Genomic DNA, 113,314 nt, shown 5'->3' with positions numbered 1-113,314 from the left:
TGTTCCTCAGCCGCGTCGCGGGCCTTTAACCAATTGCTTAACGCCTCGCGGGCAGGCGGGGACAACGGAACCATCCGCTCTTTGCCGCCCTTGCCAAGGACTAGCAGCATTTGAGGATCACCCCTGGCAGAACTTACCGGCAACGACACCAGCTCTGTCACCCGCATCCCTGTGGCGTAAAGAAGCTCCATCAGGCAGGTGTTGCGAATTTTGTCTGCGTCGGATCGACCCGTTCGGCGTGCTGCGGAAAGCAGGCGGTCGATTTCGGGCACATCCAGCGTTTTGGGCAGTCGTTTCGCGCGTCCAGGACCTTTGATCTGGATAGCGGGGTTACTGTCAAGCCATCCTTCTTCAAAAGCAAAGCGATACAACTGCTTGATCGCCGACAACCGTCGTGCCCGTGTCGAACGGGACAGACCCTGAGCATCGCAGTCGATCAGGTAGCCTTCGATCCTGTCTCGGTCTGCTTCGGCAAAGTCAGATTTGCATCGCACCAACCAGTCAGAGAAATCCTTAAGGTCTCGTCCGTAGGCAAGCAGGGTGTTGGTTGCTGCACCAAGTTCGGCAGCTTGCGCTTCGAGAAAGGTGGAAATCCATAAATCCTGAGACGATGGTGTGGTCATCCCTAATCCTCGTTCAGGATCATTATCTGCAATGCGGCCCGGCGCGCGGTGTCCTCGAGCCCGACACGACGGAATGTGGCAATCGCTGCTGTCAGGTCCACAAGGTTGCCACGCGCGCCATGGGCGAACAATTGCATCGTCTCCAGAATGGCCTCGCCCAACTGATCGTTGATCAGCAACGTATTTATGTCCGATGGGATGGGTGCAGACCAGGCAAAACCCTGCGAAATGGCATCTGCCTGTGGTGTAGGCGAGGGCGCGCGCTGTGGATCGCCTTGCGCGAGCGCCGACAGAAACATGTTAGCGTCCGACTCGTTGGGCATCGTGCGCGCCGCGTCCTCATAAAGCTCGGACAAAAGCAGAATGCGCCAACGGAGGTTTTCGGTGGTCATATTGGGCAACGTCAATGATACCAAGCGCGGGGCAAACAATTCGGCGAAAGGCACCTCCAGATCAACCGTCTTCATCTGTGCCCAAACAGGGGTTAAAGCTTTTGAAACAGCTTCCGGATCCCCGGTTTCTAGTGCGGCTTCGAACTTTTGAATAGCGGATACACGGTCCCATACAGCGCCCGAGGCAGCAGGGGAGCGCTCGGTATATAGGCCAAGCAATTGGTTCGGCGTCAGCGCGCCAATCCGCGTCAGCCGTTCAGCAGCCTCGATCTGAGCCTTCCATCCGGCCACATCCCGCAGATCGGCGTTTGCAAAGGCCCGGGGCAGAGATGCTGTGGGCAGACGCTCACCGATTGCCTCGAAAATTCGGAAGGTAAGCGGATCGGGATCGTCGGGTTGAGGAAGGTATTCTGCCCCTTCGAACAATTCAGGGCTGAGAAAGCGATCGAGCAGGGCGAGCTGATCTTCGGGCAAGACCTGCAGCGCGTGTGCAGCTTCGAGTGTCAGCGCAGCAGAGGACCAATCCCCTCGGCGTGCTTTACAGAAGATTTGCGCGGCGTAGTTCCTCGACAAATTTGGTTGAGCGATCAGGGCAGTACAACTTCGGTCTTCGTCACCGGTCAGTAATGTGGCATCGAACCAGCGCTTGAAACGGTCCTGCGTATCGGTCGGACCGGCCAGCTGAACCAATGACTGCACCGGATCGGAGGCACCCAATTGCATCAGCCGATCCAGCCGCGCCATCAGCAGCGCGTCTTTCGTCTGCCCTCCGGCCGGGGGCCGGGCTTCGGACAGAAGCAGGGTAAACAGCAGACGTTGCATCGCGGGATTGGACTTGACCCTCACCTGCGAGATCAACTCGGCCAAACGGTCGGCATCGCTGCTTTGCCACAAATCCACCGGTAACCCTGTGACTGAAGATGCCACCAAACCCAGTGGAGGCGATAGCGCATCAAGCGGAGTGACCTGCACATCCGGCTGCATTCCTGTCTGGGTTACCGGAGGTTCCATAAGTACCGTGCCCGGCAGATTCTCTGGCGGGTCTGTCAGCCAGTCGATGACCGACAATGGCTCTTGTGTTTGTGCTTGTGCGGATCCGGCCAGAAAGAGCGCCAGTAAAGTTGCTCTAGTCGGCATTCAGGATGACCGGTTCTCGGACTTCATTTTGCGGGGCGGAAAAGTCCGCGCCGAAATACGGCCCGATATAGGCATACCCCACCAGCCCGATGAAACACAGGCAGATGAGGTAAATCAGGAACTTGATCAAACGGCCCATGGGTGAACGCTGCCTCAATTTTTGCTTTTGGCCAAGTTATAACTAGCATTTTTCTCAAGATCACGTCATTCACGACGAAATGAGCGAAATTAAGCATAACACGGTAACTTCCGACACAGTGACGCAGTATCAACTGCACAAAACCGTCGTTTTGGTCGGAATGATGGGGGCGGGCAAGACCGCTGTGGGCCGTGCACTTGCGGCGCGGCTTGGTGTTCCGTTTCTCGATAGCGATGCCGAAATCGAATCAGCGGCCAATATGACCATCCCGGAAATCTTTGCCCGCGACGGAGAGTCCTTCTTTCGCAGCAAGGAAAGCCAGGTCATTGGGCGGCTTCTGGACGAAAAAAAAGGCATCCTTTCGACCGGTGGTGGCGCGTTTCTGGCGGAAGGTAACCGCGGTATGATCTCGGATCGCGGAGCGTCGGTTTGGTTGCGGGCTGAGCTGAACGTGTTGTGGAATCGTGTCAAACACAAGGACACACGCCCGCTGCTGCGCACGGAAGATCCATATGCAACGCTGAGTGCTTTGTACGAAGCGCGTGTGCCGATCTATGAGCAGGCTGACCTGGTGGCCGACTCGGACGGCGAAACCGCAATCGAAGATATGGTGAATCGGGTGATTGCGGCACTGCTGACACGCCCTGATATTTTGGAACGGAATTAATGCATCAGACCGTACATGTTGACTTGGCCGAACGTTCTTATGATGTCGAAATCGGCCCCGGCCTTATAACTCAGGCGGGGGCGCGGATCGCTCCGTTGCTGCAGCGTCCGCGCGTTGCAGTTTTGACAGATGATACTGTCGCTGACATGCACCTGGATGCGTTGCGCGACGGTTTGGCCTCAGCCGGGATCGAGATGAGCGCACTGGCGTTGCCGGCGGGTGAAGCGACCAAAAGTTGGCCTCATTTTGAACGTGCGGTGGAATGGCTACTGGCGGAAAAGGTCGAACGGAATGACATCGTAGTCGCACTCGGAGGCGGCGTGATCGGCGATTTGGCAGGCTTTGCCGCTGCGGTGATGCGGCGCGGGGTGCGCTTTGTGCAGATACCGACATCGCTGCTGGCGCAGGTGGACAGCTCGGTCGGAGGCAAGACCGGGATCAACGCACCTCAGGGCAAGAACCTGATCGGCGCCTTTCACCAGCCATCTCTGGTTTTGGCCGATACGGCCGTGTTGGGTACACTGCAGGCGCGGGACTTATTGGCCGGATACGGCGAGGTCGTTAAATACGGACTGCTGGGCGACGCCGCGTTCTTTGAATGGCTCGAGGTCAATGGCCCGCTGTTGGCGTCGGGAGATATGGCGGCGCGGGTTCAGGCTGTCACACGCTCTGTCCAGATGAAGGCAGATATTGTTGCACGTGATGAGACCGAGCAAGGCGACCGCGCGCTGCTCAATCTGGGCCATACTTTCTGTCACGCGCTTGAGGCGGCAACAGGGTATTCTGACCGTTTGCTGCATGGTGAAGGCGTTGCCATCGGTTGCGCACTGGCGTTTGAAACGTCTTCGCGGTTAGGGCTGTGTCCGCAGGAAGACCCGAGCCGTGTAAGGGCGCATTTGCGCAAGATGGGCATGAAGACCGATCTAGCGGATATTCCAGGGGAGTTGCCGGGCGCGGAAGCGCTGGTTGACCTGATGGCGCAGGACAAAAAAGTACTGGATGGTCAGTTGCGGTTCGTACTGGCGCGTGGGATCGGGCAGGCCTTCGTCACATCTGATGTTTCGCACGAAGCGGTGGTTTCGGTGCTTGAAGATGCGCTTGCGATGAGCTGAGACAGAGGGTCAACGCCCTTGGATCACCATCAGTTCGCCTATGTTTTCCCGGGTGATGTAACCGACCATGTGCCCCGATTTGCTGCAGACGGCAATTGCAGGAGCACCATTGTGCAGGTCATTCAGAACTTTGTCCAACCCACTGGTCAGCTGCACCTGCGGGATATCAGTTTCCATGATCGACACTGCCGTGTCTGATCGGGGGTGATCGCTCGCCAGGGCGGTAAACAGACGATCGCGGGTGACGAACCCCATCAGGTTGCCATCCTGTGCGAGAACCGGAAACTCGTGCTGGGTTGTGTGAATAACTGCCTGCGCCGCGGTCGCTAGTGTGTCGTCGGGTGACAGCGCCGTGAACTTGGTGATCATCGCATCCCGCGCCATGACCCGCCGCGCAACCGAGCGCAGCGCGACGTCCTGATTCTCAGCACTGGCGGCGATGAAGACAAAGACTGCAATCAGCACCAGTATCGGGTTGCCCGAAGTCAGCCCCAGAAAGCCAAGCCCAACGGCAACAATCTGGCCACCAACAGCAGCAATGCGAGTAGCTTTGACGCGCTCCATCCTCATGCACAGCAAGGCACGGAAGACGCGCCCGCCGTCCATTGGAAAAGCCGGGATCATGTTGAAGGCTGCCAGTAGCAGGTTCACATAGGCCAGACGGTTGAGCAGCCCTGTTCCCGCGGAATCGATCTGAGCCAGAGATCCAAGCTGCATCCCGGCGCCCAAGATGACCAGCACGGCCCAGATCACTATGTTTACGGCAGGGCCAGCCAACGCCACCCAAACCTCTTGCATCGGTTTTTCGGGCATCCGCTCAAGGCGCGCAAGCCCGCCAATTGGCAACAGGGTGATATCGGGGGTCCGGATACCGTATCGCCGTGCCATAAGGGCGTGGCCAAATTCATGGGCGACAACGCAGGCGAACAAGGCCAGAACGAACAGCATGTTGTCAATGACAGCAGGCCAGCCGCCATTGGAATAGGCTGCAAAGCCAACCCACGCCAACAACAAAAAGAAGGTGACATGGACCCTCAGTTCCGAGCCGAGCAATCGGCCAAGTGAGAAGGACCATGCCATATTGTATCTCCGTTTGGGTTAGAACGGAATCTCGTCGTCGTCGATTCCGCCCGAGGCCGGTGCAGGTGCACTGGATGACCCGCCATAGGGGTCACCATAGCCGCCACCGGCCTGACCTCCGCCGCCATAACTACCACCTCCGCTGCCGCCGCCTTCACCGCGGGCATCAAGCATGGTCAGTTCGCTGCGATAGGGTCGCAGGACAACCTCGGTCGTATATCTGTCCTGCCCCGATTGATCCTGCCACTTGCGTGTTTCAAGCTGGCCTTCGATATAGACTTTGCTGCCCTTACGCAGATATTGCTCGGCAACGCGGACCAGAGGTTCCGAGAAGATGGCGACCGTGTGCCATTGGGTCCGGTCCCGACGCTCACCGGTGTTACGGTCTTTCCAAGATTCGGAGGTCGCGATGCGCAGGTTACAGACCTTTCCACCGTTCTGGAACGACCGCACCTCAGGATCGGCACCAAGATTGCCGATCAGAATGACCTTGTTGACTGAACCCGCCATATATTCCCTCGTTCTTGACTGTCTGGATCGCGCCCGAATCTGGCGCTGTATTCTGTGCTGACCCTATACGGGCTGCGACGTGGTTAAAACACGATTGATGGTGCAACGCGGATCGAGAAAATATTATGGCTGCCTTAACCAAGCTTTCATTTTCGGCTGTTTCAACTATAATCCGTCTGGTTGTTGAGGGTGCAGGATTAGCATTAATGCGTTTTCTGGTCGGTGGTATTTCGATATTGGGCCTTTGTCTGACGTCTTTTGCGACGCAGGCTGAAACGCTGTCGACAAAGAATCGCAAAGCACTGTTTCTCAAGCAATCCAAGGTGCTGGATAACCGCGCTGCCTCGCAGTACCGCGATTCAGAGCGGCTTAAACCCAAGGCTGAACGCGGAAAATTCGTCAAACGCTATACCGGCAACTACAAAGGCCAGTATCTCGATCACGCCCGAAAAGCTGCGCGGCAACATAACGTGCCGGAAGAATTGTTTTTGCGCCTCGTGCAGCAGGAAAGTGGCTGGAACCCACATGCCAAATCACACAAAGGTGCATTGGGCCTGGCGCAATTGATGCCGCAGACGGCCAGTTTGTTAGGCGTCAATCCGCATGATCCTATTCAGAATCTGGAAGGTGGCGCGCGCTACTTGTCGTGGCAATATCGCAAGTTCAAGTCCTGGCGCCTTGCTCTTGCAGCCTACAATGCAGGCCCAAAAGCGGTCGAGAAGCACGGTGGCATCCCGCCTTACAAAGAAACTCAGAACTACGTGAAAGTGATCTGGGGCGGCTAGCTGCGCCGCAGCGACTCTGATTCTTGATCAAGTGCTGAACACTACCCTAGTCTGGTAAGGTAGTTCCCAGACCGGTATTTTTTGTGATGATCAAGGCTCGACCGGATATCCCACCTGACACGATGGCCAACTGGCAGCGGCTGGTTGATCTGGTTTCGCAACTTGCCGACGTACCTGCCACGTTGATCATGAAGACCGAGGCACCGGATCACGCGGTTCTAATATCCTCGGATCATCCGGAAAATCCGTATCCTGTTGGTATGAATTTTCGCCTGAATCCAAAGCTGTATTGCCAGGGTGTTCTGGAGCGTGACGGAGAATTGGTGGTCGAGGATGCAACCTGCGATCCTGTCTGGAGCGACAATGAGGACATGGAACATGGCATGTCCTTTTACATCGGGTTTCCGTTGAAATGGCCGGACGGTTTAGTCTTTGGCACTATTTGCGTACTGGATCGCAACCGCAATCGACGCGCCCTGCTGTTCCGCAAGGGGTTGGCGCAGTTTGCCCGTATGGTCGAGTCGGATTTGGCTTTGATTCAAGAGGTTTACCTGCGCCGGGCGCTGGAAAACAAACTGAATGAAACTCTGGCGCAACTGGAACATCGCGTCAAAGTAAGGACACAGGAACTGCAGGAAACGAACACGGCGTTGCGGGTGTTGTTGACCAGTCTGGACGACGATCGAAAGGACCGTGATCAGGATATCGTTGAACGGGTCCGAACGATGGTTCTGCCATATCTGGACAAGTTGCGGGGGCAGCTGACCGAGGGCAGTGCCGCGCAGGTTTACCTGGAACTGACTGAGCGGAATCTGCAAGATATCACCTTGATGATTTCCGATAAACTCTCGGATGCGTTTTCGATTATGACGCCGACGGAGATCGAAATCGCGCAACTGGTCATGTCAGGTAAAACCACTAAGGATATCGCCCGTGCCATGTCGCGTGAGACGTCCACTATTGATTTTCATCGCAACAATATTCGCCGGAAACTGGGCCTGGAAGGCCGGGATCAAAATCTACGTAGCCATCTTTTGTCAATTTCGTGATCTTGGAATATGGGGATTGCCCCCATATTTCCCCCCGATTTTTCTGACCTGAGCGTCCTATGCTGACCTTGCTAGTCTGATTAACGAGGCGCGGATTAACTCGTGCCCTCGCAATCGGGAGGACTAGAATGGATTGCAAAGATCTGAAACCGACGATGTTGAACGGAGAGCGCGACGCATTGGCAAACGGCCTGTCGCGCCGGTCATTCTTTGTGGCAGCCGGCGCTGCGGGTGTAGGGGCAGGGGCCTCTCTGCTGGGCAGCAAACCGGCCGAAGCGCAATCGCAGGCTTGGCTGCAGCCGGGCAACAATAACCATGTGATCAATTTGCAAGGTTCAACCGGTCAAGCCAGCGCGGGAACAGTTGGGATCGATTACTACGGTCACTGCGCCATCAAGATCACCTCTCCTGACGGAGCGACAGTATTGTTCGACCCATGGCGCGATGACCCATCGGGCGCCTGGGGTTTGTGGTTCCGCAATGAGTTTCCGCAGATCCCGGTTGATATCACCATGTCCACCCACGCACATTTCGACCATGACGCCGTCGAACGCCCCAGTTCGACGATGGTTCTGGACCGAATGGCTGGGAATTTTGAGTTTGCTGATCTCAAGATCACAGGCTTTGCCGACAAGCACGCCTGCGTTGCACCGGGATGGTACGACTGGACCAACGCTCTGGCTGAATTCGGCGTTGAAGCTTGCCCGCCGAATAATGTGGGGCACATGGACATGGTGGTCTACCTCGTTGAAACCGGAGGCATTCGCACCTTGATCTGGGGTGACAACCGCCACAATCCACCTCAAGAGTTCTGGGATGCAATCGGGCAGGTGGATGTGTTGACTCTGCCCGTCGATGGATCAGAGCACATTCTTAGCTTTGACCAGGGCAATGATATTGTTGCCAAACTTAAGCCCAAGGTCATCATTCCAACCCACTACCTCAATGAAGTAACCTCATACACACTGACGACGCTGCAGGCCGCAGATGATTGGGTCAAAAGTCAGAAGAGTTACAAGATGCTCGACAGTGCAAGTCTGAAGCTGGAAGCCGGAGATGTTGCTGGTATGAACCAGGAGTTCATGCATTTCGGCAACAACGTGATGACGGGCTGATTGCAAACAGAACCTGCCACTCACCCACAACCTGCGTCGCCTGTCTCCCCACCAAACCCGACGCAAATTGAAAGGGCCGGTCTTGGACCGGCCCCTTTTCTTCGTTTGCGGGATTTATTCGGCCGCGATTTTTATGACAGGCTCCATTTTGGCCAGAATGTCTTCTGCAAGATGGCATTTAACCTGATGCCCATCTGCAAGCGTCTGAACCGGAGGCACATGGGACTCGCAGCGTCCGTCCGGCACTTGTGACTTCCAGCGGCAACGCGTCTGAAACGGGCAACCCGGTGGCGGATTCATGGCCGAAGGGATGTCGCCCTCCAGCACGATATGCTGTTTCTCGATCGATGTATCTGCGATCGGTACGGCGCTTAACAGGGCCTCGGTATAGGGGTGATAGGGTGGTGCAAAAACCTGATCGGTTGTGCCAAGTTCGACCACATGTCCCAGATACATCACCATCACCCGATCGCTGAGATAGCGCACGATGGACAGATCGTGGCTGATGAACAGCAGCGTGGTTTTGTGTTCCCGCTGAATTTCCATCAACAAATCGGTCACCGCCGCCTGTACCGAAACATCCAGAGCCGAGACTGGTTCGTCCGCGACAACGATCCTCGCGTCGCCAGCAAAGGCACGTGCGATACCCACGCGCTGTTTCTGCCCTCCTGACAGCTGGCGCGGCATTCGGTCGGCAAAAGCGCGCGGCAGCTTTACGAGGTCCAGCAGCTCGAGCATCCGTTTCTTCCGTTCGGCCTCTGAATTACCGATGCCAAAGATCTCTAAGGCGCGAATGATCTGACGCCCGACAGTCATCGACGGATTTAGCGTATCGAACGGGTTCTGGAACACCATCTGTACCTCGCCCACGGTCTTCGCGTCCCTCTCTTCGATAGGCACATGTTCGATGTTGCGATTATCCAGCAGGATCTGCCCGTCGGTCGCGGTTTCCAGACCCATCAGAACCTTCGCAAACGTGGATTTGCCACAACCAGATTCGCCCACAATTGCGAGTGTCTCGGATTCATGCGCCTCAAAACTCAGAGTTTCGTTGGCTTTGACAACTTTCGTTTCGCCACCACCGAACAATGCATTCGCAGCCACCTCATAGTACTTCTTGAGGTTGTCCATTTTCAGGACGACACGGCCGATTTCACCCTTTTCTTTTTGGTCACCCAAGGTGATAGGAGCGTTCCAATCAATCTCCTGGAATTTCAGACAGCGTGTATGGTGCCTGTCGTTCCCGGGCACCGCTTCCATCAGGATGTCTTTGGCATCACAGCGTCCTTCCTCGAAATAGTCGCAGCGTGGGCCAAAGTTACAGCCCGAGGGGCGCTCATGGGGCAGTGGGAAGTTTCCCGGAATGGCCACAAGCGGGCGTGAGTTCTTATCGGCCCCCGGCAACGGGATCGAGCGGAACAGCGCCTGCGTATATGGGTGCTGCATTTCGTCGAATACATCCTTGATCGAGCCTCGTTCGACCGCTTCGCCCGAATACATCACACACAGCCGATCACAGGTTTCCAAAACGAGACCAAGGTTGTGCGAGATAAACAGCATCGAGGTGCCATATTTCTTACCCAAATCCTTGACCAGTTCGACCACTGCGGCCTCAACGGTCACGTCCAAAGCCGTCGTTGGCTCATCCAGGATCAGCAGCGCAGGTTTCGACATCAGCGCCATGGCAATCACGATGCGCTGCTGCTGACCGCCGGACAACTGATGCGGAAAGGAATTCAGCATCCGCTCGGGGTCGGGCAGGCGAACATCGGTGACGACCTCAAGCGCGCGGGCGTAGGCCTCTTCCTTGCCAACACCTTCGTGAATCATCGGCACTTCCATCAGTTGCCTGCCGATCTTCATCGCCGGGTTCAGCGAAGCCATCGGCTCCTGATAGATCATCGCAATCTCGTTGCCGCGAATGTCGCGCAATTCTTCGCTGGTCATATCGCCGAGATCCCGGCCTTTAAATTTGATCGAACCGCCGACGACGCGACCGTTCTTGCCTAAATCCTGCATAACGCCCAAAGCGACGGTGGATTTTCCACAGCCTGATTCACCTACAAGGCCAACGGCCTCACCGGGCTGAACACTAACGGAAAAGTCCATTACGGCTGGTATTTCCCGAAGGCGCGTAAAGAAGGAAATCGAAAGTTTATCGATCTCCAGAATGGGTCCCTCATAATCCGCAAGTTTGTTCATCTTGTATCTCCTCGCGAGAGTCCGGGGATCCCCTTCATCTGGCTAAAAATATCTCGGGGGGTCCGGGGGGCTGGCCCCCCGGCCACTCTCACTTCAGTCCTTCAGACTTTCTTCGCGCAGACCATCCGCCAACAGGTTCAAACCAAGAACCAGCGACAATAGCGCCAGTGCAGGCGGAAGGGCGGGGTGTAGGTAGACCGATAAAAGCTTTCGCCCTTCATTGATCGTCGAGCCCCAATCCGGACTTTCCGGCGGTAAGCCCAGTCCGAAAAATCCCAAGGTTCCCAGAAGGATGGTGGTATAGCCAATACGCAGACAGAAATCGACGATCAGTGGGCCACGTGCATTGGGCAGGATTTCCCACAGCATGATGTACCACGGCCCTTCACCTCGGGTCTGGGCTGCAGCCACGTAGTCGCGGGTTTTGATGTCTAGCGCCAGACCGCGCACGATGCGGAACACCGTTGGCGAGTTCACGAAGACCACCGAAACAAACACCACCAGAATACCGCCCGGAATGTCGAACAGATCGAGATAAGTCGGCAGACCCCAGATGCGATAGCTGTCGGTATTGATGATGTACCCACCCGTTGAGATCAACGAAAGGTATAGCCAGAGCGCCACACCCAGAACGCCGATCAACAGCGGGGTTCTGAAATTAGGCCGTGTATAGTACCGGGAATTCAACAGCACACCGAGGAAAATGATCGGGAAGACAAATAGGATAGCGGCCATATAATTTGGCACGCCAGTTGCCACGATCTCGGGTGTCACCAGCAGATAAAACAGCAGGATAACCGGGAAGGCTAGGATCAGATTGGCCAGGAACGACAGAAGTGTATCCAGCCGACCACTATAATAACCCGCGGGCAGACCGAGGGTGATACCGACCATGAAGGCAAACATCGTCGCCAGCGGGGCGATTTGGACGACGATCCAGGCGCCCTTTACCATCCGGCTGAAGACGTCTCGGGCAAGGTTGTCGCCGCCCAGCAGATACCAGGCGTATTGGCCGTCCTCCAGGTTGGGTAAAGGTGTGCCCGGCACCTTGTTTTTCATTCCCGAGATCTGCGACAGCGGATCATGGGTCACGATCAGGTCCAGCGCGCCGAAGATGCCGGTGAAGACCCAAAACATCACAAGACCAAATCCAATCATTCCAATGGGGCTGTCAAACAGCTTGCCGTAAAGCCCCAGCTTTCGTTTGAACGCTATCGACATGGCATAGAGAAAGATCAGCGACAGCCAAACCGGCAGGAATTGCTGAGAAATCGCTCCGATAATTCCTGCGCTGGTGCCCATCAGGATACCCAGTAAGACATAAGCGACCGCAAGCCCCACGCTGGCCAGAAAGCTGTAGCGCAATGCCGCTTGTATTAGGTTCCGCAGACCTGAGCTTGAGGTCAACGTGCCGTCCGGGTTCACGGTCATTTGGTCTTCGGGCAAGACCATGCTGGCCAGCATCCATACGACAATGGACAAGGCCATCAGCCCCAAAGCCAATGCCAGTATCGGGTTCAGGAAGGCGATAGAGCCGGTCCAGGTAAGTGGTTCCATGATCTAACCCTCCTTATGAAATGCGAATGCGTGGGTTGAGATAGACGTATCCGATATCCGAGATCAGCTGCGTCACCAGCACCACGAAAACCGACACGACCGAGATCGCCAGCAACAACTGAATGTCGTTGTTGCCTGCTGCCTGTACCAGCGCCCAGCCAAACCCTTTGTAATTGAACAGGGTCTCGACGATCACGACACCGTTCAGCAGCCAAGGGAATTGAAGCATGATGACGGTAAACGGCGCGATCAACGCATTGCGCAGCGCGTGCTTCATAACGATGTTGGGGAAGGACACCCCCTTCAGACGAGCAGTCCTGACGTATTGCGCCGTCATCACCTCGGTCATCGAAGCGCGGGTCATGCGGGCGATATACCCCATTCCATAAAGCGCAATCGTCAACACCGGTAAGAAGAAGTTCTCGAATGTCGGGTTTTCCATCGCTTGCGTGGCAGTACCCTTAAACCACTTCAATCCGACAGCGGATGAGGTGAAGATCGCAATGAAGATAACACCTGACACGTATTCCGGCGTCGCGGTCGTCGTAATGGCAATAGTCGAAAGCGTCCGGTCGGTAGCCGAGCCTTCTTTCATCCCCGCCAAAATTCCAAGGATCAGCGCCGAGGGGACCATCAGCAGCATCACCCAGAACATCAGCCGCCCGGTCAAAGCCAACCTGTTGCCAACAACGGTTGAGACCTCTTGCTTGAAGACGGATGAATATCCCCAATATCCTTGCAGAATACCGCAGAAATTGGGTGACTCTTCAGCGGTTTTGCCCGGCAGAATGCATCGACCCTGAACGGTACCATCCTCATTCGTATGTCGGTATGAGGGTAGCACACCCAGCCATTCGCCATACTTGACCGGCGTTGACTGAAGATATCCGCCTTTTTGCAGAAAACTCTCGACCTGTTCATCCGACATTCGGAAATTGCCTTGCGTCTTGGCAAGTTTTTCGAGGTTCGGATAGAGGTTGGTCAAAAAGAAGACCAGGAATGTCAGGCACAATGCTGTCACAAGCATGATGCCGACGCGCCTTAAAATGAAAAGTCCCATATTAGCCCCTGTTGGTCGGCCAGCGCGAATGCCTGACGGCTTCACGCATCGCTGTTTTTATGGTCGCCGTGTTCAGGACGAAAAGGCCGCGCCCGAGAGGCGCGGCCTTATTACTTTAGGCTTAGGATATGATGCCGAACTTATACAGTTGCGGCAGGTCAGCGATGTGCTTTTCAACGCCCACCATATTGTCACGGTGGTGACGCATGGCTGTGCGCCAGTAGGGTTGGATAGTCACACCCTCATCAATCATGATCGCCTGAAGTTTGGCCATCACCTCGCGGCGTCTGTCGACATCCGCGATCGAGTTTGCCTCGGCCAACAGCGTATCGAACTCTTCATTGGCGAAACCAGATTCATTCCAGGCCACGCCTGACTTGTAGGCCAGTGCCAGAACCTGAGTACCCAGCGGGCGATGGTTCCAATTAGTCGACGAGAAGGCATACTTCGTCCAGTCGTTCCAGAAGGTCGAGCCCGGCAGAACCGTATGCTTGGCCTTGATGCCCGCGTCGTTCAACTGGGCAACTACAGCAGCGGTGGTGTTGCGACGCCAGTCATCGTCGATAGACTGAACTTCGTGCTCGAAATCACCCATTCCGGCCTCGTCCATCAGGGTTTTGGCCCCCGCAGGATCGTAGGGAATGCGTGTAACCGCTGAATCGTACTCGGGGTGCATCGGGCCGACATGACAGTTATCAGCAACAATGCCGTAGCCAGACATGCCCAATTCCAGGCACACATCGTTGTCGACGGCCATGGCCAGAGCCTGACGCACACGCTTGTCGCCATAAATCTTGTTGCCGTTTTCATCCTCGGCCAGCTGGTTCGGACGGATAACGATGGTAAAGCCCGACGGGATTTCCGATCGAACAAGGCCGATGCTGTCGAAGATGTCGACGAACTCGCCAACCGACTCCCAGTTCATGTCGATTTCTTCGGCCTCATATGCGGCGAGGAAAGCCGCCGGATCAGTGCCGTAGTCAATGAACTCGATGCGATCAACATAGCCGCCTTTGCCGGCCTCATAGCCCCACCAGTCAAAGCCTTCGTTGCGAACCAGTACACCCTTTACGCCCACTTCGTGGCTTTCCGGCATCATAAAGCCTGTGCCAACTGGATTAGAGAGCATATCGTTTGCATCGAAACTGCTGTGAACAATGGGTGCCGGATAGTCGGCCATACCGGGAATAATCGTGATGTCCGGTGCACCGCATTTCAGCTTAACGGTGTGTGAGTCGACCACGGTAATCGCGCCATCGGCAGCTTTCTGAGTGCTCTCGTCGATCAAGGATGCCATGCGCGAGGCCATCGAGTTGCCTTCAAGCGAAGCGTCGCACCAGCCTTCGATGTTACGTGCCACATCTTCGGCTGTGAAATCGTCGCCATTGTTCCACTTAACACCTTTGCGGACGTTCAGAGTGTACTCGGTAGCGTCGTCATTTGCCTCCCAGCTTTCCAGCAGCATCGGCTTGAATGAACCATCGTTGTTGTATTCAACAAGGTATTCCAGCCATCCGGCCGTAAAGGTCGCAATTTGCGTCCAGTCATAAGTACGAGGATCTTTCAGGGCGCGCACTTCCATCTGGTAACGAATGGTGCCGCCTTTCTGCGGCTCTTGCGCTGCGGCGGGCGACTGCAAACCGATCATGCCATAGGCTGTCGGAACGGCAACACCCAGCGCAGTCACACGGGCCATGAATTCGCGTCGGCTCAGATTGCCGTCGCGATATTCCTGAGCGTGCATTTCTGCCGCCCAGTGCATCGGCTTTCCACTAATTGTCTGGTTTTCCATAGATGTCTCCCTGTGACACTAAATATTTTTTAGATTTCGTGTTTCTGGTTGGTAGTACCGGGCACTACAGGGACCGTTTCGCGTCGGTCGGTAGGGCCGAAAGCTTGGTTTTTAGATTTTTGAACATCCCCATGCCCGCATTCCGCACCAGTTTTTTTGCGACGTCAATGTCGGAAATCGTCATTGATGGCACAAAAACGACATCCTGTTGGAATGTGAGGCCCGTCAAGTTACAAATTGAAACAATGCGAGCTTTGGTATCTAGAAAGACCCAAAGGTGTTGCGGATTTGAATTGATGCCTTCTAAGCCTATGTTTTAAATTACTATATATGGCTGCATGGTTGCAGTATTCAGACTTTGGCGTCAATATGGTGCCAAGATTTCATGCGAGCGCGAAACCAAGTCCGTTGACGCTTGGCGAACTGTCGTGTCGCAATTGTCGCTCGCGCGCGGGCATCGTCCAGTGTCATGCGACCTTCGAGGCAAGCCATAAGTTCTGGCACACCAATTGCCTTAAAGGCAGGCAAGGACGGGTCGTAACGTTCGCGCATGGTGGCGACTTCATCCATTGCCCCCTGATCCAGCATCTGATCGAACCGGCGACTGATACGATCCAGTAGCCAGTCTTTCTCGGCATCGAACACGATTGAAACGGAATCACTGACATCCAGAACCGGAGTGGAGGTATTGGCCTGCCAATCTGCCAGAGAGCGCCCGGTCGCCGTCACAACTTCCCATGCGCGCTGCACACGAGCGCGATTGCGGATGTCAATCTTGCCCAAGGTCTGGCTGTCGAGCTCCGCAATCAGTTCGGGCAGTGAAATCATGTCTGCCTTTGCCCGGACTTCCGGCGGGGTTGCCGGGATATCAGCCAAACCCTCGGTCAGTGCATTGAAATACAGGCCTGTCCCACCCACGATGATCGGGCGCGGGTTTAGTGATAGCAATGGTGTCACCTCGCGCAGCCAATGTCCGGTGGAATAGACCTGATCATACGCGATATGCCCATAGAGGCGGTGCAGAGCGCGGGCTTCCTCTTCGATCGAAGGGCGGGCAGAAATTATGCGCCAGCAGTCATAGACCTGACTTGCATCGGCGTTAATGATCACGCCACCGCAGCGTTCCGCGATCAAAAGCGCCAGCGCCGATTTTCCCGAGGCCGTGGGCCCGGCAATCAGTACCGGTTTGTCATCAGGGATCGTCGGCAATTGCTTCCAAAGCCGGTTCGCGGTGTTGTCGGCCATTATTGATTGCCTTGTTCCTGACTATCCGCATTGAACCTGCGGGGGTTTTGCTTCATTTTGCGCTGGAAAATAACCCCGTGCCAGCCCGGAGCGCAACATGAGCCTTTCCCCATCTGCCGAGAACACTGAGACCCCGAAAACAACATATGAACGCGTCATGTTGAAGATCTCGGGGGAGGCGCTGATGGGGGACCAGGGATTCGGCCTGCATCCGCCAACAGTTCAGCGCATCGCGCAAGAGGTGAAATCGGTTCACGATCTGGGTGTCGAAATCTGCATGGTGATCGGTGGCGGCAATATCTTCCGTGGTCTGTCAGGTTCGGCACAAGGGATGGAACGCACGACAGCGGACTACATGGGTATGCTCGCCACCGTCATGAACGCGCTGGCGATGCAATCTGCTTTGGAAGAGGTAGGGGTCTTCACCCGTGTCATTTCGGCCATTCGGATGGATGAAGTGTGCGAGCCCTACATCCGTCGCCGCGCTGTCCGCCACCTTGAGAAAAAACGGGTCTGCATCTTTGCCGCCGGAACCGGGAATCCCTATTTCACAACCGACACGGCCGCCACTTTGCGGGCCAATGAAATGGCGTGCCAGGCGATATTCATGGGCAAGAACGGCGTGGATGGCGTGTATGACAAGGACCCCAAGATCCACTCGGATGCTGTGAGATATGACAGTGTTTCATATGACGACGTGCTGACCAAGCGGCTGCGGGTGATGGACGCATCGGCTATTGCGCTGGCCCGCGACAACAATCTGCCGCTGATAGTGTTCGGTCTGGATGAGCCCGGCGGTTTCCGCGGTATTCTGGCTGGTGAGGGCACTTACACCAAAGTCCAGGGTTAAGCTCTGCTGCGCGCACCGGTGCATTTCCATGCGGCTGGCGCGCGTATTCTACATCGCAAAAAGACAAAAAAACACCATCAACACAATTGCTTGACCCAATCATCAGCATCTTGTTATCTGGCGTGGTCCTGAGATGGCCGCGATGTCATTAGCGGGGCTGCCGCCGATCTTCGGAGGTTCCGAAGGCTTGCGGCTGGGCTGGAAGACCTGCCTTGTTTGCGGGATTGCCCGAATCATGCGCGGGCAGTTTCCCGGTATTTGAAACATGACAAGCGAGTGATGTGTGATGACCACCCTCGATATCGATTTTGTTCGGTCACAGTTTCCGGCCTTTGCCGAACCCAGCCTTCAAGGGCAGGCCTTCTTTGAAAACGCTGGCGGATCATATACCTGCAAGCCCGTGATCGACAGGTTGAGTCGGTTCTATACGCAGCGGAAGGTTCAGCCTTACGGTCCCTATGAGGCCAGCCATCTTGGTGGCGAAGAAATGAACGAGGCGCGTACCCGTCTGGCCGCGATACTGGGTGTGGATACGGAGGAGTTGAGCTTTGGCCCCTCGACGACGCAGAATACCTATGTGCTGGCACAAGCCTTCCGGCAGTGGATGCAGCCGGGCGACGCGATTATTGTGACCAATCAGGACCACGAAGCCAATTCCAGACCCTGGCGGAGGTTGGCTGATGAAGGTATCGAAATCCGGGAATGGCAGATTGACCCGGAAAGCGGATCACTAAATCCGCGGGCGTTGGAGGATCTGCTGGACGAAAAGGTTCGTCTCGTCTGCTTCCCGCATTGTTCAAATGTTGTAGGAGAGATTAACCCCGTCACCGAGATCACAGCGATTGCTCATGCAGCTGGCGCGTTTGTCTGTGTCGACGGCGTATCCTATGCGCCGCACGGGTTCCCCAATGTGGGTGATCTGGGGCCGGATATTTATCTGTTTTCTGCTTACAAGACCTATGGGCCGCATCAGGGCTGCATGGTCATTCGACGAACTTTGGGTGAGCTGTTGCCCAATCAGGCGCATTACTTCAACGCTGCAACGCTTTATATGCGTTTTACACCTGCCGGGCCTGATCATGCGCAAATCGCGGCCAGCGCGGGTATGGCCGATTATGTTGATCTGCTTTGTGATCATCATGGTGGACCAGAAACAGACGCCTCTGCGCGCGGCGCATTTGTCCACGATCTGATGCGTGCGCAAGAGGTTGCATTACTGCAACCTCTGCTTGACGCTGTCAAAGACCGGAACACGCTGCGCCTGATCGGGCCGTCTGACGCAAATCTCCGTGCACCAACGGTCGCTTTGTCCTTGAGCAAAAAGGCCAAGCCTATTGCAGCGCAGCTTGCCAAATACGGTATTATGGCCGGCGGTGGTGATTTTTATGCGCACCGCCCGCTGCAGGCGATGGGCGTCGATGTAGATCAAGGAATTCTGCGCCTCAGCTTTACGCACTACACAAGTCAACAGGAAGTTAATCAGCTTTTGGAGGCACTCGACCACGTATTGTGATCCGGTTTCCGCGTTGCTTCGTATCAAAAGAAAAATGCAGGGCAGCTATGAAATCTGGGCAATCTCCGATCATTTTGTGGTTTAGGCGTGATCTGCGATTAAGTGACCACCCGGCGCTTGCTGCGGCGGTACGGTCGAGGCGGCCCATTGTTCCTGTGTTCATACTGGATGATCAGGTTCAGTCACTGGGCGCTGCGCCGAAATGGCGATTGGGTTTAGGTCTGAAGGCCTTTGCTCAGAGTCTTGAGCAGACTGGCAGTAGGTTGATCCTGCGGCAGGGTGATGCGCTGGATGTGCTTTGCGATTTGATAGAGGAAACAGGTGCAGGCGCTGTTTTCTGGTCGCGGGCCTATGATCCGGATGCAATCAACAGAGACAAGCGGATCAAGGCCATATTGGCAGGGCAGGGAACTGAAGTCCGGTCCTTTGCCGGTCATTTGTTGTTTGAACCATGGACCATCGCCACCAAAGCTGGCCAGCCGTTTCGGGTGTTCACTCCGATGTGGCGATCGGTACATGGGCGCGATGTGCCCTCGCCCGAATTGGCCCCTGCGCGGCTAACGGCGCCACAGACTTGGCCCGCAACTGATCAACTGGTCGATTGGCGGCTGGATCAAAACATGCGGCGTGGCGCGTGTGTTGTGCAACCGTTCGTCCGCCCAGGAGAAGCCGCCGCGCTGGATCAATTGGATGGTTTCCTGGAGCGGATCGACAAATACCGCGAACAACGAGACCGGCTTGATGACGTTGGAACATCGGATCTTTCGGAATACCTGGCGTTGGGCGAAATCGGGCCGCGAGCCATCTGGCACCGCGTGCAAAACGCCGGCTGGACAGGCGCATCCGGAAGTGAGACGTACCTGCGTCAGCTCGTCTGGCGCGAATTCGCCTATCACCTGATGTACCATTGGCCAGATCTTTTGACGAATAATTGGAAGTCCGAATGGGATGCGTTTCCGTGGAACACCGATCCCGATGTGCCCGAAGTGTGGGCATGGCGGCGGGCAAGGACCGGGGTTCCGGTCGTGGATGCGGGTTTAAGGCAGATGTACGTAACCGGACGTATGCACAACCGGGCGCGCATGATTGTCGCGAGCTACCTGACCAAACACCTGATGACGCACTGGAAAATCGGTGCGGATTGGTTTGCGGATTGCCTGACCGACTGGGACCCGGCAGCAAATGCGATGGGGTGGCAATGGGTGGCCGGATCGGGGCCTGATGCCGCCCCGTATTTCCGTATTTTCAATCCGATGACACAGCGTGAGCGGTTTGATCCGAATTCGGAATATTTGCACCGCTGGGTCGCTGAAGGTTGTACCGACCCTTCCGCCACTGCGCTGGCGTATTTCGATGCTGCACCGCGATCGTGGGGGCTATCTCGGGAAGACCTGTATCCAGATCCCGTCGTGAATTTGAGAGAAGGGCGCGCGCGCGCATTGCACCATTATAAGACCAGAAAAGATCAGTAAGGAACTGAAAACTTGCCAGAAACCGAATCTCGCCCTAGCTTTGTTCCGCAACCGCAGAAGGGAGAGCGGATGTTTTTGACGAGCATCGAAGGGCAGGAGGACCTGCCGAGATATTTTGCACAAGTGTTCAAGATGCTGAACCGGATGGATAGCGGTCGGCTTGACATCGCGCTGCCGGATGGTCGCGTTTTCCGGGCCGATGCGCCCAAGCCCGGACCGGTTGCACATGTGGACATCCATGACCCTGAAGTCTTTTCCCGATTGGTGCGCGAGGGAGAACTGGGATTTTCTGATGGCTATCTCGAAGGTGACTGGAGCACACCCGATCTGCGCAGTTTCATGGATCTCGTGCATTTGGGTACTGAAACTGTCTACGATGATTTCACCGGGCAAATTCTTGTTCGCGCCTATGAAAGATTAAGGTTCTGGCTGCACCGCAATAACCGATCGCAGGCGAAGAAGAACATCTCGTATCACTATGATTTGGGTAATGATTTCTACGGTCTATGGCTGGATGATACGATGACCTATTCCAGCGCCATTTTCAAAACCGGGCAGGAAAGCCTTGAGAATGCGCAAACCGCAAAATATGCCAGCCTCGTGGATGAAATGGGGGCTAAACCGGGGGATCATATACTCGAGATCGGGTGTGGTTGGGGCGGTTTCGCCGAGTATGCTGCTAAAGTGCGCGGGCTGCGTGTCACTGGGTTGACCATTAGTCAGGAGCAGTTGAATTATGCTAAGGAACGCATTGAAAAGGCAGGACTTACTGAACTTGTAGAGTTTAAACTGCAGGACTATCGCGATGAGCAGGGACAATATGACGGGATTGCCTCGATCGAGATGTTCGAGGCAGTCGGGCAGAAGTATTGGCCAGCTTACTTCGACACGGTACGTGATCGGCTAAAACCCGGTGCACATGCCACTTTGCAGATCATTACCGTCGCTGATCATCGGTGGGAGGTTTACAAGAATGGTGTTGATTTCATTCAAAAATACATATTCCCGGGGGGGATGTTGCCTGCGCCAAAAATCCTGAAAGATCAGATCGATCAGGCTGGTTTGACCATAGTACGCTCGAAGGAGTTCGGTAAAAGCTACGATCTGACTTTGCGCCGCTGGTATGAGACGTTTAATTCCAAGTGGGATAAGATTTCAGAGATGGGATTTGATGAGCGTTTTCGCCGCATGTGGAATTATTACTTGACCGCATGTGGAGCAGCCTTTGACACTGGCAATTGTGATGTGACACAGATCACAATAGCTAAACCCAGTTGAAGAACGGAAATACCGAATGCCTACAGCCTCACGTCTCGTCGCCGCGTTGTGTCTGCTGGTGATAGCGTTCCTTGTTTCAAGCATGATCATCGACAATGGTGAGGAGGGTAAGAGCTATGGCAGCTTCACCTATGTGAATATGGTCCTTGGGATTGTTTGCGGCTGGGTCATCATGGGTAAACGCGCAGGGCGCGGCTGGACGGCTGGGGTCAATAACGGACTGACAGGTGTGGTTGCTCTGGTTTTTTGGGGTCTGTTCGTACAAGGCACGTACGAGATGTTCAGTCAGGCGATGCGCCATCGGTTTGGCGGCCCGTTTGAAGCCCTGCTTGCCATTTTCAAGATCGGTGTTGGTTATGGAGAGCAACTGTTGACACCCGAAATCCTGATCACGCTGGGTATCGGTGCGGTTGTCAGCGGTGTACTGACCGAAATCGCCGTTCGTCGCTGGCGTTAAATTTGATTTGCCAATCCGGGGCCTCAACTTTGTCTAACCTATTTTTCTATGGCACTTTGCGCCATGAGCCGTTGCTGGAATATGTCATGGGCCGCAGCGCGGACGATTTATTGGCCACGCACGCGGTGTTACCTGATCACGCAGTGTATTCGGTTCAGGATCAACCTTTCCCGATGATTATTGCCGAACAGGGCACACAGGCCAAAGGCGTGCTGGTGCGGGGTCTGGGTGATACAGAGCGCGCGCGCCTGGCCTTTTATGAAGGTGGGTTTGAATATGATCTGCGTGCGCAAACCGTCATAACCAGCGATGGCGAGGCACATCAGGCACTGGTGTTTTTTTCCGATTCGGACGCCTGGAAAACCGGCGCGCCATGGGATCTGGACGCCTGGACCAGAGACTGGGGTGCGCTTTCCATGCTCGCGGCCGAAGAGGTGATGACCCATTTTGGCAAGGTAGAGGCCTCGGCAATTGCCCGCAGTTTTCCGGCCATCCGTACGCGCGCATGGGGCAGATTGGCCGCAATGCAGCGCAGCACCGGAGATGACCGGGACACAGCGCAGGATGTGATCGTGCACCATCGAAAACCCGCCTACGTGAACTATTTTGGAATTGATGAGATCGAACTGCAGTACCGGCAATATGATGGTTCAATGGGACCCGCTTTGCATCGCAGCGGGTTGATGCAGGGATCTGCGGTGATTGTCCTGCCTTACGACCCGGTGCGCGACACGGTTTTGTTGGTAGAACAGTTTCGGGCACCCGTGTTCCTGATTGACGATCCCGAGCCATGGATGTGGGAACCGGTTGCAGGCATGATCGACCCCGGAGAAACGCCCGAGCAGGCAGCCCATCGTGAGGCCATGGAAGAGGCGCAAATATCACTGCGCAAGCTGGAATATGCCGGAGGTGCGTATTCATCCAGTGGATCGTCAACCGAATACATCTACCTCTATGTCGGGCTAGCGGATTTGACCAATACTGTTGATAAGGGCGGTTTGGCATCAGAAGGGGAAGATATCCGGAGTAAAATTCTGCCATTTGATGACTTTATGAATATGGTGGATACGCATGTTTTTAAGGATTTGCCGCTTTTGACGTTGGCGCATTGGTTGGCGCGGAGCCGTCAGCGTCTGCGCGCCTAGCTATCCCGGCTTGTGATCAAGACGGGGCACCTGTAAATCTGCTGCAATACCATATGACAAGAGGACGCCATGCGCATTGCACGAGACCTTGCCGACGCGGTCGGTAAAACACCTTTGTTCCGTCTGCGTCGCGTCAGCGAAGAGACAGGTTGTGAGATTCTCGGCAAGGCCGAATTCATGAATCCAGGCCAATCTGTCAAGGACCGTGCCGCGCTGTTTATCATCCGCGACGCGATCGCGCGCGGTGATCTGAAGCCAGGTGGAACGATCGTCGAAGGCACAGCCGGCAACACTGGAATTGGGTTGGCGCTGGTTGGTGCTTCGATGGGCTTCAAGACGGTGATCGTTATTCCTGAGACCCAATCAGAAGAGAAAAAGGACATGCTCCGCCTCGCCGGGGCTCAGCTTGTGCAGGTGCCTGCTGCGCCCTATCGCAATCCCAACAACTTTGTGCATTATTCCCGCCGTCTGGCCGAAGAACTGGCGCAAATTGAGCCAAATGGTGCGATCTGGGCGAACCAGTTCGACAACGTGGCCAACCGTCAGGCTCATGTGGAAACCACCGGCCCCGAGATCTGGGAACAGACCGGCGGTAATGTTGATGGCTTCGTCAGTGCGGTAGGTTCGGGCGGGACCCTCGCAGGTGTCGCTGAGGTTTTGCAGCCCAAAGGTGTCAAGATCGGATTGGCTGATCCGATGGGCGCGGGCCTCTATTCGTATTACACCACGGGTGAGATCGCGATGGAGGGTGGCTCTATCGCCGAAGGCATCGGTCAGGTGCGGATTACGAAGAACCTCGAAGGGTTCACGCCAGATCATTCCTGGCAGATCACCGATAATGAGGCGCTGCCCTATATCTTCGATCTGCTGCGCGAAGAGGGGCTTGTGATGGGTGGATCGACCGCGATAAATATCGCTGGTGCGGTTCGACTGGCGAAAGAACTGGGGCCGGGGCACACTATCGTCACCATCCTGTGTGACTACGGTACCCGCTATCAGTCCAAGCTGTTCAATCCCGAATTCCTGCGCGAAAAGGAATTGCCGGTTCCGGATTGGATGACTGAAGCACCGCGCAGCATCCCCGGCGTGTTTGAGGACGTGTGATGCTGCGACAGGTCCGCCTGTTTCTGGTTCTGACTGTCCTCTGCCTGGTTGGGTTGGGTGGGATCGCATCAGCCCAGCTTACTGACCGACAGAGTGAGTATTATCAGAGCTGGGTCACCACCGCGGACCGGGCAGAATCCGTGATCCGTGTCAATCGTGCATCGAACGCCGCATTAGAGAACTTGCGTTCTGAAATAAACAGATACCGCGAAGATTTTAACAAGGCACGCGGCGCAAATACCGACCGCCTTCAGACGCTGGAAAGCCAGCTTAAGGCCTTGGGGGCAAAGCCTGCGGAAGGCGAGTCCGAGCCCGAGGACATAGCGAAACTGCGCGCCCATCTTGAGAACCAGCTAAACAGCCTGCGCGTTCCGCGTATCATCTCGGAAGAAGCGTTCAGTCGGGCCAATGGTTTGATAAGTGAAATCGACCGGATCATCCGGGATCGGCAGAAAAAAGAGATGCTCAGCCGCGGCCCGTCGCCTCTCAATCCCATTTATTGGGGGCCCGCTTGGACAGATGTCAAAGAAGCGACGCGAAGTCTGATCAATGAAACGATAAAGAACTTGCAAACCGATGTGGTTCACGAACGCATCCGCGAGCGGGGGCTGGGCATATTCGTTCTGATGATCATCTCGGCGGTGTTGTTGCTGTACGGGCGCAGATGGTCGGAAATGGGGGGGGCTTATCTGCGTTCGTTTGGGGGGCAGGGGAGTGGCGTCTGGACCTTTGTCATTTCGCTACTGCGAATTCTCCTTCCTTGGCTGGGCGTATTGGCGCTGGTCTCAGCGGTGGTGCTGACCGGAGTTCTGGGTCTGCGAGGCACATTGTTGGTTCAGCACATTCCTTATTGGGCTGCGATCATATTCTACTTTGATTGGATCGGTCGGCAGGTTTACCTGATGGGCGCTGCCCAGAATTTCAAGAGATTGTCTGCAGGTAAAATCAGAGAACTGCGGGTTTATATCGATCTGTTGGCACTCATGCTCATCCTGCATGAACTGGCGCTTTTGTTTGAACAGATCGAGAATATCTCGGATGCGACGCGCGCCGTCGTTGGTTTTCCGATCATTCTGGCGACAGCTTTGCTTTTGCTTCGCGTGCGTCAGATTCGGCAAATAGAACCGCAGCAGGCACAGGCCGATCAGGACACCACACGCCGCGCTGCGGGCTTTAGTCAATTGGTTGAGTTCCTTCGGCGTGCCTTGTTCTTGCTTGGGATCGCGACACCAGTCCTGGCTGCTTTTGGCTATATCAACGCGGCCGAAGCGATTGTGTTCCCGGCCGTAAAAACTCTGGTCCTGATCGCCGCCCTTGTGATCGTGCAACGCTTTATCAGTACGGTCTATGGCTGGCTCTCGGGGCAGGGTGACGCGGCTCGGGATTCACTGTTCTCTGTATTGGTGGGCTTTGCTCTTGCGATTCTGACGTTGCCCATTCTGGCGCTTTATTGGGGCGCACGCGAAACCGACTTGCTTGAGGCGTGGTCGCGATTGCTGCTGGGTTTCGACATCGGCGGAGTCACGATCTCACCCAGCAATTTCCTGACCTTCGTCGCTATCTTCGCGATCGGATATGCGCTGACCCGTCTTCTGCAAAGCGGGCTGCGCAATTCGCTGTTGCCTAAAACAAACATCGACCCGGGCGGGCAGAACGCCATTGTGTCGGGAACTGGTTATGTCGGAGTTTTTCTGGCAGCGCTGGTTGCCATCATGGTTGCCGGGTTTGACCTATCGTCGCTGGCTATCGTTGCGGGCGCCTTGTCGGTCGGTATCGGTTTTGGTTTGCAGACCATCGTATCGAACTTTGTTTCAGGAATCATCCTGTTGGTCGAGCGTCCGATTTCCAAAGGCGACTGGATCGATGTAAACGGGATGATGGGGTATGTCCGGGATATCTCTGTCCGGTCGACGCGGATCGAGACCTTTGACCGGACAGATGTGATCGTCCCGAACTCGGATCTGATCAGCGGGGTTGTGACGAACTACACCCGGGGCAACACGATTGGTCGGGTAATCGTGTCGGTGGGCGTGGCTTATGGTACGGACACCCGCAAAGTCGAAACCATTTTGGGTGAAATCGCAAACGGGCATCCAATGGTTCTGGCCAACCCTGCACCCAGTGTCGTGTTCCAGGGTTTCGGTGCGGATTCGCTGGACTTCGAAATTCGCGCGATCCTGCGTGATGTGAACTGGGTATTGTCGGTCAAATCCGACATGAATCACGAGATCAACCGTCGTTTCGTCGATGAAGGCATTGAAATACCCTTTGCTCAGCGTGACGTCTGGCTACGCAATGCCGAAGTTCTGCGCGGGGAAAATAGCCCCGCATCTGCGTCGGATTCCCCGACAACCGAAACCACGTCTGAACCGCGTTCAGGCCCGGTTGACCTGACCGAGGCCGATATGGATTCCGGCGATGGAGATGAGTTGTAATTCTGCTGTAATCGGGCCTTGCAAATCCGGTTTCGATGGTCCAAATATCGCCGGCACGGAGAGGTGGCCGAGTGGTCGAAGGCGCACGCCTGGAAAGTGTGTAGGCGGGAAACCGTCTCCAGGGTTCGAATCCCTGTCTCTCCGCCATATTCCCCTAGTTCGAGAGCTGGCTAAGCACCAGACCGGTGTCCAATCTCTGCACTCGTATTGCGTGCTTCATCCGTATCGACGTAAATAAAGCTAACAATATTGCCGATATGCTATAAACTTGCAGTGTTATTGACATTGGTAATTCGGTTTTTGTTGTGAGTCAGACGATCTATGAGAAATACGGTGGGTTCAAAACAATAAGCCGCATCGTGATGACGTTCTATGAAATGGCGTTGGACTCCGATGAGATCGGGGACTTTTTCGACGACATTGATATGCCGCGTTTGATTGATCATCAGACCAAGTTTGTCTCGTCATTGATCGGTGGTCCGGCCTCGTTCAGTGATGATCGGATCGAGGCAGTTCATAGACATCTGAAAATCTCGCATTCTGATTTCGACGAGATGGCCTCGCTGTTTGGTGAGGCTTTGGCGATGCACGGTATGTCCGAGTCTGACGTCAATGTGGCTTTGGCCGCTATTGAAGGTAAACGCGCGATAATCGTGGCCCGGAACGCCGCATGAGCATTCTGGCCATCAACGAGAATCTGCTACGTGCGATCGGCGTTGGCGTGGCCGTGCTGCGCGCGTCTGATCTGACCTTTGTGTTTCATAACGGTCCATTTGCCGAATGGTTCGGGGAGCCAGAGGAAGGCCAGACCCTATTGGACCTTTTGCCCGATTTGGATCCGAAAGAGATTGAGGATGTAAAGCAATCTGGCCTGCGCTATTCAGTGGAACTGCAGATCAAGCCCAAGCGCCGGACGTTGATTTTTGCCACTACGGTTTGTCTTGCCAACGGGCTTAAAGAGCAGGTTCTGGTGATTGAGTGCCAGAATATCACACGTATCCGCGAACTTGAGAGCATGATCGACAGTTACTCAACCATGGTTGAGCGGAATACGCGTGAACTGGAACGCGAAAAAGAGCGTGTCGAGCGGTTGCTGCTCAACCTGATGCCCAGATCGGTCTACGAAGAATTCAAGACATTCGGCGTGGTTACGCCGCAGTTGTTTGATCAGGTGTCCGTGGTGATGCTGGATTTTGTGGGGTTCACCGACTTTGCGGCCAAAACTGATCCGACGGTGACGTTGAGTGAGTTGAACGATATTTTCACCGCTTTTGACCGCATCGTTGAACAGTTCGGTTGTGAAAGGATCAAGACCATCGGCGATGCCTATTTGGCGGTGTCAGGGATGCCGGATGAGACGCCCGATCATGCCCCGGCAGTCGCTCATTGTGCGGTCAGGTTCCTTCGGTACCTCGAGCGGCGCAACGAAAGCCACCCGCATAAGTGGCAGGCGCGGGTCGGCCTAGGAATGGGGCCAGCGGTTGGTTCGGTCGTTGGAATTCAGAAATATGTCTATGACGTCTTTGGCCCTGCGGTGAATATTGCGTCTCGATTACAGGTCTTTGCGAACCCGATGCGTATCGTCGCGCCGGAAAAGATGAAGTATGCGCTGATTGACGAGTTTCAGATCACGGACATTGGGCCAGTCGATATCAAGGGCATGGGGCATATGGACCTGATCAACGTGACATCCCGTCTGAACGTTCCTACGACCAGCCGGGTGTTCTGACGCGTCAGTCGTCCTGCGCAACCAGACCCAAACCGCGTAGATAGATGCCGATACCGCTCTCCAGCAGGTCTTCGGGCGGGAAGGGTGAGCTGGCACCAGTATTGCGCGCATAAAGTTCGACAACCCCATGGCTCATCGCCCAGATATGGGCGCTGAACATTGATGCAGGGGGGCGTTTCTCGGGTGGAATATGCTGCGAAAGATCACCGGCGGCTTTCTCAAGTACGTTTTTGGCACGGTTGGCGGCCAGCGCCAGTTCGGGCGTACGATTGATTGAAATTCCGCTTTCGAACATTGCGATATAATGCCCGGGGTGTTTGCGCGCAAATGCAAGATAGGCGCGACCAGTCGCCTCAAAGGCTGCAAGCGCCGACGGCTGACCATTGTCATAGGCGAATTGCATCAGGTCGGCGAACATCTCAAAACCCTGACGCGCCGCTTCAGCGATCAGGTCTTCGCGCCCTTCGAAATGGCGATAGACAGCAGCTGGAGTGACCCCGGCCGTTTTCGCCGCTTCGGACAAGGTAAAACCTGTCGGTCCCTTCTGTTCAATCAGGGACAGGGCTGCCTCGATCAGGGCCTGCTTTAGGTTTCCGTGGTGATATCCGCGTTTTTTCATCCCGGCCTCAGGCGCGTTTAGATGTATATATGTAGGGGTCGCAGCCCAATCCAGCGTGCGTCAGAAATTCTGATGCTATTGGCTCATGCATCCCACATATCCGGCCCACCGCTGATCTTTTTGTCTGGCTTTCCGACCACATCAACGTTCTTTCCATCATAATCCAACTGGCTCAGGACGGTGCGAATGGCCGTCAGGCGGGCGCGTTTCTTGTCGTCCGAGCGGATGATCGTCCATGGGCAGCTTTCCGAGTGGCTGCGTGTCAGGGTCTCGGTGATCGATTGGCTGTATTCGTCCCATTTGTGCAAACCTGCGATGTCGATCGGGCTAAGTTTCCACTGTTTCAGCGGGTCGGTTTCGCGGGCAAGAAAGCGGTTCAACTGCTCGGCGCGCCCGACATTCAGCCAGAACTTGAACATGTGAATTCCGTCATTCCTGAACCCGGTCTCCAATGGGAGAACTTGCCTGAAAAACCTCTCGCGCTCCTTAGTTGTGCAAAAGCCAAAGACGTTTTCCACGACACCCCGATTGTACCAGCTGCGGTCGAAAAACACGATTTCCCCGGCCGAGGGCAGATGAGAGATATAGCGTTGAAAATACCATTGGCTGCGCTCGGCGTCCGAGGGTTTGCTAAGCGCCACATTGCGCGCGCCCCGCGGATTCAGATGCTCGCGAAACCGCTTGATCGTTCCACCTTTGCCAGCTGCATCGCGGCCCTCGAATAGGATGGCGATACGTTGATCGTTTTTTTTGACCCATGACTGCATCTTGACCAATTCGATCTGCAAACCTTCCATCTGCTGATCGTAATCCTTGCCCTTCAACCTTTTTTGGTACGGGTAGGTCGGGTTCAGAATTTCGTCCTTTTTGGCCTTGTCGATGGCTGCACGAACGGTCTGGGGCGCGTCGTTGCGATAATAGCTCTCGATTGCGCCCTGTTCTGAGTCGGTCATGTGCGGCCTCGCCATAAAATCCATAACTTACTATGGATTACGGATGGGTTTAACGCAAACCTGCACGCGCGGCAGCGCGGTCTATGGCGGCTGCAACTTCTGAGGCCGCAACAACCTGTGGCATGTGTCCGATACCGTCCAGTTCGATCAGCTCGGCGCCGGGAATCTGTTCGATTAGGCGTTCAGAATGCCAACCAAGCCCAACTGTGGTATCAGCTGTTCCGTGAATGATTTCGGTTGGCACTGTAATCTCGTCATAGCGGGGTTGTAGCTCGATTACTTCATCCAGCAGATTGGCGCGCTGTTTGGCATTTGCGTGCATCGAGGCGCGGCGCATGGTGAGGCCTGGCCCGAAATGTTCAGCATATCCTTCGGGAGCTTTCTGCGGAGCAAAAACTTGATCCAGCGCCTTCGTGACAAACCAATCGGGAACAAATGCGCTGATCAGGGGTAGGGCCAGGGCGTTACCTGCCGTGGTCGCTCCGATGGTGTTGAACGCATCCAGAGGAGTCTCCCACGGGATGGCTGCCGGTGCGATCAGGACCAGGGCCGAGATGTTTTCAGGCCGCGTTACCGCCCACGCCAATGAAACCGACCCGCCATAGCTTTGCCCGGCTACGATGGGTTTGTCGGCACCCAGTTGGGACGCTGCCCGTTGCAGGATTTCTGATTGTTCAACAATGGTTTCGCCATTGGGGTTAAAGCTTTCCGAATAGCCTAGGCCAGGGCGATCGAATACTATGACACGATAGTTTTTCGCCAAGATTGGTGCCAAAGCAAATGTCATATCGCGGGTATTACCGCTTGATCCATGGATCAGCACCACATCCGGACCTTCCCCCATGACAACGGCGTGCACCGCGATCCCGTTGACATCCACGATCTGTCCTTCGGGTGGGAATGAGGCCTCGGCATTGCTTTCACGTTGCGCGCTGCGCCACGTGGTGACAATGGCGAGGCCCACAAGGACTATGCCGATTGATATCAGGATCTTACTGGCCAATGTGGCTCATATCGAATGGGGTTGTTTGATACATGGCATTGATCCAGTTGCCGTAGAGCAGATGCGCGTGACTGCGCCAGCGGTTCTGCGGATGTTGGCTGGGATCATCGTCCGGGTAGTAGTTCATTGGAACATTAATCGGCGTATTGTTAGCAACGTCCCGGTCATACTCCTGTTTGAGCGTATCGCTATCATACTCGAAATGGTTGAAGATATAGAGCGCCCGATGCGCCGGATCTTCGATCAGGCAGGGGCCGACATCATCGCTACCAAGTAGGGTGATCAGATCAGGTGCCGCGTCGATCTCGTATTGCCGCATCTCGGTCCAGCGGCTGACCGGAATCACGCAATCGTCAGAAAACCCGCGCAAGAACGGTGACGCAGGCGCTAAATTACGGTGCCGGAAACACCCGAAAGCCTTTGCATCCAGCATGTGTTTTTTGACGTCGTGGAAATGATTAATCATCGCCATGCCCCCCCAGCAGACGCCGAAGGTGGAGTGCACATTGGTCTGTGTCCACTCGAACACTTCTCGGATTTCGTCCCAATAGGTGACATCGGCGAAATCCAGATGTTCGATCGGCGCACCCGTGATGATCAGACCGTCGAACTTCTGGTCCTTTATCTCCTGAAATGGGTGGTAGAACTCGGCCATATGCTCAGCGGCCGTGTTTTTGGTCTGATGCTCGGTCATGCGGATCAGCGACAGTTCGATCTGCAAGGGCGTTGCACCAATCAGACGTGCGAACTGGTTCTCGGTCTGAATTTTCTTGGGCATCAGATTCAACAGGCCGATCCTCAGAGGGCGGATGTCCTGCCGCGCGGCATGATCTTCAGCCATGACCATGACGCCCTCATTGGTCAGGACGTCAAAGGCGGGCAGGTCGGATGGAATTTTGATCGGCATTTGGTCACGCTGTTGAAACTGCGAAAGAAGTCTGGAACTTAGGCGGGGTTGGGGCGGGTCTCAAGGGTGTGTTCGATCAACTCATCGAAATCACTACTGTCGCGCACCTTGGAAATGTCATCCGCCGCGATGGTGACCCCCCAGTTTCGGGCCATTGATTCATATCGCGGCTGACGGTGCGCCAGGGCCTGCGCATAGGTCCAGCGGATGAAGGCATCCGGATCGACCTCGGTACCGGTACATTCATTGAGGGCAAGATACTCATTCCAGACCCGTTGCAGAAAATTAGCCTGATACGACATAGGCTTGGGCGCCTTGTCGAAACGCTGGATCAGCTCTTCGGTATGCGCCTCGTCACCCTTGATCCAGACCATCAGTGTCTGATCCGAAAGCTCGGTCAGAATCTGGTCATTGGAATCATCGGGCTCAACCCATTCGCAGATCGACCCGCCCGTATCACAGATAAAATGCGGATAGTCGTAAAGACGTTCGGCCCGGTCGATGAAATACTTGGTATCCAGCAGAGCGTGAACTTCGGCCATCCGGAATTGTTCTTGCCGCAGTTGATACTCTGAGAATTCGAGGCCACCCAATTCAGGACTACCCGGCTTGCCCAGATAAGCCGAAACAGGTGTTAGATTCTGAAACGAGATATTCGACCCGATATAGATCGAATCCGATAGCAAAAGTTCGCGCAGAAATGGCACCTTCATCGCCTCGGCCTTGGCGTTGTCGGTAATGTATTCGCCCATGTAGCGGGTCCCGATCCGGTAATCGATCGAGTAGTGAAACCAGCCTCCGGCATCGCGCAGAGTGTTCGAGACATAGGACTTCCCCAGCCCGGACATACCGAAGAACAGTACTTTCTTTCGCGCTGCCTCGCGCCAGTCCGTCGCCGAGTTGTAGATCATTATCCGCCGTCCCTTGTTTTGCCCTAGCTAAATCGGGCCGCTGGCGACGTCAATCGCGTCGGCGGGATCGGCTGAGGATCAGGAGGCCGACTGCAAGCACCGCAAACCCAACAAAGGCCCGAGCAGGCAAGGCTTCATTGCGAACGATGGCGCCCATCAGGATTGCGATTGGCGGGATGATCAGCGTTACCAGGAGCACATTGCCGCTGCCAGCCTGTTGAAGCACGCGATAGTAGAGCAGATAGGCTCCGGCGGTTGCAAGCAGGGCGTAATAGGCGATTGCCAGCCAGGTCTCTAGGGGCAGAGCTAAGGTTGGTATCCCGTCGGTCACTAACATGATCGGGGTCATCAGTATTGCCGATCCGGTCAACATTCCCGCAGCTGCGACCTTTGGGGACAGGTCGCCCATGTAAATCCGAGCCCAGATCGCTGCAAACGCGTACGAAAGTGTCCCGGCCAGGATCGCGATCTGACCCAGATTGTCCGGATTCAGATTTCCAAACTGTCTGAGGCCGATAGTGATTGAGACGCCCAGAAACCCTAACCCCACGCCGAGTATACGTGTTTTGGTCAACCGTTCGTCGCGAAAAAACAAGGCGGCTAAAAGAACGCCGAAAATTGCGGTGGCGGCGTTGAGGATCGATGTCAGCCCGGTCTCGACATAAAGTTGCCCCCAGGCCATCAGCGAGAAGGGAAGGACATTGTTCAGTAGCCCCATAATCAGAAAGATGGCCCAGATGCGGGGACTGCGGGGTATTGGTAAACGTTGAAAGGCAATCACAATCCACAGAACAAGTGCAGCCCAGAAAACCCTGTGAAATACAGATGTTATGACAGGAATCGTATCCAGAGCTATCCGGATGGCGAGGAAAGACATGCCCCAGATCACGCCAAGTAATATCAATTCGTACCAGGTGCGCGGGGTAAGGGTTTTTTGAGAAGTCATGGTATGTTTTTACATGTCACCCAAGGCAGATCGACCCGGAACATGCGAAAAAGCCCCGCCGAATTGGCGGGGCTTTGCAATCTCTGAGGGGTTTGGATTAATCCAAAGCGTAGGTAATCTGAATACCAACGCTCCATGCGCTGTTGCCGGTGAAGTTGGCGCGGTTGTCCGGGCCAGTTCCGTTCGCAGTTGCGTCGCCAATATCCGTATAGCGGACACCGCCGGAAATTTTCGCCTTTTCAAGCGAATATGTGCCGCCAACACCGATGCTCCAAAAGCCGTCCGTCGGACCGAGGTTCGAAACGGAATTGCCCTGAGAACTTTCATATCCCAGTGTAACAGCGCCAGAGAACTCGTCAGAGAACTGATAGCCGAGACCAAGAGCGTATGTCCAAGTTGCCTCTTCATAGTCGACGAGGTTGATGCCGGTCAGGCCAGTATATACAGGCGGCGCATATACGGTCTGAGGCCAGTCAACCCAGCGTACCGAACCAAACAGCAACGTTTTTGGCGCGACGCCGGTCTGAAAGTCCAGGTTGACCGACTGCGGCGTTATTACTTCGGTGGAGGAATCTGCGCTGCTTCGACCTACAACTGGAATTCCAGGTGGAACAATTCCCGTGATGGCGTCGTTCGCTTCTGTCTGCGACAGATCGTGTTTGATTTTCGAGTTATACGTAAGTGCAACCCGAGCGGCGATATCAGGACGCTCCCACGCGACGCCGACCACATAGCCAAAGTCGATCTCGGCGTCTGTTTCAACCCGATATCCACCCGACGCAAACGGCGTCGTACCTGCGCCCGCGATAGGAACCGAAACGCTTGCTTTCAACCGCTGCGCACGAACACCGCCGATTACGCTAAAGCCGCCATCCAGTTTGTAGCGAAGCAACGCAGTAATGGCGTCTGTATCGGCTTTGGCACGAAGAACGTCAGTTGTCGCGCCTGGCAGGCCCGCGAGTGCCAACACGTTTTGAGATAGCGGATAGTCGGACGAGTAATCGATATCCGCGCCGAAGGGTTGGTCATAGACCAGTGCAAAATCAAGTTTCTCTGTCAGAGAGGTCTTGTAAGCCAGGTGTGGTGTAAAAAAGCTGTTTGTGACATTGCCTGAGTCAATCGTCTCACCAAAAGTCGGGCTTGTTGGAATTTGATCTTCCATTGACCCGCTGACGTCCGGCTTGGTGTACCCCAGCCGGAACTGCACGACGGAGCCTTCTTCGAACAGAATGTTGACACCTTGACCACTTCGGTCGAGACCACCTGCTTGCACTGTGGTTGCCCCGATGCACAACGCACATGCGTGAAACAACGTTTGTTTCATTTATTCCTCCCTTCACTGTCCAATTGCCTGTAATACACATCCTCATCATGCGCATCCGGCCTTGTTACCGGTTTTTACTGTCTTAAACTTTAAAATATGGTCAACTGGTGACGGAGCGTTACTCTGTGCGCGCACTCTGCGCGGGTGTTGCGGAATTGTTACGATTTTCGGACCAGACGTTCAGGAAAATTCCGGCAAAAATCACCGCAGCACCCAGCATGGTCCAGTGATCCAACGGTTCACGGTAAAGGATCATCCCGACGATTGCGATGGTCGGAAGACGTGCAAAATCAAAGGGCACAACTACTGTGGCCGGGGCAATGGCCAGCGCGTTGGTGATGCAATAATGTGCCAGAAGGCCTGCTAATCCAACAAGCAATAGGAATGGGGCGGTTTGCAACGTTGGAAAGGCGATCTGCCCGTCCGCGCCCGAAGCGATCAATCCCAACCCTGCCTGCATTAGTGTCAGCCAAAACATAATGCAGCCGATACTGGCGATACGTGTCAGAGACTTTGTTGAAATCGTTGTTAATGCGAAGAAAATCGCGGATGCCGCCGCTGCAAGAACACCGGGGCTAAGCGAGGCGGCGCCAGGTCGTGCTACAATGAGAACGCCGGCAAACCCGATGAGAGCCGAAGTCAGGCGCAATGCGGTCAACCGCTCATGCAATAGCAGAGGGGACAGCAGGATCACCCAGATGGGCTGCGTGAATTCAAGTGCGAATACCTGGGCCAGTGGGATAACCGTCACCGCATAGAACCAAAGATTCTGCCCGATGAAGTGCGTTACGTTTCGGATGCCGTGCAGGCCTAGTCGCCTGGTGGTGACCTGATGCCAGTTTCGCGAAGTCGTGAGGATCAGGGAAACGATGCAAATGCCGACAAGACTGCGATAGAACATGATTTCGAACGTATCATGTGTCGCGCTCAGTTCGCGTCCGGCGATAGCCATCGCAGAGAATGAAGCAATCGCCCCGGTCATCCAAAGTGCAGCCTTGCCGATCTGCATTTTATCGCTGTCCATGAGATCTCTTACATATTCCGAGATGCAACGGGCTTAATTGATTGTGTTTATCCCGATGAAGCAAGGCTAAACGTGAGCCGATCCGGCAGTGATTGCCAAGATGCGTACTGCGGGCAATGCCTGATTATCGGTATTACCATATCGACAATATGGGTCGTCAGTTGTGTGGCATGCAAGCTCAGTAACTTAACTGCTGGCTGAAACCTTGCTTAGCATACCTGCGTTCAGGACATATCGATCGCTGGTATGAGGGCAGGTGACCTCGCAATTCCCTGTGAGGGGTATATCCAACTGTTCACCATATTCGCTCATCCAACCAATCTGTTTTGCAGCGACACCCACCATCAATGCATAAGGTTTTACGTCAGCATTCACGACGGCACCTGCGCCGATAAACGCATATTCCCCGATTGTGACGCCGCAAACGATGGTGGAATTGGCGCCCAAGGTGGCCCCTCTCTTGACCAGAGTACTGCGATATTCGGCTTTTCGCTCTATCAATGAGCGAGGGTTGTAAACATTGGTGAAAACCATGCTGGGTCCACAGAATACGCCGTCTTCCAAGGTAATGTTGTCATAGATGGAAACATTGTTCTGCACTTTGCAGTTGTCGCCGATGATGACCTTGTTCCCAACGAAAGCATTTTGCCCCAGTGAGACATTCGAGCCCAATCTGGCACCGCCGCAGATATGGACCCAATGCCATATTCTGCAGCCATCTCCTATTTGCGCGCCTTCATCGATTATTGCTGTTTCGTGTACCGAATATTTGCTCATCGATTTGTCCTTCACTGTTCAACACAAGACCTGCAGCGCCTAAAGTGGTAACAGTCACTCCCACTCGATCGTTCCGGGGGGTTTCGAGGTGATGTCATAGGTGCATCGGTTGATGCCTTTGACCTCGTTGATAATGCGCGTTGCGGTTTCGCCAAGGAATTCGTGGCTGAACGGATAGTAATCCGCAGTCATGCCATCGACGGATGTTACTGCACGCAGAGCACAGGCAAAATCATATGTCCGGCCATCACCCATCACGCCGACCGTGCGGACGGGAAGGATCGCCACGAAAGCCTGCCAGATATCGTCATAAAGACCATGTTTGCGAATCTGATCGATATAGATCGCATCGGCTTCGCGCAGGATTTCCAGCTTCTCGCGGGTGATTTCGCCTGGACAACGGATGGCCAAACCGGGGCCGGGAAAGGGGTGGCGGCCAATGAAACTGGTTGGCAATCCCAGTTCGCGGCCCAATGCACGAACCTCGTCCTTGAACAGTTCGCGCAGAGGTTCAACCAGCTTTAAACCCATTTTTTCCGGCAGTCCGCCGACATTGTGGTGCGATTTGATCGTAACGGATGGCCCGCCCGAGAACGAAACGGATTCGATCACATCTGGATAGAGCGTACCCTGCGCCAGAAACTCTGCGCCATCGATGGTGTCAGCGTGTTTCTGAAACACGTCGATGAACAGCTTGCCGATGATCTTGCGCTTGGTTTCAGGGTCGCTTTGCCCGTCCAGCTCACCCAGGAACAGCTCACTCTCATCCGCATGGATCAGTCGAATATTGTAGTTGTCACGGAACATTTCGACGACCTCGGTCGCCTCGTTCTTGCGCAGCAATCCATGGTCGACGAATACACAGGTCAGTTGATCGCCGATCGCTTCGTGGATCAGGATCGCTGCGACGGAGCTGTCGACACCACCTGAGAGGCCGCATATGACTTTCTTGTCCCCGACCTGCTCGCGGATTTTCGTGATCATCTGCTCACGATAGGCCCCCATGGTCCAATCACCAGAAAAACCGGCCAGCTTGACGAAGTTCTCGTAGAGTTTCGCGCCTTTGGGAGTGTGGTGTACTTCGGGATGAAATTGCACCGCGTAAAAGTGGCGCGACGGGTCGGCTGTGATCGCGAACGGAGCGTTGGGTGAGGTGCCGAAGACTTTAAAACCCGGGGCTATTTCGCTGACGTGATCGCCATGGCTCATCCAGACCTGGTCGTCGCCGTCGGTGAACCAGCCGGCCAAAATGTCGAGCTTGGCCTTAGGTGTCACGAACGCGCGCCCGAACTCGGCTGTGCCGTGGCCGCTTTCGACCTTGCCACCAAGTTGATGCATCATCACCTGCTGGCCATAACAAATGCCCAGAATCGGGACGCCATAGTCAAAGATCTCTTGCGGCGCGCGAGGGGAGCCTTCGCGGGTAACGCTGTCTGGCCCACCCGAGAGGATCACCGCGCGCGGTGCCATTTCGCGCACGAATTCCATCGTGACATTCTGGTAGGGGTGAATTTCGCAATAGACGTTCAGTTCACGCAGGCGGCGGGCGATAAGCTGCGTCACCTGGCTGCCGAAGTCGATGATTAAAAGGCGGTCATGGGTGTCTTGGGTCATGACTGGCTATTAGGTCGCAAGTCTTGCTTGTGCAAGCGTAATGACGTCATTTGCCCCCTCAGCGATGGTTTACGCCTTGGGAGGTGCCCAATGACAGAATTCAACCTGAGAGCAGCCGTGGCCGAAGATGTTGGCGCAATACGGGGCTGTCTTGCCGAATCCTATGCCGGGGTGAGGCGTGAAATTGAGGACTTGCCTGACGTAACCAGTGGTATTCTCGACGATATCAAAGAGCGTCAAGTTCTCATCGCTGAGGATTCCATGTGCCTTCTGGGTGTCATCATATATGGGGAAGAGTCAGACGCGATGATGATCTTCAACCTGGGCGTTTCACCCAAAGCGCAGGGTCGTGGAATTGCCCGCCGTTTACTGGCTGCTGCAGAAAAGTCCGCAAAAACGGGCGAAATTCAGACCCTGCGATTGCGTACCCATCGGCTGATGTCAGACACCCGTGCGATGTACCGCCATTTGGGATGGCAGGAGTTAGAAATCAGCGGCAATACAGTTCTGATGCAAAAGCGGGTGACGTAGCGCGAGAGCCTGCCGAACGAGCTGCAATCTGGGGTTCATGTCGCTTTTACCCCTATAGCGCCGTAAACTATCTCTGGCATTGTTGGTCATTGATGTAACACACTTATCGAACAAACCAATCAACGGGATTTTCTCATGGCAGAGGCAAACACCCGACGCAGAGCACGAGGTGGCGGTGGCGCCGCCCGCCGGGCCGAGCGCACGGCGGTCAGGATCGAAACCGCGAAATACATTGAACGCAACATTCCGAATTTCGAAGTTCTCAACGAAGAAGCGTTGGAGATTATCGAATCCAATGCGGAAACCGTGCTGGCTGAGATAGGTGTCAATTTTGTTGACAACCCTGCAGCGCTGGAACGCTGGCGCGAGGCCGGTGCTGACGTCGATGGCGAACGTGTGCGTCTGCCGCGTGGCCTAGCGCGCGAGCTGATCAAGACCGCCCCCAGCGAGTTCACCCAGCACGCCCGCGACCCCGAGAAATCGGTGGTGATTGGTGGCCGCAATCTGGTTCTGGCGCCAGTCTATGGCCCTCCGTTCGTGCGCGATGCACAGGGTGGCCGTCGCTATGCGACCATGGACGATTTCAACAAGTTCGTGAAACTGGCCTATATGTCGAAGTGGTTGCACCATTCGGGCGGCACCGTTTGCGAACCAACTGATGTTCCGGTGAACAAGCGTCACCTGGATATGCTGATGGCGCATATGACTCTGTCGGACAAACCGTTCATGGGTTCGGTCACTGATCCTAGCCGGGCGCAGGACTCGGTTGAGATGTGCGAGATTCTGTTCGGTAAAGAGTTCGTACAAAACAACACCGTCATGACGTCGCTGACCAACATCAACTCGCCGATGACTTTCGATGACGTGATGATGGGCTCGCTGGAAGTTTACGCAAAAAACAATCAGGCTTGCATCATTTCGCCGTTCATCGTTGGCGGTGCAATGGCGCCGGTTTCGGTCGCGGGTACGTTGACGCAGGTTCTGGCCGAAGTGCTTGCCGGTGTGGCCTACAGCCAGATTGTTCGTCCCGGAGCGCCAGCGATCTTTGGTGCGATGGTGACGTCGATCGATATGAACTCGGGCGCTCCAACCTTTGGTACTCCTGAGGCGTCACATATCACCTATGGTGCTGGACAGTTGGCGCGTCGCTTGGGGCTGCCGTACCGTTCAGCGGGATCGTTCTGTGGTTCCAAAGTGCCGGATGCACAGGCCGCGTACGAAACCGCGAACTCGCTGAATATGGGGCTGCTGTCAGGGGTGAATTTCATGCTTCATTCCTGTGGCTGGCTCGAAGGCGGCCTGGTGGCGGATTTCGAAAAATTTGTTATGGATGCCGATCAGTTAGGTGTTTTGCACGGTCTGGCCAAAGGTGTGGCCTACGATGAGAACGCACAGGCAATGGACGCAATCCGCGAGGTTGGACCCGGCGGCCACTATCTGGGCTGTGCCCACACGCAGGCGAACTTTAAGGAAGCGTTCTGGAAGTCCGATCTGCTGGATTACAAGCCGTTCGAAACCTGGGAAGAAGAAGGCGCCCGCGATACACGGACGCTTGCCTCGGCGCGGGTCGAGCATTTGCTTGCCAACTACCAGCAGCCGCAGCTTGACCCAGACGTAAAGGCGGCGCTGGACGCATATGTCGCCGAAAAGAAAGCATCCATGCCGGATGCCTTCACCTGATCACTGATACTGCGCGGCGCGACTGGCCTGATACAGTTGCGCCTCGCCATTTAATGCAATCAGCAAATCCAGATGACGCACCAACGAATAGGCTGTGTCTTCTTCAATACGCTGTGCATTGATTTCGCGTTCCAGTTCCAGCAGACGGATCAGCGCAGCGCCTGATCCGGGTATTTTTCCATACCCCAGAAGTCGCTGCAGATGGCGATCACGATTATAGTCCTGCGCCCCGATCTTGGCGGCTCTGGCCAGCAATCGCGGGCGGCGGAGTGTGGTGATCATGGTCATCAGGTCCTGCACGGCGGCTTTCCTTCTCTTTCAAATCCAATGCCAGAAATGTGACACAACCCTAGCGGGTGTTGCCTTGTTACGGCTCACCCCGAACGATGGTTTCACCACTGTTTATCTTTTTGAATCAATTCTGCTCTGTGCCGTCTGTGATTAACGAACGAGTAACGAAAGCAACTCTAGTTAGATTTGGTTAACCAAGAATCCGACGGCTGAAATTGTCAGTTTGTTTCGACGACGAGGGCGAAGACATATGGAAAGCAGCGTGGCATTCACAGTTCCGGCATGGGTTCCCGAAGGGGCACAACGGTATCTGGACCACACAGAGTCGGGGCGGTCGATACGTGATATCGCACGGTCGGCGGGGTGCCATGCCTCGACCATCCTCCGGCAGATCCGCAGGGTCGAGATGCGTCGTGATGACCCGCTGGTCGATGCAGCGCTGCAATCACTGGCCCAGTCACATTTCTCGACAACCGATCGGCAGCCAGCGGCTTTCATGCTTGTGACATCAGATACTGCCCAGCCGGGAAATCAGGACGATGAGTTCGAGCGCGAGGCGTTGCGTATCCTGCGGCGTTTGTGTGAATCCGGCGCGGTTCTTGCTGTGGCCGAGGATATGGACAAGGCGGTCGTCGTCCGGGACAACGGCGAAGGTGGCACAACCAAAACCGCAGTCGTTGATTGCCGCATCGCGCAAGCTCTGGCGTTGAACGATTGGATATCTTGCGACAATCCCGGTCGAATTTCGCGGTACCGGATATCGACTTCGGGCAGATCGGCGCTGAGTCATCTGATCGCCGAGGCAGAAAACCGGGCGCGTACGCAGAATGAGTTCGGTATGGCAGAATCGCAGACCTCGTTTCAGCCTGCGAATGCTGGATTGGCGAAACAACCCAGGGTCAGATACAGCACCGTAGAAAGCCCGCTGGTCGCCTTGGCACGCCGCCGCGACCGGGATGGCAAACCATTTCTCGATGAAACTCTCGTAGGTGCCGGTGAGCGTTTGCGCGAGGATTTCGAATTGGCACAGATCGGGCCTCAGATCACGCAGAACTGGGATCGCTTCCTGACTGGTGGAGGACGCGGGGAATTTGTCTCGGACGCTCATATCGGGTGCGGAGCATCTGGCGCGCGGGATCGTGTAGCGCGCGCGTTGACCGATCTGGGACCCGGGTTAAGCGACGTCGCGTTGCGCTGTTGTTGCTATCTTGAGGGGCTTGAACTGGCGGAAAAGCGCATGGGGTGGTCTGCGCGCTCGGGCAAGATCGTACTTCGGATCGCGTTGCAAAGGCTGAAACGCCACTACGATGACCAGACCGAGCGGGATCGCATGATTGGTTGAATGACCAATACAGCTATATGCTGGCCTTGCGGATCTGGAGGCAGGTGATAATCAGAAATTATGAACTTCACTTTCCGACAACTGCAGTATTTCCGGGCCGTTGCCGAGCAGCGAAATTTCGGCCGTGCCGCGCAGGTATGTCATGTTTCGCAGCCAGCGCTTTCGGTGCAGATCAAGGCGCTGGAAGAATCGATGGGTGGGCCGCTGTTCGAACGGCAGGCCCGTGACATCTTGCTGACACCGCTTGGGCGGGATGTACTGGAGTATGCCCAACAGGTTTTGAATGTGGCAGAGCGGTTGGATCGGTTTGCACGCGACCATTCAGGCGGGCACCGATCCCTGTCGATCGGAATAATTCCAACAGTCGCACCCTATCTGCTGCCAGGGGTGCTGGCTGGGTTGCGTGCTGCAGATGTTTCGCTACGGGTTCAGATTCGCGAGGCTCGGACCGAGAGGTTGTTGGCCATGTTGCGCACGGGTGAGATCGATGCGGCGGTTCTGGCGCTACCATTGGGTGGGGGCGCTTTCCACGAAGAGCCATTGTTCGAAGATCGCTTTCTGCTTGCAGGCAGTCAGACACGGCTGAACCGATTGACCGTCAGCCCCGAGGCGCTGCGGCCATTGGACCTGAAAGCGGCACAATTGATATTATTGGAAGACGGGCACTGCCTGACCGATCAGGCGCTTGACGTCTGCGGACAGGATCGCACCAGTGGTCACATCAACATGGGGGCTTCTTCATTGGCCACGCTGTCGCGTTTGGTCGCAGAAGGCTTCGGACTTACCTTGATGCCCGAACTGGCGGCGCAGGCCGAGACGGATGCGGTGCCCGGCCTTCAATTGCTGCGCTTTGGCGCACCGCAGCCAGCACGGACGATTGGATTGGTTCGCCGCACTTCAACCGGAGGCGAGGCGTGGTTTGATCGGTTGGCCCAAGTCATCCGGCAAGTCGGAGAAGAGGTCGTGGCAAAAACCCGTTCCTGACGAAAAAGGCCCGCCGAATTGGCGGGCCTTGCAGCAATTTTGAAGAGTAAATTAAGCCAGCGCGGGTTCGCGGGCCTTGTCCAGATACTTGATCAGGTTTTCCGGCGACGATACACCATAGGGATCTTCGGGGCAGTTATCCATCAGGCCGGGCTCTTCGAACCATGCTTCGACCACTCCGTCGTCGACGATGGCTGCATAGCGCCACGAGCGCATTCCAAAGCCCAGATTGTCCTTGTCGACCAGCATACCCATTTTACGGGTGAACTCACCCGAGCCATCGGGAATGACTTTGACTTTTTCCAGACCCTGATCCGTGGCCCACTTGTTCATGACAAAGCTGTCATTGACAGACATGCAATAAATCGCGTCGATGCCTTTGGCCACGAAATCGGCATGGCCGTTCTCAAATCCGGGCAGCTGATAGGTCGAGCAGGTCGGAGTAAACGCACCGGGCAGCGAGAACAAAATGACGCGCTTGCCAGCAAAGTAGTCGGCAGTCGTCTTGTCTTCCCAGCGGAACGGATTGGGGCCTTCGATTGCCTCATCGCGGACACGGGTGTGGAAGGTTACTTCAGGCAGTTTCGCACCGGTTTTCATCATCAAATTCCTGTGATTCACATGTGTTTAGTGTCAGGATTAAAACGATTCTAAGTCTGCATCAAGAATAGATATGCTGCGGGCGCACAATAACCTTTTCAGTGTAATCACATTGAAAGTATTATGTAAAAATAAGTCATTATGAACTTTTCTGCGCGCGCACAGGTTCACTGCATAGCGGCTATGCGCCGCTGGCGTAACCAGTGAAGTCGGTTTATGTTAAACGCGAAGCAAATTGACCCAATGTCAGGAAAGCCAACCGTGCGTGATCTGAAAATACCCGAACAAAGACACCCCGAAAAGGCGCATCGACCTGACAATGCAGCGCCGCGCAAGCCCAAGTGGATTCGCGTAAAGGCGCCGGGTGGCGCGGGATATGCCGAGACTCACAAAATCATGCGTGACAACAATCTGGTCACTGTCTGCGAAGAGGCCGGATGCCCCAACGTAGGTGAGTGCTGGAGTCAGGGTCACGCGACCATGATGATCATGGGTGAAATCTGTACGCGCGGGTGCACCTTCTGTAACATCGCGACCGGTAAGCCTGACACGCTGGACGCATTCGAGCCGGGGCGTGTGGCCCACGCTGTGCACAAACTGGGCCTGAATCATGTGGTCATCACTTCAGTCGATCGAGATGATCTTTTGGATGGCGGGGCTGAACATTTTGCGCAGACCATCCGCGCGGTACGCCACCGGTCGCCCAAGACAACGATCGAGATTCTGACGCCGGATTTTCTAAAATGCGACCCTTCGGTGCTTGAGGTCGTTGTCGAAGCCAAGCCGGATGTGTTCAATCACAATCTGGAAACGGTGCCCGGCCTTTATCCGCAGGTCCGTCCCGGTGCGCGGTACTTTCATTCGCTACGTCTGCTGCAGCGGGTCAAAGAAATGGATCCGTCGATCTTCACCAAATCCGGCATCATGGTCGGGTTAGGAGAGGACGAACAGCAGGTTCGCCAGATCATGGATGACATGCGCGCCGCTGATATCGATTTTCTGACCATCGGCCAGTATCTGCAGCCGACGCCCAAGCACCATGGCATTGATCGTTTCGTCACACCGGAAGAGTTCGCAGCCTACGAAAAAGCCGCCTTTGGCAAAGGCTTTCTTATGGTTTCAGCAACACCATTGACGCGATCATCGTACCATGCGGGTGATGACTTTGCCCGCCTACGCGATGCCCGGCAAAAGAAGTTGGGTGAGGGGTGAAACCCGAGCTTCAATCCTGGCTGACCGAAAAGCGCCATGAGTTGCATCAGGTGCCTGAGGTTTCAGGAGAAGAACGCGGAACCGCTGCGAGCATATCCAACCTCTTGCAGGCTTGTGGGCCAGACGCGGTGCTGACGGGCATTGGTGGTCATGGAGTCGCGGCGATCTATGACAGCGGACGTCCCGGACCGACTATTGGTATCCGCTGTGAACTGGACGGCTTGCCGATTCAGGAAATCTCAAGTGCCAGATACGCGTCTCAATATCCTGGCAAGGGTCACCTGTGCGGCCATGATGGCCATATGGCGATGGTGCTGGGTGTTGCCTTTGTGCTTGGGGATAATCGCCCGACTATGGGGCGGGTCGTTTTGATCTTTCAGCCCGCCGAAGAAACCGGACAGGGCGCGATCGCCTATCGCGCCGACCCCAAGTTTTCAGACATTTCGCCCGACTATATGTTTTCTTTGCATAACCTGCCGGGGCTGGAACTGGGGGCGGTAGAGCTGTGTTCGGGTCCGGCTAATTGCGCATCGCGTGGGATGCGGGTTGTGTTGGCGGGCAAAACCTCTCATGCGGCGGCTCCTAAGGATGGGCTGTCACCAGCCGGAGCACTGGCAGAGCTGATGCCCGCTTTGGCCGCTCTGGGGCAGGGCGGGGTACTGGATGCGGATTATGCGCTGACAACGGTAACTCACGCGCGGCTGGGCGAAGCCACATTCGGCGTCGCACCCGGCATCGCCGAGATATGGGTAACTTTGCGCACGGTCTCGGACACGCGCATGACCAGCCTGATCCGCGATGCTGAGCAGATTGTTACCGCAAATGCGCAAGCGCATGGATTGGGTGTCAAAATCACCTATGATGACGTGTTTGAGGCTTGCACAAATTCGGATGATGCTGTGCAGATCGTGTCAGAGGCTTGCCGCCTGCGTGATGTGCCATGCAAGCTTGTGCCGACCCCGCAACGGTTCTCGGAAGATTTTGGGCAATTCGGCAAAGATGCTAAGACCGCGATGTTCTGGCTGGGCGCAGGGCGGGATCACCCGCAATTACACAATCCAGATTACGATTTCCCCGACGCGCTGATCCCAATCGGGACCGACATCTTTCTGGCAGCCATCGAACAAACGCTCATGGCTTAAGCTTTCTGGGCTGGCTTTCCGCCCAGTCGGGCCACGCTCCCATGTACTCAATACCCGCAATCGCCAGACAGACGAGGATTGCACCGAAAACCAATTTCACGCGCCGCTCTGACGGAGGGTTCCGTCCCCATTGAGACATGCGAAGAAAGTGGCGTAGGTTCATCCGTCCTGATCTTCGACAAACCGGACCTTGCCAATGAACGGTAGGTTGCGATTGCGTTGTGCGTAGTCGATGCCATAACCCACAACAAATTCATCAGGGATTTCAAACCCGATCCAATCCGAGCGGAAATCGACCTCGCGCCGGCTGGGCTTGTCGAGCAGCGCAATGGATTTCAACCGATGAGGTTTACGGGTTCGAAGCAACTTGGAGACATGGTTCAACGTATGACCGGTGTCCACGATGTCTTCGACCACCAGCACATCGCGCCCTTCAATTGTGCCTCGCAAGTCTTTGAGAATGCGTACTTCTCGGCTGCTTTCCATCGAGTCCCCATAGGACGATGCTTCTAGAAAGTCGACCTCGATGGGCAGGTCTAACTCGCGCACCAGATCGGCGATGAAGACGAAACTGCCCCGCAGCAGCCCCACGACGACGAGCTTGTCGGTTCCGCCATACTCGGCCGTGATTTCCCGGCAAAGTTCTTCGATCCGGGCCGCAATTGCCTTGGCCGAGATCATCTCATCTATCACATATGCGCGCTGGCTCATCGCTGCCCCCTTGATCTTTGGCGCGCAACATACGAAATCACGCGCCATTGTCACCAATTAATCCCGGATATCATGCCAACCCATTCCGAGACCCGCCCACTGCCTTACTCCGCTCAGCAGATGTATGATCTGGTCGCGGATGTCGCAAACTACCCTGAGTTTCTGCCCTGGTGTGCCGCGTCCCGCATCCGCCGGACCTATGCTGCTGGCGATGGCAAGGTGATGGAGGCAGATCTGGTGATTTCATTCAAAGTGTTCCGCGAACGCTTTGGCAGTCGCGTCACGTTGTTTGATGCGCAAAAACGGATTGATACCGAATATCTGGACGGCCCCTTCAAATACATGCGTTCGGATTGGCAGTTCGAAGACACGGATGAGGGCTGCAATGTTTCGTTTCATGTTGATTTCGAGTTCAAGAACGCGATTCTGCAGGGGATCATTGGTGTTGTGTTCAACGAAGCCATGCACCGCATCGTGCGTGCGTTCGAACAGCGTGCCGCGGTCCTTTACGGCTGAGGCTTTACGCCCGGGGCGCGCGCGCTAGACTGCGCCACATGACCGATCTGACATCTGCTCTTGCTGAATTTGCCGTTGGCCCCGTGTCGACCACGGCCCAGGCCCGTATCGTGACCTCTCTTTCCGCTTTGGACTGGCTTGCTGTGGGGCGGGCAGGTACAGATGAGCCGGTATCCCGCATTATCCGCCAGATGGTTATTGGCGAGAGCGGTGCCGCGCAGACCCGCCTGTTTGGAGGTGGCTCGGCCCCGTTGCGCGCTGCGGCGCTGGTGAACGGCACTGTGTCCCATGCGCTTGACTATGACGATACGCATTTCGCCCATATCGGCCATCCGTCGGTTGCTGTATTTCCTGCTGCCCTTGCACTTGCAGCGTGGGAAGATCGACCGCTGGTCGATTTGCTCGAAGCTGCGCTTGTCGGGATGGAGCTGTCGATCCGCATTGGCCTGTGGCTGGGTCGTGATCATTATCAGGCCGGGTTCCACCAGACCGCCACCGCAGGCGCGTTTGGGGCCGCCGCCGCCGCAGGGCGCCTTATGGCGCTTGATGCCAAGCAGATGCGTGACGTGTTGGGTCTGACTGCGACTCGCGCGTCTGGGCAGAAGTCGCAGTTCGGAACCATGGGTAAGCCGTATAATGCAGGGCTTGCGGCCTCAAACGGAGTTGAGGCCGCTCAGTTGGTCCGCAACGGGTTTCAACCCGGCGCTGATGCTCTGGAGGGCTCGTTTGGGTTTGGGGCGACGCATCTGGGGGCAGGCGACAGCTCCAGCGCGCTGAATGGGCTGGGGGATGAATGGTTGTTTGAAAATGTCAGCCACAAGTTTCACGCCTGTTGCCACGGCCTGCACGCTGCGCTTGAAGCCGCACTTGATCTCGATATCGCTGAGCCGGAAGTCGCCGAGATCAAGGTCAAGACTCATCCCCGCTGGATGAGTGTCTGCAATCAATTGCAGCCAACCAGCGGATTAGGAGCAAAATTCTCGTATCGCACGGTGATCGCAATGCAGGCCATGGGATACGATACGGCGTTGCCCGGGAGTTATTCCGACAAGATCTGCGCCGATCCACGGTTGCAGTCCTTGCGAGACCGGATCACGGTCGAGGCCGATGACAGCCTGTCTGAGACGCAAGCCCGTCTATCGCTCTTGCGCCGTGATGGCGCGCACCGCGAAGCCACCCATGATCTGCTGGCCCCTAAGTCACTTTCAGATCGTGAAGATCGGGTCAGGGATAAAGCCTCAAAACTTATTGGAGGGGATGAGGCAGACGCCGTTTGGTCGATGCTGCGCACCGGCGGGCGCGCAGCGGATTTTGCTGAAAGGCTAGCTGACTAAGCAACTCGCCAGTGCAGTGGGAAGCCGGGGTCGAATACTGTGACAGGACCGTCACCGCTTTCGATTTTGGTGGGATAGATGACCTCATCGACTTTGGTCAGCGTGATGGTGTCTTCATTCACCGGCAAGCGATAAAATGCGGGGCCGTTGAGCGAGGTAAATGCCTCCAGCTTGCCCAATGCATCTGCGCGCTCAAACATTTCGGCCAACAGTGACATCGTGTTGGTTGCAGTGAAACACCCGGCACAGCCACAGGCCATTTCTTTGTTCGCATCCGTGTGCGGCGCGCTGTCTGTACCAAGGAAAAAGCGCGCGTCACCCGACGTCGCTGCAGTCAGAAGCGCCAGCCGATGCTCTTCACGCTTGGCGACTGGAAGGCAATAGTAGTGCGGTTTGATGCCGCCAACCAAGATATGGTTGCGATTGATGATCAGGTGGTGCGTCGTAATGGTCGCGCCCAGATCCTTTTCGTTCGACTTCACGTATTCCACGCCGTTTGACGTCGTAATGTGCTCCATCACCACACGCAGCCCCGAAGTCGCCTTGCGGATCGGATCGAGAACGCGGTCGATAAATACGGCCTCACGATCGAAGATATCGATGTCAGCATCCGTGACTTCACCATGCACACACAGCGGCAGGCCGATTTCGGCCATTTTTTCCAGAACAGGCCGTACCTTGTCAAAGTCGCGCACACCCGACGCGGAATTGGTCGTCGCCCCGGCCGGATAGAGCTTGACCGCTTTGACCAGACCGCTGGCATGGGCGACGGCCACATCGGCGGGGTCTGTGTTCTCGGTTAGATAGAGCGTCATCAAAGGCTCGAACTTCATATCGTCCGGCAGTGCTGCCAGGATACGATCCCGATAAGCCGCGGCTTGATCGCTCGCCACAACTGGAGGCACGAGATTGGGCATGATTATTGCACGGGCAAAATGGCGCGCGGTTTCAGGGAGAACGGCTTGCAACATTGCGCCATCGCGCAAATGCAGATGCCAGTCATCGGGGCGGCGGATCGTCAGCATATCGGTCATGACCCTCGGCTAGCACAGCCGGTATCAAGGGAAAAGCCTTGTCATCCGAGTAGATGGCCGTAGATCCCTCAAAGGCCCCGGTCTTGACGCGCGCGTGCTGCCGTGACCTCTTAGGCCGAACGAAAAAGAGGACTTCATGACACAGCCAAGCTCTATCGATGCCGTGCAGCAGCTTCTGACCGCGCAAGGCTATGTCTGCGGCCGGGCCTTGGCCACGGTCGTGTTTCTGTCCCTCAAACTCGGACGTCCGTTGTTTCTGGAAGGTGAGGCGGGTGTGGGCAAGACCGAGATTGCCAAGGCTCTGGCCTCAGGATTGGGTCGGCGCTTGATCCGCCTGCAATGCTACGAAGGCCTAGATGCGTCCTCGGCCGTATACGAATGGAACTTTCCCGCCCAAATGGTGGCGATCCGCACCGCCGAGGCATCGGGTGGCGCTAATCGGGATGCATTGCAGACCGAACTGTTCTCGGATGACTATCTGATCGAACGCCCGTTGCTGCAAGCCATGCGCCCGGATGCAAATGGCGCTCCGGTTCTGCTGATTGATGAGCTCGATCGCACCGATGAGCCATTTGAGGCGTTTCTGCTGGAAGCGCTTAGCGACTTTCAGGTCACCATCCCCGAACTTGGGACCATCAAAGCACCCGAACCGCCCATTGTGATTGTTACATCGAACCGAACCCGCGAAGTACACGACGCACTAAAACGCCGCTGCCTCTATCATTGGGTTGATTACCCTGATTTTGCCCGTGAGATCGAAATCCTGCACGCACGCGCGCCCGAAGCGGCCGAAGCGCTGAGCCGCGAGGTGGTTGCCTTCGTGCAGCGCCTGCGCACGGAAGACCTGTTCAAGAAACCTGGTGTGGCAGAGACTATCGATTGGGCCAAATGCCTGCTGGCGCTGGATGTCATCAACCTCAGCCCCGAGGTGATTGGCGATACGCTGGGCGCCATACTGAAGTACCAAGACGACATCCAAAAGTTGCAAGGGTCTGAGGCGAAACGCCTTCTCGATCAGGCCAGGGCTGATCTCGAGCCGGCCTGATGCTTCTTTCTCTCGCAAATATTTCGAGGGTTTGATGGCCGAACAACTCCCGCTCGATATCCCAGACACTCCCAAGCTGGCGCAGAACATCACCCATTTCGCGCGGGCCTTACGCAAGGCGGGCTTGCCAATTGGAACCGGGCGTGTGGTTGATGCGATCCGCGCGGTGCAGGCCGCTGGATTTACTGAGAAACGGGATTTCTACTGGACTTTACATGCCTGCTTCGTGAATCGGCCGGAACATCGCACTGTATTCGCTCAAGTCTTTCGCCTCTACTGGCGCGACCCGCGCTATCTTGAACATATGATGTCCATGATGTTGCCCGCCATTCGGGGTGTACAGGAAGAGCGCAAAGCGGATGCGGCAGAAAAGCGTGCGGCCGAAGCTTTACTGGATGGGGTCGAGCGTGACCTGCCTGAAACGGTGGAACAGGAAGAAGAAAGCGAGATCGAAATTGACGCGACCCAGACCGCGTCGTCTGAAGAACGTCTGCGCAACCTTGATTTTGAACAGATGAGCACATCTGAAATCGCCAAAGCCAAGCGCATTCTTTCGTGCCTGACCTTGCCAGTCAAACCTATCGAATCGCGGCGTGGCCAAGCCAGCCACTTAGGCCAACGTATCGATCGGGCCCGAACACTCAGGTCCTCTATGCGGCAGGGTGGCGAGTTGCGGGACATTGCCCGCCTGCAACCCAAGCCGCGCTGGCCGAATTTGGTGGCGCTCTGCGATATCTCCGGTTCGATGAGCCAGTACAGCCGGATCATCCTGCACTTTCTACATACCGTTTCGAACGCCAAGGGCGCCGGGTGGGCGAAAGTCCACGCCTTTACGTTTGGAACCCGGCTAACAAACATTTCCCGTCATCTGCATCAGCGCGACGTCGATGCCGCACTGGCCGCCGCCGGGGCTGAGGCGCAGGATTGGGAAGGTGGAACACGGATCGCGGACTGCCTGCATCAGTTCAACCGCGACTGGTCGCGGCGCGTCATGGGGCAGGGGGCAGTGGTTCTGCTGATCACCGATGGGCTCGAGCGGGGCGATCCAGAGTTGTTAGAGAAAGAAATCGAACGCCTGCATTTGTCGTCACGGCGACTGATCTGGTTGAATCCGTTGCTGCGCTGGGATGGGTTCGCACCAAAAGCGCAAGGCGTTGCGGCGATGCTTCCGCATGTCGACAGCTTCCGAGCCGGGCATTCGATTGCGTCACTTGAAGATCTAGCGGCTGTAATCTCACAACCCGATGATCAGGGGCAGAAAGCGCGGTTGATGGCCGCGCTCTCCAAGTAGGTGTTAAGATAGCTGTTCTTCATTGCACTTACGGGCCATTTCCATGGCTTTGTAGGTGCCTGTCAGATCGACGGTGAAGGCGAACTCTTTTTCGGGAAACACAACCATTACCTTTTTCTTGGCAAGGTCATCGGCAAATTGAGGGTCGTCTGACAACACGTACCCGCCCGAATAACCTTTGGTGATGTTCCCTTTCATGCCGGTGGCCTCACCAACATAAATGTTGTCACCGATCAGGATGGCGACAGCCTCTTTCTCGCCTTTCTTGATGTTGGTTTCGGCTTTGGTGAAGACACCAACATAACCAACACCACGATCTTCGGTCAGGCCCATCTGTACAACGTTTTCGCTGTCATCTACCGCTTCGATCAAGCAGGATTTCTTATCCTGATCGATGAAGACCTTCCAACCTTCAACTTCGCCGTATTTCAGAAATGTATCTGCCCAACCGGCGCTGGCAGCCATCATGCCAATCGCCGTTCCTATTGTAAGAATGCGTTTCAACTGTTTGTCTCCGCTTTGAAATATGCAGGGTGATTCCGAGCACAGCCCGGAACCGGCAGAAGGCTAGAATGCGGATGGATAACATTCAATGTTTTGTGAATGTGAATTCGAAATTGGCTTGTTCGCGCTGGATGATCGGCCCGCCGACCGCTTTTCATTGTTCCAAAGCTGACTATGTTGAAGCCGAGCAAGGCCGGAGGTCTCAATGGAACGATTCGATAGCAGCCCGGAAACCGCACTGAAATGGCATCGCGCCGGGAAAGGCGCGGCTCTGGCCACTGTGGTCGAAACCTGGGGCAGCGCACCGCGCCGTGTTGGTGCGCAGCTGGTTATTTCCGGGGATGGGCGGATCGAGGGTTCGGTCTCGGGTGGCTGTGTTGAGGGCGCCGTGATTGTCGAAGCGCTGGAAGCGATCGAAGAGGGCGAGGCACGGCTGCTGGAATTTGGTGTCAGCGACGAAGATGCCTTTGCCGTCGGGCTGGCTTGCGGTGGCACGATCCGCGTCCTGGTTGAACCGGTCGGCAGCGTTCTGCCCGAAGCGATTTTGGACGAACTTGTCGCGGCACGCGTACGGCGTGAACCCTTGGCGTATGAGGTCAATATTGAAACCGGCCATCGTGCACTGCGACGCAATGCCTATACCAAGCGCCTGCGCATGGACAGGTCCGGGTTCGAGGAGGATGGTCAAACCTTTGTTGCCGTTCACAATCCTCCGTTGCGGCTGATCGTGGTTGGAGCTGTGCACATTGCTCAAGCGCTGGTACCGATGGCGCACATCGCAGGCTACGATACAGCAATTGTCGACCCGCGCGAGGCGTTTGCCTCAGACGCCCGCTTTCCGGGGGAAACAATCCTGAAGGATTGGCCGGATGAGGCCGTGGCCAAGTTGGGGTTGGACACACGAACTGCACTTGTCCTGCTAACTCATGATCCTAAGCTGGATGACCCCGCTCTTCAGTCAGCACTGTCAGCCAATGTGTTCTACATCGGTGCACTCGGTTCCAAACGCACCCACGCCAAACGAGTGGACCGGATGAAGCAAGCAGGTTTCACAGATGACCAAATTTCGCTGATTCACGGGCCGATCGGGCTGGATATCGGTGCGGCCAGCCCTTCTGAGATTGCGGTGGCCATTCTGGCGCAAATGACGGCGGTTCTGCGGGGCAAGGCGTGAAGTTCGGATCGGTTCCTCTGTCCGATGCCTGTGGCGCCATTCTGGCCCATTCGGTCAAGGCGGGCGATTTCAAGTTGCGGAAAGGGATTGCGCTGACGTCCGAAAACATAGCGCATTTGCAGCAAGCCGGTCTGAGCGAAGTAACCGTCGCCCGATTGGAACCCGGCGATTGCCACGAGGATGAGGCGGCGGCACTGCTGGCGACAGCGCTTGTGCCGGACCCTGCTCAGGCAAAGCTGCGTGTAACTGATGCGTTCACCGGGCGGGTCAACCTGTTGGCTGACGGGCCGGGGGTGGCGGTGTTGAACCCTGATGCCCTGCAAAACTTCAATCAGATCAACCCTATGATTACTGTTGCGACGGTTCCACAGTACCAACAGATGGCTGCAGGCGGCATGGTGGCGACGATCAAGGTGATCTCATACGCGGTGCCTCGATCCGAGGTGTTGGGCGCGGCCCGTCTGGCGCGTGGTGCCATTCGGTTGACAACCCCGCGATACCGAAACGCAGGCCTTATCGTGACCGAAATTGCAGGAGGACCCTCGAATAAAAAGGGCATCGCTGCCATTCGGGGCCGGGTTGAAGCACTGGGTATGGATTTGACCGACATTCAGGTTGTGCCACATCGGATGGGCGATCTAAGCGCATCGCTTTCCTCCGTTCGTGGCGAGATCGTCCTGATTTTGACCGGATCAGCCACATCAGACGAAAATGATGTGGCGCCCGCGTCTATACGGGCGGCGGGAGGGGTCGTTGATCGTTTTGGGATGCCCGTTGATCCCGGAAATCTTCTGTTTCTGGGGTCTCTGAGGGATCGCCCGATTATTGGCTTGCCCGGGTGCGCCCGCTCACCGGCATTGAACGGAGCGGATTGGGTCTTGTCACGCGTTGCCTGCGGGATCGAGACAACCGGCGCGGACATCGCGGCTATGGGGGTCGGAGGTCTGCTGAAGGAAATCCCGACCAGACCACAACCGCGGGCTGCTCGGGTGAAATGACGTAACGGCATTTTTTGCACTTTCGTTTGCGAACGTCATCATTTGACGATTGCGCTGAGAAGTTGCCCAAAAAGCAGGTAAATATTTTTGTTCTCAAACGAAATTTACCGTGTTTAACTCGACCTTAGCAAAAAAAGCCAAAATGGGAGGATCTTATGACCAAGGTCTCAATGACCGTTAACGGTGTTGCCGTCAGCGGTGATGTCGAAGGCCGGACCCTGTTGTCCGGATTTCTGCGCGACCATCTGAATTTGACCGGAACACATATTGGCTGCGACACGGCGCAGTGTGGTGCCTGCGTCGTGCATGTGAATGGCGAAGCGGTCAAATCCTGCAACATGCTGGCCTTGGAAGCGGACGGCGCGGATGTGGGTACGATCGAAGGACAAGCTGCCGAAGACGGTACATTGAGCGCCATTCAGCAGGCCTTCCAGGATCATCACGGGTTGCAATGCGGGTTCTGTACGCCGGGCATGGTGATGAGTACCGCGGCGTTGCTCAAGGAAAACCCCCGCCCGACCGAAGGCGAAATTCGCAAATACCTTGAGGGTAATCTGTGCCGATGCACGGGCTATCACAACATCGTCAAGGCGATCATGGCCGCATCGGGTCAGGACGTTTCCAGCATCGCCGCCGAGTGAGGCGGGCAAGAATTTTCGACGAAAATTCTTTTCCAGTGAGGAGAACAAGCAATGCCCAAAGACAGTGGCATCGGAGCCAGTTCCAAGCGGCGCGAAGACGTGCGCTTTCTGACGGGAGCAGGCAATTATACCGACGACATCAACGTACATGGTCAAGCCTACGTCCATTTCCTGCGATCCGACATCGCGCATGGCCGGATCAGCAATATCGATACATCTGCGGCTGAAGGTATGCCGGGTGTGGTGAAGATTTTCACCGGTAAGGACTTTGAAGGCGTGGGCGGAATGCCCTGCGGCTGGGAAATCACCGACCGTCATGGTGCCCCGATGCAGGAGCCTCCGCATCCCATTCTGGCGCAGGGCAAAGTGCGCCATGTGGGCGATCCAATAGCGGCTGTTGTGGCCGACAGCCTTGAGCAAGCTCGCGACGCTGCCGAAGCGATCGAGGTGGACATCGAAGAATTGCCTGCCGTTATGGATATGAAGGCTGCTGCGCAAGATGGCGCAACACTTATCCACGACGATCTGAAGAACAACATTTGCTATGATTGGCATCTGGGCGAAGAAGACAATGACAAGGTCAACGAGGTCTTTGCCAACGCGGCGCATGTAACCACTCTGGATCTGATCAATAACCGTCTGGTCGCCAACCCGATGGAGCCACGCGTGGCGGTGGCTGAATACAGCCGGGGAACCGAGGATTACACGCTCTATACCACTTCGCAGAACCCGCATGTGATCCGCCTTCTGATGTGTGCCTTCGTTCTGGGCTTGCCCGAGCACAAGGTGCGTGTAGTAGCCCCGGATGTTGGCGGAGGGTTCGGCACCAAGATCTTCCACTATGCGGAAGAGGCGTTTTGCACCTTCGCCGCCAAGGCTTGCAACCGCCCGTTAAAGTGGACGGCCAGCCGGTCTGAGGCGTTCATGTCGGACGCGCAGGGTCGTGATCATGTCTCTACGGTTGAACTTGCGTTGGACGCGGACAATAACTTCACGGGTCTGCGCACCAACACTTATGCCAATTTGGGTGCGTATCTTTCGACCTTCTCAAGCTCGGTTCCGACCTGGTTGCATGGCACTCTTATGGCGGGCAACTACAAGACGCCGGTAATTCAGGTGAATGTGAAGGCGATGTTCACCAACACAGTGCCAGTGGACGCCTATCGCGGCGCGGGTCGCCCAGAGGCGACGTATCAGTTGGAGCGCGTCATCGACAAAGCCGCACGCGAGTTGGGTGTTGATCCGATTGCCCTGCGCCGTCAGAACTTCATCACCCAGTTCCCCTATGACACGCCGGTGGCGCTGACATATGACACTGGGGACTACAATGGGACGATGGACAAGCTGGAGGCCGCAGCCGATCTGGCCGGCTTTGCCGCACGACGTGCGGAAAGCGAGGCCAATGGCAAACTGCGTGGTCTTGGCGTCAATTGCTATATCGAGGCTTGTGGCATCGCACCGTCGAACATTGTCGGTATGTTGGGGGCCCGGGCGGGTCTCTATGATGCCGCCACGGTACGCGTGAACGCCACAGGCTCGATCAGCGTCATGGTTGGTGCGCACAGCCACGGGCAGGGGCATGAGACCGCCTTTCCGCAGGTTGTGGCCGATATGATCGGCATCGATGAGTCGATGGTCGAGATTGTCCATGGTGATACGTCGAAAATACCTTTCGGCATGGGCACATATGGCTCGCGTTCGCTGGCGGTCTGTGGTTCGGCCATGGTCAAGGCGACCGAGAAGATTATCGACAAGGCCAAGAAGATCGCGGCCCACCTGCTGGAGGCGTCCGAGGCCGATATCGAGCTGAAGGACGGACAGTTCAGCGTTGCCGGTACTGACAAATCGGTAGCCTGGGGTGATGTGACCCTGACGGCTTATGTGCCGCATAACTTCCCGCTGGAAGTTGAACCGGGGCTGGAGGAGACCGCGTTCTATGATCCGGCCAACTTTACCTTCCCGGCGGGGGCATATGCCTGTGAGGTTGAGGTTGATCCCGAGACTGGCCAGGTCACGATCGAGGCCTTCACTGCCGCCGATGACTTTGGCAACATCGTGAACCCGATGATTGTTGATGGTCAGGTTCATGGCGGTATTGGTCAGGGCATCGGTCAGGCGCTGCTGGAAAACTGTGCCTATGACGAGAACGGCCAACTGCTGAGCGCATCCTTCATGGATTACGCGATGCCACGCGCGGATGATTTGCCATTCTATGGAGTTGATCATTCCAGCCAGACGCCTTGTACGCACAACCCGCTGGGCGTGAAAGGCTGCGGTGAGGCCGGGGCCATCGGTTCGCCGCCTGCTGTTGTCAACGCGGTGTTGGATGCGCTGAACGCAGGTGGCAAGGCGGTCGATCACATCGACATGCCAATGAGCCCCTCGCGCGTTTGGGCTGCGATGAACGGCTGAGTTTGTAGGGCGGGTGCGAGGGGCCAGCCCCTCGCGCTCCCCGAGGTATTTATAGCCAGATGAAGAGCGGATTTGCGTTCTTCGGAAAGGAAGACGAAATGTACAATTTCGAGTTTGAGAGACCCTCGACCATCGCTGATGCGGTTGCCGCACTCGGGGGGGAAGATGCGCAGGCGTTGGGAGGCGGGCAGACCCTGATCCCTACGTTGAAGCAGCGATTAGCCGCGCCATCCAAACTGGTGTCGATGAACGGGATTGCCGAGATGCAGGGTGTTTGCATCGAGGATGATGGTTCGGTGGCCATTGGTGGGGCGACGACCCATGCCAATGTTGCGGCGAAAGCAGCGGGCAGCTATCCTGCGCTGGCGGCATTGGCCGGTCAGATCGGTGATCCTGCGGTGCGCAACCGCGGTACCATTGGTGGCTCTGTCGCCAACAATGATCCAGCGGCCTGTTATCCAGCAGGAGTGCTGGGTTCGGGGGCGACGATTGTCACCAATACTCGCCAAATTGCGGCGGATGATTTCTTTCAGGGTATGTTCACAACGGCTCTGGAAGAGGATGAGATCATCACTTCAGTGCGTTTTCCTGTGCCTCAGGCGGCGAGCTATCAGAAGTTCCTGCAGCCAGCGTCCCGATTTGCATTAGTCGGAGTTTATCTTGCCCGGTTTGCAGATGGCGTTCGGGTCGCTGTAACCGGTGCTAGCGAAGAAGGCGTGTTCCGGTGGTCTGAGGCCGAGGAAGCCTTGAACAAAGAGTTCAGAACCGATGCTTTGATGGATCTGCACGTCAACCCGATGAACATGATCGGGGATTTGCATGGCAGTAAAGAATACCGAGCGCATCTTGTTGGGGTGATGACAAAACGCGCCGTCGAAGCCTGCAGCTAGGCAGGGTTTCGATCAACTTGTTGAGCCCCGGTGAAAGCCGGGGCTTTTCATTTCTTCCTGACCCTTGGTGGTTTTGCCGGGCGCCAGTATGCGCCGGTGTCTTCTCTGGCGGTTTGATATCGATCCACACGGTCGCGCGCGGCTGATCCTCCGGCGGCGAAGAGATGACCGAGCAGGCATTCGAGTACGGCCATAGCGCCGGAGAAACTGGAAAAGTGATGCTGCGCGCGGGTACTGACGGGCAGAATAACGTCGGGGTCTACGCCGGGGGCAATGACTTCGCTATCTGATAATAAGACTATGCGCATATTGCGTTTGCGCGCAAAGCGCATGGATTGGATGGTGTCGGAAGAATATGGATGAACGGTGATGGCGAACAGGCAGTCGGTACTGTCGGCCTCGAGCAGATCATCAATGGCAGAACCCATGTGCCGGGGGATCAGTTGAAACCCGGGATGTGCCATCCGTCCCGCATAATGAAAGTAATAGGCCAGCGCATAGCTGGCCCGAGTTGCGGTAACAAAACAGCGCTTTGCTGAAACCAGATGATTTGTTGCCTGCTGTATTGTTGCCGGGTCCGCAAGGCGTAGCGACCGGGCGACGACATTCAGTTCATTCTGGGCAAATCCGGCTTGCGCCGCGCTGAAGTCATCCCCTGCTTTCATGCGGTTGAGCCAGTCCTGTCCAAGTCGATCCTCGCGGTCGGTGACAAGGGTTTGGCGGAACGGCATTCTGAATGCTTCGAAACTGTCGAAACCCAGGCGATACGCCAGACGCACAAGGACGTTTGAACTGACGCCGATCTTGTGTGCGCTAACACGGATCGGATCAAGCCCGAAATCGCCGGGATGGTCGATGATGTATTTCGCGGCGGCCTGCATTTGTTGCGGCAGGGTGTCGATATCGCTGCGCAGCTGTTCAATCAGTTGGGTTGGCGTGTGTTGCATGAGTCTAGAAAAACAAATGTTATGAGAAAAGCAAATTGAAAACGTACTGCCGATGTATACTTCGGGATCAAACTGAATGGGTGACACGATGTCAGCAACAGACTCCGAAATGAGGGCGCACCAGTCCCTGCCATACATTTTGGTCGCGCCGAATGGAGCGCGCAGGGGGCATGGGGATCATCCCGGACTGCCGGTCTCAACGGACGAAATCATCGCAACCTCAAAAGCATGTAGCTTGGCAGGTGCAGACGGGCTGCATCTGCATGTGCGCGATCAGGCGGGTCATCACTCATTGGATGCGGGCTTGTATCGTGAAGCCATCGCGGAACTGCGCCTGGCTGTGCCCCGGATGGACATTCAGATTACCACCGAGGCTGCAGGTGTTTTCAACGTTGAGGCTCAGTTCGAATGTCTGAAAAAAACACGGCCGGATTGGGCGTCAATTTCCGTGCGCGAGATTGCTCGGTCACCCGAGATTGCGCCACGAGTCTATGCACTGTGCGCGGATCAAGGGACGCGCGTTCAACATATCCTCTATGATGCAGACGACGCCAAGTTGCTGGCCCGCTGGCAAACGGAAGGGGTGGTAAAGCCCGGTCAGATCGAACGTCTACTGGTTCTCGGCCGCTATTCCACTGAGCAGGAATCGAGACCAGAAGATCTGGATACATTTCCGGAAAGCACTGACCCGTGGATGGTCTGTGCGTTTGGGGCGCAGGAGCACAAATGCCTGCAGAAGGCTGCGCAACTTGGCGGTGATGTACGCGTTGGTTTTGAAAACAGCTTGGCTGGTCCGCATGGCCAGAGCTGGGCTGATAATGCCGCGTCAGTCGCGGCGCTGATCAATCTTCTGAAAGGAGCCGCGAAATGAGCCACGTATTTCCACGCCACACAAAATCCGAATTGCCGATCGCGGCCGGAGGGGACGGGTGCTATCTGATTGATTCAGCTGGCCAGCGCTTCTTGGATTGTGGGGACGCTGCAGTTTCGTGTCTTGGTCATTCCAACGAGGCTGTGATCAAAGCTGTGCAAGAGCAAGTGGCGCAGATTGCGTTTGCCCATACCGGTTTCATGACTTCGGAACCGGCTGAGACGTTGGCGGATTTATTGATCGAACATGCTCCGGGCGATCTGGATCGGGTGTATTTTGTCTCGGGCGGGTCCGAGGCGACCGAGGCTGCGATCAAGCTGGCACGGCAGTATTATTTGGAAACCGGTCAGCCTGAACGTTGTCACGTTATTGCACGTCGGCAAAGCTATCACGGCAATACATTGGGGGCACTTTCGGCAGGCGGCAATGAATGGCGGCGGGCGCAGTTTGCCCCGATGCTGATCGAGATGACCCATATCGCGCCTTGTTATGAATACGCTGAAAAGACTGATGGCGAGAGCAGCTTTGACTACGGTCAACGCGTCGCGAACGAGTTAGAAACGGAAATCCTTCGGCTTGGGCCCGAAACAGTGATGGCCTTCATGGCAGAGCCCGTTGTTGGCGCGACCTTAGGGGCTGTTCCTGCGGTCGAGGGATACTTTAAGCGTATTCGCGAGATTTGCGATCAATACGGTGTTCTACTGATCCTTGACGAGGTGATGTGTGGCATGGGACGTACCGGGCACTTGTTTGCCTGCGATCATGATGGCATTGCACCAGATATTCTTTGTATCGCCAAAGGGTTGGGGGCAGGGTATCAGCCGATCGGAGCAATGCTGTGCTCGGGCCAAATCTATGATGCGATCCGGGATGGGTCCGGCTTCTTCCAGCACGGCCATACCTATGTTGGGCATCCGGTTGCGACTGCTGCCGCTCTGGCTGTTGTGCGGGAACTTACATCGCGTGACCTGCCAGCTCGGGCTGGCGTGATGGGGGACAAGTTACAGAGTATACTGGAAAACAGGATTGGCCAGCACCCGAATGTCGGGGATATTCGTGGGCGCGGCCTGTTCCGTGGGATCGAGCTCGTCTCGGATCGGGATACGAAAACTCCGTTCGATTCATCACTCGGCGTCGCCGGCAAAATCAAAAAAGCAGCAATGGGTGAGGGGTTAATCTGTTACCCGATGTCTGGAACGCGTGATGGACGCAACGGCGATCATATCCTGCTGGCTCCGCCATTTGTCATCGAAGATGAGCAGTTGGTTGAGCTGGTCGACAAATTGGAACGGGCGATTTCTTCAGTTATCTGATCTCGCCGTGTAGCCAAACAATAAAAAGCCCCTTCGATGACGGAGGGGCTTTTGTCATTCAATCAGAAGAACGCTTACTTCTGTGGCAATGGGCCAATCATCATGATCATCTGACGGCCTTCCATCTTGGGCATGTTCTCGACCTTGCCGATTTCCTTAGTGTCCACGGCTACACGCTCGAGCAGCTCGCGCCCCAGGTTCTGGTGCGCCATTTCACGGCCACGAAAACGCAGTGTGACTTTGACCTTGTCGCCGTTCTCAAGAAACTTGAAGACATTGCGCATTTTGACTTCATAGTCATGCGTATCGGTGTTGGGCCGGAACTTGACCTCTTTTACCTCAATGATCTTTTGCTTCTTGCGGGCTTCGCTTTCGCGTTTCTGCTGTTCGTACTTGAACTTGCCGAAATCCATGATTTTGCAGACCGGCGGGTTCGCGTTAGGCGAAATCTCAACCAGATCGAGTCCGGCATCGGCGGCCATCTGCATGGCTTTCGCGGGCTGAACCACCCCGACATTTTCACCTTCGGCGCCAATCAGGCGAATTTCGGTGGCACGGATCTTGTCATTGACGCGCGGGCCGGTATCTCGCTGTGGCGGCGCGTTGTGAGGTCTGCGGGCTATGGGTTTATTCCTTTGATGATTGCAGAATTTCGAGCCCGGAATTTAGACCGGGCTGACAGGTGTTTCAAGCGGCATAAGTGCCAGCTACCCGGAAAATTCCGAGTATCTGGCAGGAATTGGGCTGCTCGGGCACTAAAATGCCCGACCGTGATACGTATTCAGCCCACAAAGGCCTTTTCGATCACGAATTCTTTGGGTTCCGAATTGGCGCCTTCGCGCAAACCAAAGTCTTCCAGGATCGCCTTGATGTCATGGTTAAACGCAAGGCTGCCGCAGACCATGGCGCGGTCGGTTTCGGACTTGATACCACCTTCGATGCCCAGATCGGCAAATACTGTACCGTCTTTCAGCAGCTCGGTGATACGGCCCATCTTTGGGCTCTCTTCCCGGGTCGTGGTCGGGTAATAGCGAATTTTATCGGCGAAACCTTCGCCAATCAGTTCGGCCAACATCTCGTCTTGCTTGATGCTCTCGATCAGTTCACGACCGTAATCCAGTTCAGCTACGTCGCGGCATGTATGAGTGATGATAACTTCATCGTAATCTTCATAGGTCTGAGGTTCGCGCAGCAGCGAGGCAAAGGGCGCAAAGCCGGTGCCGGTGGCAAAGAACCAGATGCGCTTGCCGGGCAGCAAAGCATCATGCACCAACGTGCCAACGGGCTTTGGACGCAGGATGAGCTGATCGCCGGGCTGGATGTGCTGCAGTTTCGAGGTCAGCGGGCCATCCTGCACCTTGATCGAATAGAACTCCAGTTCTTCGTCCCAAGACGGAGAAGCAATTGAATATGCACGCAGCAAAGGTTTGCCGTTATCGCCAAGTAGACCGATCATCACGAACTCACCCGAACGAAAGCGCAGCGAGGCCGGGCGCGACACCTTGAACGAGAACAGGCTGTCGGTCCAATGCTTGACCTCGGTCACGGTCTGGGCATCTGGCAGGACGGGGGCCTTTACGGCGGTTGCTTCACTCACGGGCTTCATCTCTGTCATCGTTTCACTACCGGTCTGCTAAACCGGTATCTCCGTTTAATCTTTGATCCAAGTCAGGAAAAGGGGCAGATTGCCCCTTTGGTCTAACAGGCTGGCTATAGCGAGTTAGCCGCGCAGGCGGGCCTGATAGTTGTTATCTTGCCAGTTGGCGCGCGCCAACCACTGATCTTCGGGCTGGCGAGCGGCAAGGCTATGATCGATCTCGACCTCGTCGAACCCACTGCGTCGCGCCATGGCGTATTGATCGGCCAGTACGTGGCCTTTGGCACGAAGACGACCGGTATACCCTTTCAAACGCAGTACGCGCGCGATGGTGAATCCGCGTCCGTCCGCGGAAGACGGAAAATCGACGCGCACCATCTGAGCGCTGCCCAAACGATCAATCAATTCATCCGGGTCCGTGTCCGAGGTCACGTCAAGCGCAACAACGTCGTTGGCGGCATCGTCCAGCGTGACAAAGCCATCGGTCCAGTCATCGGGCGAAAAACCCTCGTCATTTACGATTACGTTCATGTTTTCTCTCCGGCGCGGACCATCTTTCCATCGACAAAATGGATTCCGCACTCTTCCTTGTTCTGATCGCGCCAGCGTCCGGCGCGGGGGTCTTCGCCTTCTTTGACCGGCGAGGTGCAGGGCGCACAGCCGATCGAAGGGTATCCTTTGGCCACCAGCGGATGCCGGGGCAAGTTGTTTTCGTCCATATAGGTGCGTACATCCTCGGGCGCCCAATGGGCCAGCGGATTGACCTTGATCCGACCCGTACCGTCTTCGACCTCGAAGAAATCGAGCGATGCGCGCGTGCCCGCCTGAAACCGCTTGCGACCCGTGATCCAGCCGCAATAGCCAGACAGGGCCTGTTGCAACGGAAAGGTCTTGCGCAGATTGCAGCACGCGTCCGTATCGCGCAGCCGCAGTGCACCATATGGATCATCCCGCTGAACATCCTCGTCACCCGCCTGGATGATGTGGACATTCGTCAGGCCAAGGCGATCGCTGACGTCCTGCTGATACTCCAGCGTCTCGATGAACAGCATCTGCGTGTCTACGAACAGGACCGGCGTGGCCTTGTCGACCACGGCCGCCATATGCAGCAACACAACCGATTCAGCCCCAAAGCTGGAGACAAGCGCCAGCTTTTCGATCGCCTCAATCGCGCCGTGCATCACGTCATGGGCACTGTGGTGCCGAAACCGTGCGTTTAGCGCGTCGATTTGTTCAGTCAACTCGCGTCGGTTGCATCCCAGTTCCGTCTGGATCAGATCAAGCGGCATTCGCCTGCGCCTCGGGGTAGAGTGCTGACTTGAACGGGGCCATGCCTACGCGACGATAGGTTTCAAGAAACGTCTCCTCGTCGCTGTTGCGCAGTTCCAGATAGGCTTCGACGATACGTTCGACTGCGGGCACGATCTCATCATAGGCAAAGCCGGGACCCGTGCGGTCACCAACGGCCGCAGTCTCTGTCGCATCACCGCCCAGTGTGATCTGGTAGTTTTCAACGCCAGCGCGATCCAGACCCAGAATGCCGATATGGCCCACGTGGTGATGACCACAGGCGTTGATGCAGCCTGAGATCTTGATCTTCAGGTGGCCGATATCATGCTCAAGTTTCAGGTCTTCAAACCGGGTCGCGATCTCCTGCGCAACTGGGATCGAACGGGCCGTCGCCAGCGCGCAATAGTCCATGCCAGGGCAGGCGATGATGTCACTGATCAGACCAATATTGGCGGTGGCCAGTTCGTGTTCCTTTAGCTTTGCGTGGATCGCGGGCAGGTCCGATTTGTGAACATGCGGCAGGATCACGTTCTGCTCATGGCTGATGCGCAGTTCGTCATATGCGAACTGTTCGGCCAGATCGGCCATGACGCGCATCTGTTCGGCAGTTGCATCGCCCGGCGTTTCACCGTGCTTCTTGATCGAGATCGTGACAATCGCGTGGTCCGCATCCTTGTGCGGCGCGATATTGGTGTCGACCCAAGACCGGAAGACCGGATCGTTGGTGAAGGCCGACTCAAAAGACGCAATCGAGGCTTGGCGGAATGCAGGCGGGGCAAAGTGGCCCTTAATCTCTTCCAACAGGTTCATATCCGCGCCTTTGAATTGCGGGCGAACCTGCAGGAAACGCTCGTTGACCTTCGCGCGGATCGCATCGATTCCGTGCTCGTGTACCGTGATCTTGATGCGGGCTTTGTACTTGTTGTCACGGCGACCGATTTGGTTCCAAACCGAAACTGTGGCTTCGAGGTAAGCCAGCAGGTCGTCGAAGGCGACAAACTCGGACAATTCCTTGCCAATCATTGGCGTGCGGCCAAGCCCACCGCCCACGATGACGCGGGCGCCCAAAACACCGTCCCGCTCAACCAGCTGCAGGCCGATGTCATGCGCTTTGATCACGGCGCGGTCGTTTTCCGAGCCGGTGATGGCGATCTTGAATTTGCGCGGCATGAACTGGAATTCCGGGTGGTCGGTCGACCACTGACGCAGCAGTTCGGCATAGGGGCGTGGGTCCGCAACCTCATCGGCAGCCGCACCGGCGAAATGGTCAGCGGTAACGTTACGGATTGTGTTGCCCGAGGTCTGGATGGCGTGCATCCCAACCTCGGCCAGCGCGTCCAGCATATCCGGCACGTCATTCAGTTTCGGCCAGTTATACTGGATGTTCTGACGGGTGGTGAAATGGCCATAGCCCTTGTCCCACTTTTCAGCCAGCAGAGCCAGTTGGCGCATTTGCGCGCTGTTCAGCGTGCCATAGGGAATGGCAACGCGCAGCATGTAAGCGTGCAACTGCAGATACAGACCGTTCATCAGACGCAGAGGTTTGAATTCATCTTCAGTCAGCGAACCGTCGATGCGGCGCTCGACCTGGGCGCGGAACTGTGCGTTGCGCTCGGTCAGAAAGTCGTGATCAAACTCGGAGTAGCGATACATGTCTAGCTGTCCTTAGTTGCAGCCCCGGACCCGGGGCCTTGAAGGGGAGAGAGACAGGCCTGAGTTCAGGCCCGGGGCTGCGAGGAGGATTCCTGTTTGCCGTGGGCATAGTTGGACGGACCAGTCCGGCGGAAATCCTCCCGAAAATGGGCGGGTTCGGGGCCGTTATCGCCGTCTACGGCGTCAGCGAGATAGGCACCTACGATCTTGTTGGCCTGACGTGCGGCGTCCAACAGGCGTACCTGTGCATGTGCCTCGTCAGTGATCAGCTCGGCCTCGGACAACTCACGCGACCAGCGGTCGTCTTCTGTCTGGTAAATCACGTCGCCCTCAAGCAAGTCGTTGGCGGTGACGACTTTGGGGGAAAAAGCACGGGCCATCAGGAAAACTCCTTATTGAAAACCGGGATGATTTGATCCCCACCAGCCAACACAAAAGCAGTCAGACGGCGCACGGCAGCTACAATGCCGGACTTGTAAGCTCGTATTTTGGATTGTGTGGCCTGCATTGGAGGGTCTCGTAGCTGAATTGACTTGAGTACCAATATAGGAAATATTCCCGCATTAACGCCATATCCGCCGACAAATAAGGACATATGTTCGAGATTTGGCGGAAGCTGGAACCTTGATCCTGAATTGGAAGGAAAATTGGAATGTCGGTGCGGATAGACGATACGGATCGGAAAATTCTAGCCGAGCTGCAGCGCGATGCGAGCCAGTCGCTCGACGATATTGCGGTACGTGTGGGGAGCTCGAAGACACCTGTTTGGAATCGCATTCGCAAGCTGAAGGGAGCGGGGGTCATCGGCCAGCAGACTGTATTGCTGGACGCCGAGGCGCTGGGATTCGAAGCTACGTTCTTTGTACTGATCCGCACTTCCGAGCATGAAGCGGATTGGCAGAAGAAGTTCCTGAAGGCGCTACGCGATCGTCCGGAAGTACAGGAGGCTCATCGTCTTGCGGGTGACATTGACTATATCCTGAAAGTTCGGGTCAAGAATGCGCGCGCCTATGATGCATTTTATCAGGCGCTAATTTCAGAGGTTCGGGTGCACAACGTTACAGCCCTGCTTTCGATGGAAGAGATCAAGTCGACCACCATGTTGCCATTGAAATCAGACGGGACAGCGTGAATTGGTTACAGAGCTCTGCCCAGTCCCCCGAGGACGCCCCAATAAGGTTTTCCTGCCAGTTGAGGCGCGATCCCGGTTTCGTTATCCAGATGGTGTGAAACAGGTGCGGATGGTCAGATTTCTACCATGAGTTTCGAAAGGCCATGGAAGTGGTAGCTATCTGAATATTGCGGTTTTTCGACCAACCTTAAGTCAGGGTAACGTTTGAATAGGATCGAAAGCGCGACCCGCATCTCAAGGCGTGCCAGTGGGGCGCCGACGCAAAAATGCAGGCCTCCACCAAAACTGGTGTTGGCGCTGATCTTACGCGTCGGATCGAAGACATCTGAGTGTGGCCAAACGACAGGGTCGCGATTGGCAGCCCCTAAAAGCAACGCAACTTCATCGCCGCGTGCAAAGCGGTGGCCAAAAATTTCAACTTCGTCATAGGCATACCGCCTGAACATATGGAGCGGCGGGTCGAAACGCAGGATCTCCTCGATCGTTGTGTCGATGGTGTCAGGCGATAAGACAGGTTGTTGGGCCCTTGTTGCGAGTATCGTTTTCACGCCATTGCCGATCGCGTGTACCGTCGCTTCGTGTCCGGCGTTCAGCAAAAGAATGCATGTCGTGATCAGTTCATCGCGCGAGAGTTTCTCGCCGTCTTCTTCTGCAACAATCAACCGGGTTATCAGATCTTCGCGGGGATCTTTTCGTCGTTTCTCGATGTAGTCTTCGAGATAGGTGGTGAATTCTTGGGTGGCACGGACCGCATCATCTTCGGTCAGGCGGGTTCGGTTGGCCTGATACATAGCCACCATTGCGTGTGACCAATGCAAAAGCTGCGGTGCCATTTCCTCTGGAACACCAAGCAGGCGGCAGATCGTGATAACGGGAATCTGTGTGCAATAGGCCTGCAGCAGATCAAAAGGACCATCGGGGAATTTCTCGACTAAATCGTGGCACATCAATTCGATGGATGGTTCTAGCGCGGCGATGGCGCGGGATGTAAAGGCCCGCAAGACCAGTGATCGAAGCCTAGTATGCCGGGGTGGTTCGAGTTCCAGCATCGAATGCGATTCGACATTGAGCCATGGTGCAAGGTGGCTGGGGCCGGGTTTGGCAAGTTCCGCCGGTGTTTCGCGCCCGAAGCGTCGATCGCGCAGCAGCGTGTTCACCGCCTTGTGCGAAACAGCTGCTACAAGACCATAGTCCTCCCAATAGAACAGATCGCCTTGCTGACGTGCACGGTCGTAAAATGGGTATGGGTTCTGAACGAACGCCGGGTCGGTCGGGGATTGGAACAGCGTCTTCATGCGGTGCAGACTTGCCATGGGCTGCGCTGAATGCAAGACCCTAGACATGCAACGGGTTTGGATCATTGCCGGTTTCCTGTGTGCGGTCGGTCTGTTATCGGCGGCAGTATGGACCTATGGCTATCGTCAGGCCTTGTCGCAACTGGGTGAAAAGGCTGAGGCTGATCTGGAACTGGCGGCCGACCGTTTGAGCACGCAGATGCAGGTCTATCAGGAAGTGGCAGCCTTGATGGCGGACCATCCTGCGCTTCAGACGCTTGAAACTCCTGTACAGCAATTGGCGGCCCGGAAGGTGTTGCTGGACGTGGCTGACAAGACGGCTGCAATTAACGTGATGTATCTGGATGCCGAGGGTCAGGTTCTTGCTGCGGCGCAACCGGTGCCACGGCGCAACATGTCTGACCATCCCGCATTTGAGCGCGCCATGCAGGGCGCGTTAGGAAGCGCGCATGGTGTCCAGGATGAGAGCGGTGATCGCATCTATTCCTATGCTGCTCCGGCATTTGGTGACTTGGGGCAGATTCAGGGTGCCCTGATGGTGATCGCTGACGTGCAGGATGTTGAGCAGACGTGGCGTGGCAGTACCGACGCGGTGTTTTTTGTTGATACCGATGGTGTCGTCTTCATCTCGAACCGTTCGGACCTGTTGCTGTGGCGGCGCACCGACGGACAACAGGGACTGACGCTCCCAGATGGTGAGACGATTGAATTCGCCTCGGCTCTGGTTGCGGGGCATGAGGTGTGGACGCTGAACTGGGGTCGCTATCTTCCCCGCCGCGCATTGCATCTGACGCTCGATCTGCCGGTGATTGCCATGACGGCGGAGATGCTGGTTGATGTGGCCCCCGCACGGCGTTTGGCGGGGTTGCAGGCAGCGGCGGTTGCGGCCATCTGTTTCGCATTCGGCGCGCTGTTGTTCCTGGCCTCGGAACGGCGGCGGACGTTGGCGGATGCCAACACCGTGTTGGAAAGCCGGGTGGCGCAACGGACACGGGCTTTGACTGCGGCAAACACTGCCTTGCGCCGCGAAGTGGCCGAACGTCAAGAGGCCGAGGCGGCGCTCAAGCAGGCCCAGTCCGATCTGGTACAGGCTGGCAAACTGAGCGCGTTAGGCAAGATGTCGGCGGGCATCAGCCATGAGCTGAACCAGCCGCTGATGGCAATTCGGCAGTTCGCCGATAACGGGTCGGCTTTCCTGGAACGTGGCAAGGACAAAAATGCCGGGGAAAATCTGGGCCGTATTTCCGATATGGCCGCACGCATGGCGCGGATCATCAAAAACCTGCGCGCTTTTGCCAGAAATGAAAGCGAACCGATGGGGCGTGTCGATCTGATACAGGTCCTGAATGCCGCGACAGAATTGACCGAGACCCGGTTGCGGGATGAGGGTATCGAACTGGAATGGGAGTCACTAAAATCTGCGGTCTTTGTCTGGGGCGGTGAGGTGCGTTTGGTGCAGGTATTCGTCAATCTGATCAACAACGCGGCGGATGCAATGGCCAACCGGCCCCAGCGCAATATCTCGATCACGGTTGCGCAGGGGAAGCCTCTGCGTGTTTCGGTTCGGGACACTGGCCCGGGGATTGAAGATCCTGATCGCGTGTTTGAGCCATTCTACACCACGAAAACGGTGGGCACATCCGAGGGGATGGGACTAGGGCTGTCGATCTCTTATGGGCTGGTTCAGAGCTTTGGGGGAGACATTCGTGGTGCCAACACGGATGACGGCGCTGAATTCACCGTTGAGCTTGAACCCTATGAAGAGGACGAGGCTGCATGATCCGCAAAGTGCTGTTGGTCGATGATGATGCCGCTGTACGCGAGGCGTTGGCGCAGACGCTTGAACTGGCCGAATACGAACCCGTTTCTGCCGGGTCTTTTGTTGCGGCCAAGGACCATATTTGCCGTGAATTTGATGGGGTGATCATTTCGGATATCCGGATGCCGGGGCGGGATGGGTTTCATCTGCTGGCCTATGCGCGCGACGTTGATCCTGAACTGCCTGTGATCCTATTGACGGGCGAAGGCGATATACCCATGGCAGTGCAGGCCATGGGACAAGGGGCTTTTGATTTTCTGGAAAAACCCTGCGCTGCGGCAGATTTGCTGGTTGTGCTGGAAAGTGCCATCACCGCGCGGGCCGAGATTCTACACGATCGAGAGCAACGGCGCGAACTTGAGCGAGGTGATCCCGCGGCCCGAATGTTGTTTGGCCTATCCGAGCGGGCCGAGATATTGCGTGAACGTGTGCGCAGCGTGGCGCCGACGCACGCCGAGGTGTTGGTCACCGGACCGGCGGGCAGTGGCATCTCTAAGGTGGCCGAAGTTGTCCACCTGATGTCTCCGGTAGGGCAGGGGCCATTTGTCAAGCGTCCCGCGTCCAGCTTGCAACCAGAGGACTTGCTGCGTGTATACGAGGACGCATCCGGTGGATCGCTGTTTCTGGATGAGGTTTCGGCGATGACGGATACCACCCAGTACGCAGCGCTTGAATTGATCGAGCAGGGGACGGACGCGCGTATCATCGCCGGAACAACTGCTGATCTGGCGGAACTTTCCACACAGGGCCAGTTCAATGCAGACCTGTTCTATCGTCTGGATGTCATGCGAGTGCGCATACCGGCGTTGTCGGAGCGCCCCGAAGATATCCCCATCATTTTCCGACGTTATGTGGCACAAGCCGCCGAGCAGGCCGGTATCGCCGAGCCCGAGATTACGCCGGAGCATCTCGCCTTGTTGATGGCGCAGGATTGGCCCGGGAATGCGCGTTCTCTGATGTCCGCAGCAATGCGTTTTGTTCTGGGAATGCCGGAAGAGGTTGCGCAGGCGGCAGATCAGGGGCTGAACGAACAACTGGCACGGGTTGAGCGATCTCTACTGATCGCGGCACTGGGACGCCATAATGGCAAAGCTGCTGAGGCGGCAAAGTCTTTGAAGCTGCCGCGCAAGACGTTTTATGACAAGCTGGCCCGCTATCAAATCCGACCTGAAGATTACCGCCGATAACGAAATACTCCCGCCAGTTCGGCCAGTATTAACATACTGTCAAAACCGTTGGGCCGGGCAGCCCGCCAGCGCGGGCTGCGGTTGCGCGATCCTTGCAGAGTCGATTCGATCATATTGATTCGGTATTTGTGCGGAAACCCGCACAAGAGGCTGTGAGTGTGTGCGATATTTCGCACAAGCTTCTCACGTGCAGTTTTGTTCAAGTGGTCGATATCGCGTAACAGTAAGAAACAATTACCAAAATCAGGAATACTCTCACAAGCGAACAAATTGTTGAGCGCGAAGTGTCGATTCGGTTCACTCCGCAGCATACGGCGCTGATTGGGCGTCTGATGGAAGTTTTAGTGAAGTCTGGGAGGAAATGACTGATGAAATTCCTGACAACGGCGGCGACCGCAATCGCACTGTCGGTGACCGCGACCGCTGGTATGGCGGCCTGCGAAGATGGCGAGATTGTCGTCAAGTTCGCGCATGTGACCAATACTGACAAACACCCCAAGGGCATTGCCGCCTCGTTGCTGGAGCAGCGCGTCAATGACGAGATGAACGGTGTGATGTGCATGGAGGTCTATCCGAATTCGACCCTCTATAACGATGACAAAGTGCTTGAGGCGATGCTGCAGGGTGATGTGCAGTTGGCCGCGCCGTCGCTGTCGAAGTTTGAGAAGTTCACCAAGCAGTTCCGCCTGTTCGACCTACCGTTCATGTTCAAGAACATCGATGCGGTGGATGCGTTCCAGGCCTCGGCAGACGGTCAGGCCATGAAGGACAGTATGCAGCGCCGTGGCCTGCAGGGGCTGGCCTTCTGGCATAATGGCATGAAGCAGATGTCCGCGAACAAACCCTTGGTGGATCCGTCGGATGCCGATGGGCTGAAATTCCGTGTGCAGTCCTCAGACGTTCTGGTGGCACAGATGGAAGCGATCGGTGGCAGCCCGCAGAAAATGGCATTCTCGGAGGTCTATGGTGCGCTGCAACAGGGTGTTGTGGACGGGCAGGAGAATACCTGGTCGAATATCTACGGCAAGAAGTTCTTTGAAGTTCAGGACGGCATCACCGAAACCAATCACGGTATCATCGACTATCTGGTGGTCACATCGGTGGATTGGCTGGACAGCCTGGACCCCGAAGTTCGCGATCAGTTCCTGACCATCCTCGCCGAAGTGAGCGAGACACGGAACAAGGAAGCCTTTACCGTGAACGAAGCTGCCAAAGCCTCGATCACTGATGCAGGCGGTATCATTCGCGACTTGAATCCCGAACAGCGCCAAGCCTGGGTCGATGCGATGAGACCCGTTTGGGACAAGTTTGCCGGTGACGTTGGTCAGGATAAGATCGACGCCGCACAGGCGATCAACGCCGGGTTCTGATCCCGGAATAGGCCGCGCGTCCGGGGACTGGGGAGTTATGGACGCGCCGGCTGGGCGGGCCTTTATGGCCCGCCGCACTCCCTCCACTCTCATCACAAAAATGCGGGGACAGAGAGATGTCTGGTGCGAAATCCGCCCAAGGCGGGCTGATCGACCATATCGAAGAAACCATGATTGCATGTCTGTTGGGCCTGATGACGATTGTCACCTTTGCCAATGTGATCGCGCGGTTCGTGTTTAACTCTAACATTCTTTGGGCGCTGGAACTGACGGTATTCACCTTCGGTTGGTTGGTACTGCTGGGCGCGTCCTACGCAGTGAAAAAGCACGCGCATTTGGGTGTTGATGCGATCCTGAATATGCTCGCACCTGCGCCGCGCCGGATTCTGGCGCTGATTTCGGTAGGCTGCTGCCTGGTGTTCTCACTGCTCTTGCTCAAAGGTTCGTATGATTACTGGGCCGTATTTGCCGACCTGCCGCCAACATCAGGCCGCTGGTTCCCGACCGGCTTTGACATGAGCGCCCGTAGCCAAAGCTTCTACGAAGTTGACGACATTCCCATGGTCGCACCGCTGCGCTTTCTGGAAGACTTGATCAACTATGGCGAATATTACGAGAAACTGCCCAAGGTGGTTCCTTACTTCGTCCTGCCGCTGTCGATGCTGCTGCTGGTGATCCGTTTCGCACAAGTTGCTGTACAAATCTGGCGCGGAGAGACCGACCGCCTTGTTGCCAGCCACGAGGTTGAGGACGAGATCGAAGAAGTTCGGGCTCAGCAAGGGGAGCATGACTGATGGATGTTATCCTTCTCTTTTCGATGGTTATCGGCCTGCTGCTGATCGGTGTTCCGATTGCAGTTTCTCTTGGCCTCAGCTCGACCCTGTTCCTGCTGATCTATTCCGACAGTTCTCTGGCTTCGGTCGCGGGCACGCTGTTCGAGGCGTTCGAGGGGCACTTTACCCTACTGGCGATCCCGTTCTTCATCCTCGCGTCGTCTTTCATGACGACAGGAGGCGTGGCACGCCGGATTATCCGGTTCTCGATTGCCTGTGTTGGGCACTTGCCTGGTGGTCTGGCGATTGCGGGTGTGTTCGCCTGTATGCTGTTCGCAGCCTTGTCGGGATCGTCTCCGGCCACGGTTGTGGCGATTGGTTCGATCGTGATCGCAGGGATGCGGCAGGTAGGGTATTCCAAGGAATTTGCAGCCGGTGTGATCTGTAACGCCGGTACGCTGGGCATTCTGATCCCACCGTCGATCGTGATGGTCGTCTATGCCGCAGCCGTCGAGGTATCGGTTGGCCGCATGTTCCTTGCCGGCGTCATACCCGGCCTGATGGCGGGTCTGATGCTGATGATTACGATCTATATCATGGCCAAGGTCAAAAACCTGCCCAAAGGCGAATGGAAAGGGTGGGGTGAGGTCTTCACCTCAGCGCGCGAGGCCGGTTGGGGCCTGTTCCTGATCGTGATCATTCTAGGCGGAATCTATGGCGGCATCTTCACTCCGACCGAGGCCGCAGCTGTGGCTGCCGTCTATGCGTTTCTCATTGCAAGCTTTGTCTACAAGGACATGGGGCCACTCAGCACAGATGGGGATTCAAAGAATACCTCGCTGCTTAAGAAGCCCTATGCGCTGATTACGGCCTTTGTTCACCCCGACACAAAACACACGCTGTTCGAGGCTGGAAAGCTGACCGTGACGCTGTTGTTTGTGATCGCCAACGCGTTGATATTGAAGCACGTTCTGACGGACGAACAGGTGCCACAGCACATTGCCAGCGCGATGTTGTCGGCGGGTTTGGGGCCGGTGACGTTCCTGATCGTAGTCAACGTGATCCTGCTGATTGGCGGTCAGTTCATGGAGCCATCGGGCCTGCTGGTTATCGTGGCGCCTCTGGTCTTCCCGATTGCGATCGAACTGGGCATCGACCCGATCCATCTGGGCATCATCATGGTGGTCAACATGGAGATCGGGATGATCACGCCTCCGGTTGGTCTGAACCTGTTCGTGACCTCGGGCGTGGCGGGGATGCCGATGATGAGTGTGGTGAAGGCGGCACTGCCGTTTCTGGTCGTGCTTTTCGTCTTCCTGATCATGGTGACGTATATCCCGTGGATATCGACCTTCCTGCCCAATACCTTCATGGGGCCGGAGATCATTACCAACTAGATCAGATATAACGAGTAGAAGAACCGGGCGGCGCAATCCGACCGGTTTTCTTTGAGGGCTTGTTTTGGGCGGGATTGCTCTTACGTTTGAGCGCGAGGACGACCTCACCATCGTGGATGATCATTCGGGACGACCCGAACTCAAGAAGTGAGGTGTTCTTATGCCATGGGTTTTGCTCGCATTCGCAGGACTGCTTGAAATCGTCTGGGCCGTTGCGATGAAACAAGCGGCCGGATTTACACGATTGTGGCCGACTATGATCATGGGTGTTTCGATGATCGGATCCTTTGGTCTGCTCGCGCTGGCGATGCGTGATCTGCCGCTTGGTACCGCCTATACAATTTGGACAGGGATCGGCGCCGTGGGTGCATTTACTGTAGGCATCCTGTTCCTTGGTGAAGCTCTCACCCCGATGCGGATGATCGCCGCTGTTCTGATTGTAACCGGCTTGGTTGTAATGAAGCTGGCCTAAAGTCACTTATGCCTTTTCAAGAGCCCGAATGATGCCAGAAAAATCTTCGGCTTTCAGACTGGCTCCACCCACCAGTGCGCCATCGACATTTGAAACCCCGAAGATTTCGACCGCATTGCTGGGTTTGACTGAACCGCCATAAAGCAGGCGGACCGATCGCCCCACACCTTCGCCAAAACGGCGTTCGAGCCGGGCGCGGATAAAGTCGTGGACTTCTCCGATTTCTTCCAGTGTCGGTACCTTGCCGGTGCCAATGGCCCAGATCGGTTCATAGGCCACAATCAGGTTTTCGCCGGTCGCCTGATCCGGAATCGACCCTGACATCTGGCCGCCGATGATATCCAGTGTGTTCGCCGCCTCACGCTGGTTCAGGCTTTCGCCGACGCAGATGATTGCCTTCAGACCGGCATCCATCGCAGCACGGGCCTTGGCGCGAATCTCTTCGTTTTGCTCACCGTGATCTTCCCGGCGCTCGGAATGGCCCAGAATCACCGCGTTCGCACCGGCGTCCAGCAGCATCTCGGCGCTCAGATCCCCCGTATGGGCACCCGATACTGCGGCGTGGCAATCCTGCCCTCCAATCGCGATTTCAGACCCTTCAACTGCGGCGGCAGCACGGTGCAGCAAAGTTGCCGGAGGGCAGATGAGAATCTCGGCCGGGGATGACGGGTGTGCAGCGCGCAGCGCCTTAAGTTCGCTCAGCGCAACGCCGGTGCCATTCATTTTCCAGTTGCCTGCCGCTAACTTGCGTCGCATTGCCATCCCTCCAGTTTTATGTGTTGTGCATCCCGGATATCACCCGCAAGCAGGGCTGACAATTCCGGTTGCAGACTGCGAAAGGCAGAGAGACATTGCGCAGGAAAATACAGAGGACGGCATGATTGAAAATCTAAACCTCGCAATGCTGGATCAAGGCGATCCGGTCGAAATGGACAAGCTGAGAGATGCCGTTGGCCGGGTCGGTTTTCTGACCATTTCCAATACCGGGCTCAGTGCTGAACGGGTGCAGCAGGTGATTGCGACTTATCGCAAGTTCTTTCACCAGCCCGACGATTTCAAGCAAAGTGTCGATATGGCGGCAACCGGCGCAAATCGCGGTTGGGGCGCGTCACGCTCTGAGCAGGTCGATCCCAATGCCAACCCGGATTACAAAGAGGTTTTTGATTGCGGCTTTGAGCTGCCGTCCGACAATCCATATGCTGATCGCGGGCTGGGTGTGTACGCCCCGAATCTATGGCCTTCAGGCGATGCTGTTTTCCGCACCACCATCCAGTATTACTATTCGGACGCGTGTGCTGTCGCGATGCGGGTTTTGCGCGCCATAGCGGTTGCCATTGGTCGCAATGCGGACAGTTTTGATGCTGCCTTTGATACTCCCATGGCACTTTTGCGTGGTAATTTCTATCCGCAACGCCCTGATTGGGCAGGGGAAAACGATTTTGGCATTGGTGCGCATACCGACTATGGCTGCCTGACCTTGCTGGCCACCGACGGTACGCCTGGCCTTGAGGTTCGTATGCCCAGTGGTGAGTGGCAGGCAGTAGTGGCCGCGCCCGATCAGTTCATCATCAATTTCGGCGAAATGCTGGAATTCTGGACCGCCGGAGAGATCAAGGCGACTGAGCATCGGGTCAAGGGCAGCGCGGACGAGCGGATTTCAGTTCCGCTGTTCTTCAACCCCTCATATGACACCAATGTCGCCCCACCATCCTCTGGCACGACGATCCGCGCCGGCGAGCATCTGACGCGGCGTTTCAAAGAGACCTATGTGCATCTGCAAGCAGTGTCTTAACGCTCGGTGGCCAGCGTTTCGTCGAACTTGATCGATTCGCCGCAGCCGCAGGCGTCTACCACGTTGGGGTTGCGAAACTTGAAGCCGGATTCCAGCAATGAGACTTCGTAGTCGATCTCAGTTCCGAACAGAAACATCTGTGCCATGGGTGCGATCATTACCCGGGCACCGTCTTGTTCGACGACCTCATCGTTCGAGTCGGACTCGTCAACATAGTCCATGGTGTATTCCATACCTGCACAGCCGCCTTTTTTGACGCCGATGCGCAGACCGGCATGGCTGCCGATTTTCATCAGCCGAACAATCTGTTCAGCCGCTTTAGGTGTAATGGTCACGGCTTGTTTGCCGGGAATGCCAAACATGATGGGCTCCGTTTTCGCGCGTTACGTCCAATTTAAGACCGAGACACGCCGGGCTCAAGAGCGTAGGGATACAAATCCCGCACTGTTGGTGGGTTGATTGGAAAAGCCAGATGGCATTAGCGTACAAGATAGAACCGATTGTTTGGAAGTAATCCGAAAGAGGCGTGAAGAAATGGCAGCAATTTCAAAGCAGATGATTGGACGAGGTGTTTCGATTGGATTGGTGTGTGTTGCGTTGGTTTGTCCGGCCCTTGCCGCGGATGACAGCAAGCGGCACCCGGTCAACTGCTCCACTGCTCCGGGCGATCTGCGCGCGATTGCTGCGGAAAAGAAACACGCAGAAGATCAACAGGTTGAAAGCGTTGTTTCAATTTTGCCCGCGGGTGCCTTATTGGGTCTGGTCACTGGAACAGAAAACAAGCATCTGAAGATGCTGTCAGGGGATTACATCAAACAATTGGATGCCAGAGCGGCTGAAATCAAATCGACCTGCGGGATCGACTAACATCCGTTGGCAGAAAAAGACCGCCCTCGGGCAAGGGCGGTCAAAATTCAGGGCAGATCTGGTATGGGGACGGCAGATTATTGGCCCAGACGCCAGCAAAGCGGGGATGATCGATGCCAGCGCGGCAAACATGCCTTTGGTTTATGTCGCTAAGAATAAGGATTGGTAACAGGTTTATTACCATTTCATGACAAGCGTCAAAATTCTGTAGATTGATGCGAGTTACATAAACCCGAGCTCAAGGCGGGCTTCGTCTGACATCATCTCCATGCCCCAAGGTGGCTCCCAAGTGAGTTCGACATCTACTTCCTTGACGCCCGCTACGGGTTCTATCGCTTCTACGATCCAGCCAGGCATCTCGCCCGCAACCGGGCAACCGGGCGCTGTCAGCGTCATGATTACTTTCACGGCGTTTTCGCTGTTGATGTCGATCGTGTAGATCAAGCCCAGATCATAAATATTGACCGGAATCTCAGGATCAAAAACCGTCCGACAGGCTTCCACAACGTGTTCGTACAGGGGGTGCTCGATGGTTGAAGGTGCAATCAGCGGGCTGCCTTCAAACTGTTCGCTGGGATGGGTCATTGAAGCCTCGGGTCTGTTACCTGAGAAATTATATAGGGAAAGTGCGGGGCAGCGTCCAGAGGGGGCGTGGCGCCTGTTACGGGCGCCACGCGTGGTCAATCATTAATGTCGTGGTTGAAGGTTTTCACTTGCCCATGGGGCAATGCAAACATTCGCCGCAACACCAGCCATGCGATCAGCGACAGAACTGCGAAGATCAGCAGCAGAATAGGCAGGCTCGGGGTCACACCCGGGATCAGCAGCAAGAGCCCAGTGATCGCCGCACCGATTGCAAAGCCCAGAAAGATGAAACCGGGCAGAACAACTTCGACAATTGCCAGAACGAGGGCACCGGCCAGCCATATCCACCAGGTCAGCCAGAAGGGATCTGCCATTACTTGCCTCCTTTTAGCATGTTGAAGGCGTTTCCGAATGCTTCTAGCGCGTTGGCAGGAACAACGATGGTTTTCGAGCCGCTTCCGGTGCCAAGTGAGTTTAGAGACTCCACCTGCTTCAAAGCCACCTGGTATTGCGCTGCCTCGATGCCGTTGTCTTGAATAGCCTTGGCAACAACTTCGGTCGCGAAGGCCTCGGCCTCGGCCTGAATGCGGCGGGCTTTGGCGGCCTGCTCGGCTGCATAAAGCTCAGCATCAGCGTGAAGTTCGACAGAGCGTTTCTGACCTTCGGCTTCAGTCACCTGTGCACGACGCGCGCGTTCAGCGTTCAGCTGCTGCAGCATCGCATCGCGGGTGGCCTGATCCAGATTTACGTCCAGAATCTCGGCGCGGGTCACTTCGATCCCCCAGTCATCCACTGCTGTTTCAACACTTTCCTGAATGCGCGTGATCAGTTGTGCGCGGTTCGACTGAACCTCATCGAGATCCATTTTACCAATCTCGGCACGCACGATACCTGCCACAGTGGTAGCAATCGCACCGTCTACGTCACGGATACGGTAGACCGTCTTTTCGGGTTCGAGAATACGATAGAATACCGAAGTGTCGATCTGCACCAGAACATTGTCTTTGGTGATCGCATCCTGCGTTGCGTTGGGAAGCTGACGTTCCAGAATGGATATCTTGTGGCGCGCAACATCCAGAAAAGGAACGATGAAATTGATGCCAGGCCCGAGAACCGAATGCAGGCGGCCAAACCGTTCCACAACATATTTCTCGGATTGGGGAACGATTTTGATCCCTTTCAGGATAACGATGACGATAAAAGCTGCCGCCAGTAAATAGATGATGTTCGATGTAAGCAGTCCGATGATTTGGTCTTCTGTCATAACTGTCCTCATTATTGTGTACTATAGTATACATTTGGGGATTGAGTCGCCCGATTTCAACTCTGGTATGGATTGAGTCGGCAGGAATGCAAGTGTTTGAAAGCACTAAAGCGGTGCGGGATTTCACCTTGTGGCCGCTTTGCATCCGGTGGCGTTTGCGGTATCGGGCGGGGATGAAACTGATAATCGATACTGACCCCGGCATAGATGATGCCATGGCCATCGCCTATGCCGCCGCAGCGCCCGATATCGAATTGATCGGCCTGACGGCTGTTTTCGGCAATACTCATGTACGTCAGTCCAGCCGCAACGCGCGCTACCTGGTAGACAGGCTGGGCATGAACATTCCGGTTGCTGAAGGTGCGCCGTTCGCGCGTGGTGAAAGCAGCCATGCTCCGTCCGAGCATGTGCACGGGCCGGAAGGGTTTGGGGATTTCACCGAAATCCCCCAGATCGGAGAAAACCATACGCTGCCAGCGGCTGAGTTTCTTGTCGAAATGGCGCGGGTGCATCGGGGTGAATTGGTTGTCTGCGCTGTCGGACCATTAACCAATATCGCGGATGCGATACGGCTGGACCCTGAGTTTTCGAGGAACCTGTGCAAACTGGTCATCATGGGCGGCGCCGTGTTCTGCCGCGGAAACATCACGGAACATGCCGAGGCCAATATATACCACGATGCCAAAGCCGCGGATGAGGTCTTTGCCGCGCCGCCACCCACCGTGTTGGTTGGATTGGATGTGACGCTCAAGACCCTCTACGAGACTGCGGATTTTGATGATCTGGCTCGGCGTTCGCGCGATATGGGTGGGTTCCTGCGGGATATTTCTCGTTTCTACCTCAAGTTTTACAAGGAAATCGGCGGGCTGGAAGGGTGTGGTCTGCACGATTCGACCGCCGTAATCGCCTGTACTCATGAACCGATGTTTGAAATGGTTGATACGGGTTTGAACGTGGTACTCGACGGGCCTGAAATCGGCGCGACCCGTTGCGACCCGACACGCCCTCTGGTGCAGGTATGTCGGGATGTGGATGGGGCAGGGGTTGTGCGTCTGTTTACCGAGCGGGTGAGCTCGCTGCCCTGACGGGTTGCATTGCACCTGCAGATCGGGCAAAGCCTGCCCGGTTCCGCGACCCGAGGCCCCAAGATGACTGACCGTTTCTCGTTTGACCTGAAAGCCACCGATGGCAAAGCCCGCACAGGCGTGATCAACACGCCGCGCGGAGAGGTGCGGACGCCTGCGTTCATGCCGGTCGGAACTGCGGCGACGGTAAAGGCGATGATGCCTGAAAGCGTGCGCGCGACCGGTGCGGATATCCTGCTGGGTAACACCTACCACCTGATGCTGCGCCCCACGGCCGAGCGGATTGACCGGCTGGGCGGGCTACACAAGTTCATGAATTGGGAGCGCCCGATCCTAACTGACTCGGGTGGGTTTCAGGTGATGTCGCTGGCCGGGCTGCGCAAGTTGACCGAAAAGGGCGTGACCTTCAAATCGCATATCGATGGCTCACGGCATGAGCTCACTCCGGAACGCTCGATGGAGATCCAGCGGCTGCTGGGATCAGATATCGTGATGTGTTTCGATGAATGCCCGGCGCTGCCCGCAGACCGCGAGCGGATTGCTGAGTCGATGCGCCTTTCGATGCGATGGGCGGACCGGTCTCGGGACGCATTCGGGGATCGCCCGGGACACGCGCTATTTGGCATAATGCAGGGCGGCCTGGAACAGGATCTGCGTGAGGAAAGCGCCGAAGCATTGAAGCAGATAGGCTTTGAAGGCTACGCTGTTGGCGGCCTGGCTGTTGGTGAAGGTCAAGAGGCCATGTTAGATTGCCTCGACTATGCGCCCGATTTCCTGCCCGAGGACAAGCCGCGTTACCTGATGGGTGTGGGCAAGCCGGACGACATCGTAGGCGCAGTCGCGCGCGGCATCGACATGATGGATTGCGTATTGCCCTCACGGTCCGGTCGAACGGGTCAGGTTTTCACACGTTACGGCGTGATCAACATCAAGAATGCCCGTCACGCCGATGATCCGCGACCGCTGGATGAGCAGTGTAGCTGTCCGGCCTGTTCAAGCTACTCACGGGCCTATCTGCACCACGTGTTCCGCTCGAATGAAATGATTTCGGGTATGCTGCTGACATGGCACAACCTGCATTACTTTCAAGAGATCATGCATGGGATGAGGGACGCGATCGCCGGGGGCGCCTTTGCTCAATGGCAGGCTCGCTTTCAAGCGCAACGGGAACAGGGCGATATTGAGCCGCTTTAGATTGTGGTCCGAGCGGTGACAAACGTCGCATTATTTGCTATACTGTCCCCGGTTTGTTTTATCGATTTCATTTGTTTTGTTTAGGAGGATTCAATGCCTCGCTTTCTTATTTCTATTGCAATCGTTCTTTGTGCGTCGACCTCGCAGGCTGACGTCTGGACATTCGAAACCCCGTCCGAGAACATCCAGTGTGTGGTCGGAGAGGGGGCTAGTGTCTCGGACCTGTCGTGCACCATAATCGAGCGCAGCGGCGCACCCGCTTTTCCTCGGCCAGCGGATTGTCAATCGGACTGGGGTCATGATTTTTTCATGACTAATACCGGCGCAGTGCGAATGCTGTGCCAGCCATTGAACCATAATCGCGACGGGTTTGATCGTGCGGAGTATGGTATCACCGGAACGTTTGGCGGTTTTGTCTGCCATTCCTCGAGAAAGGGACTGGAATGCCGAAACGAAGTCGGCCACGGCTTCTTTTTGTCCCGGGCCAAACAGAGTGTGTTTTGACCTGCGCGTGGTGATTTAACACCCAACTTGTCGTCGTGTTTCGTCGAAAACGGTGGATATGTCTGCGGGATGCCTTGAAGTCGCCAAATCAACGGGTCATTCTGCATCACGACAAACGGCGATGAGGTTGAAATAGGGGTGCAGGTGCCCCACCTTTATCGTCCAAGACAGGAGACAGCCAATGGTTGCCTGATTCAGGGACCAGCGCCGTCTTGCCAATGATAAGGATAGAGCATGCAAGAGCCTCTGAATTCCTCATACCCCGTTCTGCCGCTGCGCGATATCGTGGTTTTCCCACATATGATCGTGCCGCTGTTCGTGGGCCGAGATAAATCGGTCCGCGCGCTGGAAGAGGTGATGCAGGATGACAAGCAAATTCTGTTGTCCAGCCAGATTGATCCCGGCGAGGATGATCCCGAAATCGACGGTATCTACCGCTCGGGCGTTCTGGCCAACGTTCTGCAACTGCTGAAGCTGCCCGATGGCACCGTGAAGGTGCTGGTCGAAGGTCAGGCGCGTGTACAGATCACGGAATTTCTTGAAAATGATCAGTTTTTCGAAGCCAGGGCCGAGTATCTGACTGAAATTCCGGGTGATGTCACAACGACCGAAGCGCTGCTGCGCGCTGTCACCGACGAGTTCGAGCGCTATGCCAAGGTGCGTAAGAACATCCCCGAAGAAGCGTTGGCCGCTGTGGGTGAAACCACCGAGTCCGCCAAGCTGGCTGATCTCGTATCGGGTCATTTGGGGATCGAAGTTGAGCAAAAGCAGGAGTTGCTTGAGACGCTCTCGGTCAGCGAGCGGCTTGAGAAGGTCTATGGCCTGATGCAAGGCGAAATGTCTGTCCTGCAGGTCGAGAAAAAGATCAAGACCCGCGTCAAATCTCAGATGGAGAAGACGCAGCGCGAGTATTATCTGAATGAGCAGATGAAAGCCATTCAGAAGGAGCTGGGCGACGGTGAGGATGGCAGCAACGAAGTTGCCGAGTTGGAAGCGAAAATCAACGAGACCAAACTGTCGAAAGAAGCGCGCGAAAAGGCGGAAGGCGAGCTGAAGAAGCTCAAGAACATGTCGCCCATGTCGGCCGAGGCCACTGTTGTGCGCAATTATCTCGATTGGATTTTGGCTCTGCCGTGGGGCACGAAATCCCGCGTCAAAAAGGATCTGGGTCGCGCGCAGGACATTCTGGACGCCGATCACTATGGCCTTGAGAAAGTCAAGGAACGGATCGTTGAGTATCTGGCGGTTCAGCAGCGCTCGAAAAAGTTGAAAGGCCCGATCATGTGCCTTGTTGGCCCTCCGGGTGTGGGTAAAACCTCGCTTGGTAAGTCTGTCGCACGTGCGACGGGGCGTGAGTTCATCCGCATCTCGCTGGGCGGTGTACGTGATGAATCCGAGATCAGAGGTCACCGTCGGACTTATATCGGGTCGATGCCCGGTAAGATCATTCAGGCGCTGAAAAAGGCGAAAACCACAAACCCGCTGATCTTGTTGGATGAAATCGACAAGATGGGACAGGACTTCCGTGGTGACCCGGCCTCGGCAATGCTGGAAGTGTTGGATCCGGAACAGAACAGCACGTTCATGGACCACTATCTTGAGGTCGAATATGACCTGTCGAACGTGATGTTCCTGACCACTTCGAACAGCTACAACATGCCTGGGCCTCTGCTAGACCGGATGGAGATCATTCCGCTGGCCGGTTACACCGAAGATGAAAAGAGCGAGATCGCCAAGCAGCATCTGATCAGTAAGCAGGTCAAGAACCACGGCCTGAAGGACAAAGAGTTCGAACTGACAGATGACGCGCTGCAGTCGATCATCCGCACCTATACGCGCGAGGCGGGTGTGCGGAACCTTGAACGCGAGATTGCTAAGGTGGCGCGGAAGTCGCTGACCAAAATCATCAAGAAAGAGGCTGAAACCGTTTCGGTGACGCCGGAAAATCTGGATGATTTCCTTGGCGTGCCCAAGTTCCGCTATGGGCTGGCCGAACAGGATGATCAGGTCGGTGTTGTCACAGGTCTGGCCTGGACGTCTGTTGGTGGCGATTTGCTGCAAATCGAGGCGCTGAAACTGCCCGGAAAAGGCCGGATGAAGACCACCGGCAAGCTGGGTGATGTGATGAAAGAATCTATCGACGCTGCCTCGTCTTATGTGCGGTCAATTTCTCCTCAGATCGGGGTGAAACCACCGAAGTTCGACAAGATCGACATCCACGTTCACGTGCCTGACGGCGCAACACCCAAGGATGGGCCGAGTGCCGGTTTGGCCATGGTAACGTCGATCGTTTCGGTGCTGACCGGTATTCCGGTGCGCAAGGACATCGCCATGACCGGCGAGGTCTCATTGCGGGGGAACGCGATGCCAATTGGTGGACTCAAGGAAAAACTGCTGGCTGCCCTTCGGGGCGGGATCAAGACGGTTTTGATCCCGGAAGAAAACGAGAAGGACCTGGCGGAAATTCCGGACAACGTGAAAGAAGGGCTGAAAATCATCCCGGTCAATCACGTCTCGGAAGTCCTTGAACATGCATTGGTGCGTAAGCCCGAGTCGGTGGATTGGGATGAGGCTGCTGAGGAAGCGGCTGCTGCTGCAGCAAAAGCAGCGGAAGGTGCTGGTCCATCTGCAACCGCACACTGACATTGTTGCATGAGAATAAAAGAGGCGGGGTCAATCCCCGCCTTTTTTCGTTCAAAGGCCTATGACGGGCTTCGCTGGGTCGAGCACTTCTTCGTCAGCGATGTAGGCTTGGAATTTTTCGTCAGACAGGGCCGAGCGTATGGCGAGTGCGAAAATCACCGTCGAAAACGCGACACACAGCAGAATATCCCAACCGAATGGGATTTGTTTTTGCGCACCTTCTCCAAACTGACCCATGTAAGAAATCAAGCCCAACCCACAGAAATATGGCATCAGCCAAAGCGCCTCGGTCGCGTCCATTTCGTCGAGCCGGTTGTGGAAGCGGACCAGCAATAGCACCATGCCGATGATCAGCGCGATCCCCAACCTCCAGATTGTATCCCAGCCGCTCCAGTACACAATCAGTGTTGAGATCGCGAAGGCTGTGATGCCGACCAGCTTGACGGCGGGGATACGGATTGAGCGCGGGTGATCCGGCAGCAGATCACGCAGGCATACTACGGCGATGGGCCCTACCGCAAAAGACATCACGATTGCAGCGCCGTTCAGTGCGATGATAGTCGTGAAAGGGATGGTAAGCAGAAACAGTGTGCCGATCAGAAAGTTCAATGCCAGTGCCCATAAGGGTACGCCAAATGAAGACAGCATCTGCAGACGTTTCGGCAGAAAACCGTTTTGCGACAGCGCCAGGGCGATTCGGGCATTTGATCCGGTCGCAACAAGCCCGTTGCCGAAGGGGCCGATAACTGAGCCCACGTTAAGAAGGCTGAGAAACCACAAGAGCCCGACCGACATGAGGACGCCGTCCAAAGGTCCTTGCCCGCCAAAGCTCAGGTTTGCCCACCCCTTGCTGATCATCGTCGGCTCAAGCGCGCCGATAAAGGCGACCTGCAGTCCAAGATAAATCAAGGCGCAAAGAACGATGGACAGAATCAAAGCGGCAGGGATGGCGAATTTCGGATTGCGAACTTCGCCTGCCATATCAACCACATGACGAAAGCCGATAAACGAAAATATCACTCCACCGGTTGATACTGCGGCCATAACCCCCTTGAGGCCGTAAGGCGCGAAGCCATCAGGCGTTGTAAAGTTCTGAACATCAAATCGGGTTGCGATCAGCAATACGGATAGCACGATTGGAATGGCGATCTTGGCCCATGTCAGTGTGGCGTTAACTTGAGCAAAAAATTTGACACCCAGCGCGTTTACCGCGACGAACAGCAACATGAACAGCAACGCGACCGAAACACCGGCTCCGGTCAGATCGCCGGTATCCGCAGTGTGGAGCCATGGGGCGTAAGGCGCGAGGTATTTCAGCATAGCCTCCACCTCGATCGGTGCAGTGGTGTTGTAACCGATCCATGCCGTCCAGCCCATTGCCATCGAAACGATATTACCGTGCGAAAACTGCGGAACCCGCGCTATCCCGCCTGGGATTGGCAACATGGCAGAAATTTCGGCGAATGTGATTGCCAGGATAAACATGGCAACGGCGCCGATAATCCAAGACAAAATAGCGGCAGGGCCTGCGTGCTGCACGGCGAGCAGTGGTCCGAACAGCCAGCCGGATCCAATGATGCCTCCGACCGAAATGAAGGTCAGGCCAACCAGACCAATTTCCCGCTTCAGATGAGCCATGCAGTATTTCACCAAGGAATTCCGCCCAATCGGCGGCTATCGGTATCAGGATACGCGGGCAGCAGGAAACATGACAAGTCCCGAAAACTATGCAGAAATCTGTGGGTTGATGCGATTTGTCCGGATCAATGTCGTGGCGATCGTGATTGCATCCCACAAAGCCTGATTGACTGATTAGAATGTTTGAGATGGAAACGAGACGGAACTTAGGGCAGGCTGAATACCTGCGCCAAGGTAGGAGAACCCAGGATGCCTCAGTACAACGATCTGTTTGAGCTTTCGGTCGAGGATATGGATCTGATCGAGGAGGCCATGCGCCACGTCATTGCAGCCAGATCACCGGCGCAGGAAGATGAGGGGGGCGAAGCCAGAGAAGCCCGCGAGAAATTTGTGCGAAATGCCCATGACCTATTGGGGCGACTTCATGATCAGAAGATTTTTTACCGTCCCAAAACTGGCGTCTACGTCGGTGGATAGTGTCGCGTCACATGGATGAAAGCTTGGATATACTTTAGCATACACTTCTAAGTCATTGAAACATATGGTGGGTGATAAGAGATTTGAACTCCTGACATCTTCGATGTGAACGAAGCGCTCTACCACTGAGCTAATCACCCATGGCGGGCTCAGATATAGAAGCCGAGATTTATCCGCAAGCTTAAATCTTTGTGTGTAGGGACTGGCAAGAGATTTTCATGACGCATTTGCCCTGTGCAATGTTGATGGCATTGGAAAAATTCGTGATTAGGCAAAAAACTTGAAAACGCCGCTTGACGCTGCACAGCGGTAGCCATAATACACCCCAACGTTCAGAGATGAACGGGCAGTGGGCGGTTGTAGCTCAGTTGGTTAGAGTACCGGCCTGTCACGCCGGGGGTCGCGGGTTCGAACCCCGTCAACCGCGCCATCACTGTCAGCCTTTGGTCCGGGCAAACGGATCGCACATAGACCCTAAATGCGCGGTTGTAGCTCAGTTGGTTAGAGTACCGGCCTGTCACGCCGGGGGTCGCGGGTTCGAGCCCCGTCAACCGCGCCATTTCTCCTCAGATGCAAAACTCAGACGTTCATAGTGGCGTTTTAAAGCCGACAACCAATCGGTCATGTGGTTTATTGTGCAAAAAACACCAGAGGCACGCAGTGACCAGTTTGAATCGAGTCATAATGGCCCGGCGCAGCCGGCAGTGGATACGCGACCTAAAGCCCGATACGCTTGACGCCGTTGAAATCTCGGGCTCGTGGGGTAGGCAGTTCGGGTTTCGCAGCTACGAACAGGTTTGGCACGCCCGGCATGACATCTGCACTGGACCTGTTTTGGATGATCAGGCGCAGGTTCTTAAATTTGATCTGGTTCTGGCCAATCAGGTTTGGGAACATCTGGATCGCCCCTTAGAAGCAACGCTGAATGTGCAAGAGATGTTGCGACCCGGCGGATATTTCTGGCTGGCGGTCCCATTCTTCATCCCGTTTCACGCCGCCCCACACGATTGCTCTCGGTGGTCCGCGCGTGGGTTGAAAAACTTTCTGACCGAGTGCGGCTTTGATCCCGCACATATTCGAGCAGAACAATGGGGCAATCGGCAGGCTGCGTTGCGCAATCTCGAACTTGACTGGCCACCGATCTATGATCCCGAGAAGGACAATTTGGACAATGATCCCGATTTCCCGATCTGCGCATGGGCGCTGGCGCGGAAATCGGATGATTAGGCGGAACGGGCCAAAAAACCGCCTGTTCATACTTTGTTCTAATTTTTCGGTTGGAGACTCAGCGTTGCTCGCCTATCTCTAGGGCGTTGGTTGTTGGGGGCCGAGATGGCTGAGCTTAAGAATATCGAAGTGCGCGGCGCGCGCGAGCATAACCTAAAGAGTATTGATGTCGACATTCCGCGGGATCAGCTGGTGGTGATCACTGGCCTGTCAGGCTCGGGTAAGTCTTCGTTGGCATTTGACACAATCTATGCCGAGGGTCAGCGCCGGTATGTCGAAAGCCTGTCGGCCTATGCACGTCAGTTCCTGGATATGATGGAAAAGCCCGATGTGGATCACATCAGCGGTCTGTCTCCGGCAATTTCGATTGAACAGAAAACGACCTCGAAGAACCCGCGCTCAACTGTCGGAACCGTGACCGAGATCTATGACTATTTGCGCCTGCTTTTTGCCCGCGCAGGTACGCCTTACAGCCCGGCCACAGGGCTGCCGATCGAGGCGCAGCAAGTGCAGGATATGGTCGACCGGATCAAGTCTATGGACGAGGGGACACGCGGATATCTGTTGGCACCGATCGTGCGAGACAGGAAGGGAGAATACAGGAAAGAGTTCCTTGAACTGCGAAAGCAAGGTTTTCAACGCATCAAGGTGGATGGTGAATTTTACGAGTTGGATGAACCCCCAACGCTCGACAAGAAATTTCGTCATGACATCGACGTCGTGGTTGACCGTCTGGTTGTACGCGAAGGGATGGAAACGCGTCTGGCCGACAGTCTGCGCACCGCGCTTGATCTGGCAGATGGGATTGCGATTCTTGAAACCGCGCCCAAGGAAGGCGACCCCGAACGGATAACATTTAGCGAGAATTTCGCGTGTCCCGTCAGCGGATTTACCATCCCCGAAATCGAACCACGCCTGTTTTCATTCAATGCGCCGGTTGGGGCTTGCCCACATTGCGATGGTCTTGGAGCCGAGTTGTTTTTTGACGAACGGCTGGTTGTGCCTGATCAAACGCTGAAACTCTATGATGGGGCTTTGGCGCCGTGGCGCAAGGGTAAGTCGCCTTATTTTCTGCAGACCATCGAAGCCATTGCGCGACATTACGAATTCGACAAGAACACGCCTTGGAAGGATTTGCCCAAGAAGGTCCAGCAGGTGTTTCTGCGCGGCTCTGGTGACGAAGAGATTCAGTTTCGGTACGACGAAGGCGGGCGAGTATATCAGGTTACGCGAAGCTTTGAAGGCGTCATTCCGAATATGGAACGCCGGTATCGCGAAACTGACAGTGCCTGGATACGCGAAGAATTCGAGCGCTATCAGAACAACCGGCCTTGTGGGACCTGTGAGGGGTACCGCCTGCGCGCCGAGGCCCTGGCGGTCAAGATTGCCCGATTACATGTAGGACAGGTGGTCGAGATGTCGATCCGCGAGGCGCTGGCCTGGGTCGAGGAAGCACCGAAGCATCTGAGCGTGCAAAAGAATGAGATCGCACGCGTCATTCTCAAGGAGATTCGTGAGCGGCTAGGATTCCTGAATAATGTGGGTTTAGAATATCTTACGCTGTCACGATCAAGCGGCACTCTGTCCGGGGGCGAAAGTCAACGAATCCGGTTGGCCAGCCAGATTGGCTCGGGTCTGACAGGTGTTCTGTATGTGCTGGACGAGCCCTCGATCGGTTTGCATCAGCGTGATAATGACCGTCTTCTGGGAACGCTCAAAAACCTGCGTGATCAGGGTAATACGGTCATTGTGGTTGAACATGACGAAGAGGCCATCCGCGAGGCGGATTACGTCTTTGATATCGGCCCCGGCGCCGGGGTACACGGAGGACAGGTGGTCAGCCATGGCACACCTGAACATATCTCGGCCGATGCGGCCTCGATCACCGGTCAGTATTTATCTGGTAGTCGCGAAATCGCCGTGCCGATCGAACGGCGTAAAGGCAAAAAGCAGAAGGTCAGCGTAGTCAAAGCCACTGGTAACAACCTGAAAAATGTCACAGTCGACTTCCCATTGGGCAAATTTGTCTGTGTCTCGGGTGTCTCGGGGGGCGGCAAATCCACGCTGACGATCGAGACTTTGTTCAAGACAGCCTCGATGCGATTGAACGGAGCCCGCCAGACGCCAGCGCCTTGCGAAACGATCAAAGGTCTTGAGCATCTGGATAAAGTCATCGACATTGATCAGCGGCCGATCGGGCGAACTCCGCGTTCGAATCCAGCGACTTACACGGGGGCTTTCACGCCGATCCGCGACTGGTTCGCCGGTCTGCCAGAGGCCAAGGCGCGTGGTTATAAGCCTGGGCGATTCAGCTTCAACGTCAAAGGTGGTCGATGCGAGGCTTGCCAGGGCGATGGTGTCATCAAGATTGAGATGCACTTTTTGCCCGACGTCTACGTGACTTGTGAGACCTGCAAAGGGGCGCGCTATAACCGTGAAACACTGGAGATCAAGTTCAAGGGCAAATCCATTGCAGATGTGCTTGATATGACAGTGGAGGACGCGCAGGAGTTCTTCAAGGCTGTGCCATCGATCCGTGACAAGATGGACGCTTTGGCACGGGTGGGGCTGGGCTATATCAAGGTTGGCCAGCAGGCGACCACGCTGTCCGGTGGTGAGGCGCAGCGGGTTAAGCTTTCAAAGGAACTCAGCAAGCGTTCGACTGGGCGTACGCTATATATCCTTGATGAACCGACCACCGGTCTGCACTTTGAAGATGTGCGTAAGCTTTTGGAAGTGTTGCACGAATTGGTGGATCAGGGAAATACGGTAGTCGTGATTGAACACAATCTGGATGTGGTTAAAACCGCCGACTGGATCATCGATATCGGTCCGGAAGGTGGTGATGGAGGTGGAAAGATCGTGGCCGAAGGTACTCCGGAGGAGATTGCCGAATACGAGCGCAGTCATACCGGTCGATATCTCAAGCCGATGTTAAACACTGAGCGTGTGGCTGCGGAATAACAACGATCAGTAAAGGATATCGGCTACCGCGCCGATCAGGTTCAGCACTTTGTGCGTTTCGGGATCGATTTTATAAACATAGTCGCCCGCACGCACATAGTTGCCGCCGCGTCGCAAACCATAGCGATAGGGGTCGTCGATCCAAATGTAGTCATCAAGCCGGTCACCAGTCCGGTAGAACTTTTTGGCTTGGCCGGGCGGAACACAGGGAACAGCTTTCTTCGCCAGTCCTGGAGGACAATGGCCTGCATTGCCACGCACCACGCCAGATTGCGGTGAGACCCGTTCGACCTGCAGTTTGGACTTATTCTTGCCTTTGCTATTCCCGTTCCCGGCTAATGCAACAGCAGGGCTCAGCGCGATCAGGGCAATCATTGAAAGGCTGGACAGGGTTTTCATAGAAGCGCGCTCCGGCGTTGGTGTTTGGGTTGGTTTGCATATTACCCGAACACCTATGGGCGCGCCTCTATGTATTCCAGCCCCGTGCGGATTTCCGCCGCCAGATGGCTAGTTGCGGCTGCGCTTTTCGAACCGAGGCAACATGGCGCTGAAGTCGCGACCCAAGCCTCCCTCGTGTTCGACAAACTGCTCGTAGAGCTTTGTCGCGATTTGCCCCATGGGAGTATCGGCATCAGCACTTTCAGCGGCCTGTTGGCTGAGGCGTAGATCTTTCAACATCAGTTCAGCGGCAAAACCGGGGTTGTACTCATTGTCGGAGGGACTTTCGGGCCCAACGCCGGGCGCTGGACAATAGGCATTCATTGTCCAGCTATAGCCAGAAGAGGTGCTGACCACATCGAACATTTTTTGCCGGTCCAAACCCAGCTTGTCGGCGAGGGCAAATGCCTCACAGGTGGCAATCATTGTCACACCGAGGATCATGTTGTTGCAGATCTTTGCGGCTTGACCTGCGCCTGCCTCACCACAATGAACGGCTTTCTGACCCATGATGTTGAACAACGGTGCGGCCTTGGCAAACGCGGCTTCAGAACCGCCGGCCATAAAGGTCAGCGTTCCTGCAGCCGCGCCGCCGATCCCTCCGGAAACTGGTGCATCAACCGACAAAAGACCGGCGTTGGCGGCTTGCTGCGCCACGGTGCGTGCGCTGTCGACATCAACTGTTGAACAATCAATCAGGACTGCTCCGTTATGCATCGCAGGGATTACTTCATTCGCAACGGCGCGTAGAATTTGCCCGTTGGGCAGCATGGTTATGACAACTTCTGCATCCGTTGCGGCGGCGGTCCCGGAAGCGGCCATTTTGACGCCTTCAACAGCAACATCAGCCTGATCAAAACCAATTACATTATGTCCCGCGCGTGCCAGATTGGCAGCCATTGGGGCGCCCATGTTGCCCAGACCTATGAATGCGATGTTCATACCTTACTCCTCTGAAAAGCTTAATGCATCGGCGCCAAGTGGCTGCAGCATTTTGGATATAGCAACCGCAGGTACATCCAGATCGGCGTACTGCCAGTTTGGATTGCCATCCTTATCGATAATTAGGGCCCGAATGCCCTCCAGAAAATCTCCGTGCTCCATCGCGCGAAAGGTAAATCGGTACTCCAGATCCAATGCTTTTTGCAGCGTAAGCCCGGCCCCTCTCAGCCGGTGCAGCATCTCAACCGCACAGGCCATTGCAATCGGAGAGTTTCGGTGGAGTTTATCGAGAATTTTCGTTGAAAATTCTTTATCCGCGTTGCGCAAGCTGTTCAAAATGTCGCTGAGGCTTTCTCCGCCAAAGAATTTATCGATGTCTTGCTGCATGTTCGACAAGGGGCTATCCGGGGCTGGTGCAGAATGCTCCTCTATCAGTTCTGTTTGCCCCGACGCTTCCAGCAGGTCGATCAGTTCGGGCCAATGCTCTTGTGGGATAAAGAAATCAGCAAACCCGGAATAGATCGCATCACCGGGGCCCATGCGATAGCCAGTTGTACCCAGATACTCACCCAATCGTCCGGGGGCCAATGCAAGCATCAACGATCCGCCTACGTCAGGGACGAGGCCGATCGAACATTCCGGCATTGCGATCTTTGAGCTTTCTCCCACGATGCGGTGGCTGCCATGGCATCCAATGCCAACCCCGCCGCCCATTGTAAAACCTTGCAGGAAGCTGATCACCGGCTTGGGGTATTCAAATATCTGAGCGTTCAGGCGGTATTCGTCTCGCCAGAATTTTTGGCCATAGCCGAAGTCTCTTTTAGTGCCAGTCGCATAGAGCTCGGCAATGTCACCACCTGCGCAGAAGGCTTTTTCACCCTCGGCATCGAGTATGATCAGATCAACCTCATCATCCTCACGCCAGTTGCGCAGAGCGGTATCAATGGCCATGCACATTTCATAGCTCAAAGCATTCAAGGCACGTGGTCTTGTTAACGTGATGCGTCCGGCCCGGCCAGTTGTGCGGATATCAATATCGGACATAGAGACCTCAGCGGTTAGAAAGCATCTGGCGTGCAACGATCACGCGCATGATCTCGTTTGTGCCTTCCAGAATCTGATGAACACGCAAGTCTCGCACAAGTTTTTCGATGCCATAATCGGCCAGATACCCATATCCGCCGTGCAACTGCAGGCATTGGTCTACGACCTTCGATCCGGTTTCTGTTACGAATTTTTTTGCCATGGCGCAGAATTTGGTTGCATCCGGTGCGCCCTGATCCAGCTTCCATGCCGCCTGACGCAGGAATGTGCGCGCCGCTTGAAGCTCGATTTCCATATCCGCCAGTCGGAACTGCAAAGCTTGAAACTGGTCGATCGATTGCCCAAAGGCCTTACGCTCGGACATGTATTGCAGCGTCATGTCGAGGCCGTTCTGAGCAGCGCCCAGCGAGCAGGAAGCGATGTTCAGACGGCCGCCGTCCAACCCCATCATCGCGTATTTGAAACCGTCCCCCTCGGTTCCCACCAAATATCCTGATGGGATTCGGCAGTCATCAAACTGAACCTGCGCGGTGGGCTGGCTTTTCCAGCCCATCTTCTGCTCCAAAGCGCCAAAGCTTAGGCCCGGCGTGCCGTCTTCGACATAGACGGTCGAAATTCCTTTGGGTCCATCAGTACCCGTGCGCACCATGCAGACATAAGCATCCGAGTAACCTCCGCCCGATATGAAGGCCTTTGTTCCATTCAGCGTATAGCCTTCATTGGTACGATCTGCTCGGGTCTTCAAAGCTGCTGCGTCCGATCCCGAACCGGGTTCGGTCAGGCAGTAGCTGAGGACGGTTTCGAGGCTGAGAATATCCGGCATGATGCGGGATTTCAGATCTTGGCTGCCAAAGTTGTCCAGCATTTTGGCGCACATATTGTGTATCGAAAGAAATGCTGCAACCGAGGGGCAGGCCATCGACAGTGCCTCGAACACAAGGGTTGCATCCAATCGGGTCAGACCTGAACCGCCCGCATCTTCAGAGACATAAAGGCCACCAAAGCCAAGCTCGCCAATTTTGGGCCAAAGACCCTTGGGAATGGTCCCGTCCGCTTCCCACTGGCGCGCAAACGGGGCGATGTTGTCTTGGCCAAAGGCGTAGGCCATGTCGAATATGGCCGTTTGTTCCTCGGTCAGCGCGAAATCCATAACGTGACTTTCCTGTTGGCTGTAGAATTGAACAAGTGTTTTATTCTTCAATCCTTACAGAATTTTTTCAGTGACGGCAAACTCTGCGATTTGGGAGATTTCGGGTCGGTAGAGTATACTTTCGGAATTAAACGTTTTGATAGTTAAGGAGCAATTTTAATGCCATCGCACAAACTCGCTGTTGTCGTGATCCACGGAATGGGCAGCCAGCATAATCCGCAAGGTCAACCGCCATCCACAACACCAACATTTTCCAAAGGACTGAAATCGCGTGTTTCGCGCCGGGTAGGCGCGGACATGAACGATGTGATCTGGCACGAGGTGGTCTGGGCGCAAATCCTGCAGGGGCGTCAAAAAGACTATCTGCGAAAGATCAACCGCAACCTCGGCTACGACAAGCTGCGAAAATTTGTTGTGTGCAATCTCTCGGATGCGGCGTCTTACCGGCCAACACCGGATGACGGTGACAAAATCTATGAGGCGATCCACAAAAAAGTCGAGAATGTGATGGGCATCGTCAAGCATCAGGTCGGACCCGAGGGACCAGTGTTAATTCTGGCACATTCGTTGGGTGGGCATATCATGTCAAACTATATTTATGACATGCAGAGGCATCTGAGGCAGGGCGGATCGCCGGTTCACCCGACCGATGTTGAAAACATGAAAACGGTCGCCGGGTTCGTGACGTTCGGTTGCAATATTCCGATCTTTCTATTTGCCTATCCGGAGAATGAAATTTTCCCGATCATGGCTCCGAACCAGGCACTGCCGCCTGCGTTGCGGTTTTCTACCTGGTGGCGAAACTATTATGACAAGCATGACGTTTTGGGCTTTCCATTAGGAAAGAGCGCACCGCGCTATGAACAGCTCGAACAAAGTGGCGAGTTGAAGGATAATCCGATCAATGCGGGTAAGATCTTTACGTCGTGGAATCCGCTGTCACACAACGGATACTGGACAGATCGCGATCTGTACGGACCCGTTGCCGACCGGATCAAAGAGATTTTGGCGGCGGTCTGAACCTACAGGTCCGCGTGAAATTCCTCGATCAGATGTTTCACAACGGCCATGCCCGGATCTTCGCCGCGTGCTGTGGCCTCGGCATGAATGCGACGCTGGCGGGTGGCAGAGGTTCCCCCTTCGGCGATTTGCCTTAGACGGGCGAGCTCTGTCATGGTGCCCAATGCCTCGGTGTCTTCGGCCAGCATACCCATAAGCTCTCCGATCAATTCGGCCATAGGCTTGATCGATCGGTCGCCGAAATCGATCAGACCTTCGCCCACGCCATAGCGTTGCGCACGCCAGCGGTTCTCACCAATCAGAAATTTGTCATATTGCCGCCAGCGCAGGTTGCGTCCTTTCAGGCGGCACAGCATCCGCGTCAGTGCCTGCACCAAAGCGGCCAAAGACAGTGTGTGTTCAAGCCTTGGCTGCACATCCATGATACGGGTTTCAAGCGTTGGAAACCGATGGGACGGACGCAGGTCCCACCAGATTTTCGAGGTGTCCTCGATCACGCCAAGCTCAACCAGCACGCCGGTGGTGCGTTCGTATTCCGCCCAGCTGCCAAACACCGGAGGCAGGCCGGTCCGCGGCAGGTTGTCAAACACGGTCAGCCGATACGAGGAGAGCCCGGTGTCCTCGCCATTCCAGTAGGGGGAGGAGGTCGACAATGCTAGCAGATGGGGTAAAAAGTAAGCCAGTTGCGGCATCAGATCGGCACGCAGGGCCTGATCTTCGACCCCCACATGCACATGCATCCCGCAGATCAGCATACGACGCGCCACACCACCAAGGGCATGTTGCAGAGCGTCATAGCGTTCTTTGCGGGTATGATGCTGGTCTTTCCAGTTTGCGAACGGGTGGCAAGACACTGCGATCGGGGACAGATTGTATTCGGCCGCGCGTTCCGAAACGCACGATCGCAGGCGCTTCAGGTCTTCGCGCGCTGATTTGATTGTTGTATGGGGCCGAGTGCCGACCTCAATTTGGCATTGCAGGAATTCTGGGCTGACTTGACCTTCGAAATCATTCTGGCAGGCTTCGATCAATGCGGGTGGAGCATGAGCAAGCTGCAGGCTGTCTCGGTCAACCAGTAGGTACTCTTCCTCTATGCCCAGAGTGAATTCCTGCTGCATGGCGGTCCTCTTCGTTCAATTCAGGTCAGTGAATACGGAAATACCTCTTTTGCCAAGGGTTTGGCGCGTCGGTTCTTGCAGAGCCCCCGCGTGCAAAGGTAAGGATCAGGCGCAACGCAATGTGGAGCTGCTTCGTGAAACCCAGAAAATTCCCTCAGATCAACGCTGCTCTTGATGAGCTGGGTGTGAAGTTGATCGACAAGGTTACGGAACAGGATGAACGGGCGCGGTTGGAAGCATTCGAACGGGCAGGGGGGCTGACCCGCCCAGCCTATGCCTTGTCGCCGGGGATGGAAGGTTTTGACATCACTCAGTTGGCTAAAGAGTATGCGTCCCACGCCGATGCGCTTGCGGCTCTGAAAGATCCGGCCAGTAATCAGACTGGTTACGAAACCAACAATGGATATTACGACAGCCCGGATGCGGATGCGTTATATCTGATGATCCGCCGGTTCCAACCGAAGCGGGTGATCGAGGTCGGCTGCGGCAATTCAACCCGTGTGACGCGGCAGGCAATCATTGATGGCGGATTGCAGACGACTATCACCGCGATTGATCCGTATCCGCGCGCTGATATCGCTCATGTCGTGGATCAGTTTGAGCAGAAAAGATTGGAAGAGGTCGATCCCGCGTTGTTCGATCAACTTGAGGCCGGAGACGTTCTGTTCATCGATTCAAGCCATGTGGTGCGGATGAGTAACGATGTTGCCCATCTGTTTTGCCGGATCATTCCGGCGTTGAAACCGGGCGTTGTCATTCACGTTCACGACGTTTTTCTACCTTACGAATATCCCAAACGGTTCTTCTATGACTGTCCGGGTTGGGGTGAGCAATATATGCTGCACACCCTGCTGCAATCTGATTTCTATTCAATGCTTTGGCCCGGCTACTACCTGCAGCAATCCCGCCCTGACGCAATGGAGGCATTGCCATTTCTCAAGGATGGGCGCGCGCAGAGCATATGGGTTCAGCTCAAGGAAAAATGAGCGTCGTGTGATCCAGAATAGCTCAAGGCCCGTACCCCTTTCCATAACAAGCTGGAGAGGAGTTAACAGCCATGTTCCGTCGCACATTCATAGGCGCTGCCGCCGCACTTGCACTTGCTTTGCCCGTCAAGGCACAGGCCGCAGACATCGTAGATACAGCAGTTTCTGCCGGATCGTTCAACACCTTGGTCGCCGCCGTTCAGGCCGCCGGTCTGGTTGATACGTTGAAAGGGGATGGACCTTTCACGGTATTTGCACCGACCGATGAAGCCTTTGCCGCGCTACCCGAGGGAACGGTTGAAACCTTGCTATTGCCCGAAAACAAGGACCAGCTTGTTTCGATCCTGACCTATCACGTCGTGCCGGCAAAGATCATGTCGGGTGACATCGCGGGTAAGCGCGCGAAGGTGCTGACCGTCCAAGGCGATCGTTTGAATGTGAACGCGAAAAATGGTGTGAAAGTAAACGGTGCCAACGTTGTGCAGGCTGATATAGAAGCCAGCAACGGTGTCATTCACGTTGTAGATGAAGTGATCATTCCTGACTAAAACTACCACTTACCCAAATGAAAAGCCCCGGTCCTGATGGCCGGGGCTTTTTGAATTGAGCAGCGAGACGCTTACAATAGACGTACCTGAGTGCCGACCTGAACAAGCGGATACAGCTCTTCGACATGCTGATTGTAAAGACCGATGCAACCAGACGAACTTTGCCGCCCGATCTTACGCGTATCATGGGTGCCGTGAACCAGATAGGCTGGCCAGCCAAGATACATGGCGCGGGTACCTAACGGGTTTCCGGGCTCGCCCCCATCCATTCGAACAGGCAGCGATGGATCGCGTTCGCGCATTGATGCTGTTGGCGTCCAGCTTGGGTTTTCCGTTTTGCGCGTAACTTTGGTATAGCCGCGCTTCGTTAGCTCCTCGCTCATCGGAACCGAACTTGGATAGAGTTTGTAGGTCCCATCTGGACCCCAATAATGGACCGCGCGGCTGGTGATGTCGGCCAGCAGGCAGCCAACGCCCAGTTCGTCAAAATGATCCTGCCACTTCTGCTGCGAGAACGAGGATACGTTACGGCGCACAGGCAACTGCGTGCTGATCGCCTCTTCATCTTGCGGGAAGGCATCACTGCTTTGCGCGCGCAACAGCTGAGGCGTGGCCATTAAGGACGCAACGCCCAACAGGGCGGTACGGCGATTGATGCGGGAACTGGACACGAAGGCCTCCTGAAAGACAAATTGGAGTTTTGCTGAACTTAGGGATTACTGACGCTCAGAGCTAGGTGGATCATCTAAAAATTATGTGATGATCCCACTTTTGGGTGGATTGCGGGATGTCTGGTAGGAGAAAATGCGCTTGTCCCGACATGTTTTTCCTGTTGGCCGGACACGGCTTAATCTATTAAAGGCGCAATTTTGATCCCACTAGTTGAGGCAGGCCCCAGCCGTATGGAGTTCGCAAAAAAATGACTAAAAAGTCAGAAACCTTAGAAATTCGCGTATCTTACGAATTGAAAAGCAAATTGGCTGATCTGAGCGAGCAGCGCGGATCAACAATGAGTGCATTCGTGCGTGATGTGATCGACCGCGAGCTGGAGGATCCATTTCCAGATTCAGTAGGAGATCAAATCATGCAAAGACGTAGTTTTGGAAACCTGGGGGCGAAAGCTCTTTATGTTTTACCGGTCCTGCTATTGGCCGGACTTTATTGGGGATCGGCACAATCGCCCGCTCAGGCGACGCCGTCCGCGCGCGTTATCTTTTCCGAGCTTGACCATAATGGTGACAAACTGATTTCCGAAGCCGAGCTTCATCATTTTCTAAATCAGGAAGGGATTGAATTTGCCCCGGAAGATTGCGGATTGAAATCTCAGACCTGCACGGCCGAGGCTGTTGCTGCCAATGAAATACAGCGGGCGGACGCAGACTCGAATGGTTTTGTTGAGTATGCAGAGTTTGAGACATTTTTCCTGGCCGAGCGCGCTGCCGAGTTTCTTGAGATTGATAATGATGAGAACGGCGTCGTTTCGCCGGACGAACTGATCGCATTCGAAGTGCAAGAATTGGTCGAATTTCCAGATCCGGAGATGGATGAACCGCTGTCACCCAAGTGCTTGAACATGTCAGAAAACGGCAAGATTAACGGTATCGCCAAAGCTTGCTTGACTGATCGCGAACTACGGGTGTTCATGGCCGAAGCCGACACGAATTTCGACGGAAAAATCACACTGCAAGAGTTCCTTGAGAACTGATGCCTGACATTAAGATTGAAAAGGCCGCCCGAGATGGGCGGCCTTTTGCATTGGTGCCTAGTCTGAGATCAGTCCATCGCCTTGAAGTTGAACTCGCCACCTTCCTTGATGCCTGACGGCCAGCGCGAAGTGACTGTCTTGGTGCGCGTGTAGAATTTGAAGCTATCCGGACCGTGCTGGTTCAAATCGCCGAACATCGATTTCTTCCAGCCGCCGAAGGTGTGATAGGCCAGCGGAACCGGGATCGGAACGTTGATGCCGACCATGCCGATGTTGATCCGGCTGGCAAAGTCACGCGCGGTGTCACCATCACGGGTGAAGATCGCCGTTCCGTTTCCGTATTCGTGATCCATCGCCAGTTTCAGCGCTTCATCGTAAGAACCAGCGCGTACGGTCGACAGGACCGGCCCAAAGATCTCTTGCTTGTAGATGTCCATATCAGGCGTAACATTGTCGAACAGGTGGGGACCGACAAAGAAGCCGTCCTCATAGCCCTGCAGGCTGAAATCGCGGTTGTCGATCACCAGCTTTGCACCTTGCTCAACGCCCGAGTTGATCAGGCCGAGGATACGCTCTTTTGCAGCGGCGGTGACCACTGGCCCCATGTCCACATCGTCGCCCGCTGTATAGGGGCCAACTTTCAGCTTTTCTACACGCGGGATCAGTTTTTCGATCAGAGCATCTGCGGTTTCCTCACCCACAGGCACAGCAACCGAAATCGCCATGCAACGTTCGCCAGCCGCACCGAAACCAGCACCGACCAATGCGTCGGCTGCTTGATCTAGATCGGCATCAGGCATGATGATCATGTGGTTCTTGGCGCCGCCAAAGCACTGTGCCCGTTTGCCGTTCGCGGTTGCGCGAGCATAGATGTACTGCGCGATCGGGGTTGAACCGACGAACGAGACACCTTGAATGATTTCACTGTCCAGCAGAGTGTCCACGGCCTCTTTGTCGCCGTTGACCACTTGGAACACGCCTTTCGGCAGGCCGGCTTCCACAAACAGTTCAGCGAGCATCAACGGAACAGAAGGGTCGCGTTCCGACGGTTTAAGAACCACTGCGTTGCCGCAGGCCAGTGCAGGACCTACGTGCCACAAAGGCATCATCGCAGGGAAGTTGAACGGCATGATCGAAGCGACGACACCCAGCGGCTGGCGCATCGAATACATGTCGATGCCCGGGCCTGCACTGTCTGTAAACTCACCTTTCAGCATCTGAGGCGCGCCGATGCAGTATTCTATGACCTCCAGACCACGCTGCAGATCACCCTTGGCATCGGGGATGGTTTTGCCATGCTCCCGGCTGAGCGCTTCGGCCAGCTTTTCCATATCGCGGTTCATCAGGCCGACCATCGCCATCATGACGCGAGCGCGCTTTTGCGGGTTGGTCGCGCCCCATGCGACCTGAGCCGCCGCGGCGTCTTCGATCGCAGCGGTGGTTTCGGCAACGCTTGCCATTGGGCACTGGTACTGCACTTCGCCTGTTGCGGGATTGAATATATCGTCAAAGCGCCCAGAATTTCCGGCGACATGTTCGCCGTTGATGAAATGGGTCAGGTTCTGCATAGCAAATTCCTCCGGATTAAGTTGCGGATAGAATAGGCTTGCGAAAATCAACTGAACAGAGGCAATATTTCAAATCAGTTTTGCAAAAATGCAAAGGATAGGATATGACGCCGAATTGGGACGATTTGCGGGTTTTTTTGGCCGTCGCACGCGATGAAAGCCTTTCGGCGGCAGGTCGGGTGCTTAAGATCGATCCGGCGACCGTTGGGCGCAGGATCGCGCGTTTGGAAACCGCCCTGGACGCTGTGTTGTTCACTAAATCGCAACAAGGCTATGTTCTGACCACTGCGGGGCAGCGGCTGATGGAACATGGGTTGCAAGCCGAAGAGGCGATGCGTGCGGCGACCGGGGTCATGTCGGGCTCTGCCAAGTCACTGAGCGGTCAAATTCGAATTGGTGCGCCCGACGGAAGCGCCAACTACCTTTTACCCCAGGTCTGCGCCAAGATCAGCGATGAAAACCCCGATCTCGACATTCAGATATTGGCTCTGCCTCGCGTCATCAACCTGTCCCGGCGGGAAGCTGATATGGCGGTTACCGTCAGCGCCCCAACCGCGGGGCAACTCTTGGTTCAAAAAATAACGGACTATCGTCTGCATATGGTTGCGACAAGAGACTACCTAAGTCGCAACGCTGCAATCCGGGCCGTCGACGACCTAAGAGGGCACCGGATGATCGGCTATATTCCTGATATGATCTTTGATCGAGAGTTGGATTACCTCAGCGATATTGGGGTTGAGCGTGTCGCGCTTGCATCAAATTCGGTCTCGGTACAGTTGCGGCAAGTATCGCAAGGCATGGGGGTTTGTGTCGCGCACGACTTTACATTGCCATTCCATCCGGGATTGCAAAAAATACTGACGGATCAGGTGAGTTTGACCCGGGGATTCTATCTGGTTCGTCATCAGGGCGATCAACGCAACGAACGCCTGAACCGCTTTGCCGAGGCCCTGACCCGTGGCCTACGAGACGAAGTAGCGCGGCTTGAGGCCGAAGCTTCACCTTGACACCTTCAGACATTCCGGCAACCTTTTGTAAAACAGTACGTTATTCCGGAGGTTTTGCTAATGCTTGTACAGGCCATTCTCAAGTCCAAGGGCAGCGGTGGTGTGGAGACGGTCGAACCAACGGCGACTGTCTCTCAGGCCGCTAAAATTCTTGCGGAAAAGCGGATTGGTACTGTCGTCATTTCCGAAGATGGGGGGCTGACAGCTTCGGGCATTTTGTCCGAGCGTGACATTGTGCGCGAATTAGCCGCCAGCGGTAGCGGCTGCCTGGATAAACCCGTTAGCAGCTACATGACAAAGCAGCTTGTGACGGCCAGCCAGCAGGATTCGGTAGAATCTATCCTGTCGCAAATGACCGAAGGCCGGTTTCGCCACATGCCTGTTCTGGAAGACGGAAAACTGGTCGGGATTGTAACGCTCGGCGATGCGGTAAAGGCGCAACTATCCGAACTTGCAATGGAAAAAGACGCGCTAGAAGGCATGATCATGGGCCATTGATTGCAGGGGCTGTTTCAGCCTCTTGCACCTGCGGCAAAGTTATGTTTGCTTGCGCGGAAATAATGTTGCGCTGGAGAGCCCTATGAGGGTTGGATTATATCCCGGAACTTTTGACCCCATCACATTGGGTCACATCGACATCATCCGCCGTGCGGCCGCACTGGTAGATAAACTCGTCATCGGCGTTGCGATCAACCGCGACAAGGGCCCGTTGTTTTCTTTGGAAGAACGTGTCGCGATGATCGAAGCCGAATGTGCACATCTTACCGCACAGACCGGCACAGAAATCGTGGCGCACCCGTTTGAAAACCTGCTGATCGATTGCGCACGAGACGTGGGCGCACAGATCATCGTGCGGGGTCTGCGCGCGGTTGCGGATTTCGAATACGAGTTTCAGATGGTTGGCATGAACCGTGCATTGGACGACTCGATTGAGACGGTATTCCTGATGGCTGAAGCGCGGCATCAGGCCATTGCCTCGAAACTGGTTAAGGAAATTGCCAGATTGAACGGGGACGTGTCGAATTTCGTCACGCCCCGCGTCAATACTGCACTGCGCGAGCGGTTAGGCTAGGGCGCCCATCGTGGCAGCCGTGTCCAGCATCCGGTTCGAGAAACCCCATTCATTGTCATACCAGGCAAGGACGCGCACCAATGTGCCGTCGGTGACTTTGGTTTCAGCCAATGAAACCGTCGAGCTATGCGAGTCATGGTTGAAGTCGATCGAAATCAGTGGGCGATTCTCGGCAGCTAAGACGCCAGGAATTTTTGCCGCGGCATCGACGAAAAGGGCGTTAACCTCTTCTTCGGTTGTAGGCCGGGAAACCTCTGCAACCAGATCTACGACAGATACGTTTGGCGTCGGCACACGAATGGCTTGCCCGGTTAGTTTCCCGGCAAGTTGCGGTAGGACCAGACCAACGGCTGAGGCCGCGCCTGTAGTTGTCGGGATCATCGACAGTGCCGCTGCGCGTGAAAGGTAGGGGTCTTTCCCCGCGGTGTCATGCACTGGTTGGCTGGCGGTATAGGCGTGGACGGTTGTCATGTTGCCATGCTTGATGCCCAGTCCTGCATCCAGAGCGGCAGCGACGGGTGACAGGCAGTTGGTGGTGCAGGAGGCGTTAGAGACAACGATGTCATCTGCAGTCAGCTCTTGATCATTTACGCCGAATACGATTGTTTTCACGCCGCCATCGCCACGGGCAGGGGCCGAGATCAGAACTTTCTTTGATCCGTTCTTCAGGTGCCGTTCAGCTGCTTCGCGAGTGCGGAAGACGCCGGTGCATTCCAGAACGACATCCACATCAGACCAGTCCAGTGCTTCGGGATCACGCTCACTGGTCAACCGGATTGGTCCCGCGCCTACGTCCAGACCTGCTTCGCTGAGCGTAACGGAGTGGGGATAACGTCCATGAACGCTGTCGAACTCGAACAGATGGGCGTTCATTTCGGGCTTTGCCAGATCGTTGATGGCGACGATTTCGACATCGGTGCGTCCGGATTCCATTACGGCCCGTAGAACACCGCGCCCGATCCGTCCAAATCCGTTAATTGCCAGCTTGAGTGTCATAATGCGCTCCGTCAGAATTTGGTCGATTGATGGTTAGCGCTAACAAAGCCAGATTGGCGCGAAAGTCAAGCAAAACCTCTGTCAGCGCCAGAAGGCGAGCCAATCCAGAAATTCGTAGAGTTTCTTGCCGAGGAACAGCAGGTGATCGGTGCCGAATAGGGCAACGTCCAGCATCAGGCCGCCCAGGATCAGAAGTCCAAGCCAGATGGCGATTTGATTTGTCATTGCTGCGCCCTGAACGAATGATGCCCGCTCAGATAACCTGAGCGGGCATCAAGGTACAAGCGATGTGCGAAGGGTCAGTTAAGACGGCCCATGGCAACAGCGACATCGGCCATACGGACCGAGAATCCCCATTCGTTGTCATACCAGGCCAGAACGCGGACCATGCGGTTGTCGACGACGCGGGTTTGATCCGGCGCGAAGATCGAGCTTTCTTCGGTGTGATTGAAATCGGTCGAGACCAGCGGAGCAGGCTCATAGCCAAGTACACGTTGCATCGGTCCTTTGGCGGCCTCTTCAACGATTGCGTTGACCTCTGCGACGGTGACGTCGCGCGAGGCGCGGAAAGATAGGTCGACGGCCGAGACATTTGGGGTTGGCACACGGATGGCCGAACCATCCAGGCGACCTTTGAGGTTTGGCAGAACCTCACCCAGTGCAGCTGCGGCGCCGGTCGAAGTCGGGATCAAAGACATTGCCGCTGCACGCGCGCGATAGAGGTCGCTGTGGCGGCGGTCCAGCGTCGGCTGATCGCCGGTATAGGCGTGGATCGTTGTCATGATGCCATGCTCGATACCGATACCTTCGTCCAGAACCTTGGCAAGCGGGGCAAGGCAGTTGGTGGTGCAAGAGCCGTTGGACACCATGTTGTCGTTTGCGGTCAGGGTATTATGGTTCACCCCGAACACGATTGTCTTGTTGACATTCTTACCGGGCGCCGAAAGCAACACCTTACCAGCACCGCGATCCAGATGCGTCTTGGCCTTCAGCCCGTCGTTGAATTTGCCGGTGCATTCCAGAACAACATCGCAGCCTTCCCAGTCCAGCTCGTTCATGTCGTAGGTCGAGAACATCTCCATGGGGCCGCGCCCCAGATCCATGGTGTTGCCATCGACGGAAATTTCGCGGGGGAACCGTCCGTGAACGCTGTCATATTTCAGCAGGTGCGCCGAAGTTTCCAGCGGGCCAGTGGCATTCACCTTAATCACTTCGATGTCGTTGCGCGCCGATGCGGCGATGTGCGACAGGGTACAGCGGCCAATACGGCCAAAACCATTGATACCGACCTTGATGGTCATTCGACGTCTCCAAATGCGCTTGCTTTGCAGGCCATATAGCCGTGAATGGTGAATCTCAAAAGGGCAAAAATGGCATATTTTTAAGGTGTTAGCGCAAACTTAACCGATTGCGCTAACGCTTGCGCTAAGGGTTGGATCAGGTAGTGTCGGCTACAGCAGATTAACAAGAGGATGCGCGATGAGTGGTCTGTTGGCCCTGTTGGACGATGTTGCGGGGATTGCAAAAGTGGCGGCGTCATCGGTGGATGATGTTGTCGCGGCGGCAGGCAAAGCCGGCGCAAAAACAGCTGGTGTGATCATTGATGACGCGGCAGTGACCCCAAAATACGTGCAGGGATTCGCCCCGGCACGGGAATTGCCCATCATCTGGCGCATCGCCCGCGGGTCGGTATTCAACAAGATTGTTCTGCTGTTGCCAGTGGCGTTGCTATTGGCAAATTTTGCACCATGGCTAATTACGCCTTTGCTGATGATCGGTGGCTCGTACCTTTGCTTTGAAGGGGCCGAGAAAATCTTTCACGCCCTGTTCCCGCACGGCAGTCACGTCATCGAAGAGGACATGAAAAACCGCGATCCGGGACATCTGGAAGAGCAGAAGGTCAAAGGCGCGATCAAGACCGATTTTATCCTGTCCGCCGAGATCATGACTATCGCATTGGCGGCTATTGAGGCGCCAAACCTTTGGATGCAGGCCGCAACGCTTGCGGTGGTCGGGCTGGGCGTGACCCTTGCGGTTTACGGCTCGGTCGCACTGATCGTTAAAATGGATGATGTGGGCCTTTATCTGGCGCAAAACGCACCGACGCCCATAGGGCGTGGACTTGGGCGAGGCTTGGTTAAGGCTATGCCGGGCGTGATGAAGACGCTTTCAATCGTTGGAACGGCTGCAATGCTATGGGTCGGAGGGTCGATTATCATCCACGGGATGGAGGTTCTGGGCTTTGGTTGGCTGGGTCATCACATCCATGACTGGGCTTACGCTGTAGGTCATTCAGTGTCTGAGCAGTGGGTAAAGGCGGCCGAGTGGATTGCCAAGGCGACAATGGACGGCGTGTTCGGTTTGGCCTGGGGGTTTGTTTTGATACCGTTGGCGACGAAAGTGATTGCGCCGATGATCGGAAAGTCTTCAAGCAAGCCCAAAACTCACTGAATCGGCGGCGTGAAGTGATGAATCTAAGTCAATTACCAGCCTTTCGACCGGTTCAATTCCGGACCCGGTTTAAGTTGAGGGGGCTCGCTGCCAAACGCAAAGCAACAGCAATGGCTGCCATGAACCTTGGTGCGGAACAAATGCCGTTTGAGCCGAACGCACTGTATCGGGTTCTGCATTTCCGGATCGACACGGCGGACAAAGCTGCGAAACGCGCCAAATGGGCAGGCGGGCAAATGTTCAACCTGCTCACGGGTCAGTCCGCGCACTTCGTTCCGCTTTATGGAACGCATGTGCGGCAAGTTTTGTCTTGGGCCGGGCAAAACGTACCCGGAGGGATTGCGCCCGCGGATCGGTACGAACTGCGATTGGACTATGCGAAATTGGCATACAAGGCGTTAAGGGCGAAATTTGACCAGCCAAAATAGGAAAGGGCGGCCGAGAAAGCCGCCCTTTGTATCTCTGACTGTTGAGCCGACTGTTTACAGCCCCAGCAGTTCCTTGACCTTTGCAACGGTCGCATCGGTGGTGATGCCGAAACGCTTGTATAGCTCGCCTGCGGGGGCAGAGGCGCCGAAGCTGGACATGCCGATGAAACCGGCCTTGGCTTCACGACCACGCTCGCCCAACAGCCAGCGATCCCAGCCTCCGGCGCGCACGGCGGCCTCGATGCCGACGCGGACGGCACCTGCGGGCAGGACACGCTTGCGATAGGCTTCATCCTGTTCGGCAAATAGCTCCATGCACGGCATTGAGACGACGCGGGTGCCGATACCTTCGGCCTCGAGCATCGCTTTGGCTTCCATGGCCAGTGAAACCTCGGAGCCGGTGGCGATCAGGATGGCCTGACGCTTGGCTTCTGCATCCGCCAGAACGTAGGCGCCTTGCGCCGTAAAGTTCCTGCCTTTGTGCTCGGTCCGAACGGTCGGCACACCCTGACGGGTGAGGGACAAGACCGATGGGCTTTGCTTGAAGGTCAGAGCAAGTTCCCAAGCCTCAGCCGTTTCAATGACATCTGCGGGACGGAACACATAGGTGTTCGGTGTTGCGCGTGATATGGCCAGATGTTCCACCGGCTGGTGGGTTGGGCCGTCTTCGCCCAGACCGATCGAGTCATGGGTCATCACGAACACGGTCGGGATTTTCATCAGCGCCGCCAGACGCATGGACGGGCGGGCATAGTCGGTAAAGGCCATGAATGTGCCGCCATAAGGGCGGATTCCGCCATGCAGCGCCATGCCGTTCATTGCGGCCGCCATACCGTGTTCGCGGATGCCGTAATGGATATAGCGACCTTTGCGGTTTTCCGGCAGGAACACACCCATATCGGCAGACTTAGTGTTGTTCGAGCCGGTCAGATCAGCCGAACCACCAATCGTTTCGGGCATGATTGGGTTCACAACATTCAGCACTTTTTCCGAAGAGGCGCGGGTGGCCAGTTTGGGCTGCTCTTCCGACATCTGTTTTTTGAACGAACGGATGGCACCGGTCAGCTTCTTGGGTGCTTCGAATGCGTAGGAACGGTTAAACTCGGCCTGTTTGCGCTCGGACAGCTGTGCAAACCGCTCTTCCCAAGCCGCGCGATCGGCGGCGCCACGGGAACCGATGGCTTCCCAAGCGGATTTTACATTGGTCGGGATTTCGAAGGCGTCATGGGGCCAGTCATAAGCTTCTTTGGCGGCCTTCAGCTGATCCTGATCGGTCAATGCGCCATGGCCTTTGGAAGTGTCCTGTGCCGCGTGACCCAGAGCGATATGGCTTTCACACGCAATCATGGTCGGCTTGTTCGACTTTTTCGCCTGGGCGATGGCGGCGTCGATGGCTTTGGGGTCGTGGCCATCGATTTCCAGTACATGCCAGCCCGACGCCGCAAAACGGCGCACCTGATCGGTGCGGTCAGCGATGTCAACGGTGCCGTCGATGGTGATGTTGTTGTTGTCCCAGAAGACGATTAACTTGCTCAGCTCGTGCCGACCGGCCAGTGTGATTGCCTCTTGGCTGACGCCTTCCATCAGGCAGCCGTCGCCCGCGATCACGTAAGTGTAGTGATCAACGACCTTCTTGCCATAATGTGCGCGTTGAATTTCCTCGGCCATGGCAAAGCCTACGGCGTTCGAGATGCCCTGACCCAGAGGACCGGTGGTGGTTTCAACGCCATTGATCAGAAAGTTTTCGGGATGACCGGCGGTTTTGGCACCCAATTGGCGAAAGTTTTTGATCTCATCCAGAGTTACGTCGCCATGGCCGGTAAGATACAGCAGCGAATAGACCAGCATCGAGCCGTGGCCAGCCGACAGGATGAACCGGTCGCGGTCCGGCCAGTTCGGGGCAGAGGCGTCGAATTTCAGGTGCTTTTCGAACAAAACGGTCGCAACATCGGCCATGCCCATCGGCATACCGGAATGGCCGGAATTGGCGGCGGCGACAGCGTCGAGGGTCAGGGTGCGGATGGCCGCAGCCTTGTCCCAGTGTTCGGGGTTGGCATTGCGCAGCGCAGTCAGGTCCACGGGCGTAGTTCCTTTGGGTTACGGGCAGATGGGCGCTGAATACCATCCGATTGTCAAAGTGCAAGCAGAACCGCGTGTAACCCCGATCTGGTGCATCAAGAGCGTTGTGCAAGTGGTTGAAACCAAACAGTGGGTATTTTCCGTCACATTCCGTTAGACTGGGCCCGAGAGCCGCCGTTTTTGATTCGGACAGGCAAATAGCAGAACGAACCTTGGTAAAGAGGTGACACAGGCATGAGTCAGATCGAAGAACTACAACGCCGTATCATAGCAGCGATGGAGCGGATCGGCAGTGGTATCGAGGTGCTACGGGACGCCGGACCTGCAGCCGGTGACGACGTGGCGTTGCGTGTGGCGTTGGAAGAAGAGCGGGTTGCCAATGCTCAGCTCGAGGAACGGCTCAAAACGATCAAAGAGAAGCACGCGCAAGAGATCGACGCGTTGCGCACCCAATCGGCCCCGGACGGCGAAGCGGATACGTTGCGTACACAACTGGCTGAAGCGACCTCGCGCCTTGCTACGGTTGAGGCCGCGCGCGCCGAGCTGGCGGATGCCAAAGCGGTTCTTGAAAACAGTGATGAAGTGGCGACGCTGAAAGCAGAAATCGAAACGCTGCAATCCTATCGGGGCTCTGCAGAAGAAGCCGAGTCGTTGCGGTCTGAGGTCGAACAACTGACCCCGATAGCCTATCGTGCTGAAGAGATGGAGGCTGAGTTGTCCCGGCTGCGTGCGGATCTGGTCGACAGCGAGCGTCTGACCGAACTCAATGCTGAGCTTAAAATGTTGCGCGCCGAACGCGCCAGCCATGGCGCGGCGATGTCGCGACTGGATGACGATCTGCAGCGGTTGCGCAAAGCGAACGAGCAACTTCGAGGCTCTGTAGATGAATTGCGCGCTGCCGCAGAAGCGGGTGTTGCGGATGCGGATATGCTGAATCGCGCCACTGCTGCAGAGCTTGAGGCGACACGCGCCGCACGGGCCTCGGATGCGGCCGAGGCGCACGCAGTGTTGGCTCGGCTCGAACCGTTACTTACCCATGCCAACCTGGCTGAAGGAGAGGTGGAATAATGCCCGAAGTAACCATTCATATCGGCGGCCGGGGTTTTGACGTTTCATGTCAGGAAGGCGAAGAACCGTTTCTGCAATCTGCCGCCAAGCTGTTGGACGACGAGGCACAGGTTTTGTCGGACCAGATCGGACGGATGCCGGAATCGCGGATGCTGTTGATGGCGGGGCTGATGTTGGCCGACAAGGCGGCTGCCCATGAAGACCGCATGAAACTGGCCGAGGCCAAACTGGTAGAAGCCGAGACCGAATTAAAGCGCTTGCGCAATCAACCTCGACCAGAGCCAGAGCGAATTGAGGTCGCAGTCGTGCCGCCTTCGGTCACGGACACGCTGGCGGAAATGGCCGCCCGGGCCGAGGCGCTGGCCGCGGTGATTGAAGAGAGGACCGCCTGATGGTCCATATCCGCCAGGCTATTTTTGCCGCTGCCGTTTGCATGTTGGGAACAGGGGCATCTGCCGACATCGATATTCTGTCCGTGACCTTCAATTGCGAGAATAACACGCAGGTGCCGGTATCATACTTCAACGCCTCTGATGGTCAGGGGGCTGCGGCGATGCTGCTTGAGGATCAGTTGATTCCCATGAAACAGGTCCAAAGCGGTTCGGGCATTCGCTATGAATCCGTCGGAGGGGCAGGGACTTACACCCTGCGCTCAAAAGGCTGGGAAGCCACGATCAGTCATCAGGCTGATGGCGATACAGCCCCGGAACGCGTTTTGTTCAGGGACTGCACCAGCCGATAGATCAAGCGTTGGCTTCGCGAATTTTGTCGGCAGCATCCTTGTTGTAGCCCACGTTGTTTTCTTCAAACAGCGTGTCCAGTTCACCCGATAGCGTCATTTCGGTGATGATATCGCAGCCGCCGACGAACTCGCCTTTGACATAAAGCTGCGGCACGGTCGGCCAGTCGGAATAATCTTTGATACCCTGGCGAACACCTTCGTCAGCCAGCACGTTTACGTCGGTGTATTCGACACCCATATAGTTCAGCACGCCTGCCACGCGCGAAGAAAACCCGCATTGGGGCATTTCCTTGGTGCCTTTCATGTACAGCACCACATCATTGGCTTTGACGGTCTCGTCGATCTGGGTCTTAACGTCGCTCATCTTGCTTTTCCTTTTCAACCGCTTGTGCGCTGGTCTTTTTGTCGTCGGGCAGGTCTAGTGCCCATCCTTCTTTTTCGAGCCGCCGGTGTTCAGCCTGCGCCAAGGTCACCGGATCAAGCCCATATCTTTCTATTCCGCCAACCTTGCTGAGTTTATCCGGATCGGGACGCATGTCGGCCAGTTTTCGTTTTCTGTTGCGCTTCACATAGGCTTCGATCAGCGCGGCGGCAATTATCAATGCTGCGATTACACCTATCCAGAACAGCCATCCACTCATTTTTGTTACTCAACTTTGGCGACGTTCGAAGTCGCAGCGTCTCATTTTCCTTGTGACCCGCCAATATCTGGGTCCGTATTTCAGGAGCTTTGGCAAA

The 113,314-nt window shown here is 55.7% G+C and carries 113 protein-coding genes and 4 tRNA genes (1 of these 117 only partly in view); 64 read left to right on the top strand and 53 right to left on the bottom strand.

The genetic code is table 11. From position 1 onward, the window contains the following. The 3 genes in view from BLU89_RS04900 to BLU89_RS21495 are tightly spaced (at most 2 nt apart) and all read right to left on the bottom strand, a layout consistent with a single transcriptional unit that may run on beyond the window. A protein-coding gene (locus tag BLU89_RS04900) for a tyrosine recombinase (protein WP_074734925.1) crosses the window boundary here: on the bottom strand, positions 1-623 show its 5' portion. 334 nt of this gene lie to the left of the window's left edge; 623 of the gene's 957 nt are visible here — the first part of the coding sequence; the start codon lies at positions 621-623; its stop codon lies beyond the left edge, outside the window. Positions 624-625: 2 nt separating this feature from the next. Next, the gene (locus tag BLU89_RS04895) at positions 626-2,152 is read right to left on the bottom strand and encodes a hypothetical protein (protein WP_074734923.1); all 1,527 of its coding nucleotides are present in this window, start codon (positions 2,150-2,152) and stop codon (positions 626-628) included. Next, entirely contained in the window at positions 2,142-2,291 is a 150-nt protein-coding gene (locus tag BLU89_RS21495; RefSeq protein ID WP_176797656.1) for a hypothetical protein, read from the bottom strand. The genes BLU89_RS04895 and BLU89_RS21495 overlap by 11 nt, the downstream gene beginning before the upstream one ends. Before the next feature lie 79 nt (positions 2,292-2,370). Between BLU89_RS21495 and BLU89_RS04890 the strand changes: the two genes are divergently transcribed. Together BLU89_RS04890 and aroB are read left to right on the top strand one after the other, a co-directional pair. Further along, complete coding sequence (locus BLU89_RS04890; RefSeq protein ID WP_074734922.1) at positions 2,371-2,958, top strand: shikimate kinase; 588 nt, start codon at positions 2,371-2,373, stop codon at positions 2,956-2,958. Further along, positions 2,958-4,070: a 3-dehydroquinate synthase gene (aroB, locus tag BLU89_RS04885; protein WP_074734920.1), complete on the top strand. Its 1,113-nt coding sequence runs from the start codon at positions 2,958-2,960 to the stop codon at positions 4,068-4,070. Before BLU89_RS04890 ends, aroB begins: the two co-directional genes overlap by 1 nt. Positions 4,071-4,079: 9 nt before the next feature. Here the strand turns inward: aroB and BLU89_RS04880 are convergent, their stop codons facing one another. Together BLU89_RS04880 and ssb are read right to left on the bottom strand one after the other, a co-directional pair. Beyond that, positions 4,080-5,150, bottom strand: coding sequence for a site-2 protease family protein (locus tag BLU89_RS04880; protein ID WP_074734919.1), 1,071 nt, complete (start codon positions 5,148-5,150; stop codon positions 4,080-4,082). A gap of 18 nt (positions 5,151-5,168) precedes the next feature. Next, entirely contained in the window at positions 5,169-5,660 is a 492-nt protein-coding gene (gene ssb, locus BLU89_RS04875) for a single-stranded DNA-binding protein (RefSeq protein WP_074734917.1), read from the bottom strand. A 206-nt stretch (positions 5,661-5,866) separates the two neighbouring features. Between ssb and BLU89_RS04870 the strand changes: the two genes are divergently transcribed. The 3 genes from BLU89_RS04870 to BLU89_RS04860 all read left to right on the top strand — a co-directional run bounded on the left by BLU89_RS04870 (position 5,867) and on the right by BLU89_RS04860 (position 8,609). Beyond that, positions 5,867-6,445 (top strand): lytic transglycosylase domain-containing protein, encoded by a 579-nt coding sequence (locus tag BLU89_RS04870; protein WP_074734916.1) that lies wholly within the window; start codon positions 5,867-5,869, stop codon positions 6,443-6,445. Positions 6,446-6,531: 86 nt separating this feature from the next. Then, positions 6,532-7,494, top strand: a complete 963-nt coding sequence (locus BLU89_RS04865) for a LuxR C-terminal-related transcriptional regulator (protein WP_074734914.1) — start codon at positions 6,532-6,534, stop codon at positions 7,492-7,494. Between the two features lie 128 nt (positions 7,495-7,622). After that, positions 7,623-8,609, top strand: a complete 987-nt coding sequence (locus tag BLU89_RS04860) for an MBL fold metallo-hydrolase (RefSeq protein ID WP_074734913.1) — start codon at positions 7,623-7,625, stop codon at positions 8,607-8,609. Between the two features lie 114 nt (positions 8,610-8,723). Here the strand turns inward: BLU89_RS04860 and BLU89_RS04855 are convergent, their stop codons facing one another. The 5 genes from BLU89_RS04855 to miaA form a co-directional block, all read right to left on the bottom strand. Continuing rightward, positions 8,724-10,811, bottom strand: a complete 2,088-nt coding sequence (locus BLU89_RS04855; protein WP_074734911.1) for a dipeptide ABC transporter ATP-binding protein — start codon at positions 10,809-10,811, stop codon at positions 8,724-8,726. 93 nt (positions 10,812-10,904) lie between these two features. After that, on the bottom strand, positions 10,905-12,368 hold the full coding sequence (locus tag BLU89_RS04850) for an ABC transporter permease (RefSeq protein ID WP_074734910.1): 1,464 nt from the start codon (positions 12,366-12,368) through the stop codon (positions 10,905-10,907). Between the two features lie 13 nt (positions 12,369-12,381). Next, positions 12,382-13,428 (bottom strand): ABC transporter permease, encoded by a 1,047-nt coding sequence (locus tag BLU89_RS04845; RefSeq protein ID WP_074734908.1) that lies wholly within the window; start codon positions 13,426-13,428, stop codon positions 12,382-12,384. 121 nt (positions 13,429-13,549) lie between these two features. Beyond that, positions 13,550-15,220, bottom strand: coding sequence for an ABC transporter substrate-binding protein (locus tag BLU89_RS04840; RefSeq protein ID WP_074734906.1), 1,671 nt, complete (start codon positions 15,218-15,220; stop codon positions 13,550-13,552). 351 nt (positions 15,221-15,571) lie between these two features. Beyond that, positions 15,572-16,465, bottom strand: coding sequence for a tRNA (adenosine(37)-N6)-dimethylallyltransferase MiaA (gene miaA / locus BLU89_RS04835; protein ID WP_074734905.1), 894 nt, complete (start codon positions 16,463-16,465; stop codon positions 15,572-15,574). Between the two features lie 97 nt (positions 16,466-16,562). Here miaA and pyrH point away from each other — a divergent pair, with 97 nt between their 5' ends. The 11 genes from pyrH to BLU89_RS04780 all read left to right on the top strand — a co-directional run bounded on the left by pyrH (position 16,563) and on the right by BLU89_RS04780 (position 28,448). After that, the gene (gene pyrH / locus BLU89_RS04830) at positions 16,563-17,315 is read left to right on the top strand and encodes a UMP kinase (RefSeq protein WP_074734903.1); all 753 of its coding nucleotides are present in this window, start codon (positions 16,563-16,565) and stop codon (positions 17,313-17,315) included. A 286-nt stretch (positions 17,316-17,601) separates the two neighbouring features. Beyond that, positions 17,602-18,828, top strand: coding sequence for an aminotransferase class V-fold PLP-dependent enzyme (locus BLU89_RS04825; RefSeq protein WP_074734902.1), 1,227 nt, complete (start codon positions 17,602-17,604; stop codon positions 18,826-18,828). A 47-nt stretch (positions 18,829-18,875) separates the two neighbouring features. Next, positions 18,876-20,300: a cryptochrome/photolyase family protein gene (locus BLU89_RS04820; RefSeq protein WP_074734900.1), complete on the top strand. Its 1,425-nt coding sequence runs from the start codon at positions 18,876-18,878 to the stop codon at positions 20,298-20,300. Positions 20,301-20,369: 69 nt separating this feature from the next. Beyond that, positions 20,370-21,578: an SAM-dependent methyltransferase gene (locus BLU89_RS04815; protein ID WP_074734899.1), complete on the top strand. Its 1,209-nt coding sequence runs from the start codon at positions 20,370-20,372 to the stop codon at positions 21,576-21,578. A 16-nt stretch (positions 21,579-21,594) separates the two neighbouring features. After that, positions 21,595-22,035, top strand: coding sequence for a TrgA family protein (locus tag BLU89_RS04810; protein ID WP_074734897.1), 441 nt, complete (start codon positions 21,595-21,597; stop codon positions 22,033-22,035). 29 nt (positions 22,036-22,064) lie between these two features. Next, on the top strand, positions 22,065-23,180 hold the full coding sequence (locus BLU89_RS04805) for an NUDIX domain-containing protein (RefSeq protein ID WP_074734895.1): 1,116 nt from the start codon (positions 22,065-22,067) through the stop codon (positions 23,178-23,180). A gap of 69 nt (positions 23,181-23,249) precedes the next feature. Beyond that, positions 23,250-24,284 (top strand): cysteine synthase A, encoded by a 1,035-nt coding sequence (locus BLU89_RS04800; RefSeq protein ID WP_074734894.1) that lies wholly within the window; start codon positions 23,250-23,252, stop codon positions 24,282-24,284. Next, positions 24,284-26,719, top strand: a complete 2,436-nt coding sequence (locus BLU89_RS04795) for a DUF3772 domain-containing protein (RefSeq protein WP_074734892.1) — start codon at positions 24,284-24,286, stop codon at positions 26,717-26,719. The genes BLU89_RS04800 and BLU89_RS04795 overlap by 1 nt, the downstream gene beginning before the upstream one ends. A 57-nt stretch (positions 26,720-26,776) precedes the next feature. Then, positions 26,777-26,866, top strand: a tRNA-Ser gene (locus BLU89_RS04790). Between the two features lie 158 nt (positions 26,867-27,024). After that, positions 27,025-27,393, top strand: a complete 369-nt coding sequence (locus BLU89_RS04785) for a group I truncated hemoglobin (protein ID WP_074734891.1) — start codon at positions 27,025-27,027, stop codon at positions 27,391-27,393. After that, positions 27,390-28,448, top strand: a complete 1,059-nt coding sequence (locus BLU89_RS04780; RefSeq protein WP_074734889.1) for an adenylate/guanylate cyclase domain-containing protein — start codon at positions 27,390-27,392, stop codon at positions 28,446-28,448. The genes BLU89_RS04785 and BLU89_RS04780 overlap by 4 nt, the downstream gene beginning before the upstream one ends. A 4-nt stretch (positions 28,449-28,452) precedes the next feature. Here the strand turns inward: BLU89_RS04780 and BLU89_RS04775 are convergent, their stop codons facing one another. The 10 genes from BLU89_RS04775 to guaA all read right to left on the bottom strand — a co-directional run bounded on the left by BLU89_RS04775 (position 28,453) and on the right by guaA (position 38,526). Then, positions 28,453-29,067 (bottom strand): TetR/AcrR family transcriptional regulator, encoded by a 615-nt coding sequence (locus BLU89_RS04775; protein WP_074734888.1) that lies wholly within the window; start codon positions 29,065-29,067, stop codon positions 28,453-28,455. 83 nt (positions 29,068-29,150) lie between these two features. Next, positions 29,151-30,020: a polyphosphate kinase 2 gene (ppk2, locus tag BLU89_RS04770; protein WP_074734886.1), complete on the bottom strand. Its 870-nt coding sequence runs from the start codon at positions 30,018-30,020 to the stop codon at positions 29,151-29,153. Positions 30,021-30,069: 49 nt separating this feature from the next. Then, positions 30,070-31,023 (bottom strand): alpha/beta fold hydrolase, encoded by a 954-nt coding sequence (locus BLU89_RS04765; protein WP_074734884.1) that lies wholly within the window; start codon positions 31,021-31,023, stop codon positions 30,070-30,072. Next, positions 31,013-31,930 (bottom strand): homoserine O-acetyltransferase MetA, encoded by a 918-nt coding sequence (metA, locus tag BLU89_RS04760; protein WP_074734883.1) that lies wholly within the window; start codon positions 31,928-31,930, stop codon positions 31,013-31,015. The genes BLU89_RS04765 and metA overlap by 11 nt, the downstream gene beginning before the upstream one ends. A 38-nt stretch (positions 31,931-31,968) precedes the next feature. Next, a complete protein-coding gene (locus BLU89_RS04755; protein WP_074734881.1) occupies positions 31,969-32,841 on the bottom strand; it encodes an ATPase in 873 nt (290 codons plus the stop codon). 49 nt (positions 32,842-32,890) lie between these two features. Beyond that, on the bottom strand, positions 32,891-33,787 hold the full coding sequence (locus BLU89_RS04750) for a DMT family transporter (RefSeq protein ID WP_074734879.1): 897 nt from the start codon (positions 33,785-33,787) through the stop codon (positions 32,891-32,893). Positions 33,788-33,884: 97 nt separating this feature from the next. Then, positions 33,885-35,111 carry an OmpP1/FadL family transporter gene (locus tag BLU89_RS04745; RefSeq protein ID WP_074734878.1) on the bottom strand — a complete coding sequence of 409 codons (1,227 nt, stop codon included), beginning with the start codon at positions 35,109-35,111 and terminating at the stop codon, positions 33,885-33,887. A 118-nt stretch (positions 35,112-35,229) separates the two neighbouring features. After that, the gene (locus BLU89_RS04740; RefSeq protein ID WP_074734876.1) at positions 35,230-36,135 is read right to left on the bottom strand and encodes a DMT family transporter; all 906 of its coding nucleotides are present in this window, start codon (positions 36,133-36,135) and stop codon (positions 35,230-35,232) included. A 186-nt stretch (positions 36,136-36,321) separates the two neighbouring features. Further along, a complete protein-coding gene (locus tag BLU89_RS04735; protein ID WP_074734875.1) occupies positions 36,322-36,912 on the bottom strand; it encodes an acyltransferase in 591 nt (196 codons plus the stop codon). A 54-nt stretch (positions 36,913-36,966) separates the two neighbouring features. Continuing rightward, a complete protein-coding gene (guaA, locus tag BLU89_RS04730) occupies positions 36,967-38,526 on the bottom strand; it encodes a glutamine-hydrolyzing GMP synthase (RefSeq protein WP_074734873.1) in 1,560 nt (519 codons plus the stop codon). A gap of 90 nt (positions 38,527-38,616) precedes the next feature. On the opposite strand from guaA, the gene BLU89_RS04725 reads away from it, so the two are divergent. Both BLU89_RS04725 and BLU89_RS04720 read left to right on the top strand, forming a co-directional pair. After that, the gene (locus BLU89_RS04725) at positions 38,617-39,057 is read left to right on the top strand and encodes a GNAT family N-acetyltransferase (protein ID WP_074734871.1); all 441 of its coding nucleotides are present in this window, start codon (positions 38,617-38,619) and stop codon (positions 39,055-39,057) included. A gap of 135 nt (positions 39,058-39,192) precedes the next feature. Continuing rightward, positions 39,193-40,737 (top strand): trimethylamine methyltransferase family protein, encoded by a 1,545-nt coding sequence (locus tag BLU89_RS04720; RefSeq protein WP_074734869.1) that lies wholly within the window; start codon positions 39,193-39,195, stop codon positions 40,735-40,737. Here BLU89_RS04720 and BLU89_RS04715 read toward each other — a convergent pair whose 3' ends face one another. Beyond that, complete coding sequence (locus BLU89_RS04715; RefSeq protein WP_074734867.1) at positions 40,738-41,037, bottom strand: DUF6477 family protein; 300 nt, start codon at positions 41,035-41,037, stop codon at positions 40,738-40,740. A gap of 241 nt (positions 41,038-41,278) precedes the next feature. Between BLU89_RS04715 and BLU89_RS04710 the strand changes: the two genes are divergently transcribed. Further along, complete coding sequence (locus tag BLU89_RS04710) at positions 41,279-42,370, top strand: DUF6456 domain-containing protein (RefSeq protein ID WP_074734865.1); 1,092 nt, start codon at positions 41,279-41,281, stop codon at positions 42,368-42,370. A 60-nt stretch (positions 42,371-42,430) separates the two neighbouring features. Then, the gene (locus BLU89_RS04705; RefSeq protein ID WP_074734863.1) at positions 42,431-43,354 is read left to right on the top strand and encodes a hydrogen peroxide-inducible genes activator; all 924 of its coding nucleotides are present in this window, start codon (positions 42,431-42,433) and stop codon (positions 43,352-43,354) included. Positions 43,355-43,405: 51 nt separating this feature from the next. Here BLU89_RS04705 and BLU89_RS04700 read toward each other — a convergent pair whose 3' ends face one another. Further along, complete coding sequence (locus BLU89_RS04700; protein WP_074734861.1) at positions 43,406-43,954, bottom strand: peroxiredoxin; 549 nt, start codon at positions 43,952-43,954, stop codon at positions 43,406-43,408. A gap of 261 nt (positions 43,955-44,215) precedes the next feature. Between BLU89_RS04700 and lipA the strand changes: the two genes are divergently transcribed. Both lipA and BLU89_RS04690 read left to right on the top strand, forming a co-directional pair. Then, complete coding sequence (lipA, locus tag BLU89_RS04695) at positions 44,216-45,166, top strand: lipoyl synthase (protein ID WP_074736396.1); 951 nt, start codon at positions 44,216-44,218, stop codon at positions 45,164-45,166. After that, positions 45,163-46,308 carry an amidohydrolase gene (locus BLU89_RS04690; protein WP_074734859.1) on the top strand — a complete coding sequence of 382 codons (1,146 nt, stop codon included), beginning with the start codon at positions 45,163-45,165 and terminating at the stop codon, positions 46,306-46,308. Before lipA ends, BLU89_RS04690 begins: the two co-directional genes overlap by 4 nt. Before the next feature lie 159 nt (positions 46,309-46,467). Here the strand turns inward: BLU89_RS04690 and hpt are convergent, their stop codons facing one another. Continuing rightward, positions 46,468-47,019 carry a hypoxanthine phosphoribosyltransferase gene (gene hpt / locus BLU89_RS04685; protein ID WP_074736394.1) on the bottom strand — a complete coding sequence of 184 codons (552 nt, stop codon included), beginning with the start codon at positions 47,017-47,019 and terminating at the stop codon, positions 46,468-46,470. A gap of 72 nt (positions 47,020-47,091) precedes the next feature. Between hpt and BLU89_RS04680 the strand changes: the two genes are divergently transcribed. Together BLU89_RS04680 and BLU89_RS04675 are read left to right on the top strand one after the other, a co-directional pair. Next, positions 47,092-47,535 carry a type II toxin-antitoxin system RatA family toxin gene (locus BLU89_RS04680; protein WP_074734858.1) on the top strand — a complete coding sequence of 148 codons (444 nt, stop codon included), beginning with the start codon at positions 47,092-47,094 and terminating at the stop codon, positions 47,533-47,535. Positions 47,536-47,573: 38 nt separating this feature from the next. Next, entirely contained in the window at positions 47,574-48,869 is a 1,296-nt protein-coding gene (locus BLU89_RS04675) for an MmgE/PrpD family protein (RefSeq protein ID WP_074734856.1), read from the top strand. Here BLU89_RS04675 and pyrC read toward each other — a convergent pair. Then, positions 48,866-49,903, bottom strand: coding sequence for a dihydroorotase (pyrC, locus tag BLU89_RS04670; protein ID WP_074734855.1), 1,038 nt, complete (start codon positions 49,901-49,903; stop codon positions 48,866-48,868). The two genes, BLU89_RS04675 and pyrC, sit on opposite strands and share 4 nt — an antisense overlap. A gap of 136 nt (positions 49,904-50,039) precedes the next feature. Here pyrC and BLU89_RS04665 point away from each other — a divergent pair, with 136 nt between their 5' ends. Then, positions 50,040-50,948, top strand: coding sequence for an AAA family ATPase (locus BLU89_RS04665; protein WP_074734853.1), 909 nt, complete (start codon positions 50,040-50,042; stop codon positions 50,946-50,948). A gap of 34 nt (positions 50,949-50,982) precedes the next feature. After that, the gene (locus BLU89_RS04660; RefSeq protein WP_074734852.1) at positions 50,983-52,239 is read left to right on the top strand and encodes a vWA domain-containing protein; all 1,257 of its coding nucleotides are present in this window, start codon (positions 50,983-50,985) and stop codon (positions 52,237-52,239) included. Positions 52,240-52,242: 3 nt separating this feature from the next. On the opposite strand, the gene BLU89_RS04655 is transcribed toward BLU89_RS04660, so the two are convergent. Continuing rightward, positions 52,243-52,743, bottom strand: a complete 501-nt coding sequence (locus BLU89_RS04655) for a hypothetical protein (protein WP_074734850.1) — start codon at positions 52,741-52,743, stop codon at positions 52,243-52,245. A gap of 205 nt (positions 52,744-52,948) precedes the next feature. Here BLU89_RS04655 and BLU89_RS04650 point away from each other — a divergent pair, with 205 nt between their 5' ends. The 5 genes from BLU89_RS04650 (at position 52,949) to BLU89_RS04630 (ending at position 58,858) form a co-directional block, all read left to right on the top strand. Further along, complete coding sequence (locus BLU89_RS04650) at positions 52,949-53,917, top strand: XdhC family protein (protein WP_074734848.1); 969 nt, start codon at positions 52,949-52,951, stop codon at positions 53,915-53,917. Further along, complete coding sequence (locus BLU89_RS04645) at positions 53,914-54,915, top strand: molybdopterin-binding protein (protein ID WP_074734846.1); 1,002 nt, start codon at positions 53,914-53,916, stop codon at positions 54,913-54,915. The genes BLU89_RS04650 and BLU89_RS04645 overlap by 4 nt, the downstream gene beginning before the upstream one ends. Before the next feature lie 155 nt (positions 54,916-55,070). Continuing rightward, positions 55,071-55,556 carry a (2Fe-2S)-binding protein gene (locus BLU89_RS04640; RefSeq protein WP_074734845.1) on the top strand — a complete coding sequence of 162 codons (486 nt, stop codon included), beginning with the start codon at positions 55,071-55,073 and terminating at the stop codon, positions 55,554-55,556. Between the two features lie 51 nt (positions 55,557-55,607). Then, on the top strand, positions 55,608-57,968 hold the full coding sequence (locus tag BLU89_RS04635; RefSeq protein ID WP_074734843.1) for a xanthine dehydrogenase family protein molybdopterin-binding subunit: 2,361 nt from the start codon (positions 55,608-55,610) through the stop codon (positions 57,966-57,968). Between the two features lie 98 nt (positions 57,969-58,066). Next, the gene (locus tag BLU89_RS04630; protein WP_074734842.1) at positions 58,067-58,858 is read left to right on the top strand and encodes an FAD binding domain-containing protein; all 792 of its coding nucleotides are present in this window, start codon (positions 58,067-58,069) and stop codon (positions 58,856-58,858) included. Positions 58,859-58,905: 47 nt separating this feature from the next. On the opposite strand, the gene BLU89_RS04625 is transcribed toward BLU89_RS04630, so the two are convergent. After that, positions 58,906-59,805 carry a MurR/RpiR family transcriptional regulator gene (locus BLU89_RS04625; RefSeq protein ID WP_074734840.1) on the bottom strand — a complete coding sequence of 300 codons (900 nt, stop codon included), beginning with the start codon at positions 59,803-59,805 and terminating at the stop codon, positions 58,906-58,908. Positions 59,806-59,893: 88 nt separating this feature from the next. Between BLU89_RS04625 and BLU89_RS04620 the strand changes: the two genes are divergently transcribed. Both BLU89_RS04620 and BLU89_RS04615 read left to right on the top strand, forming a co-directional pair. Next, positions 59,894-60,676, top strand: coding sequence for a beta-keto acid cleavage family enzyme (locus BLU89_RS04620; protein ID WP_074736392.1), 783 nt, complete (start codon positions 59,894-59,896; stop codon positions 60,674-60,676). After that, positions 60,673-61,989, top strand: coding sequence for an aspartate aminotransferase family protein (locus BLU89_RS04615; protein ID WP_074734839.1), 1,317 nt, complete (start codon positions 60,673-60,675; stop codon positions 61,987-61,989). The genes BLU89_RS04620 and BLU89_RS04615 overlap by 4 nt, the downstream gene beginning before the upstream one ends. Before the next feature lie 74 nt (positions 61,990-62,063). On the opposite strand, the gene infC is transcribed toward BLU89_RS04615, so the two are convergent. The 6 genes from infC to BLU89_RS04585 form a co-directional block, all read right to left on the bottom strand. Continuing rightward, a complete protein-coding gene (gene infC, locus BLU89_RS04610) occupies positions 62,064-62,525 on the bottom strand; it encodes a translation initiation factor IF-3 (protein WP_245709698.1) in 462 nt (153 codons plus the stop codon). A gap of 245 nt (positions 62,526-62,770) precedes the next feature. Next, on the bottom strand, positions 62,771-63,604 hold the full coding sequence (locus BLU89_RS04605; RefSeq protein ID WP_074734836.1) for a ferredoxin--NADP reductase: 834 nt from the start codon (positions 63,602-63,604) through the stop codon (positions 62,771-62,773). 105 nt (positions 63,605-63,709) lie between these two features. Beyond that, positions 63,710-64,117 carry a DUF934 domain-containing protein gene (locus BLU89_RS04600; protein WP_074734834.1) on the bottom strand — a complete coding sequence of 136 codons (408 nt, stop codon included), beginning with the start codon at positions 64,115-64,117 and terminating at the stop codon, positions 63,710-63,712. After that, positions 64,114-64,875, bottom strand: a complete 762-nt coding sequence (locus BLU89_RS04595) for a phosphoadenylyl-sulfate reductase (protein ID WP_074734833.1) — start codon at positions 64,873-64,875, stop codon at positions 64,114-64,116. Before BLU89_RS04595 ends, BLU89_RS04600 begins: the two co-directional genes overlap by 4 nt. Further along, on the bottom strand, positions 64,865-66,529 hold the full coding sequence (locus BLU89_RS04590; protein ID WP_074734831.1) for a nitrite/sulfite reductase: 1,665 nt from the start codon (positions 66,527-66,529) through the stop codon (positions 64,865-64,867). The genes BLU89_RS04595 and BLU89_RS04590 overlap by 11 nt, the downstream gene beginning before the upstream one ends. Positions 66,530-66,594: 65 nt before the next feature. Further along, positions 66,595-66,909: a DUF2849 domain-containing protein gene (locus BLU89_RS04585; protein WP_074734830.1), complete on the bottom strand. Its 315-nt coding sequence runs from the start codon at positions 66,907-66,909 to the stop codon at positions 66,595-66,597. 272 nt (positions 66,910-67,181) lie between these two features. On the opposite strand from BLU89_RS04585, the gene BLU89_RS04575 reads away from it, so the two are divergent. Continuing rightward, on the top strand, positions 67,182-67,661 hold the full coding sequence (locus BLU89_RS04575; RefSeq protein ID WP_074734827.1) for an Lrp/AsnC family transcriptional regulator: 480 nt from the start codon (positions 67,182-67,184) through the stop codon (positions 67,659-67,661). Positions 67,662-67,774: 113 nt separating this feature from the next. Here the strand turns inward: BLU89_RS04575 and BLU89_RS04570 are convergent, their stop codons facing one another. Then, positions 67,775-68,956 carry a cytochrome P450 gene (locus BLU89_RS04570; protein WP_074736388.1) on the bottom strand — a complete coding sequence of 394 codons (1,182 nt, stop codon included), beginning with the start codon at positions 68,954-68,956 and terminating at the stop codon, positions 67,775-67,777. 46 nt (positions 68,957-69,002) lie between these two features. Between BLU89_RS04570 and BLU89_RS04565 the strand changes: the two genes are divergently transcribed. The 6 genes from BLU89_RS04565 (at position 69,003) to BLU89_RS04535 (ending at position 75,974) form a co-directional block, all read left to right on the top strand. Further along, on the top strand, positions 69,003-70,736 hold the full coding sequence (locus BLU89_RS04565; protein WP_074736390.1) for a sensor histidine kinase: 1,734 nt from the start codon (positions 69,003-69,005) through the stop codon (positions 70,734-70,736). Beyond that, positions 70,733-71,962, top strand: a complete 1,230-nt coding sequence (locus BLU89_RS04560) for a sigma-54-dependent transcriptional regulator (protein ID WP_074734825.1) — start codon at positions 70,733-70,735, stop codon at positions 71,960-71,962. Before BLU89_RS04565 ends, BLU89_RS04560 begins: the two co-directional genes overlap by 4 nt. 368 nt (positions 71,963-72,330) lie before the next feature. Next, complete coding sequence (locus BLU89_RS04550) at positions 72,331-73,332, top strand: DctP family TRAP transporter solute-binding subunit (RefSeq protein WP_074734822.1); 1,002 nt, start codon at positions 72,331-72,333, stop codon at positions 73,330-73,332. 116 nt (positions 73,333-73,448) lie between these two features. Beyond that, on the top strand, positions 73,449-74,126 hold the full coding sequence (locus tag BLU89_RS04545) for a TRAP transporter small permease (RefSeq protein WP_074734821.1): 678 nt from the start codon (positions 73,449-73,451) through the stop codon (positions 74,124-74,126). Next, positions 74,126-75,502 carry a TRAP transporter large permease gene (locus BLU89_RS04540; protein WP_074734819.1) on the top strand — a complete coding sequence of 459 codons (1,377 nt, stop codon included), beginning with the start codon at positions 74,126-74,128 and terminating at the stop codon, positions 75,500-75,502. The genes BLU89_RS04545 and BLU89_RS04540 overlap by 1 nt, the downstream gene beginning before the upstream one ends. A 160-nt stretch (positions 75,503-75,662) precedes the next feature. Next, positions 75,663-75,974, top strand: a complete 312-nt coding sequence (locus BLU89_RS04535; protein WP_074734817.1) for a DMT family transporter — start codon at positions 75,663-75,665, stop codon at positions 75,972-75,974. A gap of 6 nt (positions 75,975-75,980) precedes the next feature. On the opposite strand, the gene tpiA is transcribed toward BLU89_RS04535, so the two are convergent. After that, positions 75,981-76,730: a triose-phosphate isomerase gene (gene tpiA, locus BLU89_RS04530; RefSeq protein ID WP_074734815.1), complete on the bottom strand. Its 750-nt coding sequence runs from the start codon at positions 76,728-76,730 to the stop codon at positions 75,981-75,983. A 121-nt stretch (positions 76,731-76,851) separates the two neighbouring features. Here tpiA and BLU89_RS04525 point away from each other — a divergent pair, with 121 nt between their 5' ends. Further along, on the top strand, positions 76,852-77,766 hold the full coding sequence (locus BLU89_RS04525; protein WP_074734813.1) for an isopenicillin N synthase family dioxygenase: 915 nt from the start codon (positions 76,852-76,854) through the stop codon (positions 77,764-77,766). Here BLU89_RS04525 and BLU89_RS04520 read toward each other — a convergent pair. Continuing rightward, positions 77,763-78,128: a HesB/IscA family protein gene (locus BLU89_RS04520; RefSeq protein ID WP_074734811.1), complete on the bottom strand. Its 366-nt coding sequence runs from the start codon at positions 78,126-78,128 to the stop codon at positions 77,763-77,765. The genes BLU89_RS04525 and BLU89_RS04520 overlap by 4 nt on opposite strands. A gap of 172 nt (positions 78,129-78,300) precedes the next feature. Here BLU89_RS04520 and BLU89_RS04515 point away from each other — a divergent pair, with 172 nt between their 5' ends. Continuing rightward, positions 78,301-78,633 carry a hypothetical protein gene (locus tag BLU89_RS04515; protein WP_074734809.1) on the top strand — a complete coding sequence of 111 codons (333 nt, stop codon included), beginning with the start codon at positions 78,301-78,303 and terminating at the stop codon, positions 78,631-78,633. Between the two features lie 222 nt (positions 78,634-78,855). On the opposite strand, the gene BLU89_RS04510 is transcribed toward BLU89_RS04515, so the two are convergent. The 3 genes from BLU89_RS04510 to BLU89_RS04500 all read right to left on the bottom strand — a co-directional run bounded on the left by BLU89_RS04510 (position 78,856) and on the right by BLU89_RS04500 (position 80,482). After that, entirely contained in the window at positions 78,856-79,218 is a 363-nt protein-coding gene (locus BLU89_RS04510; RefSeq protein WP_074734807.1) for an SUF system Fe-S cluster assembly protein, read from the bottom strand. 95 nt (positions 79,219-79,313) lie between these two features. Further along, on the bottom strand, positions 79,314-79,592 hold the full coding sequence (locus BLU89_RS04505; RefSeq protein ID WP_074734806.1) for an NfeD family protein: 279 nt from the start codon (positions 79,590-79,592) through the stop codon (positions 79,314-79,316). Continuing rightward, positions 79,592-80,482, bottom strand: coding sequence for an SPFH domain-containing protein (locus BLU89_RS04500; RefSeq protein ID WP_074734804.1), 891 nt, complete (start codon positions 80,480-80,482; stop codon positions 79,592-79,594). The genes BLU89_RS04505 and BLU89_RS04500 overlap by 1 nt, the downstream gene beginning before the upstream one ends. 92 nt (positions 80,483-80,574) lie before the next feature. Between BLU89_RS04500 and BLU89_RS04495 the strand changes: the two genes are divergently transcribed. The 4 genes from BLU89_RS04495 to lon all read left to right on the top strand — a co-directional run bounded on the left by BLU89_RS04495 (position 80,575) and on the right by lon (position 85,908). After that, the gene (locus BLU89_RS04495; protein WP_245709657.1) at positions 80,575-81,567 is read left to right on the top strand and encodes a nucleoside hydrolase; all 993 of its coding nucleotides are present in this window, start codon (positions 80,575-80,577) and stop codon (positions 81,565-81,567) included. Between the two features lie 63 nt (positions 81,568-81,630). Then, complete coding sequence (tgt, locus tag BLU89_RS04490) at positions 81,631-82,761, top strand: tRNA guanosine(34) transglycosylase Tgt (RefSeq protein ID WP_074734802.1); 1,131 nt, start codon at positions 81,631-81,633, stop codon at positions 82,759-82,761. Positions 82,762-82,854: 93 nt separating this feature from the next. After that, positions 82,855-83,265: a DUF6636 domain-containing protein gene (locus BLU89_RS04485; protein WP_074734800.1), complete on the top strand. Its 411-nt coding sequence runs from the start codon at positions 82,855-82,857 to the stop codon at positions 83,263-83,265. A 234-nt stretch (positions 83,266-83,499) separates the two neighbouring features. Further along, positions 83,500-85,908, top strand: coding sequence for an endopeptidase La (gene lon, locus BLU89_RS04480; RefSeq protein WP_074734798.1), 2,409 nt, complete (start codon positions 83,500-83,502; stop codon positions 85,906-85,908). Between the two features lie 51 nt (positions 85,909-85,959). On the opposite strand, the gene BLU89_RS04475 is transcribed toward lon, so the two are convergent. Then, entirely contained in the window at positions 85,960-87,546 is a 1,587-nt protein-coding gene (locus BLU89_RS04475) for an APC family permease (protein WP_074734796.1), read from the bottom strand. Between BLU89_RS04475 and BLU89_RS21490 the strand changes: the two genes are divergently transcribed. Beyond that, entirely contained in the window at positions 87,545-87,712 is a 168-nt protein-coding gene (locus tag BLU89_RS21490; protein WP_176797655.1) for a hypothetical protein, read from the top strand. The genes BLU89_RS04475 and BLU89_RS21490 overlap by 2 nt on opposite strands. Before the next feature lie 83 nt (positions 87,713-87,795). After that, a complete protein-coding gene (locus BLU89_RS04470; RefSeq protein WP_074734794.1) occupies positions 87,796-88,023 on the top strand; it encodes a hypothetical protein in 228 nt (75 codons plus the stop codon). Positions 88,024-88,088: 65 nt separating this feature from the next. Here the strand turns inward: BLU89_RS04470 and BLU89_RS04465 are convergent. Beyond that, positions 88,089-88,163, bottom strand: a tRNA-Val gene (locus BLU89_RS04465). A gap of 213 nt (positions 88,164-88,376) precedes the next feature. On the opposite strand from BLU89_RS04465, the gene BLU89_RS04460 reads away from it, so the two are divergent. The 4 genes from BLU89_RS04460 to uvrA all read left to right on the top strand — a co-directional run bounded on the left by BLU89_RS04460 (position 88,377) and on the right by uvrA (position 92,214). Continuing rightward, positions 88,377-88,453: transfer RNA gene (locus BLU89_RS04460), tRNA-Asp, on the top strand. 52 nt (positions 88,454-88,505) lie between these two features. Then, a tRNA-Asp gene (locus BLU89_RS04455) sits at positions 88,506-88,582 on the top strand. Positions 88,583-88,707: 125 nt separating this feature from the next. Continuing rightward, complete coding sequence (locus tag BLU89_RS04450) at positions 88,708-89,250, top strand: methyltransferase domain-containing protein (protein ID WP_143030514.1); 543 nt, start codon at positions 88,708-88,710, stop codon at positions 89,248-89,250. A 105-nt stretch (positions 89,251-89,355) separates the two neighbouring features. Continuing rightward, a complete protein-coding gene (gene uvrA, locus BLU89_RS04445) occupies positions 89,356-92,214 on the top strand; it encodes an excinuclease ABC subunit UvrA (protein WP_074736384.1) in 2,859 nt (952 codons plus the stop codon). 6 nt (positions 92,215-92,220) lie between these two features. Here uvrA and BLU89_RS04440 read toward each other — a convergent pair whose 3' ends face one another. The 4 genes from BLU89_RS04440 to BLU89_RS04425 all read right to left on the bottom strand — a co-directional run bounded on the left by BLU89_RS04440 (position 92,221) and on the right by BLU89_RS04425 (position 95,788). Continuing rightward, positions 92,221-92,613, bottom strand: a complete 393-nt coding sequence (locus tag BLU89_RS04440; protein ID WP_074734790.1) for a hypothetical protein — start codon at positions 92,611-92,613, stop codon at positions 92,221-92,223. A gap of 108 nt (positions 92,614-92,721) precedes the next feature. Next, positions 92,722-93,594 (bottom strand): 3-hydroxyisobutyrate dehydrogenase, encoded by an 873-nt coding sequence (gene mmsB, locus BLU89_RS04435; protein WP_074734788.1) that lies wholly within the window; start codon positions 93,592-93,594, stop codon positions 92,722-92,724. A 3-nt stretch (positions 93,595-93,597) separates the two neighbouring features. After that, on the bottom strand, positions 93,598-94,638 hold the full coding sequence (locus tag BLU89_RS04430) for an enoyl-CoA hydratase/isomerase family protein (protein ID WP_074734786.1): 1,041 nt from the start codon (positions 94,636-94,638) through the stop codon (positions 93,598-93,600). 7 nt (positions 94,639-94,645) lie between these two features. Next, positions 94,646-95,788 (bottom strand): acyl-CoA dehydrogenase family protein, encoded by a 1,143-nt coding sequence (locus BLU89_RS04425; protein WP_074734784.1) that lies wholly within the window; start codon positions 95,786-95,788, stop codon positions 94,646-94,648. Between the two features lie 159 nt (positions 95,789-95,947). On the opposite strand from BLU89_RS04425, the gene BLU89_RS04420 reads away from it, so the two are divergent. Next, the gene (locus BLU89_RS04420) at positions 95,948-96,808 is read left to right on the top strand and encodes a hypothetical protein (RefSeq protein ID WP_074734782.1); all 861 of its coding nucleotides are present in this window, start codon (positions 95,948-95,950) and stop codon (positions 96,806-96,808) included. Positions 96,809-96,810: 2 nt separating this feature from the next. Here BLU89_RS04420 and BLU89_RS04415 read toward each other — a convergent pair whose 3' ends face one another. Continuing rightward, entirely contained in the window at positions 96,811-97,926 is a 1,116-nt protein-coding gene (locus tag BLU89_RS04415) for a carboxylate-amine ligase (RefSeq protein ID WP_074734780.1), read from the bottom strand. Between the two features lie 134 nt (positions 97,927-98,060). Here BLU89_RS04415 and BLU89_RS04410 point away from each other — a divergent pair, with 134 nt between their 5' ends. Both BLU89_RS04410 and BLU89_RS04405 read left to right on the top strand, forming a co-directional pair. Further along, positions 98,061-98,912 carry a class I SAM-dependent methyltransferase gene (locus tag BLU89_RS04410; RefSeq protein WP_074736382.1) on the top strand — a complete coding sequence of 284 codons (852 nt, stop codon included), beginning with the start codon at positions 98,061-98,063 and terminating at the stop codon, positions 98,910-98,912. 71 nt (positions 98,913-98,983) lie between these two features. Beyond that, the gene (locus BLU89_RS04405) at positions 98,984-99,460 is read left to right on the top strand and encodes a fasciclin domain-containing protein (RefSeq protein ID WP_074734778.1); all 477 of its coding nucleotides are present in this window, start codon (positions 98,984-98,986) and stop codon (positions 99,458-99,460) included. A gap of 71 nt (positions 99,461-99,531) precedes the next feature. Here BLU89_RS04405 and BLU89_RS04400 read toward each other — a convergent pair whose 3' ends face one another. Further along, positions 99,532-100,077, bottom strand: coding sequence for a L,D-transpeptidase (locus tag BLU89_RS04400; RefSeq protein WP_425441370.1), 546 nt, complete (start codon positions 100,075-100,077; stop codon positions 99,532-99,534). 302 nt (positions 100,078-100,379) lie between these two features. Between BLU89_RS04400 and BLU89_RS04395 the strand changes: the two genes are divergently transcribed. Continuing rightward, the gene (locus BLU89_RS04395; protein ID WP_074734774.1) at positions 100,380-101,165 is read left to right on the top strand and encodes an EF-hand domain-containing protein; all 786 of its coding nucleotides are present in this window, start codon (positions 100,380-100,382) and stop codon (positions 101,163-101,165) included. A gap of 68 nt (positions 101,166-101,233) precedes the next feature. Here BLU89_RS04395 and BLU89_RS04390 read toward each other — a convergent pair whose 3' ends face one another. Next, entirely contained in the window at positions 101,234-102,733 is a 1,500-nt protein-coding gene (locus BLU89_RS04390) for a CoA-acylating methylmalonate-semialdehyde dehydrogenase (RefSeq protein WP_074734772.1), read from the bottom strand. Between the two features lie 104 nt (positions 102,734-102,837). Here BLU89_RS04390 and BLU89_RS04385 point away from each other — a divergent pair, with 104 nt between their 5' ends. From BLU89_RS04385 to coaD, 3 genes are all read left to right on the top strand, one after another. Beyond that, complete coding sequence (locus BLU89_RS04385; protein WP_074734770.1) at positions 102,838-103,740, top strand: LysR family transcriptional regulator; 903 nt, start codon at positions 102,838-102,840, stop codon at positions 103,738-103,740. Between the two features lie 60 nt (positions 103,741-103,800). Continuing rightward, positions 103,801-104,238 carry a CBS domain-containing protein gene (locus tag BLU89_RS04380; protein ID WP_074734768.1) on the top strand — a complete coding sequence of 146 codons (438 nt, stop codon included), beginning with the start codon at positions 103,801-103,803 and terminating at the stop codon, positions 104,236-104,238. An 82-nt stretch (positions 104,239-104,320) separates the two neighbouring features. After that, entirely contained in the window at positions 104,321-104,812 is a 492-nt protein-coding gene (gene coaD, locus BLU89_RS04375; RefSeq protein WP_074734767.1) for a pantetheine-phosphate adenylyltransferase, read from the top strand. On the opposite strand, the gene gap (BLU89_RS04370) is transcribed toward coaD, so the two are convergent. The 3 genes from gap (BLU89_RS04370) to gap (BLU89_RS04365) all read right to left on the bottom strand — a co-directional run bounded on the left by gap (BLU89_RS04370) (position 104,804) and on the right by gap (BLU89_RS04365) (position 107,109). Next, on the bottom strand, positions 104,804-105,808 hold the full coding sequence (gene gap / locus BLU89_RS04370) for a type I glyceraldehyde-3-phosphate dehydrogenase (RefSeq protein ID WP_074734765.1): 1,005 nt from the start codon (positions 105,806-105,808) through the stop codon (positions 104,804-104,806). The genes coaD and gap (BLU89_RS04370) overlap by 9 nt on opposite strands. 81 nt (positions 105,809-105,889) lie before the next feature. Beyond that, positions 105,890-106,033 (bottom strand): hypothetical protein, encoded by a 144-nt coding sequence (locus tag BLU89_RS21485; protein WP_176797654.1) that lies wholly within the window; start codon positions 106,031-106,033, stop codon positions 105,890-105,892. Between the two features lie 74 nt (positions 106,034-106,107). Continuing rightward, on the bottom strand, positions 106,108-107,109 hold the full coding sequence (gene gap, locus BLU89_RS04365) for a type I glyceraldehyde-3-phosphate dehydrogenase (RefSeq protein WP_074734763.1): 1,002 nt from the start codon (positions 107,107-107,109) through the stop codon (positions 106,108-106,110). Between the two features lie 178 nt (positions 107,110-107,287). On the opposite strand from gap (BLU89_RS04365), the gene BLU89_RS04360 reads away from it, so the two are divergent. Further along, positions 107,288-108,259 carry a DUF808 domain-containing protein gene (locus BLU89_RS04360; RefSeq protein ID WP_074734761.1) on the top strand — a complete coding sequence of 324 codons (972 nt, stop codon included), beginning with the start codon at positions 107,288-107,290 and terminating at the stop codon, positions 108,257-108,259. Positions 108,260-108,369: 110 nt separating this feature from the next. After that, positions 108,370-108,687: a hypothetical protein gene (locus BLU89_RS04355; RefSeq protein WP_074734759.1), complete on the top strand. Its 318-nt coding sequence runs from the start codon at positions 108,370-108,372 to the stop codon at positions 108,685-108,687. 54 nt (positions 108,688-108,741) lie between these two features. On the opposite strand, the gene tkt is transcribed toward BLU89_RS04355, so the two are convergent. Further along, a complete protein-coding gene (gene tkt / locus BLU89_RS04350; RefSeq protein WP_074734757.1) occupies positions 108,742-110,766 on the bottom strand; it encodes a transketolase in 2,025 nt (674 codons plus the stop codon). 234 nt (positions 110,767-111,000) lie between these two features. Here tkt and BLU89_RS04345 point away from each other — a divergent pair, with 234 nt between their 5' ends. From BLU89_RS04345 to BLU89_RS04335, 3 genes are read left to right on the top strand one after another with little or no spacing between them, the layout of a single operon-like run. Further along, positions 111,001-111,834 (top strand): hypothetical protein, encoded by an 834-nt coding sequence (locus BLU89_RS04345; protein WP_074734755.1) that lies wholly within the window; start codon positions 111,001-111,003, stop codon positions 111,832-111,834. Next, positions 111,834-112,226 (top strand): cell division protein ZapA, encoded by a 393-nt coding sequence (locus tag BLU89_RS04340; protein WP_074734753.1) that lies wholly within the window; start codon positions 111,834-111,836, stop codon positions 112,224-112,226. Before BLU89_RS04345 ends, BLU89_RS04340 begins: the two co-directional genes overlap by 1 nt. Next, a complete protein-coding gene (locus tag BLU89_RS04335; RefSeq protein WP_074734751.1) occupies positions 112,226-112,576 on the top strand; it encodes an MliC family protein in 351 nt (116 codons plus the stop codon). The genes BLU89_RS04340 and BLU89_RS04335 overlap by 1 nt, the downstream gene beginning before the upstream one ends. A 1-nt stretch (position 112,577) precedes the next feature. Here the strand turns inward: BLU89_RS04335 and grxD are convergent, their stop codons facing one another. Next, positions 112,578-112,940 carry a Grx4 family monothiol glutaredoxin gene (gene grxD / locus BLU89_RS04330; protein ID WP_074734749.1) on the bottom strand — a complete coding sequence of 121 codons (363 nt, stop codon included), beginning with the start codon at positions 112,938-112,940 and terminating at the stop codon, positions 112,578-112,580. Next, the gene (locus BLU89_RS04325; RefSeq protein ID WP_074734747.1) at positions 112,927-113,217 is read right to left on the bottom strand and encodes a hypothetical protein; all 291 of its coding nucleotides are present in this window, start codon (positions 113,215-113,217) and stop codon (positions 112,927-112,929) included. The genes grxD and BLU89_RS04325 overlap by 14 nt, the downstream gene beginning before the upstream one ends. Positions 113,218-113,314: the final 97 nt, after the last annotated feature.

Origin of the sequence: Ruegeria halocynthiae, assembly GCF_900106805.1 — a bacterium.
GTDB lineage: Bacteria > Pseudomonadota > Alphaproteobacteria > Rhodobacterales > Rhodobacteraceae > Ruegeria > Ruegeria halocynthiae.
Note: the sequence above shows the minus strand (reverse complement) of the source record. Positions and strands in the feature narration are given on the sequence as shown.

Coding starts and splice junctions, on each gene's coding strand:
- BLU89_RS04680 (WP_074734858.1), top strand. CDS start 47,092: ATGCCAACCCATTCCGAGACCCGCCCACTGCCTTACTCCGCTCAGCAG.
- BLU89_RS04550 (WP_074734822.1), top strand. CDS start 72,331: ATGAAATTCCTGACAACGGCGGCGACCGCAATCGCACTGTCGGTGACC.
- BLU89_RS04390 (WP_074734772.1), bottom strand. CDS start 102,733: ATGCAGAACCTGACCCATTTCATCAACGGCGAACATGTCGCCGGAAAT.
- BLU89_RS04385 (WP_074734770.1), top strand. CDS start 102,838: ATGACGCCGAATTGGGACGATTTGCGGGTTTTTTTGGCCGTCGCACGC.
- gap (WP_074734765.1), bottom strand. CDS start 105,808: ATGACACTCAAGCTGGCAATTAACGGATTTGGACGGATCGGGCGCGGT.
- BLU89_RS04615 (WP_074734839.1), top strand. CDS start 60,673: ATGAGCCACGTATTTCCACGCCACACAAAATCCGAATTGCCGATCGCG.
- BLU89_RS04515 (WP_074734809.1), top strand. CDS start 78,301: ATGGCAGCAATTTCAAAGCAGATGATTGGACGAGGTGTTTCGATTGGA.
- BLU89_RS04780 (WP_074734889.1), top strand. CDS start 27,390: ATGAGCATTCTGGCCATCAACGAGAATCTGCTACGTGCGATCGGCGTT.
- BLU89_RS04640 (WP_074734845.1), top strand. CDS start 55,071: ATGACCAAGGTCTCAATGACCGTTAACGGTGTTGCCGTCAGCGGTGAT.
- miaA (WP_074734905.1), bottom strand. CDS start 16,465: ATGGCCGACAACACCGCGAACCGGCTTTGGAAGCAATTGCCGACGATC.
- BLU89_RS04865 (WP_074734914.1), top strand. CDS start 6,532: ATGATCAAGGCTCGACCGGATATCCCACCTGACACGATGGCCAACTGG.
- BLU89_RS04585 (WP_074734830.1), bottom strand. CDS start 66,909: ATGGCCCGTGCTTTTTCCCCCAAAGTCGTCACCGCCAACGACTTGCTT.
- BLU89_RS04860 (WP_074734913.1), top strand. CDS start 7,623: ATGGATTGCAAAGATCTGAAACCGACGATGTTGAACGGAGAGCGCGAC.
- BLU89_RS21495 (WP_176797656.1), bottom strand. CDS start 2,291: ATGGGCCGTTTGATCAAGTTCCTGATTTACCTCATCTGCCTGTGTTTC.
- grxD (WP_074734749.1), bottom strand. CDS start 112,940: ATGAGCGACGTTAAGACCCAGATCGACGAGACCGTCAAAGCCAATGAT.
- BLU89_RS04525 (WP_074734813.1), top strand. CDS start 76,852: ATGATTGAAAATCTAAACCTCGCAATGCTGGATCAAGGCGATCCGGTC.
- BLU89_RS04810 (WP_074734897.1), top strand. CDS start 21,595: ATGCCTACAGCCTCACGTCTCGTCGCCGCGTTGTGTCTGCTGGTGATA.
- metA (WP_074734883.1), bottom strand. CDS start 31,930: ATGCCGATCAAAATTCCATCCGACCTGCCCGCCTTTGACGTCCTGACC.
- BLU89_RS04600 (WP_074734834.1), bottom strand. CDS start 64,117: ATGAACGTAATCGTAAATGACGAGGGTTTTTCGCCCGATGACTGGACC.
- BLU89_RS04735 (WP_074734875.1), bottom strand. CDS start 36,912: ATGAGCAAATATTCGGTACACGAAACAGCAATAATCGATGAAGGCGCG.
- BLU89_RS04665 (WP_074734853.1), top strand. CDS start 50,040: ATGACACAGCCAAGCTCTATCGATGCCGTGCAGCAGCTTCTGACCGCG.
- BLU89_RS04505 (WP_074734806.1), bottom strand. CDS start 79,592: ATGGCAGATCCCTTCTGGCTGACCTGGTGGATATGGCTGGCCGGTGCC.
- pyrH (WP_074734903.1), top strand. CDS start 16,563: ATGAGCCTTTCCCCATCTGCCGAGAACACTGAGACCCCGAAAACAACA.
- BLU89_RS04845 (WP_074734908.1), bottom strand. CDS start 13,428: ATGGGACTTTTCATTTTAAGGCGCGTCGGCATCATGCTTGTGACAGCA.
- BLU89_RS04745 (WP_074734878.1), bottom strand. CDS start 35,111: ATGAAACAAACGTTGTTTCACGCATGTGCGTTGTGCATCGGGGCAACC.
- BLU89_RS04520 (WP_074734811.1), bottom strand. CDS start 78,128: ATGTTTGGCATTCCCGGCAAACAAGCCGTGACCATTACACCTAAAGCG.
- ppk2 (WP_074734886.1), bottom strand. CDS start 30,020: ATGACCGACTCAGAACAGGGCGCAATCGAGAGCTATTATCGCAACGAC.
- BLU89_RS04890 (WP_074734922.1), top strand. CDS start 2,371: ATGAGCGAAATTAAGCATAACACGGTAACTTCCGACACAGTGACGCAG.
- BLU89_RS04380 (WP_074734768.1), top strand. CDS start 103,801: ATGCTTGTACAGGCCATTCTCAAGTCCAAGGGCAGCGGTGGTGTGGAG.
- lon (WP_074734798.1), top strand. CDS start 83,500: ATGCAAGAGCCTCTGAATTCCTCATACCCCGTTCTGCCGCTGCGCGAT.
- BLU89_RS04340 (WP_074734753.1), top strand. CDS start 111,834: ATGCCCGAAGTAACCATTCATATCGGCGGCCGGGGTTTTGACGTTTCA.
- tgt (WP_074734802.1), top strand. CDS start 81,631: ATGACTGACCGTTTCTCGTTTGACCTGAAAGCCACCGATGGCAAAGCC.
- BLU89_RS04630 (WP_074734842.1), top strand. CDS start 58,067: ATGTACAATTTCGAGTTTGAGAGACCCTCGACCATCGCTGATGCGGTT.
- BLU89_RS04510 (WP_074734807.1), bottom strand. CDS start 79,218: ATGACCCATCCCAGCGAACAGTTTGAAGGCAGCCCGCTGATTGCACCT.
- BLU89_RS04360 (WP_074734761.1), top strand. CDS start 107,288: ATGAGTGGTCTGTTGGCCCTGTTGGACGATGTTGCGGGGATTGCAAAA.
- BLU89_RS04565 (WP_074736390.1), top strand. CDS start 69,003: ATGCAACGGGTTTGGATCATTGCCGGTTTCCTGTGTGCGGTCGGTCTG.
- uvrA (WP_074736384.1), top strand. CDS start 89,356: ATGGCTGAGCTTAAGAATATCGAAGTGCGCGGCGCGCGCGAGCATAAC.
- BLU89_RS04725 (WP_074734871.1), top strand. CDS start 38,617: ATGACAGAATTCAACCTGAGAGCAGCCGTGGCCGAAGATGTTGGCGCA.
- BLU89_RS04840 (WP_074734906.1), bottom strand. CDS start 15,220: ATGGAAAACCAGACAATTAGTGGAAAGCCGATGCACTGGGCGGCAGAA.
- BLU89_RS04420 (WP_074734782.1), top strand. CDS start 95,948: ATGCCATCGCACAAACTCGCTGTTGTCGTGATCCACGGAATGGGCAGC.
- BLU89_RS04675 (WP_074734856.1), top strand. CDS start 47,574: ATGACCGATCTGACATCTGCTCTTGCTGAATTTGCCGTTGGCCCCGTG.
- BLU89_RS04620 (WP_074736392.1), top strand. CDS start 59,894: ATGTCAGCAACAGACTCCGAAATGAGGGCGCACCAGTCCCTGCCATAC.
- BLU89_RS04635 (WP_074734843.1), top strand. CDS start 55,608: ATGCCCAAAGACAGTGGCATCGGAGCCAGTTCCAAGCGGCGCGAAGAC.
- coaD (WP_074734767.1), top strand. CDS start 104,321: ATGAGGGTTGGATTATATCCCGGAACTTTTGACCCCATCACATTGGGT.
- BLU89_RS04850 (WP_074734910.1), bottom strand. CDS start 12,368: ATGGAACCACTTACCTGGACCGGCTCTATCGCCTTCCTGAACCCGATA.
- BLU89_RS21485 (WP_176797654.1), bottom strand. CDS start 106,033: ATGACAAATCAAATCGCCATCTGGCTTGGACTTCTGATCCTGGGCGGC.
- tpiA (WP_074734815.1), bottom strand. CDS start 76,730: ATGCGACGCAAGTTAGCGGCAGGCAACTGGAAAATGAATGGCACCGGC.
- BLU89_RS04450 (WP_143030514.1), top strand. CDS start 88,708: ATGGCCCGGCGCAGCCGGCAGTGGATACGCGACCTAAAGCCCGATACG.
- BLU89_RS04325 (WP_074734747.1), bottom strand. CDS start 113,217: ATGAGTGGATGGCTGTTCTGGATAGGTGTAATCGCAGCATTGATAATT.
- BLU89_RS04535 (WP_074734817.1), top strand. CDS start 75,663: ATGCCATGGGTTTTGCTCGCATTCGCAGGACTGCTTGAAATCGTCTGG.
- BLU89_RS04475 (WP_074734796.1), bottom strand. CDS start 87,546: ATGGCTCATCTGAAGCGGGAAATTGGTCTGGTTGGCCTGACCTTCATT.
- BLU89_RS04405 (WP_074734778.1), top strand. CDS start 98,984: ATGTTCCGTCGCACATTCATAGGCGCTGCCGCCGCACTTGCACTTGCT.
- hpt (WP_074736394.1), bottom strand. CDS start 47,019: ATGAGCCAGCGCGCATATGTGATAGATGAGATGATCTCGGCCAAGGCA.
- pyrC (WP_074734855.1), bottom strand. CDS start 49,903: ATGACCGATATGCTGACGATCCGCCGCCCCGATGACTGGCATCTGCAT.
- BLU89_RS04795 (WP_074734892.1), top strand. CDS start 24,284: ATGCTGCGACAGGTCCGCCTGTTTCTGGTTCTGACTGTCCTCTGCCTG.
- BLU89_RS04820 (WP_074734900.1), top strand. CDS start 18,876: ATGAAATCTGGGCAATCTCCGATCATTTTGTGGTTTAGGCGTGATCTG.
- BLU89_RS04660 (WP_074734852.1), top strand. CDS start 50,983: ATGGCCGAACAACTCCCGCTCGATATCCCAGACACTCCCAAGCTGGCG.
- BLU89_RS04800 (WP_074734894.1), top strand. CDS start 23,250: ATGCGCATTGCACGAGACCTTGCCGACGCGGTCGGTAAAACACCTTTG.
- BLU89_RS04595 (WP_074734833.1), bottom strand. CDS start 64,875: ATGCCGCTTGATCTGATCCAGACGGAACTGGGATGCAACCGACGCGAG.
- gap (WP_074734763.1), bottom strand. CDS start 107,109: ATGACCATCAAGGTCGGTATCAATGGTTTTGGCCGTATTGGCCGCTGT.
- aroB (WP_074734920.1), top strand. CDS start 2,958: ATGCATCAGACCGTACATGTTGACTTGGCCGAACGTTCTTATGATGTC.
- BLU89_RS04895 (WP_074734923.1), bottom strand. CDS start 2,152: ATGCCGACTAGAGCAACTTTACTGGCGCTCTTTCTGGCCGGATCCGCA.
- BLU89_RS04705 (WP_074734863.1), top strand. CDS start 42,431: ATGAACTTCACTTTCCGACAACTGCAGTATTTCCGGGCCGTTGCCGAG.
- BLU89_RS04500 (WP_074734804.1), bottom strand. CDS start 80,482: ATGACAGAAGACCAAATCATCGGACTGCTTACATCGAACATCATCTAT.
- BLU89_RS04560 (WP_074734825.1), top strand. CDS start 70,733: ATGATCCGCAAAGTGCTGTTGGTCGATGATGATGCCGCTGTACGCGAG.
- BLU89_RS04590 (WP_074734831.1), bottom strand. CDS start 66,529: ATGTATCGCTACTCCGAGTTTGATCACGACTTTCTGACCGAGCGCAAC.
- BLU89_RS04870 (WP_074734916.1), top strand. CDS start 5,867: ATGCGTTTTCTGGTCGGTGGTATTTCGATATTGGGCCTTTGTCTGACG.
- guaA (WP_074734873.1), bottom strand. CDS start 38,526: ATGACCCAAGACACCCATGACCGCCTTTTAATCATCGACTTCGGCAGC.
- BLU89_RS04815 (WP_074734899.1), top strand. CDS start 20,370: ATGTTTTTGACGAGCATCGAAGGGCAGGAGGACCTGCCGAGATATTTT.
- BLU89_RS04605 (WP_074734836.1), bottom strand. CDS start 63,604: ATGACAGAGATGAAGCCCGTGAGTGAAGCAACCGCCGTAAAGGCCCCC.
- BLU89_RS04430 (WP_074734786.1), bottom strand. CDS start 94,638: ATGTCCGATATTGATATCCGCACAACTGGCCGGGCCGGACGCATCACG.
- BLU89_RS04740 (WP_074734876.1), bottom strand. CDS start 36,135: ATGGACAGCGATAAAATGCAGATCGGCAAGGCTGCACTTTGGATGACC.
- BLU89_RS04755 (WP_074734881.1), bottom strand. CDS start 32,841: ATGATCTACAACTCGGCGACGGACTGGCGCGAGGCAGCGCGAAAGAAA.
- BLU89_RS04880 (WP_074734919.1), bottom strand. CDS start 5,150: ATGGCATGGTCCTTCTCACTTGGCCGATTGCTCGGCTCGGAACTGAGG.
- BLU89_RS04415 (WP_074734780.1), bottom strand. CDS start 97,926: ATGCAGCAGGAATTCACTCTGGGCATAGAGGAAGAGTACCTACTGGTT.
- BLU89_RS04440 (WP_074734790.1), bottom strand. CDS start 92,613: ATGAAAACCCTGTCCAGCCTTTCAATGATTGCCCTGATCGCGCTGAGC.
- mmsB (WP_074734788.1), bottom strand. CDS start 93,594: ATGAACATCGCATTCATAGGTCTGGGCAACATGGGCGCCCCAATGGCT.
- BLU89_RS04395 (WP_074734774.1), top strand. CDS start 100,380: ATGACTAAAAAGTCAGAAACCTTAGAAATTCGCGTATCTTACGAATTG.
- BLU89_RS04570 (WP_074736388.1), bottom strand. CDS start 68,956: ATGAAGACGCTGTTCCAATCCCCGACCGACCCGGCGTTCGTTCAGAAC.
- BLU89_RS04470 (WP_074734794.1), top strand. CDS start 87,796: ATGCCTCAGTACAACGATCTGTTTGAGCTTTCGGTCGAGGATATGGAT.
- BLU89_RS04855 (WP_074734911.1), bottom strand. CDS start 10,811: ATGAACAAACTTGCGGATTATGAGGGACCCATTCTGGAGATCGATAAA.
- BLU89_RS04335 (WP_074734751.1), top strand. CDS start 112,226: ATGGTCCATATCCGCCAGGCTATTTTTGCCGCTGCCGTTTGCATGTTG.
- BLU89_RS04700 (WP_074734861.1), bottom strand. CDS start 43,954: ATGAAAACCGGTGCGAAACTGCCTGAAGTAACCTTCCACACCCGTGTC.
- BLU89_RS04710 (WP_074734865.1), top strand. CDS start 41,279: ATGGAAAGCAGCGTGGCATTCACAGTTCCGGCATGGGTTCCCGAAGGG.
- BLU89_RS04625 (WP_074734840.1), bottom strand. CDS start 59,805: ATGCAACACACGCCAACCCAACTGATTGAACAGCTGCGCAGCGATATC.
- BLU89_RS04545 (WP_074734821.1), top strand. CDS start 73,449: ATGTCTGGTGCGAAATCCGCCCAAGGCGGGCTGATCGACCATATCGAA.
- BLU89_RS04400 (WP_425441370.1), bottom strand. CDS start 100,077: ATGGCCACGCCTCAGCTGTTGCGCGCGCAAAGCAGTGATGCCTTCCCG.
- BLU89_RS04485 (WP_074734800.1), top strand. CDS start 82,855: ATGCCTCGCTTTCTTATTTCTATTGCAATCGTTCTTTGTGCGTCGACC.
- BLU89_RS04540 (WP_074734819.1), top strand. CDS start 74,126: ATGGATGTTATCCTTCTCTTTTCGATGGTTATCGGCCTGCTGCTGATC.
- BLU89_RS04575 (WP_074734827.1), top strand. CDS start 67,182: ATGTCGGTGCGGATAGACGATACGGATCGGAAAATTCTAGCCGAGCTG.
- BLU89_RS21490 (WP_176797655.1), top strand. CDS start 87,545: ATGCAGTATTTCACCAAGGAATTCCGCCCAATCGGCGGCTATCGGTAT.
- BLU89_RS04775 (WP_074734888.1), bottom strand. CDS start 29,067: ATGAAAAAACGCGGATATCACCACGGAAACCTAAAGCAGGCCCTGATC.
- BLU89_RS04750 (WP_074734879.1), bottom strand. CDS start 33,787: ATGACTTCTCAAAAAACCCTTACCCCGCGCACCTGGTACGAATTGATA.
- ssb (WP_074734917.1), bottom strand. CDS start 5,660: ATGGCGGGTTCAGTCAACAAGGTCATTCTGATCGGCAATCTTGGTGCC.
- BLU89_RS04825 (WP_074734902.1), top strand. CDS start 17,602: ATGACCACCCTCGATATCGATTTTGTTCGGTCACAGTTTCCGGCCTTT.
- BLU89_RS04355 (WP_074734759.1), top strand. CDS start 108,370: ATGGCTGCCATGAACCTTGGTGCGGAACAAATGCCGTTTGAGCCGAAC.
- BLU89_RS04425 (WP_074734784.1), bottom strand. CDS start 95,788: ATGGATTTCGCGCTGACCGAGGAACAAACGGCCATATTCGACATGGCC.
- BLU89_RS04650 (WP_074734848.1), top strand. CDS start 52,949: ATGGAACGATTCGATAGCAGCCCGGAAACCGCACTGAAATGGCATCGC.
- BLU89_RS04345 (WP_074734755.1), top strand. CDS start 111,001: ATGAGTCAGATCGAAGAACTACAACGCCGTATCATAGCAGCGATGGAG.
- BLU89_RS04720 (WP_074734869.1), top strand. CDS start 39,193: ATGGCAGAGGCAAACACCCGACGCAGAGCACGAGGTGGCGGTGGCGCC.